This is a genomic window from Burkholderia sp. Bp9015 (assembly GCF_003853505.1).
Taxonomy (GTDB): domain Bacteria; phylum Pseudomonadota; class Gammaproteobacteria; order Burkholderiales; family Burkholderiaceae; genus Burkholderia.
Genome location: NZ_QTPZ01000031.1, coordinates 1 through 102,543 on the forward strand (window position 1 = coordinate 1; position 102,543 = coordinate 102,543).

94 protein-coding genes and 1 pseudogene are annotated in these 102,543 nt (G+C 67.2%); 37 read left to right on the forward strand and 58 right to left on the reverse strand.

Annotated features, from left to right (window positions below; translation table 11 throughout):
* From DIE12_RS27605 to DIE12_RS27630, 5 genes are all read right to left on the reverse strand, one after another.
* The coding region (locus tag DIE12_RS27605; protein ID WP_148091649.1) for a methyl-accepting chemotaxis protein at positions 1-917 on the reverse strand (917 nt) is incomplete at its 3' end.
* 122 nt (positions 918-1,039) lie between these two features.
* Positions 1,040-2,173: a hybrid sensor histidine kinase/response regulator gene (locus DIE12_RS27615; protein WP_044847544.1), complete on the reverse strand. Its 1,134-nt coding sequence runs from the start codon at positions 2,171-2,173 to the stop codon at positions 1,040-1,042.
* A 505-nt stretch (positions 2,174-2,678) separates the two neighbouring features.
* A complete protein-coding gene (locus DIE12_RS27620) occupies positions 2,679-4,262 on the reverse strand; it encodes a Na+/H+ antiporter (protein ID WP_044847545.1) in 1,584 nt (527 codons plus the stop codon).
* A 244-nt stretch (positions 4,263-4,506) separates the two neighbouring features.
* Positions 4,507-5,940 (reverse strand): aldehyde dehydrogenase family protein, encoded by a 1,434-nt coding sequence (locus tag DIE12_RS27625; RefSeq protein ID WP_124520318.1) that lies wholly within the window; start codon positions 5,938-5,940, stop codon positions 4,507-4,509.
* Positions 5,941-5,968: 28 nt separating this feature from the next.
* Positions 5,969-7,609 carry an acetolactate synthase large subunit gene (locus DIE12_RS27630; protein WP_044847547.1) on the reverse strand — a complete coding sequence of 547 codons (1,641 nt, stop codon included), beginning with the start codon at positions 7,607-7,609 and terminating at the stop codon, positions 5,969-5,971.
* A 381-nt stretch (positions 7,610-7,990) separates the two neighbouring features.
* Between DIE12_RS27630 and DIE12_RS27640 the strand changes: the two genes are divergently transcribed.
* Entirely contained in the window at positions 7,991-8,308 is a 318-nt protein-coding gene (locus tag DIE12_RS27640) for a type II toxin-antitoxin system RelE/ParE family toxin (protein ID WP_124520409.1), read from the forward strand.
* A 3-nt stretch (positions 8,309-8,311) separates the two neighbouring features.
* Positions 8,312-8,611, forward strand: coding sequence for an addiction module antidote protein (locus DIE12_RS27645; protein WP_006750245.1), 300 nt, complete (start codon positions 8,312-8,314; stop codon positions 8,609-8,611).
* A 48-nt stretch (positions 8,612-8,659) separates the two neighbouring features.
* On the opposite strand, the gene DIE12_RS27650 is transcribed toward DIE12_RS27645, so the two are convergent.
* The 5 genes from DIE12_RS27650 to andAc all read right to left on the reverse strand — a co-directional run bounded on the left by DIE12_RS27650 (position 8,660) and on the right by andAc (position 13,447).
* Entirely contained in the window at positions 8,660-9,946 is a 1,287-nt protein-coding gene (locus DIE12_RS27650) for a DUF445 domain-containing protein (protein WP_124520320.1), read from the reverse strand.
* Between the two features lie 164 nt (positions 9,947-10,110).
* The gene (gene andAa / locus DIE12_RS27655) at positions 10,111-11,331 is read right to left on the reverse strand and encodes an anthranilate 1,2-dioxygenase system ferredoxin--NAD(+) reductase (protein WP_124520321.1); all 1,221 of its coding nucleotides are present in this window, start codon (positions 11,329-11,331) and stop codon (positions 10,111-10,113) included.
* Positions 11,321-11,647 (reverse strand): anthranilate 1,2-dioxygenase ferredoxin subunit AndAb, encoded by a 327-nt coding sequence (gene andAb / locus DIE12_RS27660; RefSeq protein WP_044847551.1) that lies wholly within the window; start codon positions 11,645-11,647, stop codon positions 11,321-11,323. Before andAb ends, andAa begins: the two co-directional genes overlap by 11 nt.
* A 25-nt stretch (positions 11,648-11,672) precedes the next feature.
* Positions 11,673-12,158 carry an anthranilate 1,2-dioxygenase small subunit AndAd gene (gene andAd / locus DIE12_RS27665; RefSeq protein WP_044847552.1) on the reverse strand — a complete coding sequence of 162 codons (486 nt, stop codon included), beginning with the start codon at positions 12,156-12,158 and terminating at the stop codon, positions 11,673-11,675.
* 17 nt (positions 12,159-12,175) lie between these two features.
* Positions 12,176-13,447, reverse strand: a complete 1,272-nt coding sequence (gene andAc, locus DIE12_RS27670) for an anthranilate 1,2-dioxygenase large subunit AndAc (protein WP_044847583.1) — start codon at positions 13,445-13,447, stop codon at positions 12,176-12,178.
* A gap of 210 nt (positions 13,448-13,657) precedes the next feature.
* On the opposite strand from andAc, the gene andR reads away from it, so the two are divergent.
* On the forward strand, positions 13,658-14,614 hold the full coding sequence (gene andR, locus DIE12_RS27675; protein ID WP_124488772.1) for an anthranilate 1,2-dioxygenase regulatory protein AndR: 957 nt from the start codon (positions 13,658-13,660) through the stop codon (positions 14,612-14,614).
* A 194-nt stretch (positions 14,615-14,808) separates the two neighbouring features.
* Here andR and DIE12_RS27680 read toward each other — a convergent pair whose 3' ends face one another.
* Positions 14,809-15,699: a LysR family transcriptional regulator gene (locus DIE12_RS27680; RefSeq protein ID WP_044847554.1), complete on the reverse strand. Its 891-nt coding sequence runs from the start codon at positions 15,697-15,699 to the stop codon at positions 14,809-14,811.
* A gap of 91 nt (positions 15,700-15,790) precedes the next feature.
* On the opposite strand from DIE12_RS27680, the gene DIE12_RS27685 reads away from it, so the two are divergent.
* Genes DIE12_RS27685 through catC form a run of 3 tightly spaced genes read left to right on the forward strand, consistent with a single transcriptional unit; the run spans position 15,791 to position 18,195 of the window.
* On the forward strand, positions 15,791-16,924 hold the full coding sequence (locus DIE12_RS27685) for a muconate/chloromuconate family cycloisomerase (protein ID WP_124488773.1): 1,134 nt from the start codon (positions 15,791-15,793) through the stop codon (positions 16,922-16,924).
* A 36-nt stretch (positions 16,925-16,960) separates the two neighbouring features.
* On the forward strand, positions 16,961-17,863 hold the full coding sequence (gene catA, locus DIE12_RS27690; protein WP_044847556.1) for a catechol 1,2-dioxygenase: 903 nt from the start codon (positions 16,961-16,963) through the stop codon (positions 17,861-17,863).
* A gap of 41 nt (positions 17,864-17,904) precedes the next feature.
* Positions 17,905-18,195 carry a muconolactone Delta-isomerase gene (gene catC / locus DIE12_RS27695; RefSeq protein WP_044847557.1) on the forward strand — a complete coding sequence of 97 codons (291 nt, stop codon included), beginning with the start codon at positions 17,905-17,907 and terminating at the stop codon, positions 18,193-18,195.
* Between the two features lie 145 nt (positions 18,196-18,340).
* Here catC and DIE12_RS27700 read toward each other — a convergent pair whose 3' ends face one another.
* Positions 18,341-19,126, reverse strand: a complete 786-nt coding sequence (locus tag DIE12_RS27700; protein WP_124520322.1) for an NAD(P)H-dependent oxidoreductase — start codon at positions 19,124-19,126, stop codon at positions 18,341-18,343.
* 86 nt (positions 19,127-19,212) lie between these two features.
* Here DIE12_RS27700 and DIE12_RS27705 point away from each other — a divergent pair, with 86 nt between their 5' ends.
* Both DIE12_RS27705 and DIE12_RS27710 read left to right on the forward strand, forming a co-directional pair.
* Positions 19,213-20,106 (forward strand): LysR family transcriptional regulator, encoded by an 894-nt coding sequence (locus DIE12_RS27705; protein ID WP_124520323.1) that lies wholly within the window; start codon positions 19,213-19,215, stop codon positions 20,104-20,106.
* A gap of 306 nt (positions 20,107-20,412) precedes the next feature.
* A complete protein-coding gene (locus DIE12_RS27710) occupies positions 20,413-20,823 on the forward strand; it encodes a DUF2471 family protein (protein WP_044847560.1) in 411 nt (136 codons plus the stop codon).
* Positions 20,824-20,848: 25 nt separating this feature from the next.
* Here the strand turns inward: DIE12_RS27710 and DIE12_RS27715 are convergent, their stop codons facing one another.
* On the reverse strand, positions 20,849-22,882 hold the full coding sequence (locus DIE12_RS27715) for an NADPH-dependent 2,4-dienoyl-CoA reductase (protein ID WP_124520324.1): 2,034 nt from the start codon (positions 22,880-22,882) through the stop codon (positions 20,849-20,851).
* Positions 22,883-22,958: 76 nt separating this feature from the next.
* On the opposite strand from DIE12_RS27715, the gene DIE12_RS27720 reads away from it, so the two are divergent.
* The gene (locus DIE12_RS27720; protein WP_124520325.1) at positions 22,959-24,041 is read left to right on the forward strand and encodes an AraC family transcriptional regulator; all 1,083 of its coding nucleotides are present in this window, start codon (positions 22,959-22,961) and stop codon (positions 24,039-24,041) included.
* Between the two features lie 64 nt (positions 24,042-24,105).
* Here DIE12_RS27720 and DIE12_RS27725 read toward each other — a convergent pair whose 3' ends face one another.
* The 3 genes from DIE12_RS27725 to DIE12_RS27735 form a co-directional block, all read right to left on the reverse strand.
* Positions 24,106-24,555 carry an aconitase X swivel domain-containing protein gene (locus DIE12_RS27725; RefSeq protein ID WP_124520326.1) on the reverse strand — a complete coding sequence of 150 codons (450 nt, stop codon included), beginning with the start codon at positions 24,553-24,555 and terminating at the stop codon, positions 24,106-24,108.
* Entirely contained in the window at positions 24,548-25,795 is a 1,248-nt protein-coding gene (locus tag DIE12_RS27730) for an aconitase X (protein ID WP_044847565.1), read from the reverse strand. Before DIE12_RS27730 ends, DIE12_RS27725 begins: the two co-directional genes overlap by 8 nt.
* A gap of 65 nt (positions 25,796-25,860) precedes the next feature.
* Positions 25,861-26,289: a MarR family winged helix-turn-helix transcriptional regulator gene (locus DIE12_RS27735; RefSeq protein ID WP_044847566.1), complete on the reverse strand. Its 429-nt coding sequence runs from the start codon at positions 26,287-26,289 to the stop codon at positions 25,861-25,863.
* Positions 26,290-26,401: 112 nt separating this feature from the next.
* Here DIE12_RS27735 and DIE12_RS27740 point away from each other — a divergent pair, with 112 nt between their 5' ends.
* From DIE12_RS27740 to DIE12_RS27760, 5 genes are all read left to right on the forward strand, one after another.
* Entirely contained in the window at positions 26,402-27,322 is a 921-nt protein-coding gene (locus DIE12_RS27740) for a LysR family transcriptional regulator (protein WP_044847567.1), read from the forward strand.
* Positions 27,323-27,429: 107 nt separating this feature from the next.
* A complete protein-coding gene (locus DIE12_RS27745) occupies positions 27,430-27,861 on the forward strand; it encodes a MarR family winged helix-turn-helix transcriptional regulator (RefSeq protein WP_044847568.1) in 432 nt (143 codons plus the stop codon).
* Positions 27,862-27,922: 61 nt separating this feature from the next.
* Positions 27,923-29,011, forward strand: a complete 1,089-nt coding sequence (locus DIE12_RS27750) for an HlyD family secretion protein (RefSeq protein ID WP_124520327.1) — start codon at positions 27,923-27,925, stop codon at positions 29,009-29,011.
* Between the two features lie 13 nt (positions 29,012-29,024).
* Positions 29,025-30,599: a DHA2 family efflux MFS transporter permease subunit gene (locus DIE12_RS27755; RefSeq protein ID WP_124488781.1), complete on the forward strand. Its 1,575-nt coding sequence runs from the start codon at positions 29,025-29,027 to the stop codon at positions 30,597-30,599.
* Between the two features lie 16 nt (positions 30,600-30,615).
* A complete protein-coding gene (locus tag DIE12_RS27760; RefSeq protein ID WP_124520328.1) occupies positions 30,616-32,052 on the forward strand; it encodes an efflux transporter outer membrane subunit in 1,437 nt (478 codons plus the stop codon).
* Positions 32,053-32,194: 142 nt separating this feature from the next.
* On the opposite strand, the gene DIE12_RS27765 is transcribed toward DIE12_RS27760, so the two are convergent.
* From DIE12_RS27765 to glmS, 4 genes are all read right to left on the reverse strand, one after another.
* Positions 32,195-32,605 carry a TIGR02594 family protein gene (locus DIE12_RS27765; RefSeq protein ID WP_124488821.1) on the reverse strand — a complete coding sequence of 137 codons (411 nt, stop codon included), beginning with the start codon at positions 32,603-32,605 and terminating at the stop codon, positions 32,195-32,197.
* A gap of 329 nt (positions 32,606-32,934) precedes the next feature.
* Positions 32,935-33,159, reverse strand: a complete 225-nt coding sequence (locus tag DIE12_RS27770; protein ID WP_044847573.1) for a hypothetical protein — start codon at positions 33,157-33,159, stop codon at positions 32,935-32,937.
* A 280-nt stretch (positions 33,160-33,439) separates the two neighbouring features.
* Positions 33,440-33,643, reverse strand: a complete 204-nt coding sequence (locus tag DIE12_RS27775; RefSeq protein WP_006485974.1) for a cold-shock protein — start codon at positions 33,641-33,643, stop codon at positions 33,440-33,442.
* A 543-nt stretch (positions 33,644-34,186) separates the two neighbouring features.
* Positions 34,187-36,004, reverse strand: coding sequence for a glutamine--fructose-6-phosphate transaminase (isomerizing) (gene glmS / locus DIE12_RS27780; RefSeq protein ID WP_124520329.1), 1,818 nt, complete (start codon positions 36,002-36,004; stop codon positions 34,187-34,189).
* 1,272 nt (positions 36,005-37,276) lie between these two features.
* Between glmS and wecB the strand changes: the two genes are divergently transcribed.
* Positions 37,277-38,494 (forward strand): non-hydrolyzing UDP-N-acetylglucosamine 2-epimerase, encoded by a 1,218-nt coding sequence (wecB, locus tag DIE12_RS27785; RefSeq protein WP_124488785.1) that lies wholly within the window; start codon positions 37,277-37,279, stop codon positions 38,492-38,494.
* Positions 38,495-38,638: 144 nt separating this feature from the next.
* On the opposite strand, the gene DIE12_RS27790 is transcribed toward wecB, so the two are convergent.
* The 6 genes from DIE12_RS27790 to DIE12_RS27815 all read right to left on the reverse strand — a co-directional run bounded on the left by DIE12_RS27790 (position 38,639) and on the right by DIE12_RS27815 (position 44,823).
* Positions 38,639-39,427 (reverse strand): hypothetical protein, encoded by a 789-nt coding sequence (locus tag DIE12_RS27790; RefSeq protein ID WP_124520330.1) that lies wholly within the window; start codon positions 39,425-39,427, stop codon positions 38,639-38,641.
* Between the two features lie 101 nt (positions 39,428-39,528).
* Positions 39,529-41,391, reverse strand: a complete 1,863-nt coding sequence (locus DIE12_RS27795; RefSeq protein ID WP_124520331.1) for a methyl-accepting chemotaxis protein — start codon at positions 41,389-41,391, stop codon at positions 39,529-39,531.
* 149 nt (positions 41,392-41,540) lie between these two features.
* Positions 41,541-42,218: an OmpA family protein gene (locus tag DIE12_RS27800; protein WP_124520332.1), complete on the reverse strand. Its 678-nt coding sequence runs from the start codon at positions 42,216-42,218 to the stop codon at positions 41,541-41,543.
* 18 nt (positions 42,219-42,236) lie between these two features.
* Positions 42,237-43,001, reverse strand: a complete 765-nt coding sequence (locus DIE12_RS27805; RefSeq protein WP_044847579.1) for a flagellar motor protein — start codon at positions 42,999-43,001, stop codon at positions 42,237-42,239.
* Positions 43,002-43,023: 22 nt separating this feature from the next.
* A complete protein-coding gene (locus tag DIE12_RS27810; RefSeq protein ID WP_044847580.1) occupies positions 43,024-44,259 on the reverse strand; it encodes a Crp/Fnr family transcriptional regulator in 1,236 nt (411 codons plus the stop codon).
* A 126-nt stretch (positions 44,260-44,385) separates the two neighbouring features.
* A complete protein-coding gene (locus DIE12_RS27815) occupies positions 44,386-44,823 on the reverse strand; it encodes a hypothetical protein (protein ID WP_124520333.1) in 438 nt (145 codons plus the stop codon).
* A 90-nt stretch (positions 44,824-44,913) separates the two neighbouring features.
* Here DIE12_RS27815 and DIE12_RS27820 point away from each other — a divergent pair, with 90 nt between their 5' ends.
* The gene (locus DIE12_RS27820) at positions 44,914-45,882 is read left to right on the forward strand and encodes a hypothetical protein (protein WP_409333446.1); all 969 of its coding nucleotides are present in this window, start codon (positions 44,914-44,916) and stop codon (positions 45,880-45,882) included.
* A 41-nt stretch (positions 45,883-45,923) separates the two neighbouring features.
* On the opposite strand, the gene DIE12_RS27825 is transcribed toward DIE12_RS27820, so the two are convergent.
* Complete coding sequence (locus DIE12_RS27825) at positions 45,924-47,618, reverse strand: bacteriophage N4 adsorption protein A (RefSeq protein WP_124520334.1); 1,695 nt, start codon at positions 47,616-47,618, stop codon at positions 45,924-45,926.
* Positions 47,615-49,573: a glycosyl transferase family protein gene (locus tag DIE12_RS27830; protein ID WP_124520335.1), complete on the reverse strand. Its 1,959-nt coding sequence runs from the start codon at positions 49,571-49,573 to the stop codon at positions 47,615-47,617. Before DIE12_RS27830 ends, DIE12_RS27825 begins: the two co-directional genes overlap by 4 nt.
* 959 nt (positions 49,574-50,532) lie before the next feature.
* Here DIE12_RS27830 and DIE12_RS27835 point away from each other — a divergent pair.
* The 3 genes from DIE12_RS27835 to DIE12_RS27845 all read left to right on the forward strand — a co-directional run bounded on the left by DIE12_RS27835 (position 50,533) and on the right by DIE12_RS27845 (position 53,568).
* Entirely contained in the window at positions 50,533-50,838 is a 306-nt protein-coding gene (locus DIE12_RS27835) for a hypothetical protein (protein ID WP_235879201.1), read from the forward strand.
* A 12-nt stretch (positions 50,839-50,850) separates the two neighbouring features.
* On the forward strand, positions 50,851-52,494 hold the full coding sequence (locus DIE12_RS27840) for a DUF2334 domain-containing protein (protein WP_124520336.1): 1,644 nt from the start codon (positions 50,851-50,853) through the stop codon (positions 52,492-52,494).
* Between the two features lie 105 nt (positions 52,495-52,599).
* Positions 52,600-53,568, forward strand: a complete 969-nt coding sequence (locus DIE12_RS27845) for a hypothetical protein (protein ID WP_124520337.1) — start codon at positions 52,600-52,602, stop codon at positions 53,566-53,568.
* Positions 53,569-53,772: 204 nt separating this feature from the next.
* Here DIE12_RS27845 and DIE12_RS27850 read toward each other — a convergent pair whose 3' ends face one another.
* Positions 53,773-54,435, reverse strand: coding sequence for a glutathione S-transferase family protein (locus DIE12_RS27850; protein WP_124488793.1), 663 nt, complete (start codon positions 54,433-54,435; stop codon positions 53,773-53,775).
* A 333-nt stretch (positions 54,436-54,768) separates the two neighbouring features.
* On the opposite strand from DIE12_RS27850, the gene DIE12_RS27855 reads away from it, so the two are divergent.
* Complete coding sequence (locus DIE12_RS27855; RefSeq protein WP_124488794.1) at positions 54,769-56,124, forward strand: polyhydroxyalkanoate depolymerase; 1,356 nt, start codon at positions 54,769-54,771, stop codon at positions 56,122-56,124.
* A 123-nt stretch (positions 56,125-56,247) separates the two neighbouring features.
* On the opposite strand, the gene DIE12_RS27860 is transcribed toward DIE12_RS27855, so the two are convergent.
* The 7 genes from DIE12_RS27860 to DIE12_RS27885 all read right to left on the reverse strand — a co-directional run bounded on the left by DIE12_RS27860 (position 56,248) and on the right by DIE12_RS27885 (position 60,841).
* Positions 56,248-56,715: a DUF3761 domain-containing protein gene (locus DIE12_RS27860; protein WP_044848073.1), complete on the reverse strand. Its 468-nt coding sequence runs from the start codon at positions 56,713-56,715 to the stop codon at positions 56,248-56,250.
* 68 nt (positions 56,716-56,783) lie between these two features.
* On the reverse strand, positions 56,784-56,921 hold the full coding sequence (locus DIE12_RS38230) for an HHHH-motif protein (protein ID WP_185500349.1): 138 nt from the start codon (positions 56,919-56,921) through the stop codon (positions 56,784-56,786).
* Positions 56,922-57,215: 294 nt separating this feature from the next.
* Positions 57,216-57,650, reverse strand: a complete 435-nt coding sequence (locus DIE12_RS27865; RefSeq protein ID WP_124488795.1) for a cupin domain-containing protein — start codon at positions 57,648-57,650, stop codon at positions 57,216-57,218.
* Between the two features lie 70 nt (positions 57,651-57,720).
* The gene (locus DIE12_RS27870) at positions 57,721-58,488 is read right to left on the reverse strand and encodes an ABC transporter ATP-binding protein (RefSeq protein ID WP_124488796.1); all 768 of its coding nucleotides are present in this window, start codon (positions 58,486-58,488) and stop codon (positions 57,721-57,723) included.
* Positions 58,489-58,512: 24 nt separating this feature from the next.
* A complete protein-coding gene (locus tag DIE12_RS27875; protein ID WP_044848076.1) occupies positions 58,513-59,226 on the reverse strand; it encodes an ABC transporter permease in 714 nt (237 codons plus the stop codon).
* Positions 59,223-59,912, reverse strand: a complete 690-nt coding sequence (locus DIE12_RS27880; RefSeq protein WP_044848077.1) for an ABC transporter permease — start codon at positions 59,910-59,912, stop codon at positions 59,223-59,225. The genes DIE12_RS27875 and DIE12_RS27880 overlap by 4 nt, the downstream gene beginning before the upstream one ends.
* A gap of 155 nt (positions 59,913-60,067) precedes the next feature.
* Complete coding sequence (locus DIE12_RS27885; RefSeq protein ID WP_124488797.1) at positions 60,068-60,841, reverse strand: ABC transporter substrate-binding protein; 774 nt, start codon at positions 60,839-60,841, stop codon at positions 60,068-60,070.
* 494 nt (positions 60,842-61,335) lie between these two features.
* Here DIE12_RS27885 and hutC point away from each other — a divergent pair, with 494 nt between their 5' ends.
* Positions 61,336-62,031 carry a histidine utilization repressor gene (gene hutC / locus DIE12_RS27890; RefSeq protein ID WP_124488798.1) on the forward strand — a complete coding sequence of 232 codons (696 nt, stop codon included), beginning with the start codon at positions 61,336-61,338 and terminating at the stop codon, positions 62,029-62,031.
* Positions 62,032-62,047: 16 nt separating this feature from the next.
* On the opposite strand, the gene DIE12_RS27895 is transcribed toward hutC, so the two are convergent.
* Positions 62,048-63,289 carry a glycosyltransferase gene (locus DIE12_RS27895; protein WP_124488799.1) on the reverse strand — a complete coding sequence of 414 codons (1,242 nt, stop codon included), beginning with the start codon at positions 63,287-63,289 and terminating at the stop codon, positions 62,048-62,050.
* A 95-nt stretch (positions 63,290-63,384) separates the two neighbouring features.
* Here DIE12_RS27895 and DIE12_RS27900 point away from each other — a divergent pair, with 95 nt between their 5' ends.
* Positions 63,385-64,005 carry a TetR/AcrR family transcriptional regulator gene (locus DIE12_RS27900; protein WP_124488800.1) on the forward strand — a complete coding sequence of 207 codons (621 nt, stop codon included), beginning with the start codon at positions 63,385-63,387 and terminating at the stop codon, positions 64,003-64,005.
* A 374-nt stretch (positions 64,006-64,379) separates the two neighbouring features.
* On the forward strand, positions 64,380-64,733 hold the full coding sequence (locus tag DIE12_RS27905; protein WP_044848115.1) for a hypothetical protein: 354 nt from the start codon (positions 64,380-64,382) through the stop codon (positions 64,731-64,733).
* Positions 64,734-64,784: 51 nt separating this feature from the next.
* Here the strand turns inward: DIE12_RS27905 and DIE12_RS27910 are convergent, their stop codons facing one another.
* The 4 genes from DIE12_RS27910 to DIE12_RS27925 all read right to left on the reverse strand — a co-directional run bounded on the left by DIE12_RS27910 (position 64,785) and on the right by DIE12_RS27925 (position 69,031).
* Positions 64,785-65,597 carry an alpha/beta fold hydrolase gene (locus DIE12_RS27910; RefSeq protein ID WP_124488801.1) on the reverse strand — a complete coding sequence of 271 codons (813 nt, stop codon included), beginning with the start codon at positions 65,595-65,597 and terminating at the stop codon, positions 64,785-64,787.
* 123 nt (positions 65,598-65,720) lie between these two features.
* A complete protein-coding gene (locus DIE12_RS27915; RefSeq protein WP_044848082.1) occupies positions 65,721-66,638 on the reverse strand; it encodes a LysR family transcriptional regulator in 918 nt (305 codons plus the stop codon).
* A gap of 250 nt (positions 66,639-66,888) precedes the next feature.
* Positions 66,889-67,134 (reverse strand): DUF3717 domain-containing protein, encoded by a 246-nt coding sequence (locus DIE12_RS27920; RefSeq protein WP_044848083.1) that lies wholly within the window; start codon positions 67,132-67,134, stop codon positions 66,889-66,891.
* Positions 67,135-67,495: 361 nt separating this feature from the next.
* Complete coding sequence (locus DIE12_RS27925) at positions 67,496-69,031, reverse strand: amino acid permease (RefSeq protein WP_124488802.1); 1,536 nt, start codon at positions 69,029-69,031, stop codon at positions 67,496-67,498.
* Between the two features lie 518 nt (positions 69,032-69,549).
* On the opposite strand from DIE12_RS27925, the gene DIE12_RS27930 reads away from it, so the two are divergent.
* From DIE12_RS27930 to DIE12_RS27945, 4 genes are all read left to right on the forward strand, one after another.
* Entirely contained in the window at positions 69,550-71,082 is a 1,533-nt protein-coding gene (locus tag DIE12_RS27930; protein WP_409333445.1) for a diguanylate cyclase, read from the forward strand.
* Positions 71,083-71,236: 154 nt separating this feature from the next.
* A complete protein-coding gene (locus tag DIE12_RS27935; protein WP_124488804.1) occupies positions 71,237-72,307 on the forward strand; it encodes an FUSC family protein in 1,071 nt (356 codons plus the stop codon).
* A gap of 350 nt (positions 72,308-72,657) precedes the next feature.
* The gene (argG, locus tag DIE12_RS27940) at positions 72,658-73,992 is read left to right on the forward strand and encodes an argininosuccinate synthase (RefSeq protein WP_044848086.1); all 1,335 of its coding nucleotides are present in this window, start codon (positions 72,658-72,660) and stop codon (positions 73,990-73,992) included.
* Between the two features lie 207 nt (positions 73,993-74,199).
* Positions 74,200-74,697 (forward strand): shikimate kinase, encoded by a 498-nt coding sequence (locus tag DIE12_RS27945; protein WP_124488805.1) that lies wholly within the window; start codon positions 74,200-74,202, stop codon positions 74,695-74,697.
* Between the two features lie 127 nt (positions 74,698-74,824).
* Here DIE12_RS27945 and DIE12_RS27950 read toward each other — a convergent pair whose 3' ends face one another.
* Both DIE12_RS27950 and DIE12_RS27955 read right to left on the reverse strand, forming a co-directional pair.
* Positions 74,825-76,135, reverse strand: a complete 1,311-nt coding sequence (locus DIE12_RS27950) for an MFS transporter (RefSeq protein ID WP_124488806.1) — start codon at positions 76,133-76,135, stop codon at positions 74,825-74,827.
* Positions 76,136-76,336: 201 nt separating this feature from the next.
* A complete protein-coding gene (locus DIE12_RS27955; protein WP_124488807.1) occupies positions 76,337-77,419 on the reverse strand; it encodes a tartrate dehydrogenase in 1,083 nt (360 codons plus the stop codon).
* 108 nt (positions 77,420-77,527) lie between these two features.
* On the opposite strand from DIE12_RS27955, the gene DIE12_RS27960 reads away from it, so the two are divergent.
* The gene (locus DIE12_RS27960) at positions 77,528-78,436 is read left to right on the forward strand and encodes a LysR substrate-binding domain-containing protein (protein WP_124488808.1); all 909 of its coding nucleotides are present in this window, start codon (positions 77,528-77,530) and stop codon (positions 78,434-78,436) included.
* Positions 78,437-78,596: 160 nt separating this feature from the next.
* On the opposite strand, the gene DIE12_RS27965 is transcribed toward DIE12_RS27960, so the two are convergent.
* The 3 genes from DIE12_RS27965 to DIE12_RS27975 form a co-directional block, all read right to left on the reverse strand.
* Positions 78,597-79,598: a LysR family transcriptional regulator gene (locus DIE12_RS27965; RefSeq protein WP_124488809.1), complete on the reverse strand. Its 1,002-nt coding sequence runs from the start codon at positions 79,596-79,598 to the stop codon at positions 78,597-78,599.
* A 99-nt stretch (positions 79,599-79,697) separates the two neighbouring features.
* Entirely contained in the window at positions 79,698-80,117 is a 420-nt protein-coding gene (locus DIE12_RS27970) for an ATP--cob(I)alamin adenosyltransferase (RefSeq protein WP_124488810.1), read from the reverse strand.
* Positions 80,118-80,255: 138 nt separating this feature from the next.
* A complete protein-coding gene (locus DIE12_RS27975; RefSeq protein ID WP_124488811.1) occupies positions 80,256-81,056 on the reverse strand; it encodes a helix-turn-helix domain-containing protein in 801 nt (266 codons plus the stop codon).
* Between the two features lie 171 nt (positions 81,057-81,227).
* On the opposite strand from DIE12_RS27975, the gene DIE12_RS27980 reads away from it, so the two are divergent.
* The 3 genes from DIE12_RS27980 to DIE12_RS27990 all read left to right on the forward strand — a co-directional run bounded on the left by DIE12_RS27980 (position 81,228) and on the right by DIE12_RS27990 (position 84,049).
* The gene (locus tag DIE12_RS27980) at positions 81,228-81,854 is read left to right on the forward strand and encodes a LysE family translocator (protein ID WP_044848096.1); all 627 of its coding nucleotides are present in this window, start codon (positions 81,228-81,230) and stop codon (positions 81,852-81,854) included.
* A 12-nt stretch (positions 81,855-81,866) separates the two neighbouring features.
* Entirely contained in the window at positions 81,867-82,628 is a 762-nt protein-coding gene (locus DIE12_RS27985) for a bifunctional 2-polyprenyl-6-hydroxyphenol methylase/3-demethylubiquinol 3-O-methyltransferase UbiG (protein ID WP_124488812.1), read from the forward strand.
* Between the two features lie 197 nt (positions 82,629-82,825).
* Positions 82,826-84,049 carry an RtcB family protein gene (locus DIE12_RS27990; RefSeq protein WP_124488813.1) on the forward strand — a complete coding sequence of 408 codons (1,224 nt, stop codon included), beginning with the start codon at positions 82,826-82,828 and terminating at the stop codon, positions 84,047-84,049.
* A 110-nt stretch (positions 84,050-84,159) separates the two neighbouring features.
* On the opposite strand, the gene DIE12_RS27995 is transcribed toward DIE12_RS27990, so the two are convergent.
* Positions 84,160-84,828, reverse strand: a complete 669-nt coding sequence (locus tag DIE12_RS27995) for an O-methyltransferase (RefSeq protein WP_044848099.1) — start codon at positions 84,826-84,828, stop codon at positions 84,160-84,162.
* A 133-nt stretch (positions 84,829-84,961) separates the two neighbouring features.
* Here DIE12_RS27995 and DIE12_RS28000 point away from each other — a divergent pair, with 133 nt between their 5' ends.
* On the forward strand, positions 84,962-86,257 hold the full coding sequence (locus DIE12_RS28000; protein WP_124520338.1) for an O-acetylhomoserine aminocarboxypropyltransferase/cysteine synthase family protein: 1,296 nt from the start codon (positions 84,962-84,964) through the stop codon (positions 86,255-86,257).
* A gap of 319 nt (positions 86,258-86,576) precedes the next feature.
* Here the strand turns inward: DIE12_RS28000 and DIE12_RS28005 are convergent, their stop codons facing one another.
* Positions 86,577-87,005, reverse strand: coding sequence for a VOC family protein (locus DIE12_RS28005; protein WP_124520339.1), 429 nt, complete (start codon positions 87,003-87,005; stop codon positions 86,577-86,579).
* Between the two features lie 83 nt (positions 87,006-87,088).
* The gene (locus DIE12_RS38760) at positions 87,089-87,211 is read right to left on the reverse strand and encodes a hypothetical protein (protein ID WP_260426899.1); all 123 of its coding nucleotides are present in this window, start codon (positions 87,209-87,211) and stop codon (positions 87,089-87,091) included.
* 418 nt (positions 87,212-87,629) lie between these two features.
* On the opposite strand from DIE12_RS38760, the gene DIE12_RS28015 reads away from it, so the two are divergent.
* Positions 87,630-87,920: a DUF4148 domain-containing protein gene (locus tag DIE12_RS28015; protein ID WP_124520340.1), complete on the forward strand. Its 291-nt coding sequence runs from the start codon at positions 87,630-87,632 to the stop codon at positions 87,918-87,920.
* A 163-nt stretch (positions 87,921-88,083) separates the two neighbouring features.
* On the opposite strand, the gene DIE12_RS28020 is transcribed toward DIE12_RS28015, so the two are convergent.
* From DIE12_RS28020 to DIE12_RS28045, 6 genes are all read right to left on the reverse strand, one after another.
* Positions 88,084-89,292 carry a phosphotransferase enzyme family protein gene (locus DIE12_RS28020; RefSeq protein ID WP_124520341.1) on the reverse strand — a complete coding sequence of 403 codons (1,209 nt, stop codon included), beginning with the start codon at positions 89,290-89,292 and terminating at the stop codon, positions 88,084-88,086.
* 60 nt (positions 89,293-89,352) lie between these two features.
* Positions 89,353-89,964 (reverse strand): nicotinamide riboside transporter PnuC, encoded by a 612-nt coding sequence (pnuC, locus tag DIE12_RS28025; protein ID WP_124520342.1) that lies wholly within the window; start codon positions 89,962-89,964, stop codon positions 89,353-89,355.
* Positions 89,965-90,023: 59 nt separating this feature from the next.
* Positions 90,024-92,255: a TonB-dependent siderophore receptor gene (locus DIE12_RS28030; RefSeq protein ID WP_124520343.1), complete on the reverse strand. Its 2,232-nt coding sequence runs from the start codon at positions 92,253-92,255 to the stop codon at positions 90,024-90,026.
* A gap of 617 nt (positions 92,256-92,872) precedes the next feature.
* On the reverse strand, positions 92,873-93,076 hold the full coding sequence (locus tag DIE12_RS28035) for a DUF2970 domain-containing protein (protein WP_021164122.1): 204 nt from the start codon (positions 93,074-93,076) through the stop codon (positions 92,873-92,875).
* A gap of 123 nt (positions 93,077-93,199) precedes the next feature.
* A complete protein-coding gene (locus tag DIE12_RS28040) occupies positions 93,200-95,248 on the reverse strand; it encodes a pyridoxamine 5'-phosphate oxidase family protein (RefSeq protein WP_124520344.1) in 2,049 nt (682 codons plus the stop codon).
* A 32-nt stretch (positions 95,249-95,280) separates the two neighbouring features.
* Entirely contained in the window at positions 95,281-95,925 is a 645-nt protein-coding gene (locus DIE12_RS28045; protein ID WP_124520345.1) for a glutathione S-transferase family protein, read from the reverse strand.
* Positions 95,926-96,051: 126 nt separating this feature from the next.
* Between DIE12_RS28045 and DIE12_RS28050 the strand changes: the two genes are divergently transcribed.
* A complete protein-coding gene (locus DIE12_RS28050; RefSeq protein WP_124489836.1) occupies positions 96,052-97,005 on the forward strand; it encodes a LysR family transcriptional regulator in 954 nt (317 codons plus the stop codon).
* Between the two features lie 173 nt (positions 97,006-97,178).
* Here the strand turns inward: DIE12_RS28050 and DIE12_RS28055 are convergent, their stop codons facing one another.
* A complete protein-coding gene (locus tag DIE12_RS28055) occupies positions 97,179-97,835 on the reverse strand; it encodes a TetR/AcrR family transcriptional regulator (protein ID WP_124489837.1) in 657 nt (218 codons plus the stop codon).
* A gap of 88 nt (positions 97,836-97,923) precedes the next feature.
* On the opposite strand from DIE12_RS28055, the gene DIE12_RS28060 reads away from it, so the two are divergent.
* The 3 genes from DIE12_RS28060 to DIE12_RS28070 are packed head-to-tail and all read left to right on the forward strand — an operon-like array spanning position 97,924 to position 101,382.
* A complete protein-coding gene (locus tag DIE12_RS28060) occupies positions 97,924-98,826 on the forward strand; it encodes an SDR family oxidoreductase (RefSeq protein ID WP_124520346.1) in 903 nt (300 codons plus the stop codon).
* Positions 98,823-100,388, forward strand: a complete 1,566-nt coding sequence (locus DIE12_RS28065; protein WP_124520347.1) for an NAD(P)/FAD-dependent oxidoreductase — start codon at positions 98,823-98,825, stop codon at positions 100,386-100,388. The genes DIE12_RS28060 and DIE12_RS28065 overlap by 4 nt, the downstream gene beginning before the upstream one ends.
* Positions 100,389-100,395: 7 nt before the next feature.
* A complete protein-coding gene (locus DIE12_RS28070) occupies positions 100,396-101,382 on the forward strand; it encodes an alpha/beta fold hydrolase (protein WP_124520348.1) in 987 nt (328 codons plus the stop codon).
* Positions 101,383-101,422: 40 nt separating this feature from the next.
* Here DIE12_RS28070 and DIE12_RS28075 read toward each other — a convergent pair whose 3' ends face one another.
* Positions 101,423-101,821, reverse strand: coding sequence for a carboxymuconolactone decarboxylase family protein (locus DIE12_RS28075; protein WP_044848113.1), 399 nt, complete (start codon positions 101,819-101,821; stop codon positions 101,423-101,425).
* A gap of 377 nt (positions 101,822-102,198) precedes the next feature.
* A pseudogene (locus DIE12_RS38965) lies at positions 102,199-102,543 on the reverse strand (highly repetitive protein); the annotation flags it as partial.

The following is a 102,543-nucleotide window of genomic DNA, read 5'->3' on the forward strand; positions in this document are numbered from 1 at the left end:
GCGGTCGCCTGCTGCTCGCGCGACGTCGCCGCGATTTCGGCGACCGACGTCGTCACCTGCAGCGACGACTGCTGCGCGCGCGCGACCAGCTCGGTCAGCTCGTCGGCCATCCGGTTGAAGCCCGTCTCGAGCGTGCCGAATTCATCGCGGCGGCGCAGGTCGAGGCGGCGCGTCAGGTTGCCGGTACGCATCACGTCGTGCACCTCGACGAGCCGCGTCATCGGCACGGTGACGGAACGGTACAGCCCGTAGCCCAGCCCCAGCGCGGACAGCAGCACGATCGCCAGCGCGGTCGCGAGCACGACCTCGGTGTCCTGCACGGATTCGCGGATCAGCTTCGCGGACTGGTCGGCGAACTTGCGGTTCTCCTGCACCAGGATATTCGCGTTGCGCACGACCTCGGCCCATGAAGGCTGCACCTTCGCATAGGCGGCGACGGCCTCTTCGCGCGACACGCGGCTCTTCTGCACCGCGTCGTTCAGCAGCGGCAGGTAGCGGTCGAAGGCGCCTCGAAACGTCGCGAAGCGCTGGCGGTCGTCATCGCGGAACGTCGTGTTCTGGTAGTCGACCGACAACGACTCGACCTCCTTGAGCGCCTCGCCGATCTTCGCGAAATCGCGCTGCACGAGTTCGGGATCGGTGTCGACGAACGTCGCCTGCTGCAGCGCCGTGAACGATTCGTTGACCGCGCCGCGCAGCGACGCCGCGAGATAGACGCCGGGCAGCGAATCGCGTTCGATGCTGACGGCTTCGCTGTTGATCGCGCGCAGGCGCTCGTAGGACACGCCGGCCATCACCAGCATCAGCACGAACAGCACGCCGAAGCTGATCAGGATACGGTTGCCGAGCGTCAGCCGGGCGGCGCCGCTCGTCGTGTGCAGGCTTTCATTGGTCGCGCGGGGCGTCACGGTGGCCATGTTCGTTATGGGCTTTCAAAATCAGCGTTGAAAAAATCCGCGCCCGCCTGCGCGCCGGACGGCGCGCCACGAGCGCATCGGGGTCTGCGGGCAACGCGGCACCGGCGGGCCGCGCCGCGAAATCATCGCTCCGCTTGTGCCGGCAGCCGAAGCGCGACCATGAAGCCGCGCGCCGTATTGCGCATCAGGATCTGGCCGCGATGCCGCGCGGCCGTCGCGCGGACGAACGCAAGCCCGAGGCCGAAGCCGCCGCGCGCCGCGCCATGCGCGGATTCGAGCCGCACGAACGACTCGGTCGCGGCCGTGCGCTGCTCGGGCGCGATGCCGGAGCCGGCGTCCTCGACGCCGATCAGCCAGGCACCGTCATCGTCGCTCAGCGTGCAATGCACGTCCGTACCGGCCGGGCCGTATTTCAGCGCGTTGTCGATCAGGTTCGCGACCGCGCGCGTGAGCATCATGCGGTCGCCCATCGTCACGCACTCGGTGCCGGGCACGTGGGCAACGACCCGGCTGCCGAATCCGGCCGCCTTCTCCCACAGCTGGTCGACCGCGTCGAGCACGATCTCGTTGAGGCTCAGGACCTCGTGCGCGCGGCGTTCCGACTGCGCGCGGGTCAGGTGGATGAAGCCGTCGGCGAGCGCGAGCGCGCGCCGGGCGTGGCCGGCAATGCGCTCCATGATCGCCGGCATGTCGCCGTGCTCGGTCCGGTAGACCTCGAGCAGCGCGAGAATCGAGGTCTGCGGCGAGCGCATGTCGTGCGACAGGAAATCCAGCGCTTCGTCGCGCTGCCGCGACATCAGGTACGAATTCGAGTGATAGCGGATGCGCGCGGTCAGCTCCATCGCGTCCGGGAGCTTCACGAGATAGTCGTTCGCGCCGGCGATGAATGCCTCGCGCTTGACGATCGGCTCTTCCTTCGCCGACAGCACGATGATCGGCACGCGTGCGGTGTCGGCGTTCGCGCGCCACGCGCGAACGAGGTCGAGGCCGTCGATGTCCGGCATCACGAGATCCTGCAGGATGACCGTCGGCTTCACGTCGCGCGCGACCGCCATCGCCCGGTGTGCGTCGGTGCACACATGCAGGTCGATATCGTGCTCGCTGCGCAGCGCGCGACGGATCACCTCGCCGACGAACGGCTGATCGTCGACGAGCAGAACCGATAGCCCCGATTCGAGACAATCCGGCGCATTTTCACCGCTGGATTCTTTCATAAATACCGTTTCAAACGCCAAATCTCCAATTGATTCTTTCATAGGAGTTGTTTATCCGACTTGGACGCCATCTTAAAACATGGCGGCAGAGAAATCCGCCTGTGTTGCCGAACTGGCCTGTCGGCATTGCCTCGCGGGGATCCGAACGCCGAATTCACCCCGACGACGGTCGCATTACCTCCGCGCGCTTTCTCTCAATAAAGATAACCGGCTGATTCTAAATGAAATTAGAACACAGCATCTATCTCCTTCCGGTTTAGTTTTGCCAAATATGGTGAGAGAGCGGAATTCAGATAAATCAGATCATTTCCTGGCGCGAAAGACGACAACGTTTGCGAAGCCGCCGCCATGAGGTTTGCATGCGCTGCAAGGCCGCCCGTCGAACGTATCGGGACCGGATTTCGATGCGACGGAATGGGGAAGGTGGAGAGGAGAAAAGCGCGCGCCGCCACCGGATCGGCCGCGACGCGGCACGCATCGAACGCCGCCGGCCGGCGCCGGTGGCGCAGCAAGGCGGCCGTGCGCTCACGCCCAGCCGCGCGGCCGCTTACCCGCGCGCGTGCTGCGCGGACACTTCCTGCAGGTCGAGATCGCGCTCGACCATGTGCAGCATCTCGTCGTGAATGCGGCCCGTACGATGCAGGCGCAGCAGCTCCGCGCGCCCGGCCTTGATCGCGGCCAGCACGACGTCGTAGTGCGCGACGCGGACCTCCGCTGGATATTCGGGCTCGTTCTTCGCCCGCTCGGTCAGCTCCGCACGATACGTGTATTGCTCCAGCAGGCGCGGATGAATCACGTTGCCGCTGTCGTCGCGCACCAGCGGCTGGATCGCCGCGAGCTGCGCTGCCTCGATATGCGCCCACGTCTGCGGCTCGGTCAGGTGGTGCGCGGCGCGCTCTTCGCGTTGCGGCAGGCGCAGCAGCCGGATCAGCGGCCCGATGGTCGTGCCCTGCAGCAGCACGGTGACGAGGATCACCGCGAACGACGCGACCAGGATCACGTCGCGGCCCGGCAGCGCCTCCGGCAACGACAGCGCGATCGCCAGCGTCACGACCCCGCGCATGCCGGCCCAGCTCATGACCGTCGCGGCCTTCCAGTCGGGCGCGCCGCCGCGCCGCACGATCCCGCGCACCGGCCACTTCAGCACCTCGACGGCATAGATCCACACGAAGCGCGATACGATCACGGCCGCCAGCACCGCGAGCACGGCCGGCATCATCGTGGCGAGCACCTGCTCGAAGCCGCCGAGCCGGTGGATCGCGCCGCGCAGCGACAGCCCGATCAGCACGAACACCAGCGCTTCGAGCAGGAACACGATGACCTGCCAGAACGCGGTGCCGCGCGTGCGCACGGCCGCCGAGAACACCTCGTGCTGATGCCAGCCGACGATCATGCCGGTCGTGACCGTCGCGATCACGCCCGACACCTCGGCCATCTCGCCCGCGATGTATGCGATCCAGCCGGCGATCACCGCGACGGTGACCACCAGGTAGTCGTCGTCGAGCAGCTTCAGGAACCACACGACGAGCTTGCCGACCAGGAAGCCGACCACGACGCCGCCGAGCCCGAGTTCCGCGAAACGCACGACCGCGTGCTCGAGGCTGAACGCGCCCGTCAGCGCGGCGGCGACCGCGAAGCGGAACAGCACCAGGCCCGCCGCGTCGTTCAGCAGGCTCTCCCCTTCGAGCAGCACCATCAGACGGCGCGGCAGCGCGACGCGTTCGAGCACCGCCTTCGCGGCCACCGCATCGGGCGGCGACACGATCGCGCCGAGCGCAAAGCACGCGGCCCACGGCAGCGACGGCACGACCCAGTGCACGGCGAAGCCGACCGCGAACGTCGTGAACACCACCGCGCCGATCGCGAGCAGCAGGATGCCGCCCACATTGCGCTTGAACTCTTCCCACACGGTGAAATACGCGCCGTCCATCAGCAGCGGCGGCAGGAACACGAGCAGCACGAGCTCCGGATCGAGGTTGATCGGCGGCAGGCCGGGAATGAACGCGATGCCGATGCCGCCGATCAGCAGCGCGGCCGCTGGCGGCAACCGCAACCGCTTGGCGATGTATTCGAGCGCAACGATCGCGAGGAATGACAACAGAACCAGCTTGAATGCCGAGACGGGGGACATGAATCGACCTCGTGAGGAATGAATGCGCACGCCAGCCGGTGTCGTACCCCGGTTGGCCATTTCGCGCGATTACATCACGATGCGATGCGTGCAGTCGAGCGCGTTCGGCCGGCGCGGCCCGCATTGCCACGACGATGGCGCACGGCGGACATCGCCGCGATCCGTCGGTGTGCGCCGAAACGAAAACGGCACGCGGGCCGGCGCGATGCGCCCGCCCGCGTGCCGTCATGCGGCGCCTCTCGCGCTAGCGGCGCCGCACGACCATCAGGCGCGGCTCGGTCATGTCCTCGATCGCGTAGCGGATCCCTTCGCGGCCGAGCCCCGAATCCTTCACGCCGCCATACGGCATGTTGTCGACGCGGAACGACGGCACGTCGTTGATCACGACGCCGCCCACCTCCAGTTCGTCCCATGCGCGCTGCGCATGCGCGAGCGAATCGGTGAACACGCCCGCCTGCAGGCCGAAGTCGCTGTCGTTGACGCGCGCGAGCGCATCGTCGAAGCGCTCGAACTTCTCGAGGATCGCGACCGGACCGAATGCCTCCTTCCGGTAGAGGTCCTGTTCGCGGCCGACGTTTTCCAGCAGCGTCGCCTCGAACATCGCGCCGTCGACCTTGCCGCCCGCGACGATCTTCGCGCCCGCCGCGACGGCCGCATCCATCCAGCCCGACAGGCGGCGCGATTCGGATTCCGAGATCATCGGGCCGACGAACGTCGACGGATCCTTCGGATCGCCCATCTTCAGCGAACGCGTCTTCGCGACCAGCTTGTCGCGCAGCGCGTCGTACAGGTCCGCATGCACGAGGATCCGCTGCACGCCGATACAGCTCTGGCCCGACTGGTAATACGCGCCGAACGCGAGACGCTCGACCACGTAGTCGAGCTGGTCGTGCTGGTCCGCGTCGACGATCGCCGCCGCGTTGCCGCCGAGCTCCAGCACGACTTTCTTCTTGCCGGCCTTCTCCTTCAGCGCCCAGCCCACGGCGGGCGAGCCCGTAAACGACAGCAGCCTGAAGCGCTCGTCGGTCGTGAACAGGTCCGCGCCGTCGCGATGCGCGGGCAACACCGAGAATGCGCCCTTCGGCAGGTCGGTTTCGGCGAGCACCTCGCCGATGATCAGCGCGCCGATCGGCGTGCGGCTCGCGGGTTTCAGCACGAACGGACAGCCAGCGGCCAGCGCCGGTGCGACCTTGTGCGCGGCGAGGTTCAACGGGAAGTTGAACGGCGAGATGAACGAGCACGGGCCGATCGGCACACGCCGCGTATAGCCGGTGTAGCCTTGCGCGCGGGCCGAGATCTCGAGGTTGATCACTTCGCCGTCGATGCGCACCGACTCCTCGGACGCGACGCGGAACGTATCGATCAGCCGCGTCACTTCGCCCTTTGAATCATTGATCGGCTTGCCGGCCTCGATGCACAGCGCCTCGGCCAGCTCGTCGAAGCGCTCGCGAAAGCGCGCGACACAGTGGTCGAGCACCGCCTGCCGCCTGTAGGCCGGCAACTCGCGCATCGGCTTCGCGGCGTCGACCGCCGCGCCGATGGCCGCATCGATCGCCTTCGCGTCGGCCAGCGCGACGCGTGTCGCGACCTTGCCGCTGAACTTGTCGGTGACTTCGAGATCGGTGTTCGCGTAGACGGCCTCGTTGGCCAGATAGTACGGATAGGTATCCTTCAGCATGGAACGCTCCTTCCGGTGAACGGCGGATTCAGAGTTGCGCCGACAGGCGCTTGATTTCGCGGTTGAGCACGCGCTCGTTGTCCGAATAGTCGATCGGCACGTCGATCACGTGCACGCCCGGCGTCGCGAAGCAGTCGCGCAGCAGCGGCCCGAGATCGTCGGCCGCTTCGACGCGATGCCCGTGCGCGCCGTAGCTCTGCGCATACGACACGAAATCGGGGTTCTTCAGCGTCATCGCGAAATCGGGGAAGTTCATGTTTTCCTGCTTCCAGCGGATCATCCCGAACGCATCGTCGCGCAGGATCATCACGACGATGTCGAGCTTCAGCCGCACGGCCGTTTCGAGTTCCTGCGAATTCATCATGAAGCCGCCGTCGCCGCAGACGGCGATCACCTTGCGCTGCGGATGCACGATCTTCGTCGCGATCGCCGACGGCAGGCCGGCGCCCATCGACGCGAGCGCGTTGTCGAGCAGCAGCGAGTTCGGTTCGTGCGCGCGCCAGTAGCGCGCGAACCAGATCTTGTACATCCCGTTGTCGAGACAGACGATCCCGTCGACCGGCAGCGCGTTGTACAAGTCGTTCACGATCCGCACCGGGTACATCGGGAAGCGCGGATCGTGCTGGCCCTTCTCGAGGTGCGCGTCGAAATGCGCCTTGATCATCTTGAAGCGCTCGAAATCCCAGTGCGATTGCGGCGTCACCGCTTCCTTCATCTGCCACACCGCGTTCGCGATGTCGCCGACCACTTCGATCTGCGGGAAGTAGACGGGATCGACCTGCGCGCCGAGGAAGTTCACGTGGATCACGGTCTTGTCGTCCGTGCGCATGAAGAACGGCGGTTTCTCGATCACGTCGTGGCCGACGTTGATGATGCAGTCCGCGTGCTCGATCGCGCGGTGCACGAAGTCGCCGTCGGACAGCGTCGCGTTGCCGAGCCACAGCGGATGCGTTTCGTCGATCACGCCCTTGCCCATCTGCGTCGTGAAGAACGGGATGCCCGTCTTGTCGACGAATTCGAGCAGCATCTTGCAGGTCGTCTTGCGGTTGCCGCCCGCGCCGATCATCAGCAGCGGGTGACGCGCGGCCTGGATCGCGTCGACCGCGTGCGCGACCGCCTTCTCCTCCGCCACCGGCCGCCGGCTGTAGCTGCGCGGAATCGGCTTGCCGTCGCCCTCCTCGTGCGCGATGTCTTCCGGCAGTTCGAGGTGCGCGGCGCCCGGGCGCTCCTCCTCCGCGCGGCGGAACGCCTCGCGCACCGCCGACGGAATGTTGCCGATCGACACGATCTGCCGCGTGAACTTCGTGAGCGGCTGCATCATGTCGACGACGTCGACGATCTGGAAGTGGCCCTGCTTGCTGGACTTGATCGGCTTCTGCCCCGTGATCATCAGCATCGGCATGCCGCCGAGCTGCGCATACGCGGCGGCCGTCACGAAGTTGGTCGCGCCCGGCCCGAGCGTCGCGAGACACACGCCGGTGCGGCCCGTCAGGCGGCCGTAGGTGGCGGCCATGAACCCGGCCGCCTGCTCGTGCCGGGTCAGCACGAGCTTGATCTTCGAGCGCCGCAGCGATTCGAGCAGATCGAGGTTTTCCTCGCCGGGAATGCCGAACACGTACTCGACGCCTTCGGCTTCCAGCGCCTTCACGAACAGATCCGATGCTTTCATGGGGGACTCTCGGTTGATGCCGCCTGGCCGGCTTACGGGCGCGCGACGTTCAGAACGCGCGCCGGCCTACGGCACGCGGACGCTTTACCTACTGGACACTGACCACGGCACTGCCCGCCGTGCAACGCACAGCGGCGCCTCCCTGTGCAGGAGGACAAACGGATTCACCCGCGCGCGGCAAGCACGCGCGGGCGGCAAGGACGTTTTTGATTGTAGACGGATTCGCGGAATTCCGACTTCGGCCGAATGGCCGGGTCCGGCCGCGCGAAAGGGTCGGCCTGACGGCCAATTCGACCTCAAGCGGCGCGCGCGGCCCTATCGTCGGGGGCAAGCCAATTTCATTCATCGAACCTGTGAACCATGGTTGACATGCCGAGATCCATGCCCTACAGTGCCCCTACGTTCAGTATCCGGACCACCGATGTCTTCGACGCGTGGTTTGCCGGCCTGCAGGATCGCGTCGCCAGGCGGCGCATCCAGGCCCGCATCGACCGCCTGTCGATGGGCAATCCGGGCGACTGGAAATCCGCCGGCTCGCCCGTCGTCGAAATGCGTATCGACCACGGCCCCGGTTATCGCGTCCACTACGTCAGGCGCGGAACGATATGGGTGATCCTGCTCTGCGGCGGCGACAAGTCGACGCAACAGGCGGACATCCGCGCCGCCCACGCGATGCTCGAGCGGCTCGATCTGGAGTAACCGATGGACAAGATCAAGACCCGGCCGTGGGATTCGGCCGAACACCTGAAGACCGACGACGACATGGCCGACTACTTCGAGGCCTGCCTGCAGGAAGCCGGCGACGACCCGGCCTTCATCGCGCATGCGCTCGGCGTGATCGCCCGCGCGCGCGGCATGTCGCAGGTCGCGCGCGACGCGGGCCTGTCGCGCGAAGGGCTGTACAAGGCGCTGTCGCACGACGGCAATCCGAGCTTCGGCACGATCCTGAAGGTGATCAAGGCGCTCGGCCTGCAACTGCACGGCGCGAAAGCGCACGCGTGATGCGGCGGCACACGATGCCGCGCCACATGCTCGACGCTCGGGGCCGCATCAATGCAGCCACTCCGCGGCCCAGCGCGGCACCAGCGACACCAGATACAGCCCGAGCCCGATCAGCCCGCCGACCAGCGTGCCGTTGATGCGGATGTACTGCAGGTCCTTGCCGATGTTCAGCTCGATCTGCCGCGACATCTCGCGCGCATCCCAGTTGCGCACCGTGTCGCGGATGTGACGCATCAGGAAATCCGCGAAATCCGGCGCCATCTCGTGCACGGCCTTCTCGATGTGCTCGTTCAGCGACGCGCGCAGCGCCGGGCTCTCCGCGAGCCGCGCGCCGAGCCAGCCGCCGAGCGTCGCGGCCTGCCGGTGCAGCGTCGAATCGGGCCGTGCGAGATCGGCCTTCAGCCATGCGCGCAACTGGTCCCACAGATCGCGCACGTAGTCGTTGAACGCGTCACCATCGCGGATGTAGCGCTTGATCTCGTCGCCCTTCGCGATGAACGCCGGGTCGTGCTTCAGCCGCTCGGTCAGCCGCACGACCGTGCGGTCGAAGCGCTGCCGCAGCTCGTGTTCGGGATCGGCCGCCACGCCCTCGAGCACGCTGCTCACCGCGCTCGCCAGCATGCGCGCGCCGTTCTCGCCGAACCACTGCGTCGGCATGATCTTCTCGATCTTCGGGTATTGCGTCTTCAGCCATTCGACGATGAAGCCCGCGATCACCTCGCGGTTCTCCTCCTTGTCGAGCACGTCGACCACCTGTTCGATCGCGTCGTCGAGCAGCGCCTGGTGGCGGCCGTCCTTCGTCAGCGTGTCGAGGATCGCGCCGGCCGATTGCGACAGGTCGATCCGGTCGATCACCGCGCGGAACGCGTCGTGGACGAACGACTGGATCCGCGCGTCGTCGGTCATGTCGAGCGCGAAGCTCATCAGCTTCGTCACGTAGCCGCCGAGCGCGTCGGTGTTCGCGGGCTCGCCGAGCCATGCGCCGAGCTTCTGCGCGGGATCGTGCTGGCGGATCTGCGCGGCGAGCGCGTCGGGGCCGAGGAATTTCTCGCGCACGAACACCGCGAGGTTGTCGGCGATCTTGTCCTTGTTCTTCGGGATGATTTCGGTGTGGCGCGACACGAACGGGATCGGCACGCGGCGGAACAGCGCGACGACCGCGAACCAGTCGGCGAGCGCGCCGACCATCGCAGCCTCGGCCACCGCCTTGAAGCCGTCGACCCACGGGCCGCGCGGCAGCAGGATCGTCGTGACGAATACCGCGACGGCGGCCAGCAGCAGCCAGAGCGCGCGGCGCTTGCTGCGTTTCAGTTCGAGGGCTTTGTCTGTCGTCATGGGCGACCGGTGAAACGGCAATGCCGCTAATATGCACCGATCGCCGGCCCGCGACAAACCCGAGCGCATTGCGCGCGCCGGGAATGTTGTCCCGAACGGGTTTCCTGCTGCGTTTGAGCGATCCGACGCGAACACGGCCGCCCCGGCCGCATTCGCGCGTTGCCTCAGAGAAACGTCTTCAGGTTCACCGCCGGATCGGCAAGCTTCGCCGGATCGGGCACGGCCCCCGCCGCAATCAACCGCCGCGACGCGCCGATGTCGCGCCCCAGGTTCGCCGCGGCCACCGCGACGATCTTCCCGTCGTCGCCCAGCGCGAACACCGTGAACGGCCCGCTCGCGGGATCGCCGCGCACGACGGTCGTCCGTTCGCTGCCGAACAGCCCGAGCATCTGCAGGTTGCAGTCGTACTGATCGGACCACAGCCACGGCAGCTCGGCATAGGTTTCGTCCGCGCCGAGCAGGTTCGCGGCCGCGACGGCCGGCTGGTTTTCCGCGACCTGCCACGACTCGATCCGTACGTGGCGACCGAGCAGCGGATTGAAGTGCATCGTCACCTCGCCGGCGGCGAAGATCGCGCGATCGTCCGTCCTGCATCCCGCATCGACACGGATCCCGTTGTCGACCTCGAGGCCGGCCGCCTGCGCGAGCTCGACATTGGGCACGACGCCGATCCCGACTACCACGATATCGGCCGGCACGTCGCCGCGATCGGTCTCGACGATCGCGCCGCCGCCCGGTGCGCGGCGAATCGCGCGCGGCAGCGTCGCCATCTGGAAGAGCACGCCGCGCGCGTCATGCAGTTGCCGCGCATACGCGCCGACGACTTCCGGCAACGCACGCTGCAGCAGGCGCGCAGCCGGGTCGATCACCGTCACGTCGCAACCGAGCTGGCGCGCCGCGGCCGCCACTTCGAGGCCGATGAAGCCGCCGCCGAGCACCGCCACGCGACGCCCCGGCGCGAGCTGCGCGCGCAACGCACGCGCGTCGGCCACGGTGCGCACGTAATGCGGGACGACGCCTTCGTCGACCGGCCCGCCGAACGCACGCACGCGCGAACCGGTCGCGAGCACGAGCCGCGTGTACGGCACCGTCGCATCGTTATCGAGCCGCACACGCTGCGCGGCGCGGTCGATCGCGTCGACGCGCGAGCCGAGCCGCAACTCGATGCGCTGCGCGTCGTACCACGCGGCGTCGCGGATGAACGCGCGCTGCTCGCCGCCGTCCGACAGCAGCGCGTCCTTCGACAGCGCGGGCCGGTCGTACGGCAGCTCGCGCTCCGCGCCGATCATCACGATGCGTGCGTCGGCGTCGCGCGCGCGCAGCGCCTCGGCCGTGCGCCGCGCCGCGTGGCCGGCGCCGACGATCACGAACGGATCAGCCGACATTGACTTCCACCTGCCCGTCGACGATCCGGATCGGATAGGTCCGCACCGGCTCGGTGATCGGCGCGCATTTCGGCGCACCCGTGCGAATGTCGATCAGCCCCTGGTGCAGCGGGCATTCGACGCAGCCGTCTTCCACATAGCCTTCGGACAAGCGCGCGTGACCATGCGAACAGAGGTCATGCATCGCGAACAGTTCGTCGCCGATCCGGAACACCGCGATCGGCTTCTGGCCGGCGACGCGCGCCGCCGGTTCGTCTTCGGAGAATTCGTCGAATGTGCCCAGCGGGTGCCATTCGGCGAGGGTTGCTTCGGTCATGTCGTTTCCTTGGCTGTCGGATCGGTCAGATCGGGGTGGCGAGCAGCGTCTGCACGCGCGACGTGTCGTAGATCACGCGCTTGGTCTTGTAGCGCAGCCCGTCGGGCGTGCGCACGACCGTGTCGTAATACTTGCCGGCCTGGTACACGTTCGATTCGCCGTTGCTGCGCGTCTGCACGACCACGTAGTTGCTCTCGGTGTCGATCTCGCCGTCGCGTTCGGCGACGATCGTGAGGCCCGACGTCATGTGCCGGTACGTGTGCTCTTCGAAGATGTTCGCGTGCCGCAGCGACACCACTCGGTCGCGCAGCATCCGCTGGTTCGTGCAGTGGACGATCCCGACCGGCAGCCCGAGATCCGCGTTCTCCTTCGGCACGATCTCGTACGTGCAGTCCTCGGTGAACATCTCCGGCCAGCGTTCGAGCCGGTCGTTGTCGAGGTGGCCGATGTAGCGGTTCTGGAGCATGTAAATCTCGAACCACGTCTTCATGTCTTCCGTCAGGTTTTCCATCGTTCCGCGCTCCCGCTTCAATAGCCCATCAGCTTCTGATAACCGACCCAGAACTTGCGGATCAGGCTTTCGGTGATCACCGTGTCCTGCTGGTCAGGGTTGCCGCGCGACATCTCGATCACCGACGTCGCATCGGCGTCGCGCACCGTGCCGCGCTGCACGAGTTCGGTCGCCTCCGTGTCCTCCATCGAGATGTAGCCGGCCGGCCCGACGAGGTTCGCCTGCTTGATGCGCAGCGCGCGCAGCTCGGGCGTGTCGTCCGCGTAGCCGAAGAAGTGGAAGATCAGCTCGAAGTTGTCCGGCCCCTTCGGCAGGATCTGGCGCGCGACCAGCGTGTTGTGGATCTGCTGGATCACGAGCTGCGGGAAGATCGGCTGGATGTGGTTCGTGCAGTCCTCGTCGTATTCCGACACGAGATCGAGGATCGACTCGTCTTCGAGATGGAAACCCTCGTCGAACGAGCGGATGTTCTGCTGCTTGTACGCGGCCGACGTGTCGTCGCCCGTCTTCGTCACCGTGATGATGCTGTGCAGCCCGTGGTTCGCATCGGGAATCGAGCGCGCCTTCATCCCGACGCGGAAGATGTTGAAGGTCGTATGGAACAGGTGCAGCATGCTCGCGTGATACGGATCCTTCACGTTCTCCATGTACAGCTTCCAGTTCGACTTCGAATACTGGCGCGTGCAGCCGAGATACTCGATCGGCTTGTGGAAGATCCGGTCGATCCACGGACGCATCTGCTCGCCCAGGTATTCGGGCAGCGGCGCCACGTCGTCGCTGAAGGTTGCGAACACGAGCCCGCGATAGCTGTCGACGCGCAGCTTGCGCAGCCCGTGCTGCTTCGGGTCGAAGTCGGCCGGCATCCCGGTCATCCCCTTCTGGCCGCGCCGGAACGGCACGCCGAGCAGGTTGCCCTGGTTGTCGAAGCTCCACTGGTGGTAGACGCACGTGTGCGAGCTCGCGTTGCCGCGCGACTTGCGGCAGACCTGCGCGCCGCGGTGCGCGCAGCGGTTCACCCAGGCTGACAGCGTGCCGTCCTCGGTGCGCGTGACGACGACCGGCGTATCGCCGACGAACGTGCTCTTGAAGTCGCCGGCGTTCGGGATTTCCGCTTCCAGCGCGACGAAATTCCAGGTCGGCCCGCGGAAGATGCGTTCCTGCTCGCGATCGTAGACCGCGCGCGAGCTGAACACCTTGTACGGCACGCGCGAACCGTCTTCGTGCGGAAAGCGCACATCGGACGCGTCGTCACGCGTGGCGAATACGACGGGCGATTCTGTCTGCTCCATGTCGGACTCCTTGTGGTTCCGTTTCGTTGATTCCATGGAGCCGATTTTTGAAAAGCTAATATTCGGCGTCTATCCGGAAAGTGTGATTGCGGCGGCGCAATATCCACTTTCGGCGGATTTCTGCGCTAGCATGGCGACACACGCGACCCGGCGCACGATCGCGACCCATTCGTCGGATCGAAGCGCGCGTCCACACCAAGGCCGATGCCCATGTCCCCAACGTCGTTCGAGCCGCTTGCGCTGCGCGCGCACCGGCTGTTCGAATCCCGCGATCTCGACGAGACGCGCGAGCGGATCTCGCGCGTGATGCAGCCGCACGCGCTGCTGCCGAGCGGGCGCGTGCAAGGCGCATCGCATATGGATTTCGTCCGGCTCGGCGGCCTCGGGATCGGCACCATCGCGTTCGGCGACGCGATGCGCGTGCAGGTCGACGCCGTCGACGGCTATTACCTGCTGATGTTCTGCCTGTCCGGGCAGGCGGAAGTCCACGCGATGGGGCGCCGGCTCGGCGTCGACGGGCAGACGGGCGTGCTGTGCGCGCCCGGCGAGCGCTTCGACGCGGTGCTCTCCGCCGACTGCGAGCAGTTCGTGCTGCGCATCGATGCCGCGACCGTCGGCTCGCTGACCGGCGATCCGCGCGCGATGCTCGACCCCGTGCTGCACATCAGCGATGCCGCGCTCGCCGCGTGGCGCCAGCAGCTGATGCTCGTCGCCCGCTCGCCCGAGCTGCTCGAACGTGCGAATGCCAACCCGCGCGTCGCGTCGCAGCTCGAGCACCTGCTGATCGATCTGCTGATCGAAGGCCACCCGCCGTCGGTACCGAGCGCGCGCCTCGATCCCGCGCCGGGGTTCGTGCGGCGCGCGCAGGAGTTCGTGAACGCGCACTACGCGCAACCGCTGCAGCTCGCCGATATCGTCCAGGCCGCCAACGTGCCGGAGCGGACGCTGCGCGACGCCTTCCTGCAGTTCCGCGGGATGAGCCCGATGCAATACCTGCGCGCGACGCGGCTCGAGCATGCGCGGGAGTTGCTGCGCGGGTCGGCGTCCAAGCGACGGATCGCCGATATCGCGCTCGATTGCGGGTTCACGCACCTCGGGCGGTTCGCGATCGCGTACCGGGAGAAATTCGGCGAATCGCCGTCGGAGACGCTCGACGGGATGCGGTAGGCGGGTGCCGGGCTTGTCGGGCTCGGCTGCCTTGCTGCCTTGCTGCCTTGCTGCCTTAGCGCCTTACCGGCCTGATCGGCTCGCTGCGCGCCTGCATCTACGGCAAATGACATCGCATCGCGATGCCCTCTCCGCATTTGGCGTAGCGTGGTGAAATTGACCGTTAGTTGCAATTGATACGAAAACGGCCGGCCCTACGCCGCCGGCGCGATCATCGCCCGCGCGATCGCGCAGAACGCGGTCGTCGCGGCGCTTTCGCCGTGCAGCCGGCGGCTCATGATGATCGGCGACGTCGCCGTGGGTTCCGGCAGCCGCCGGTAGACGACGCCCTTCACGCGCACGCCTTCCACGCTTTCCGGCACCAGCGACACGCCCACCTGCGCGGCGACGAGCCCAAGCGCCGTCTGCAGTTCGCGCACCTCGTGCACGGCCGCGGGCACGAGCGCGCCGTCGCGCAGCGCGGACAACTGCTGGTCCGCGAAGCTCGGCCGCGGCGTGCTCGGATAGACGATCAGCGTCTCGTTCGCGATGTCCGCGAGCGTCAGCGGCCGGTCCGGATCGGCGAGCGGATGGCCGACCGGCAGCGCCGCGATCAGCTTTTCCTCGATCAGCGCCTCGCGCACGAGCTGGTCGTCGTCGAAGCGCAGGCGGCCGAACCCGACGTCGATCCGCCCGCCCTTCAGCGCGCCGAGTTGCTCGAGCGTGAACATTTCGATCAACGACAGCTCGACGTCCGGCTGCGCCTCGCGAAACGCGCGGATCACGTCCGGCAGCGCGCCATAGAGCGTCGACGGCACGAAGCCGATCACGATCCGCTCCGACAACTGCGCGAGCCGCCGCGTCAGCGGGCCGAGCTCGTCGGCCTGTTCGACGACCCGCGTCGCCTGCGCATAGAACACGCGGCCCGCGTCGGTCAGTTTCAGCGGCCGCGCGCCGCGCTCGAACAGCGGCAGCCCGACCTCGTCCTCGATCGCCTGGAGCTGGCGGCTCAGCGGCGGCTGCGTCATGTGCAGCCGCTCCGCGGCCCGCGTGATGTTCATCTCCTCCGCGACGGCGATGAAGTACCGGAGCTGGCGCAATTCCATTTCATGCCTCAAAGGTATGGAAGTAGTCGGAAAGAGTGTTGGACGACGCCGGGCGGGAATTCCTACCATGTGCACCAACAGGAGGAATCGCATGATAGCAACTGCCGCCACCATCGAACGCATCGAGACGCTGCTCGTCGACGTGCCGACGATTCGGCCCCACAAACTGTCGGTCGCCACGATGAATTGCCAGACCCTCGTACTGGTCCGCGTTCGATGCACGGACGGTATCGAAGGCGTCGGCGAGGCGACCACGATCGGCGGGCTCGCGTATGGCGAGGAGAGCCCCGAGAGCATCAAGGTCAACATCGACACCTACTTCGCGCCGCTGCTGCAAGGCATGGACGCGACACGTCCGGGCGCTGCGATGGCGCGTGCGCGCAAGCTGTTCCAGGGCAACCGGTTCGCGAAGTGCGCGCTCGAAACCGCGCTGTTCGATGCGCAGGCGCGCCGCCTCGGCGTGCCGCTGTCCGAGTTGTTCGGCGGCCGCACGACCGACGCGGTCGACGTCGCGTGGACGCTCGCGAGCGGCGACACGCAGCGCGACATCGCGGAAGCCGAGGCGATGCTCGACGCACGCCGCCATCGCGCATTCAAGCTGAAGATCGGCTCGAACGCGGTCGACGACGACGTCGCGCACGTGATCGCGATCAAGCGCGCGCTCGGCGAGCGCGGCGACGTGCGCGTCGACGTGAACCAGGCCTGGACCGAAACCGACGCGATCCGCGCCGGCGCACGACTCGCGGACGCCGGCGTGAGCCTCGTCGAGCAGCCGATCGCCGCAACCAATCGCGCGGGGCTGAAACGCCTCACGCAGCTCGCGCACATTCCGATCATGGCCGACGAGGCGCTGCACGGCCCCGTCGATGCGTTCGCGCTCGCACAGGACCGCGCGGCCGACGTGTTCGCGGTGAAGATCGCGCAGTCGGGCGGCCTGCTCGGCGCGGCGAGCGTCGCATCGATCGCGTCGGCGGCCGGCATCGACCTGTACGGCGGCACGATGCTCGAAGGCGCGGCCGGCACGATGGCGTCCGCGCAACTGTTCAGCACGTTCGGCTCGCTGAAATGGGGCACCGAGCTGTTCGGCCCGCTGCTGCTCACCGAGGAAATCCTCGTCGAGCCGCTGCGCTACCAGGATTTCAAGCTGCACCTGCCGGCGACACCCGGCCTCGGCATCACCTTCGACTGGGCCCGCATCGAACGGATGCGACGCGACGCCCGCTGATCCCGCACGACACGACAACCGAAACCGGAGACACAGATGAACAAGCAAGCCATCGACGCCCTGCTGAAAACCTTCGACGACGCCGCGGAAAAGCCCGGCAATCCGCGCGTGCGCGCGATCGTCAACCGGATCGTGAAGGACCTCTGCTACACGATCGAGGATTTCGACGTGCAGCCGAGCGAGTTCTGGACCGCGCTCAACTACCTGAACGAAGCCGGCCGTGAATTCGGGCTGATCGCCGCGGGCCTCGGCCTCGAGCGCTTCCTCGACGTGCGGATGGACGAGGCCGAGGAGAAGGCCGGCTTCCACGGCGGCACGCCGCGTACGATCGAAGGGCCGCTGTATGTCGCGGGCGCACCGGAATCGGTCGGCCATGCGCGTCTCGACGACGGCACCGATCCGGGCCAGACGCTGATCATGCGCGGCCAGGTGCTCGGCCAGGACGGCACGCCGCTCGCGAATGCGCTCGTCGAGGTATGGCACGCGAACCATCTGGGCAACTACTCGTACTTCGATCAGTCGCAGCCGGCGTTCAACCTGCGCCGCTCGATCCGCACCGACGCCGAGGGCCGCTACAGCTTCCGCAGCGTGCTGCCGGTCGGCTACAGCGTGCCGCCGGGCAGCAAGACCGAGCAACTGCTCGACCAGCTCGGCCGCCACGGCCATCGTCCGGCGCACATCCACTTCTTCGTTTCCGCGGACGGATATCGTAAGCTGACGACGCAGATCAACATCGAAGGCGATCCGCATATCTGGGACGACTTCGCATTCGCGACCCGCGAAGGGCTGATCCCGAAGATCAGGCAGGCCGAGGGTGCGGAAGGCAAACCGTATGGCGTCGACGGGCAGTTCGCGCTGATTGACTTCGATTTCTCGCTGCTCAAGGACAAGCAGGACGTGCCGGCGAGCGAAGTCGAACGGGTGCGGGCGCAGGCCTGAGCGGCCGTCCCGTTCGCCGAATCGACAACAAGGAGCGCAGGATGCTGTTTCATGTGGAAATGACCGTCCGCCTGCCGGCGGACATGGATCCGGTCAAGGCGGCCACGCTGAAGGCCGAAGAGAAGGCGATGTGCCAGCGGCTGATGAACGAAGGCGTCTGGCGGCATCTGTGGCGGATCGCGGGGAAGTATGCGAACGTCAGTATTTTCGACGTCGAAAGCGTGCAGCAGCTGCACGACCTGTTGAGTCAGCTGCCGTTGTTTCCGTATATGGAGATGGAAGTGCGGGCGCTGTGCCGGCATCCTTCTTCGGTGCGGGAAGATGATCGGTAAGAAGTGAATGTGAAGCGCGGCGTTATCGAACGGCCGCGCGAAGCACGGCCCCGGGCGGCCGGCGATTTTCTCGCCGGTCGCCCGTGACGTTTTGCACAGCCGCCGGGTTCAGGTGGCGCCCCGCGTCACGACGATACAGTGACGATCACCGCTCGCTCGCCAGATGCGCCGCGAACCCGACCGTCCCCGGCGCGATTTCCGCCTTCAGCGTCAGCGCCGGAATGTCGTAGTCGCCCGCGTTCTGTCGCCGGAACGGAATCGGCTGCGCGGTCCACAGTTCGTCGAGACGCTTGCCGAGCGCCGCACGCGTTGCGTCGAAGCGCTCATCGTTCATCTTTCCCGTCCGGTAAATCACGAACGGCGGCAGCACGTCGAACCCCGGGTAGTACAGAATCCCGTGCTGGATCGGGAACAGCACGTCGTCGATCGGCCCGTTGATGCCGCGCGCGCTGTAATGCGACTCCCAGCCGCCCGTCGTGACGATCACCATCGCCCGTTTGCCCGCCAGCGAACCTTCGCCGTAACGGTCGCCCCAGTGCAGGTCGGAATGCTCGCCGACGCCGTATGCGAAACCATACGCATACACACGCTCGACCCAGCCCTTCATGATCGCCGGCATCGAGAACCACCACAGCGGGAACTGCAGGATCACCGCATCGGCCCACTTCAGCTTGTCCTGTTCGCGCGCGATGTCGTCACGCTGCGTGCCCGTCTCGAACGCATGCTTCGAATCGAGCGCAGGATCGAAACGCGCGTCGGGTGCACGGACGGTCACGTCGTCCGCGTCGAACGCGGCCTTCCAGTTCATCGCATACAGGTCCGTCACCTGCACGCTATGACCCGCCGCTTCGAGATGCTCGACGGCAAAGTCGCGCAGCGCGCCGTTCAGCGAACGCGGCTCCGGATGGGCATAAACGATCAGCACATTCATGTTCGTCACTCCGTTGATTGAATGACTGCAGGATGCCGTCGCCGAAGGTATATTGGAAATGAATTCCCGATATTCCAGGTATAGCCGTGAACAATCTCAGACGACTGGATCTGAACCTGCTGGTCACGCTCGACGTGCTGCTTGCCGAGCACAACGTCACGCGGGCGGCCGAGAAACTGAACATGTCGCAGCCGTCGGTCAGCGTGCAACTGCAGAAACTGCGCGACCTGTTCGGTGATCCGCTGTTGCTGCCGGGGCCGCGCGGAATGCGGCCGACCGCGCGGGCGGAAACGCTGCGCGAGCCGCTGCGAGATGCGCTCGAAGCAGTCGAACGCGCGGTGCTGACGGCCACGCCGTTCGATCCGGCAACCGCGACGAACACGTGGCGCGTGGCCGCAACCGACTATGGCGAATCGACGATCGTGCTGCCCGCGCTGAACAGGCTGCGCTCGGCCGCCCCCGCGACGCGCCTCGCCGTCGTCGAACTCGTGCCGCCGCGCATCGAGCAGGACGCCGAGCGAAACGGTATCGACCTGGCCTTCCATACGACCGAAGGTTCGCCGGAAGGGATGCGGCGCCTGCCGCTGTTCGTCGAGCGTTACGTGCTGGTCGGCCGCGCCGGTCATCCGAAACTCAAGCGCCGCCCGACGCTCGCGCAGTTCGGCGCGCTGGAACATGTGATCGTGTCGCCCGACGGCGGCGGCTTCTTCGGCGTGACGGACGAAGCGCTCGCCAAAGCCGGCGCCACGCGGCGCGTGGTGCTGTCGGTGCCGCATTTCCTGTTCGTGATGACGGCCGTCGCCACAACCGACCTCGTGGCGATGCTGCCCGAGCGGCTGGTGCGCAACACGCCCGCATTGCGCGTCGTGGAGGCGCCGGTCGACGTGCCCGGCTATGAAATGTCGATGCTGTGGCACGAGCGCGTGCACCGCGATCCGGCGCATCGATGGTTGCGGGAGACGATCGCCGCGTCGGTGTAGATCGCCAGACGAGCGGTCGGCGCAGCGAGGCCACCGCGAGGTTCCGAGACATGACGTGCGCAGCGCGATGCAGCGAAGAGCACGGAGCAGAAACGCGCTTCTTGCCAATGCGGCTTCATGCGTCGGCCGCCCTCGCCGGTCGCCCTTGCCGGTCGCCCGAATCCGCTCACCCGAATCCCGGTCGCCGCACGAACACATTCATTCAGTACTTGAAACCGCCTCGAACACTGTATATATTTACAGTGCTTTTGTACCATTTGACCCGAATTCCGTCACCCATGACGGACGGACTTTTGTGAGGCGACCATGTTCCAGTCATCCGCATTCGATCCCGAGCAACCCGGCTTCAACCCCGTCCACTTCGAGCGTGCCGCGCGGCAAGCGGTCGTCGATCTCCAGCGTGTCGTCGGCGGCCCTGCGCAGCGGGCGCTCGGCTTGCGGCGCCGCAGCCATCCGGCCGCCGTCCGCACGATGAGCTGGCAGGCGCTGCTGAATGTCGAGGAGCTGGCGTTCTCGAACACCGGCTTCCTGAACCGCAACGATCCGATGGTCGTCGACGCCTTCATCCGGCTGCGCGACAGCCGGATGGTCGCCGCGGACGTCGAGGAAGCCGTCGACTGGAAGCGCGACGACGACGATCTGCCCGCCGTCTATCTGATCGTCAAGGCGATGCTGGAAGCGGAAGAGCGCGAGACACAACGCGTCGAGATGGAGTGACGGCGGCGCCTCGCGCGCTGTACCGTTACAGCCGCGCCGCGAGCCGCGCGCCCTGATCGATCGCACGCTTCGCATCGAGCTCGGCCGCCAGTTCCGCGCCGCCGATCAGATGCACGGAGCGTCCGGCCGCCTGCAGCGGCGCGAACAGCGCGCGCTGCGGCTCCTGCCCCGTGCACAGCACGATCGTGTCGGCTTCGATCAGTTCGTGATCGGTGCGCTGCTCGCCGTACGACACGTGCAGCCCGCGCGCATCGATCAGTTCGTAGTTCACGCCGCCGATCATCTTCACCTGCTTCATCTTCAGCGTCGCGCGGTGAATCCAGCCGGTCGTCTTGCCGAGCCCCTTGCCGAGCGGCGCGGCCTTGCGCTGCAGCAGCGTCACTTCGCGAGCGGGCGCCGCGACCTGCGCGCGCGTCACGCCGCCGCGCGTCGCGGCCGGATCGGTCACGCCCCACTCCGCCTTCCACTCTTCCAGATCGAGCGTCGGCGACTCGCCGTCCTGCACCAGATACTCGGCGACATCAAAGCCGATGCCGCCCGCGCCGACCACCGCGACACGCCGGCCGACCGGCTGCCTGCCGGCGAGCACGTCGATATAGCTGAGCACGTTCGGCCCGTCCTGGCCGGGAATCTTCGGGTCGCGCGGCGCCACGCCGGTCGCGAGCACGATCTCGTCGTAGCCGCCCGCGATCAGTTCGCTCGCATCGACGCGGCGATTCAGGTGCAGATTCACGCCGGTCAGCTCGACCTGACGGCCGAAGTAACGCAGCGCTTCGTCGAACTCCTCCTTGCCCGGAATCCGCTTCGCCATGTTGAACTGGCCGCCAATCTCCGGCGCCGCGTCGAACAGGTCGACGTGGTGGCCGCGCTGCGCGAGCACGGTCGAGCATGCAAGCCCGGCCGGCCCGGCGCCGACCACCGCAATGCGCTTCGGCTGCTGCACGCGCGTATAGATCAGCTCGGTCTCGTGGCAGGCGCGCGGGTTCAGCAGGCACGACGCGATCTTGTTCCTGAACGCGTGGTCGAGACACGCCTGGTTGCAGCCGATGCAGGTGTTGATCTCGTCGGCGCGGCCCTGCGCGGCCTTGACGACGAACTCGGCATCCGCGAGCAGCGGGCGCGCCATCGACACCATGTCCGCGCAGCCGTCCGCAAGGATCTGCTCGGCCACTTCCGGCCGGTTGATCCGGTTGGTCGTCACGAGCGGAATGCCGACCTCGCCCTTCATCTTCTTCGTCACCCACGCGAACGCGCCGCGCGGCACCGACGTCGCGATCGTCGGCACGCGTGCCTCGTGCCAGCCGATCCCGGTGTTGATGATGGTCGCGCCCGCGCGCTCGACGGCCTTCGCAAGCTGCACGGTCTCGCTCCAGTCGCTGCCGTCGGGAATCAGGTCGAGCATCGACAGCCGGTAGATCAGGATGAAGTCGCGCCCGACCGCTTCGCGCGTGCGCTCGATGATCTCGATCGGCAGGCGGATCCGGTTCTCGTACGAACCGCCCCACTGATCGGTGCGCTTGTTCGTATGCATCGAGATGAACTGGTTGATCAGGTAGCCCTCGGAGCCCATGATCTCGACGCCGTCGTAACCGGCCTCGCGCGCGAGCTGCGCACAGCGGACGAATGCACGAATCTGCCGCTCCACGCCGCTTGCGCTGAGTTCGCGCGGCGCGAACGGCGAAATCGGCGACTTGATCTTCGACGGCGCAACCGCGAACGGGTGGTAGCCGTAGCGGCCGGTATGCAGGATCTGCAGCGCGATCTTGCCGTCGTCCGCATGCACGGCGTCGGTGATCACGCGATGGCGCCGCGCGCCGGCCGACGTCATCAGCGTGCCGCCGAACGGCTTGGTCCAGCCGGCCACGTTCGGCGCGAAGCCGCCGGTCACGATCAGGCCGACGCCGCCGCGCGCGCGTTCGGCGAAATAGTCGGCGAGCCGCGGCAGCGTCTTGCGGCTGTCCTCGAGGCCCGTGTGCATCGACCCCATCAGCACGCGATTCTTCAGCGTGGTGAAGCCGAGGTCGAGCGGCGCGAGCAGATGGGGAAAGGAGGTCGTCATGATGATCCTGCCGGTAAGCGATGCGTGTCATCGTAGGCCGCGCGCCGCCTTGAACGTGAGGGGGCAAACAGCCATAATGCTTGTCATTTCCGGCCAAATCGACATGACCTCCCCATCGCGCAAGGACCGCCTCGGGCTACGCCGGCCGACGATTCCGGTCGCCTATACGCGCCTGCTGCTGCAGGCGCTGGCCGCACGCGGCGTCGACCTGGCCGCCGTGCGCGCGGGCACCGGGCTGCGCGATGCGGTGTTGGCCGAACCGGACGCGCGCGTCGCGCCGTCGCAATGGGGCCGGCTCGTGCTCAACGCGATCGAGATCGGCGGCGATCCGGGCATCGGGCTGGCGTTCGGGCTGCTGCTGAAGCCGACCGTGCACGGCTTCCTCGGCTATGCGACGCTGACCGCGCGGGACATCCGGGAAGCGCTGGTCATCACGCAGCGCTACTTCCGGATGCGCAACCGCCAATATCGGCTGACCTACGCGGAGGACGCGCACGGCGCGACGCTCGAGCTGCACGGCGTGCAGGCGAGCCCCGTGCTGCAGCATCACGTGATGTTCGAGTTCGTGCTGACGGGGCTCGCGCAGAACATCTCGCAGTGGTCCGGACGCGCGTCGCCGCCGATCGTGCTGCGCTTCACGTGGCCCGAGCCCGGTTATTTCGCGCGTTATCGCGACCAGTTGCCGCCGGTCGAATTCGGCTGCGCGGCGAACGCGCTGTGGATCGCGCACGACGTGCTCGACTGGCCGCTGCCGCTCGCCGACGAAGTCGCGCACCGGCAGGCGCTGGTGCAGGTCGAGCGCGAGTATGCGCAGGTACGCCAGGAGGAAGGCGATCTCGTCGAGCGCGTGCGCGCGGAACTGGCGCGAACGGCCGGCGACTATTCGAGCCCGGAGGCGCTCGCCGACGCGCTGCTGGTATCGACGCGCACGTTGCGGCGTCGGCTCGAGGACGCCGGGTCGAGCTATCGGCAACTGCTCGACGAAGCGCGGTTTCGCGACGCGAAGCAATTGCTCTGCGCGTCGGACCTCGACCTGAAGACGATCGCCGAGCGGCTGCAGTTCACCGACCCGGCGAATTTCACGCGCGCATTCCGGCGCTGGGCCGGGCAGACGCCGAGTGCGTATCGGGAAGCGGCCGGCGCCCCGGCGAGCGAGTGAGCCGGAAAGCGCTCGCGCTCCGTCGCCCGCATCGCCGACGTGAAACGGAACCAAGCGCTGCCCGTCAACCGCCGACGAAGATCCACGCGCCGCCGTCGCCCTCACCCGCCTCGATCCGCACGTCACCTGTCGCGGCGACGATCGCGTCGTACACCGCGTCCGTCACGCACACCACCGGCACCGCGATCGCATACAGCTCGGCGGCGACGATCGCGCCGATCGAGATGATCAGGTCGCGCTCCTTCAGCACGATCCCGACCGGCCCCGTGCCGTTGCGCACCGCTTCCGCGAGCACGCTGCTGCTCGAACTCGAGCCCTTCGCGTGCGGCATCACCATGATCCGGCCGGCGAGGCTCGCGCCCGCCTGCGGATGCCCGCGATCGACGATCCGCCCCGCCCCCGAGTCGTAGCCGCCCCAGAAGCTGAGCGGCTTGTCGAGCACGATCGTCTTCGCGCATGCGCTGCCCGGCACGAGCGTGTCGCCCGTCAGTTTCCCGATCGTTGCATCAGTCATCGAATCGCACCTTTCCTTCGAACGCGGAACGCACGCATTCGCGCATGCTGCCGTACGCCACCGTGACGCCGATGTTCGCGGGCGCATACGACGCCCACTTCCCCGAGTTGGTCATCACCAGGCCCGACAGCTGTTTCATGACCGGCGTGATGTACGTGCAGGTATCGACGACGATCTGGATGCCGCGCGCGTCGAACTTGCCGGCGAGCCCGAGCTCGCCCAACTCCCACAGGATGAAGCGGCTCGTGTTCACGTAGAAATCGCACTTCGGCCGGCCGTCGAACTGATCGAGCAGCGCGTCGAGCGTGCGGAACTCGGCCAGCGAGAAGTGCGGCGTGCCGAGCGCGACCGCGACGAGCGCATCGCCGGCCGCGCCGTGGTTCAGCGTGCGGCGGATCTCGTCGAGATCGGCCATCGCGACATCGACCGTGCGCTGCGCCGCCCGCCCGTGCAACGCGGCGTCGAGCGTCGGCGCCTCGGGCGTGACGCCCACCGCATGGAACAGCGCGACCGCGCCGCTCGATGCGGCAGCCGCGCCGAGCGCCTTGAGTTCGTCTTCGGTGGTGTCCGCGGGCAGCCCGACGATCGCCGGCACGGTCGCGCCGGCGATCCGGCCGATCAGAAGCCCAAGCGCCGCGAAATAGATGTCGCGCGAGGGCCGCTTGCCGAAGTCCGGCGCGTTGAACACGATCCGCGCCGCGCGATTCGCTTCGACGTGCAGCCCCGCATACGGCGCACGCCCGGTGATCGCGGCGGCCAGGTCGAGAAAGTCGCCGTAGCGGCTGGTACGCGCACCGAGCACCGAATTGGCGAACACGATCGCATTGGATTCCGCCCACGCGATCTGCTCGCCCAGGCGCGGACGATTCTTCAGCTGATACGGCGCGCACGTGAAGCTCGATTCGCAGCCGAGCTGCAGATGCGCATCCATCAGGCGCTGCGCGTCGCGCTGGATCGCGCGGTCGCCGTGATACAGCTCGGGATGGATCAGGTCGAGCGACCCGACGTTCAAAGTGGTCGGCACCGCGACCCGCGCGCCGGTGTCGACGAAATACTCGACGAAGTCGAGGCTGGTCCGGCCGTGGTAAAGACAGCCGTCGATATGCGCGGACGTGATGTCGATCAGGTGCGGCGCCGACATGACCTCGGCCGTGCGCGCGACGATCCGCATCGCGCGCGCGACGCCGTCGCCGAATGCGCCGCGCAACATCGCGTCGTCGCGTTCGCTCAACTGCAGCATGGGGGGCTCCTCGTGTCTCGTCCGGTGGATCCGGATCGCTTTTGTCATACTACCGCGCGTCGCGCCTAGCGCTGCGCCGTCAGGCTGAACAACTCGTCGCGCAACGCCTGGGCGCGGCCCTGGCCGAATTGCGTCTCGAACTCGTCCTGCGCGGCTTGCCACGCGACCTTCGCTTGCGCGTAGGTGCGCTCGCCGAGCTTCGTCAGGCTGAGTGCATGCGCGCGGGCGTCATGCTCGGACGCGGCCGCGGCGACGAAGCCGTCGCGCTGCAGCGGCTTCAGCGCGCGCAACAGCGTCGTGCGGTCCATCACCAGCCGGTCGGCGAGTTCGCTCATCAACAGGCCGGGCCGGCGCGACAGGTTCGCCATGATCGAGAACTGCGCGGCCGTGACGCCGACGGGGGCCAGATGCCGCTCGTAGAGTTGCGTGACGAAGCGCGCCGCCTGACGCAGCGCGAGGCAATTGCAGGCCTGGGCCATCTGGATGTCGTTCATGACCGGCAATTTAAATGTGCATATGCATAAAGTCAATGTACACTCGGCCGTAACAAGGGCCGGCGCCGGCCGCGCGCATCCGGCGCCGCGCCATCGCTTCGAGGAGACGGACATGGACTATATCGACAAGCTGCGGATCTTCCGGTCGGTGGTGGAAATGCGCAGCTTCACGCGCGCGGCCGACATGCACGGCCTCGCGCGGCCGGTCGTGTCGCGGGCGGTCGCGGATCTGGAAGCGCGCTTCGGCAGCCGCCTGCTGCACCGGACCACGCGCCAGGTCTCGCTGACCGAAACCGCCGAGCGCATCTACGAGCGATGCGCGGCGGTGCTCGACGAGCTCGACTCGCTGGAAGCGCAGGCGCAGTCGTACACGCGCGAGCCCGAGGGACTGCTGCGGCTCGTCGCGCACACGACGGCCGCGCTGAACCGGCTCGTGCCGCTGATCGCCGGTTTCAAGGCCGCGCATCCGAAGGTGCGGCTCGACGTCACGCTGACCGAGCGCCCGGTCGACCTCGTCGGCGAAGGCTACGACATCGGCATCGTCGTGCCGTACATGCTGACGAGCGAGACGACCGTCGTGCGGCTGATCGAACGCATTCCGGTGGTGATCGTCGCGACGCCCGCCTACCTGCGCGCGCATCCGCGTCCCGAAACGCCGGCCGAGCTCGCCGGCCACATGTTCGTGCCGATGTCGCCGTCGCTGCGCCGGCCCGCGCTGTCGTTCCGCGTCGACGGCGACACGCTGACCGTGCCGTTGAGCTTCGACGTTTCGTCGAACAGCCCCGTCTTCAACCGCGAAATGGTGATGCACGACTTCGGCATCGGCGTGGTGCCGAGAGCGCTCGTCGAAGCCGAACTCGCGTCGGGTGCGCTCGTGCAGTTGCTCGAAGGCGCCGATCTCGTCGACGCGTTCGTGGAAATCAAGCTCGCCTACGCGAACCGCGCGCTGCTGCCCGCGAAGGTCAAGGCGTTCATCGACTACACGGCCGCGTACTACGACCGCGAAGGCTCGATTGTTCCGGCCGCGGCCTGATCCGGCGCGCAAACGCACCTTTCCACCGCCGATTGGTACAGCCACGGCACCAATCTGATCCTGTCTCGCCGCTCGCTTCGCATCGCGTGGGCACCTAATATGTGCACATGCACAAGTCCACGCTTATCGATGACGATTGCTTCGCGGTCCGGCAAGCCGCCCGGCGAATCTCGCAGTTCTACGAGCGCTACCTGTCGCGGGCGGGCGTCACGCCGTCGCAGTACAGCATTCTCGCGCTGCTGCGGGAGCGTCCGGGCCTGACGATGGCGACGCTGTCGGCCGTGCTGGTGATCGAGCGCACCGCGCTGTTGCGCGCGCTGAAGCCGCTGGTCGGCGCGGCGCTGGTCACGGGCCGGCTCGAGCCGCGTTGCCGCCGCCAGACGTTCGCGCTGACCGCGCACGGCGAAACAAAGATCGCCGACGCGCATGTGCACTGGCTCGCCGCGCAGGAAGCGTTCGAGCAGCGGTTCGGACCGGCGCAGGCGGCCCGCCTCAGAGACGAATTGTTCCGGATCACGCACAACCTGCCGGAACGCTAACTTCCCCGATCGGCGACGCGTCGTCGGTCGTTTCAATAAGTGCATATACATAGGTGAATCGATGGAAACGACCCAAGCCGCTGCCTCCCGCGAGGCAGCCACAACCGACCGGCCGGCAAAGCAGCGCCGCGTGCCGTGGATGCGGATCGCGGTGGCCGCCGTCGTCGTCGCGGTCGCGGCCGCGGCGCTCGACTGGCTGTTCGTGCTGCGTTTCCAGGAGAGCACCGACGATGCGTATGTCGGCGGCGACGTGACGGTGCTCGCACCGAAGGTGAACGGTTTCGTCGACAAGATCCTCGTGACCGACAACCAGCGCGTGAAGGCCGGCGACGTGCTCGTGCAGCTCGATGCGCGCGACTACGATGCGAAGCTCGCGCAGGCGAGCGCGGAAGTCGACAGCGCGCGCTCCGCGGTGGCCGAACTCGAAGCGAAGCAGCAACTTCAATACGCGGTGATCGGCCAGCATGCGGCGGACCGGAATGCGTCGTCGGCCGAGCTCACGCGCGCGTCGTCCGATCGCGTGCGCTACCGCGAGCTCGTGAAATCCGATGCGGTGTCGAACCAGATCGTCGAGCGCGCGGACGCCGATTACTCGAAGGCGGATGCGGCCGTCGCACGCAGCGACGCCGCGCTGCTCGCGTCGAAGCGGCAGCTCGACGTGCTCGGCGCGCAGCTCGCCGATGCGCGGGCCCGCGTGAACACGGCACTCGCCGCGCAACGCGTCGCGGCGCTGAACGTCGAGTACACGACGATCCGCTCGCCGGTCGACGGTTACGTCGGCAACCGCACTGGCCGCGTCGGGATGCTCGCGAACGTCGGCGTGCCGCTGCTGACGGTCGTGCCCGCGGCCGGGCTGTGGATCGACGCGAACTTCAAGGAAGACCAGCTGCGCAAGATGCACTCAGGCGATCGCGTCGATGTCACGCTCGATGCGTCGAGCACGCGCCTCCACGGCCGCGTCGACAGCCTGGCGCCCGCGACCGGCGCGACCTTCAGCGTGCTGCCGCCCGAGAACGCGACCGGCAACTTCACGAAGATCGTCCAGCGCGTGCCGGTGCGCGTGCATCTCGATCCGCAGCCGGGCATCGAGCACGTGCTGCGCCCCGGTCTCTCCGCGGTCGTGACCGTGCATACCGACCACGCGAACTGAACGGGAGCCTGCGATGACCACCGCGATTTCCGGCGACCCCGCGTCGCAACCGACCAGGCAGCGCGTCTTCGCGTTCGCGCTGATGTGCGTCGGCTTCTTCATGGCGACGCTCGACATCCAGATCGTCGCATCGTCGCTGCGCGACATCGGCGGCGGGCTCTCCGCGAGCCAGGACGAGCTGTCGTGGGTGCAGACGGCCTACCTGATCGCCGAGATCATCGTGATCCCGATGTCGGGCTGGCTGTCGAAGGTGATGTCGACGCGCTGGCTGTTCACCGCGTCGGCGGTCGGCTTCACGATCACGAGCATGCTGTGCGGGCTCGCGTGGGACATCAACTCGATGATCCTGTTCCGCGGGATGCAGGGTGCGCTCGGCGCCGCGATGATCCCGACCGTGTTCACGACCGCGTTCGTGCTGTTCCCGGGCAAGCAGCGGCTGATCGCGTCGACGACGATCGGCGCGCTCGCGTCGCTCGCGCCGGCGATCGGGCCGGTGATCGGCGGCTGGATCACCGATCAATGGTCGTGGCACTGGCTGTTCTACCTGAACCTCGTGCCGGGCATCGCGGTGGCCGCGCTCGTGCCGCGCTACGTGCACATCGACGCACCGGACCTGAGCCTCGTCAAGCGCGGCGACTATCTCGGCATCGTGCTGATGTCGGGCTTCCTCGGCTGCCTCGAATACGTGCTCGAGGAAGGCCCGCGCAAGAACTGGTTCGGCGATCACGTGATCGTGTTCTGCGCGTGGATCTCCGCCATCTGCGGCTTCCTGTTCATCGTGCACGCCCTGACCGCGGAAGACCCGATCGTCGACCTGCGCGCGCTCGCCGTGCGCAACTTCGGGATCGGCAGCCTGCTGTCGTTCGTGACCGGTATCGGGATCTTCGTCACCGTGTTCCTGACGCCGCTGTTTCTCGCGCAGGTGCGGGCGTTCAGTTCGCTGCAGATCGGCATCGCGCTGCTGTCGGTCGGCGCGTTCCAGCTGCTCGCGCTCTGCGCGTATGCATTCGCCGCGCGCTACTTCAGCATGCGCGCGCTGCTCGTGTTCGGGCTGATCTGCTTCGGCCTCGGCTGCTACCTGTACACGCCGATCACGCACGACTGGGGCTGGCGGGAACTGCTGCTGCCGCAGGCGCTGCGCGGCATCGGCCAGCAGTTCAGCGTGCCGCCGATCGTGACGATGGCGCTCGGCTCGCTGCCGCAGTCGCGACTGAAATCGGCGAGCGGCCTGTTCAACCTGATGCGCAACCTCGGCGGTGCGATCGGCATCGCGGTGAGCGCGACGATGCTCAACGACCGGCTGAACTTCCACTACCTGCGCCTGAACGAGCATGTGAGCGCCGGCGAGCCGCAAGTCGCGTCGCTGCTCGACCGTCAGGCCGCGTACTGGACCTCGGTGGCCGGCAACACGCTGGATACCGCGCAGGCCGGCCTCGCGAACCTGCACCGCCTGATCTATCGGGAAGCGCTGACGCTCACCTACGCGGATGCGTACTACGTGCTGTCGCTGTGCTTCGTGGTCGCGCTGGTCGCCGTCGCGTTTTCCCGTCCCATCACCCTGAACGCGCCGCCGCCGGACGCGCACTGAAGCCAAGGTCGTCATCATGAAAAAGCTACTCGTCGCGCTGGCCGTCAGCGCCTTCGCCGCAGGGTGTGCGGTGCAGCCCGCGCAGCATCCCGCGCTGCACGATTCCGTCCAGTCGCTTGCGCCCGCCGCGTGGGACACCGACGTGCCGCGCGCCGACATCGACGCCGCCGCGTGGTGGGCGCAGTTCAACGACCCCGTGCTCGACCGGCTGATCGCGACCGTGCTCGACGGCAACCTCGATCTGCAGGCCGCCGCCGAACGCGTGAAGCAGGCGCAGGCGCTGACCGTGCAGAAGCGCGCGGTGCTGCTGCCGGAACTCGACGCGACCGCGCATGCGGCCGACGCGCGCCAGAACACGCCGCCGCCGCTCGGCTACGTGCGGCAGGCCGGTGCGGGGCTCGCGCTGAGCTGGTCGCCCGACGTGTTCGGCGGCGAACGGCTCGACCTGCTGGCCGCGCAGGCCGAGCTGGTCGGGCAAAAGCATGCGGAAGACGCGATGCGGCTCGCGCTCGCGGCCGATGCGGCATCCGCCTATGTCGACCTGCGCTGGGCGCAGCAGGAACTGAAGATCCTGGAGGACAACGCGGCGATCCGCCGGCATGCGCTCGAACTCACGCGCAAGCGGCAGGCGTTCGGGCTGTCGACGGAACTCGACGTCACGCGCGCGCAGAACCAGCTCGATGCGCTGGAGGCGCGGATTCCGCCGACGCAGGCGCAGATCGCGCATCAGCTCAACCTGATCGCCGTGTATTCGGGCCGCACGCCCGAATCGGTCGACCGGCTCGTGCTCGCGCAGGCCGGCGCCATTCCGGCGCCGCCGGCCGGGTCGCCCGCCACGCTGCCGTCGCAGGCGCTGCTGCGCCGGCCGGACGTGCTGACCGCTTACGCACAGGTCGAGCGGCGCGCGGCACAGGTCGGTGTCGCAAAGGCCGAGCGGTATCCGAAGTTCTCGCTGAACCTGACGGACGGGATTCTGGCCGCGTCGTATCTCGGCTTGCCGACGCTGACCGACAACCTGTTCAGCACGGCGCTGAGCGCGACGAGCCCGATCTTCAACGCGGGGCGGATTACCGCCGATATCTCGCAGAGCGAAAGCCGGATGCGCGAGTCTGAACTCGGGTTGCGGCAGACGATGCTGCAGGCGTTGCGGGAGGTCGAGGATGCGCGCGCGAACCTCGTCAGCAGCGATGCAGCGACGCAGCGGCTCGGCAGCGCGCTCGCGGCTTCGGACAAGGCGCTCGGGCTGGCGAACCAGCTCTACAAGGGCGGCGCGACGGATTTTCTGGACGTGCTGTCGGCGCAGGAGGTGTATCTGCGGGATTCGGACGCGCTCAACCAGGTCAGGCGCGAGCATGCGCTGGCGGCGGTCGCGTTGTATCGCTCGCTCGGGGGCGGGTGGAGCAGGAATGATGCGGCCGGTGGGCCCGAGGTGGAAGCCGTGGCGAAGAACTAGGCGCGATCACGATACGGCGCCGGCCTCGACACGTGCCGGGGCCCCGCTCTTCGGCCGCACGATCCCGGGCATTCGACCGACAACGCGATCAAGCAAGCCGCCAACCACGCGATTGCAAATTCGCGTATGCCGGAGGACGAGGTCATCCCGCGTCGGGCCAACGGTAACCGATCACTTCGTTCAGCGGGTACGCAAGCTCGCGTACCTCTTCAAGCTGATTGCCGCCGAACAGATGCACGTGCTCGTCGTCGTGGCGCAAGTAGAACCCGACATGCCCTTTCCAGCTCGCGGGATCGTCACGCGTCAGGATCGCGATGCAGCCGTAGACCGGGCGGTCCAGCGGGCGGCCCCATTCGAGCCACGAACGCGCGAGCGCGGACCCCGTGCCGCGGATGCCCGCATGCGTCATGCACCAGTTGACGAACGAAGAGCACCAGGAAATCTTGTCGTCGTAGCCGACCAGATTCGTCCGGTTGTTGTACTCGACGATGCGCGGGTTCACGCTGCCGGGCGGATGGCGGCGGATGCCGAGTTCGGCCAGGGCGACGGCCATCCACGGCGGATCGGCGGCGTCCGGGTTGCGCTCAGGATTTGCTCGGGTCACGTCGTTCTCGGGCGAGTGTGATGTGCGTGCAATCTTCGCACGGATGCGGAGGTCGGCACCACCGTTCGGTCAGCCCAGGCCTCTCATGTACGCCACCCGCTTCGACGCCGGGATGGCGTCATGCGCCGCCGGCGTCGAAAGGAAAATCCGGTAACCCGAATCGAGCGCGCGGCTCCAGTCGGGAGGTACGGAGTCGATCGCACGCGAGGTTCGGGCGCGCATTGTTGCGCGCCCGGGCGACTCACATGCGTCGGGTATCCGGTCCCACGGCGCTGCCTTTAACCGCGCGTATCGACCCAGTTGCGTGCCCAGCGTTCCGAGTGCCGCAATGCCTGCGCTTCACTCGCGAAGTAATCGAGCGAATAGAACCGGTAGCGGCCTTCGACAGACGCGCTATCGATGCGCTCGAGCAGCAGGTTGGCTGAAAAACTGCCATCGGGCAAACGATGCGCCGAGGGCCGGACGGCATAGCCGTTGTATTGATGATTTTGTGTGTTTTGCATTTTTAATTTTAATAATGTTCGGCTGCGCGCGTGCCGTGCGAAATGTGCACGGATGCGCCGATCCAACGCCATTGCGAGCTGAACCCGAAGCAGTCGGAAAGCGAAAATACGGCGCTGCGGCCGGAGGGGGAACGAAGTGCAGCGAGGTGTATGGCGCCTGGTTGGCGGCTCAATGAGCAGACGCAGCCGGAAACGAGCGCGCCAACTTTACGAGACCAAGCTCCGTGCGGATGTCGCTGCGGCCCGGCGCCCATCGTGGGATGGCCGGGCCCTTCAGACTTTACAGCGGCTTGATGTTGGCCGCTTGCAGACCCTTCGGGCCTTGCTTCGTCTCGAAGCTCACTTTCTGGTTTTCGGCCAGCGTCTTGAAGCCGTCGGCACGAATTTCCGAGAAATGAGCGAACAGGTCGTCGCCGCCGTTGTCCGGCGTGATGAAGCCAAAGCCTTTGCTGTCGTTGAACCACTTGACGATACCGGTATCCATGAAGATTCCTTGAGAAAAATGAAGATTTGCCCTGCTGGAGAGCGCGTGAAGCATCAAGGAGGGAGAGGACAACGAATACCGCTGAGGAGAGCGAGCAATTGATGAACAGCAATCGGACTTCTTGGACTTCGACGCACACACTAACTGCCGGGGAGATGCGCGTCAACGGCTAACTTGTAACTGTTTTACCCCGCGACCCGCTGTTCGGGCGAAGCGATGCGGCCCTGACTGACGGCGCGCGTGGCCTGGCCGGGCGCGCGTTGCACATGATCTCCGCACGAACGGGCCGATCGGCAACGATTTTCCCGCCTTCCGGTTTCCGTTCGATCCGCCCGTATCGTGTCGACAGCCTCCTCCGATTCCCTGCGCCCATGACGTCGTCGTGCTCGCCGGAAATCCGCTCGACGATATCGGCCTCGTCGCGGGAGAAGGCGAACGTGTCGCGTACGTGCTGCAGCGGGGCAAGATCGTGAAGGCCCGGGCGGCGGCCTTGCGCTGACCGTCCGCGCGGGCCGGCCGGCAATCGTCGGCCGGCCCTGCCCGTCACTCGACCGTCACCGATTTCGCCAGGTTCCTCGGCTTGTCGATATCCGCGCCGCGCAGGCACGCGGCGTGATACGCGAGCAGTTGCAGCGGCACGACGTGCAGGATCGGCGACAGCAGCCCGTAGTAATCTGGCATCCTCATCACCGACACGCCTTCGCTGCCGTCGATCCGCGTATCGGCATCGGCGAACACGTACAGCTGACCGCCCCGCGCCCGCACTTCCTGCATGTTCGACTTGAGCTTCTCGAGCAGCGCGTCGTTCGGCGCGATCGTCGCGACCGGCATCGCGTGTGTCACGAGCGCGAGCGGCCCGTGCTTCAGCTCGCCGGCCGGATACGCTTCCGCGTGGATATACGAAATCTCCTTCAGCTTCAGCGCCCCTTCGAGTGCGATCGGGTAATGCAGCCCGCGCCCGAGAAACAGCGCATTCTCGTGCCGCGAGAATTCCGCGGCCCAGCGCTCGATCTGCGGCTCCAGCGCGAGCACGTCGTCGAGCGCGCCCGGCAGCCGCCGCAGCTGCGTCGCATAGCGCGCAAGCTGCGCATCGTCGACGTAGCCGCGCAACCGGCCGAGCGTCACCGCGAGAATGAACAGCGCGACGAGCTGGGTCGTAAACGCCTTGGTCGACGCGACGCCGATTTCCGGGCCGGCGCGCGTCAGGAACCGCAGGCTCGTCTGCCGCATCATCGCGCTGGTCGGCACGTTGCAGATCGCGAGCGTATCGATATGCCCGAGCGCCTGCGCATACTTGAGCGCGGCGAGCGTGTCGGCGGTCTCGCCGGATTGCGACACGCCGACCACGAGCGTATTCGGCAGCGCGAGCGCATCGCTGTAACGGTATTCGCTCGCGATCTCGACCTGCGCCGGCAGGCGCGCGATCGTCTCGAGCCAGCGGCGCGCGGTCAGGCCGGAATAGTGACTCGTGCCGCACGCGAGGATCAGCACGTTGTCGATCTGCTCGAACGCGCGCGCGGCATCGGGGCCGAACGCCGCCGGATCGAACAGCCCCGCATCGGGGATGGTCGCGGCCACGGCCCGCGGCTGCTCGAAGATCTCCTTCTGCATGAAATGCCGGTACGGTCCGAGCTCGACCGAGCCTTGCGTCGACGAGACGGTCTGGATCGGACGATCGACCGGCGTGCCGCCGCGTTCGAGAATGCGCACGCCGCCCGGCGTCAATTCGACGATGTCGCCCTCCTCGAGAAAGATGAAGCGGTCGGTGATGCCGGCGAGCGCGAGCGCGTCGGACGCGAGGAAGCATTCGTCGTCCTTCAGGCCGACGACGAGCGGCGAGCCGACCCGCGCGCCGATCAGCCGCTGCGGCTCGTGCTTGCTGAACACCGCGATCGCGTATGCGCCGTGCAGCTGCGACGTCGCATCGCGCACGGCGGCGAGCAGGTCGCCGTGGTACTTGCTGTGGATCAGGTGGGCGACGACCTCGGTGTCGGTCTGGCCATCGAACTGGTAATGCTCGTCGGACAGTTGCCTGCGCAACGTCTCGTGATTCTCGATGATGCCGTTGTGCACGAGCGCGATCTCGTCGCGCGAGAAGATCGGATGCGCGTTGCAGGTGGCGGGCGCGCCGTGCGTCGCCCAACGGGTGTGCGCGATGCCGGTGCTACCGGACAGCCCGGCGCTGCGCACGTGCGCGTCGAGATCGGCGACGCGCGACACGCTGCGTTCGCGGCGCGCCTGGCCGTCGACGACGGTCGCCACGCCGCATGAATCGTAGCCTCGATACTCGAGGCGGCGCAAACCTTCGATCAGAATCGGAACGACGTTCCGTTGCGCGACCGCGCCGACGATGCCACACATGACACGTCTCCTTCCCCTGTTTCCGTTGATCGACCGTGCGCTTCTGTATCAACGCGATCCGGTCACCGTTGTCTTCGCCATCGTGAACCCGCATGGGCGGGAGCGAGCGGGGCGGCATCGGCGTAATGGCCGGCACACTCCGTCGCGTCGGCAACCTGCCGTGATGCGCGGTCAAGCGCGGCCTGCACGCCGCCCGCCCGGCACGTGTCGTCGCGCCTGGCAGGTTTGTCGTATCGGTATCCCCGCCCTTCCGTCGTCGCTCGAACTCGGACGGGCACGCCTGTCCTCCTGAACAAAGCAAGCGGTGAGCCATGGATCGCCCTGCCCCGTGATGCAATGGCCTGCGGGTACCCGATCGACGGGCTCGCGGCACGGATCGCGTGTTTTTGATTCACCGGTGAATCAGGGTTCACCTCCCCCCTAGCGGGATCTTCCGCCTTCAGTGAACCGAAACGTCGCGCGCCACCCTTTCTGCTGGTCGACCGCTGCAGGCTGTCGTTGCAGGGCTCTTGTCCGGCAACGCTCCGTGCGCGGCATGGCACACATCGACCAACCGACGTGCGGATATGGCCGGCCGGCTCCGGGCGGTCGTTACAGATACGCAACATTTCGCATCGCCCGCTACGGACGATGCGAGCGCCGCGATTCGTCAGGGTCATCCTTCGTGCGGAACCACTGCGTGGCAGCCGACGACGTCCCCCGGGTTGCCCGGACAAAACTCGCATGTCGAAACGCTCCGAGGCGCGTGACACGGCGCATGCGGTTCGATCGGCAGCCAGCGCGCGACGCAAGTCGCCATCCTCCGCATGACGTGACCGGCTCGATGGCGCAAACGGTCGGATTTTTACCCGCACCGCGGCAGGGCGCCGCAATCGCGCTCGTAGCAATTGTGAAACGTTCCCTGGCATTCCACCGGTGCGGCGCGAAGCGGGGCCGGCCACAGGGCCACTGGTTTGAATATTGCTCTATCGGAAGGAGGAACGGGTGCGGGCGCGCAGCGACGTGGAAACGTACGCGGCCTGACCGGCAGACATGGCGATCGACACAGCGAGAAATGCTCATGACGTGATTGACGAGGTGCAACGGGACGGCCGTAGTTCGACGATTGCGTGGCGCAGACCACGCGGACAAAAACGGCGCGCTCGCCCCGCAATACCGCTGCATGTCGCGCGACTGGCGCCGATACATGCGGGGACGGGACGGGTTGCCTGCAACCATGCCTGGCGCCAGACGCCGGATCTTCCGGCGCGAAGATGCTCAACGAGGACATCGATGAAAAAGATCTTGCTTGTGTTCGGAACTCGACCGGAAGCCATCAAGATGGCGCCGCTCGTCCGCGCGCTGAAGGCGCGCAAGGATGTCGATGCCCGCGTATGCGTGACCGCCCAGCATCGGGAAATGCTGGATCAGGTCCTCACGTTGTTCGACATCAAGCCCGACTACGATCTCAACCTGATGCGTCAGAGCCAGACGCTGACCGACGTGACGACCGGCATTCTTCAGGCGATCGGGACCGTCTTCGACGACTTGCGTCCGGACGTCGTGCTGGTGCACGGCGACACGACGACGACGCTGGCCGTCAGTATCGCGGCGTTCTACCGCTATCTGCCAGTCGGGCACGTGGAAGCGGGCCTGCGCAGCGGCGACATCTGGTCGCCGTGGCCGGAGGAATTGAATCGCCGCGTGACCGATGCGGTGTCGTCATGGCATTTCGCGCCGACCGGCCAGGCGCGCGACAACCTGTTCAGCGAAGGCGTGCCGGTGGGTGCGGTCGTGATGACGGGCAACACCGTGATCGATGCGCTGCACGACGTCAAGCGCATGCTCGACCACGATAGCGCGCTCCACGACAAGGTCGCCGCACACTTTCCGTTTCTCGAAGCGTCGCGCCGCGTCGTGCTGATCACAGGCCATCGCCGCGAGAGTTTCGGCGAACCATTCCGGCATTTCTGCGAGGCGCTCTGCACGCTCGCGAAGCGCTATCCCGATGCGCAGTTCGTCTATCCGCTGCACTTGAATCCGAACGTGCGCGAGCCGGCGCGCGCGCTGCTCGGCAGCGTACCGAACATCTACCTGATCGAACCCCAGGAATATCTTTCGTTCGTATTCCTGATGTCACGCTCGCACTTCATCATCACCGATTCGGGCGGCATCCAGGAGGAAGGGCCGGCACTCGGCAAGCCGGTGCTCGTCACGCGCGAGACGACCGAGCGGCCCGAAGCGATCCACGCCGGCACCGCGCGGCTCGTCGGCACGGACCAGGAGCGGATCGTCTGGGAGGCGTCGCGGCTATTCGACAGCGACAGCGCGTACGAGGAAATGGCGCGCGCGAGCAATCCGTATGGCGACGGCCATGCGAGCGAGCGGATCGTTCATGCGCTGATGCACGCGCCCGGGGCGACCGCAAAGGCGACGAGCTTTTCGATGGGCGCCGCGGAGATGCCGTTCAACCCGCTCACCCTGGGGTTGCAGGCGTTGCGCTCGCGTTGAAGTCGCTCGCCGGACGGCATGCCGACGGTCGGCGACGCGTGATGTCGCCGACCGTCATTCGTCGGACGCGAACCTCCATCCAGCGCTGTCGAATCGCGCCGTGCGAGCGACGGCTGCGACCCGTGTCTGCCGCCCGCTATCCCGCTATCGGACCACGGCATCGGCCATCGATTGCGCCTGCGCGACCAGCCGCGGATAAATCCGCTGGGTCCCCACCTGCCTGGCGAAACACGCCTGCCGCGCGTTCTCGGGCACGCGCGCCGCGCCGCACGCCGCGATCGGGCGCAGCGTCACGCCCCGCCACAGGATATAGACGCGTTGGCCCTGCCGGACCGACACGGCCAGCGTGTTCGGCCCGTCCGGCACGCCGTCCTGGCTTTCGCCCAGCAGCCACGCCTTCACCACGCCGTCGGCCGGCTGCCGCTTGACGGGCAACTCGGCGAAGCGAAACGCGGCGGCATCGTCGCTGAATACGTGCGTGTAAAGCGTTTCGTTGCCGAACATCGCGGCGACGTCGTCGGTCGGCTTGATGCCGGCGTCCGCCGTGCTCGCCCAGGCCTTCAGCAGCGGAACGGTCGTCACGACGAGATGCGTCTTGCCGTCGTCCGACTTGAAGGACAACCCGTCCGGCCCCGGCGGCATCCCGTCGACCGGGCCAACGCTCTGCACCGTGCCCTCAGCCTGCGCAACGAACCCTCTCGCCCTGACCGTGCCAATTAGTTTGGCGAGCCGCGCGTTCACGTCGGCCGTGTACTGCCGGTCGAGGCCCGCCCGATCCTCCATCCGGGCCGCCGCCACGGCCGCCGCGGCCTGCTTCCGATAGGCAAGATACGCATCCGCCGGCGATGCGATCACCTTCGCCCCGACCGCGGCGAGCACCGCCGCGACCACCACCGCCCCCACCCCGATCTTCAGTCTTGAAATGCGCTTCATTTTTATGACGTCACCGATTCCCGCGCCGACAGCGAAAACGGCTACCGTATCCCCACGGCAGCCGTCCCCCAGAAACGCGTCATTCTAACGTCGCGCGGATGCTATTCATCTACCTTGAACGCCGATACCAGGCGCGTCAGATCCGCCGCCTGCTGCTTCAGGCTCTCCGCGGCCGCGGCGCTTTCCTCGACCAGCGCCGCGTTCTGCTGCGTCATCTGATCGAGCGACTGCACCGCATCGCCGATCTGGTCGATGCCCGCGCTCTGCTCCAGGCTCGCCTCGGCGATCTCGCTCATCATCGCGCTGACGCCCTGCACCTGCGACACGACATCGCGCATCACCTTCCCGGCCTCGCCGACGAGCCGCGACCCGGTGCTCACCGTCCCCGCACTGTGCTCGATCAGCGCCTTGATCTCCTTCGCCGCCTGCGCGCTGCGCTGCGCGAGGTTCCGCACTTCCGCCGCGACGACCGCGAACCCGCGCCCCTGCTCGCCGGCGCGGGCGGCCTCGACCGCCGCATTCAGCGCGAGGATGTTGGTCTGGAACGAGATGCCGTCGATCATCACGATGATCTCGGCGATCCGCCGCGACGCATCGCTGATCTGCTCCATCGTGGTCACGACTTCGCCCACGACCTGCCCGCCGCGCGTCGCCGTGTCGGCGGCGCCGGTGATCAGCTGCGCGGCCGTCGTCGCGGTTTCGGTGTTGTTGCGCACGACCGCCGTGATTTCCTCCATCGACGAAGCCGTCCGCTCGAGGTTGCCCGACTGCCCTTCGGTGCGTTCGCTGAGGTCGGCATTGCCCGACGCGATCTGCGCGGACCCGGTCGCAATCGACGCGGACGCCGCGCGGATCCGGTGGACGAGCGTCGACAACGACGACACGAAACGGTTGAACGCGTCCGACAGCTGGCCGACCTCGTCCTGGCTTTCGACCGTCATCCGGCGCGTCAGGTCGCCCTGGCCGCTCGCGATGTCCGACAGCAGCGTCGCCGCGCGGCGGATCGGCGCGGCGATCGCACGCCCGACCAGCCAGATCACGACCAGCGCGACGCCGAGGCCCGCGATCGCGGCGACGAGCGACGCACTGCGAATCGCACGCGTCACCGGCCCGAGCAGCTCGGCCTGCGGCACTTCGACGACCACGTACGCATTCAGCTCCGGAACGAACGACGTCGCGATGAAGCGCGCGCCGCCGTCGCCGTCGTAGCTCAGCGTCGCATACGGCTTGCCGGCCAGCAGCGTCGACGATGCGTCGCCGGGCAGGCCCGGTTCGTCCTTCAGGAAGTGCTTGCCGTCGATCAGCGACGCATCGCGATGCATCATGATCGCGCCGTCCGGCCGCACGAGGTACGCAAACCCGGTGTCGCCGATCCGGTATGCGGCGATTCCCTTCGCGAGCGCGTCGACGGACAGGCTCATGCCGGCCGCGCCGATCGGCGTGCCGTCGAGCTCCACCCGGCTGTTGATGAACATCATGTAGCCGCCGGCCGTGACCTCGCGGTCCATGTTCACCTCGTAGGCCTTGCCCGACGCGAGGAAATCCGTCAGCCACCGATCCTGGTCGGTGACCTTCCGCTGCAGGCCGGCTTCGTTGTAGTAGTTGCCGCTCTTCACCGACACCCACTGCACGGACGCCGCCTTCTGCTCGTCCTTCACGTTCTTCGCCAGCTGAATCCAGCTGCGCGTGCCGGCATCGGGTTCGCCGTCGGCCTCCCATTGCAGCAGGAACGCATCGCGCGCAAGGAGGCGCGACGCGGCAATCGGCCCGGCCATCTGCCGCTGCACGTCGGCGCGGATGCCGCTCACGGCCGTCGGCAGTTCCTCGCGGACGACGCGATCGCGCACGGCGTTGCCGATCAGACGGACGCTCAACCCGCTCGAAATCGCGACGAACACGAGCAGGCAACTCGTCATGCTGAGAATCAGCTTGTTCTGAATGGACAGCTTGCGCCAGAAATGCATGGGGAACCCTCGATAACCGCTCGGTCTGAGCCAGCCTGGGTTATCGGCAGGCACGCGCGGAATCGCATCGCCGGGTTCACATGTTCGTCATCCGAGATCCGATATGTCGTCGACGGGCGGCCGTCGCGCGCCCGTCGAGATTCGCGCGCTCAATACGCGACGAAGATCGTCACCCGCCGGTTGCGCGCCCGCGCGGCCGCATCGTCGCCCGCGACGAGCGGCTGCGTATCGGCCCGCCCGATCGCGGCGAGCCGGTGCGGCGCGACGCCGCGATCGGCCAGATAGCGCACGACGCTGCCCGCCCGCGCGGACGACAGCTCCCAGTTCGACTCGTATTTCGCGTTCGCGATCGGCACGCTGTCGGTATGCCCTTCGACGAGGATGTCGCCGCTCGCATGCGCGCTCAGCGCCTGCGCGATCTGGCTCAGCACCGGTGTCGCGTCCGGCAGCAAGCGCGCATCGCCGACGTTGAACAGGATCTTCGCGTCGATGCCGATCTCGATGCCGTGCGGCGCGCGCACGAGCGAGATGCGGCCGGTCGTCTTCAGCGCGTCGAGCGATGCGAGCCACGCGGGCATGCGCCCGGTCGCTGCGTCGGGCGCGCTTGCCGTCCCGCCGTCATGCCGCGCAAGCGTCTGATAACGCGCATCGAGCGCGTTGTATTTCGCGAGCTGCAGCACGTACAGCGCGAGAAACAGCACCATCAGCGTCGTGACGAGATCCGCGTAGGAAATCAGCCAGCGCCCGGACTGCGTGCCTTCGGCCTCATCGTCGTCGCGCCCGGCCGCGGCCGAACCCGCGCGCGCGCCGTCAGTTCGAGCGGTCATGTCGAAGCTCCCGGTGCGTCATGCGAGCGATTCCGCCGCGCGGCCGCGCACGTCGCCGGTCAGCCGCGTCTCGATCGTGTGAGGCGACTCCTTGCGCGAGATCGCGAGCAAGCCGTCGAGATACAGCTTGCGGAACCGCAGTTCGCTGTCGATCTGCGCGCGCAGCTTGCCGTAGAGCGGCAGAAACACGAGGTTCGCGAACGCGAGGCCGTAGAGCGTCGCGATGAACGCGACCGCGATGCCCGGCCCGAGCTGCGCCGGTTCGAGAATATGGCTCGTCACCTGCACCAGCCCGAGCACCGAGCCGAGAATGCCGAACGTCGGCGCATAGCCGCCGGCCTGGTGCCAGACGCGCGCGGCCGCGAGGCGGCTGCGCTCGTAGGCGTCGAGCTCGCGCTGCAGCGCGTCCTCGAGCACCGCGGTCGACACGCCGTTCGCGAGCAGTTCGAGCCCGCGCCGCGCGAACGGATGGATGCCGCTCACGTCCATCGATTCGAAGGCGAGCAGCCCGTCGAGCTTCGCGCGATCGCCCCACTCCAGCAGGTCGGTCAGGTGCTTGCGGTCGACTTCCTGCGCGCGCACGAACGCGAGCCGCAGCTGCTTCACCGCATCGAAGAAGCGCGCCCACGTATTCTGGATCATCACCGCGCCGAGCGTGCCGCCGAGCACGATCACGAGCGCTTCGAACTGGAACAACATTGAAAAATGTCCGCCTTCCAGCGCGAAGCCGAACACGATCGCCACACCGCCGAGCAGCACGCCGGCCAGGGTCAACAGGTCCATGGATGTCTCCGTCGGGTGGGCGTTACGCGGCGGATGAAGCCGGCGGCACGGACGCCGCCGGCGCCTTGGCCGCGCGCACGGCATCGAGCACGCGCCGCTCGATCTCCTCGATCTCGATCGGGTCGAGCTTGAGCTCGCGGCGCATCACCCACGACACCTCGTTGCGCCGCGCTTCCGTCATCACCGAGAACAGCTTGTCGGCCACCGCGCGATCGTCGAGGCTCGCGATCAGCTTCGCGAGATCGTACGTATCGAATGCGCTGATCACGTCGAACAACGTGCGCTGGTCGACCCCCACGAGATCCTCGAGCGCGCGCACGTCGCCGCCGGCGCGCGGGCTGCGCCGCGAGAAATACGCGACGCCTTTCTGCCCGACGTAACCGAGCACCTTCGACTTGCGGAACGCGAACACCTCGTCGGCGATCTCGCCGTGCGACAGCTTGTTGAGCAGCAGCTTCCGGTCGACGCCGATCAGCGCTTCGAGATCGGCGAGCTCGATCAGCTCCAGCTCGCTGTTGATCGACACGTCGAGATCGTGATCGGCAACCTGCTGCGCGCGATCGACCACGCGCGCCGCATCGAACGTGACGGTCTGGCGCGCATCCGACGACGCCGGGTAATCGGCCGCGCCGCCGGCATGGTCGCCCTGCGCGGCTTCGATCGTGACGAGATTGAGCTTCTCCATGCGGCGCAGCATCGCAAGCACGTGCGGGCGCGAATGGCCGGCAATCGCGCGGCACCGGCGGATCACCTCCGCGAGCGGCACCGACACCTCCGCATGTGCCTGCATCGGCCGCCGCGACCACGCGTCATCGGAGCCGCGCGCGTCGGCGCCCGCCATCAGCGACAGCACGTGCGCATACGACAGCACGCCCGGCATGAAGTCGGCATGCGTATAGGTCGCGAGCTGGTCGTCCTTGCGCTTCACGCGCCGGATCATCGTGCGCACGATGTGGCGAAGCAGCGCCGACACGTGCTCGATTTCCTCGTCGATCGTCGCGGCCGGCACGACCGTGAGCTGGCAGAACGACAGCGCCTTCGCGGTATGCGCGCGCGGCTCGGCGGCGAGCAGCGCCGATTCGCCGAAGAACTCGCCGCGCCCGAGCGTCGCGACGACGACACGCTTGTCGTCGCAGCGCGTCGACAGCTCGACCTTGCCGTCGGCGATCAGAAAGATGACGGGCTCGCCGGCGAAGCCCTCCGAGTAGATGATCTCGCCGGGCGCGGCCGTACGCGTCCACGATTGCTGACGATTCATGTTGGTTCCCCTGCAGCGCTGGTTGTTGCGGACTGCGCGTCGCATGTCACATGCATGCGATCGGCAGTCATCCCCGTGCCCGTTTAACGTCATCGGCGCCGGCATCCTTTAGCGAAATCCTGCGCGTTACCGACGAAAATCAACGTGAAACGTTTGCGGATTGCCAGCATCGTCAGCAGATTCTTCGATGCGTGCGCTTGCGTGCGGCACCGCCCGTGAGCGGATCACCGCCTGGCCATCGCGAACGATGCGGCCGATCGTGAGCACGGCAGTGTTGACGATGGCGAAGTCGATGTCGAAGCCGATGTCAAAGCCGATGTCGAAGTCGAAGTCGAAGTCGAAGTCGAAGTCGAAGTCGATGCCGACGCCGAAGCCGAAGCCGATGTCGAAGCCGACCGCGAAGCCGAAGCCGAATCGCAGCGCGTATACCCGAATGCGCCACCACGCCCGGTCGTCAGGAGATTCGCCGTTCCGCCGGTCGTCCCGATGCCCGCTTGCAAACGTTTCGGGATGCTGCGTTTTTGATCGCCAGCCAGCCGCGCAGCAATTTCCATTCCGCAGCATCCGCCCCCTTATTGCGCATATCGTCCGATAATTACCTTTTATTTTCGTCTAAAATCGCGCTTCTTCTTACCTTAGGACGGAACCGAAGTTTTGATTAAACTGACGAAAACCATCTCACGCACGGCCATTGCCGCATGCGTTGCTTATGCCGGGCTGATACCCTTGTCCCAAACCGCCAACGCCCAGGTCGAACCGCTGAAGAATCCGGTCTACGGCGTCACGCTCGATGACCTGACGAAACTGGATGCGATCATCGCGTCGCTGCAGAACCTGCCGTACCGACCGACGGTGCGCGTCGTGTTCGATCCGGGCACGTCGGCCGCCGACTACTACGCACCGCTGCTGCGCCTGCACTCGGTCGCATACGTGATGGGCGAAGTCTACGATTCGTACTATTTCCCGACGGATATCACGACGTACAAGGCGCGCACGCAGGAACTGGTGTCGCAGCTGAAGAACACGGTCGACGTGTGGGAAATCGCCAACGAAATCAACGGCGAATGGCTGCGCAACGATCCGAGCGGCACGAACACCGTGGTCAATTCGGAAGAGCAGCAGATCGGCCAGATGGTCGCCGCGGCCAACACGATCGTCAAATCGAACGGCGGCAAGACTGCGATCACGCTGTACTACAACGACGACAGCAAGGGCAACAACTGCTGGGAGAAGCCGCAGGATTACTGGAAGACGTGGCCGACCGCGTTCCTGCCCGCAACGGTTCGCCAGCAGGCCGACTACGCGCTGTTCAGCTACTACCCGTACCAGGATTGCCCGGGGCTGAATCCGTCGTGGAACAACGACTTCGCGGCGCTGGAAAGCATCTTCCCGAACGCGAAGGTCGGCTTCGGCGAAATCGGCACGTCGGATATCGCGGCGCCTGCGTCGGTGCAGCAGAACCTGATCAAGACCTACTACCCGATGGTCAACAGCATGACCGATCCGCGTTTCATCGGCGGATTCTTCTGGTGGAACTACGTCGAGCAGATGCTTCCGTATTCGACCAGCTCGTACTTCCAGCTGCTGCGTCAAACGATCATCACGCTCAAGTCGCCCAGCTGATCAGCCTCACCATCGAGTCGCCTGATCGTCAGCGCAGTTGCTCAGAACCACAATGTCGCGCGTACCACGAGACCACGTGCGCGTGCCGCTGACGTCAACCCGAACCGGTATTGCACCGTCACGTCGAGATAGCTCGCCGGCGCGGTATACCTGCCTTCGCGAAACCAGTACCTGAACTGGACCCCTGGCCCCGCACCGATTGCCGTCTTGTCAGGCTGACGGTTGTCGTGATCGCCCGCCACCGCGGCGTGCGGGTAGACGGTCAGCCGGTCGCTGATCATCGGCAAGCGCCACGTGTGCCCGTAACGCAACTCCGAATAGATGATGTAACGCCCGGCATTGATGAAGTACGCACCTTCTACATAGGCCTGCCAGCTGCGCCAGCTCGGTTCGGTGACCCGCAGGTCGGTGCCCGCCTCCGACGAGTAACCCAGGCGCATCAGCCAGTCCGTCATCGACAGGCTGCCGATATGGAACAACCGCTCGGCGGTCACCACCACGTTCTGATCGGGTATCGGCTTGTAGCGCACGCCCACCGACCCCTGCACGGTCGGCATGCCGGTCACGTTGCCCGTGCCGTCGTAGGCCGTGCCGTATCCGCGCACGAAGAACTGAAGAATGCGGCCGTTCCGATAGCCGATCTTCGGCGGCTGCCAATACGCCTCGATACCCGGCTGGAGCACGCTGATCGTGCCTTGCGGGCCGAATGCGGCCGACTGGTATGGCGCACTCAGCACGAAACCCCAGGTGCGCTCGAGTTGCTCGACCTCTCGCCGATAGCCGAACTTGCGCTGCGCGTCGAACGCATGTTCGTTTTCGTCGGCGTCGAGACTCTGCTCGAACATCTGGACGGACTGCTCGTTCAAGCCGATCCGCTTGGCCGCATAGCCGGCGTCCGCGTAGTTCATCGCGTTGCCGGCGCCACCGGCGAAACCTTCCTGAAATGCGTCGAGCGCCTCGCGATCCTTGTGTTCGCGCAGGAGATCATAGGCGTGCTGCAAGGTCCGTTGCGCGGTATCGTCCACCGGCACCTCGGGCTGCTGATCGGCTTGCCGCGCCTGTGCCGCGATCGACTCGGCCATGCTCCGCTCGGCATCGGTCGATGCGTCGCCGGCCGCCAGCTCGGCCACGCGGAGCGCGCTGTCGTGGTCGCCCGCCTGCAAGCTCATCTGCGCGATACGCAACTGAATCACGGCGGATTTTTCATCAGCCAGCGGCGCCAGCGCGACGCCGGCCTCGTGCGGACGCTTCGCCGCGAGCGCACTGTCCGACCACGCGAGGCGCAAGTTGCGCTGCTGCTCCTTGCTCCAGTTTCCAGTCGCGACGGCCGCCGCGAAATTGCTGCACGCGACGTCGTAGCGCATCTGCCGCTGCGCCAGATAGCCATGCTGCGCCAGTACCGCCGCGCTTTTCGGAAAACGAACGCTAAGCGATTCCAGCAGCGCGTCCGCTTCGTCGACTTTCCCTTCGCGCCGGTACACATCCACGAGCAACAGCCCGAGTTGCTCGCTTCCCGGCTGAATCTTGAGGGCGCGCAACGCGTACGCTTCCGCGCGGGGCAGGTCGCCTGCGTTGATCGCCTTGTAGGCGCCATCGGCGAGCCGATAGGCTTTGGGGTTGAGCTGCTGGGCGGCGGATGCCGGCGCCTGCCAGGCGAGCGACAGGGCAATGGCCAGCGCGCTCAAGCGTGCGCAGCGCTTGAGGCCGGCCGCGATCGGACGTGTCGAGCGCTTCATGCCTGTTCTCCCGACGGCTTTTTCACCGGCACTGCCTGCTGCGTCGCGCCGTCGCCGTCGCGCAGCCGCGCGATTTCGACGAAGCGCGAGTGCCGGCCAAGTTCGGCGGCGATCTCCGCATCGCAGGCAATGAAGTAGGCAACGTTCGTTCGGGCGCCGCGCCGCACGACGTCCTGTTCGTCCTGCGTGAGCGGCCGCCCTACCGCGACGTTCAGCGTCCCGTCGGCGGCGGTCGAAAACGGGACGACACGATACGCGTACTGCAGCTCGAATGCCAGCGAGTCCGCGAAGTGGCCCACCGCCACGTTGCCGAGGCTTACCCGCGGCAGATCGGCCTGCTCGGCGATCGCATCCGCCAGCGATTCGGTGGACAACGCACTGGCTTCGAGCAACAGTTCGCCCAGCCGCTTGCCGCATGTCAGTTGCCGCTCGAGGCCGTCCTCCAGTTGCGCCGGGGAAACCACGCCCCAGCCGACCAGGATCTCGCCGATCTTGTGGCGCACTTTCCCGAGTTCTTCGTTGGACAGGTATGTGTGACTGGTCTTGTCCCATGCGATCGGCTTGCCGCTCACCAGGTGGCCGACATAGATGCGCCACGCGCGACTCACCGCGCAGAAATTGATCAGGTTGTTGACGAACATCCTCGGGATCGAGAGCAGCCCCTGGAGCGGGCCGTTCAGCTTGCTGACGAAGTAGAAGCGCTGTCCGGCACGGGCGAACAGCATGAGGGTGTTGACCCACAGCAGCGGCGTGACCCAGGCACTGGCCGTCACGAGGTGAGCGCTGGCGGGAATGACGTGACCGGCATTCTGAAGAAAGGAAAGCAACACGAAGTTGAGCAGCACGCCATAGGCAATCACCGAAAACAGCGACGTCACGATGCCCTTGCGATCGTGGAAGAACATGTAGCGGGTGAGGAAGTCGCCCTTCCAGCCGAGTTGCTCCCAGCCTTGAAACGCAATGCCGAGAATCCAGCGCGCGCGCTGCCGGTAGGCGGTGCGGAATGTCTTGGGAAAGTACTCGCGCGTGGCCAGCAGGTTTCGACCGGCGGCACCGTCCTTGGCGCGATTGCCGCCGGCATCGCGCACGATGTCCGAAAGCGGCGTGCGGGCGAAGGTTTCCTTCATGCCGAGGTCTCTCAAGCGAAAGCTGAAGTCATAGTCCTCGGTCAGCGAACTCGTGTTGAACGGGCAACCGTTGCGCTCCTTCATCGCCGCTTCGATCGAACGCCGGCTGTAGCACGATGCAACACCCGCGCCCGGCACGACCCCGGTCAAGCGTGCCCGCACCGGCACGTCCTTCTGGTGCGTTTCGCTGAAATCGTCGAGATAGCAGCCGGCGACGAACTCGTTCCATTTCCGGGGCAATGACAGCACGGGAAGCTGGACCAGATCGCTCTCCGCCACCGCATGGTTGAGGTACTTGAGTTCGACCGGGTGAATGACATCTTCGCAGTCGTGCATGACGACGCCCGCGAACTGAATATGATGGACCGCTTCGTAACGCAGGATCGCCTCGAGAATCCAGTTGAGGCAGTCCGCCTTGCAGGTCGGCCCGTCGTTCATGACCGTGGCACGCGTCACCCTGCCCGGATACCGGCGGACCATCCGTTCGACTTCCGCCGTGGTTTCGGCGTCGTTGTGATAGGTGCCGACGAAGATGACATACCGCTCGTACTCGATGGTCGCCAGCGTGTTTTCGATCATCTTGGCGATCACGTCGTACTCTTTCCATGCCGGCACCATGAGTGCGAGATGGCGCTCTTCCAGCGCGCGCAGCATGCCGATGTCGACGGTCTGCGATTTCTCGCGACGCAGGATGCGCCCGATTTCGAATGACCAGTAACAGCCATCCAGCGTCAGGTCATCCAGCGTGCTGACCAGGATGACGAGGGCGGTCACAATGGCGACAAGGTTGAGCGCATATAAATACGCACTCCATATCATATTATCCATTACCTTTCCGCGATTTTCGCTCGTCTGTATTTCTTCTCCGCACACCAACGGAAGACGAAACCGCCCTGTCCCCGTCGACCCCGTCACGTCCACTCTTGCGGCTAACGCCACATCCGTTCTCGTCGTTCTCAAAAGACTCGAGGCTGCCTGGAGCGCTATTGATACGACCACGCAACATCACCAAAAATGCAACGTGTTCAGTGGATGACTTTTGACAGCCGGTTTCCCCGCTTGCCTGCATTCGTCCCCTGCGTGCGCCGGCGCTTGCAGCCGCCCCCCGATCCAGCGCCTTGCAGTGCGCCCCATACACCGCCTCTTCGATACACAGCGCTTCAAGCAAGTCGTGCGCCATCGTCCACCACCCTTGCGCCTTCCGGGTACCGGGCGTGTGCCGCACACGATCGGCGAATCGAAACCGAGCCAAATGTTTCAGTGCTGAAACATGCGGACCGGCGTTCCGAATATGAGACGTTTGGCAGGTTCTCTACCCTCGCCCCCGATCATCGCGACCGGAGCGCGTCACGCGATTCCGTCGATCCTGGACGGACGGATCGACGATGAAACCGAAAATCCGGTGCTCCGGTCGCCGTTGGATGGATGCGCCGCCGGCTCGGTTGCCGCGTTGCCGTGGGCGGAACTAAGCACGCAACCGGTTTCACCTGAATCGCTCAAACAGACGTTACGCGTTCGTCGGACCCAATTTCCGAAACCGGTCGCGTTGCATGCGTGAAACGTTTATCGAGACAATTTCGGACCGTCTCGACGCGCCGATTTTGGCATCCCGGCCCGGTGTCCATTTGCGGCGGATGGTACAGAACTAGCTTGAAAGCCAACTGTCCGGTTTCGTTTCATTAACCGGGGTATTAAACGCAAAAAAATAACGACATAACACCCGATTCTAAATCGGGCAATGGGGCGTGCTCGTTTCGTTAACGAGAATCCAATTTGCATATCAAAGGATGAAAATCATGCCCTCGCATCGCAATCGATTTTTTCGAATCGGGTTGAGCACCGTTGGGCTACTCCTTGCATTGAGTCCCGCGCTCGTCATCACCAGCGCGGTTCAGCATGCGAGTGCGCAGCAGACGAACCAGTCGTCCGGCGGCAAGATCAAGCCCCCGCCATTGCCAAACGGTTCTGCCCAAGTCAACGTGAAACCCGGCATGTCCGATGAGGATTGGGACAAGGCATACAAGGAGACGGGGCGCCCGAAGTTCAGCAGAAATTCCGTCAAGAAGCACGGCGGCAACGTCGAACGCGACTAGGGAGATACGGCCATGAAAAAGATCTTGATCGTCATAGCCCTGCTTGCCGGACTCGCGCAAATGACATTGCCGGGCACGGCGCACGCGCAGACCACGACCGCACATACGCTCGTGTTATACGACAACCCGGCCAACGACCCGTTTTCGAAGCTCGGCCTGATGTACAGCATCATGTTGAGGAACCTGCTCGGCCACTTCAATACGACCGTCGACCTGGTACCGATACAGAACTACACGTCCGGCATGATCGGGAGCCACGACGCCACGTTCTATATCGGCGACTACTACAACAACCCGATTCCGACGGCGTTCATGAGCGACGTGATGACCGCCACGAAAACCGTGGTCTGGTTCAAGTACAACCTGTGGCAGCTCGCGTGGAACACGGCCTATACGTTCAACCAGACCTTCGGGTTCAGCTTCCTGGGCCTTGCCGGGATGAACGCGACACCGTCGTCGAGCAATCCGAATCCCGGCTTCTACGACACCGTCACGTACAAGAACCTGGCGATGGTCAAGTACTACGCGTTCGACGCGTCGACCGGCGCCATCAACGCGGACCCGGATGTCGGCCTGACCCAGGTTCTCGATGCCACCAAGGCGCAAGTGCTCGTCACCATCAAGAACAGCAAGAGCGGCGCAACCACGCCCTACGTCATGCGCTCCGGCAAGTTCTGGTACTTCGCGGACATGCCGTTCTCCTACATCGGCCCGACGGATCGCTACCTGGTGATATGCGACATCCTGCACGACATCCTGCAGACCAATGCACCGGTGAATCATCGTGCACTGGTCCGCCTCGAGGATCTGGACGCATTCACGACGACGAGCTCGATGAGGCAGCTGTCGGACTATCTGTACTCGAAGAGGATCAAGTTCACGATGGCGACCATTCCGTTGTATACCGACCCGAACGGGTATTACAACGGTGGCGTGCCGGAGACGATTCACCTCGCACAGGCAACGGGCCTCAAGAGCGGGTTGAACTACGCGCTCCTGCGTGGCGGCTCGATCGTGATGCACGGCTATACGCACCAGTATGACTCGACGCCGAATCTTCAGAATGCGGTGAGCGGCAGCGACTTCGAGTTCTGGTACGCAGTCCAGAATCGTCCGGTCGACGAGGACTCGGTGCAATGGGCGAAAGGCAGAATGGCCGACGGCCTGCTCGAGTTCACGCTCAACGGCTACAAGATCGTCGGCTGGGCTGCGCCGCAGTACCAGATGTCGCCGATGGCATCAACGGCCACGGCGCAGACGTTCCCGACCACGTTCCAGCGGGCCGTCTACTACACGTCGACCAATCCGCAGATCGGGACGGGCGCGCCCAACCAGGACTTTTCTGCCGGGCAATTCTTCCCGTACATCATCAACTCCGATTACTACGGGCAACGAATCATTCCGGAGAACCTGGGCAGCCTTCAATACAACATCTGCAGTAAAGACCCGTTCTCGTGCATCACGTACACGTGGCAGCAAATCGTGACCAATGCGCAATACGGTCTGGCGGTGCGGGACGGCTTCGCGTCGTTCTTCTTCCATCCGTACTGGCTCGAGCCCGATCTCGGACTGCCCGCCTTCCAGGACTTCCAGAGTATCGTGACGGGCATCACGAATCTCGGCTACACATGGGCGGACGGCACGACGGCCAAGTGACGCGAGCCGGTGGAAGCCTCGTGCGACCCGCAGCAGCAAGGCGGGTCGCACGTTTGCATGTGATCGGCTACGATGTCGCGCAGGAATGCTTCCGGGGAGGCCGCGATGATCACGTACGCCATCCCGGCCTTGCGCGGGATTCGACTGCGTCTGGGCCGGTTCCGGCACGCAGGCCGGCCACGCCGGCGCGCGCGCGCGCCGCGTTCGTCCCGCGCGGCGATGCTCGCGGCCGTCGGGGCATCGCTCGCCGTGGCCGCGTGCAGCTGGACGGCGCATGACGTGCATGCCGACGGAATCGTCTGGCAGGTCGACAACGCGACGACGAATCCCGTCGGGAACTGGCAACAGCTCGGCGTGCACGATCTGTTGATCCAGTGGAGCGTCGTCGACGATACCGCGTACGTGCCCGACGCCGGCATCCGTCCCGCGGCACACCTTCCCGACTGGGGGCGCATCGGCCGCGAACCCTGGGCCAGAAACGTCATCCTGGGCCTCGCCGGTTACCAGGATGAAAAGCGAGCACGCACCCATTTGTCGACACTCGCGGACCAGTCCCTGGCGGTAGCGCGCACGCACGTTCCGCTGAATGTCACCGGCTACTACTTCCCGGTCGAAATCGACCCGACCTGGCAGGACGCGCCGAAGCTTGCCGATATCCTGAAGCGACTGCCGCGTCCGCTGTGGGTGAGCGTCTACGACCAGACCAATATCGGCGGGAAGGCGCTGGCGGACTGGCTCGTGTCGTGGCTGCCGTCGGACGTCGGGGTGTTCTTCCAGGACGGCTGCGGCGTCTATGCGCGCGAACCCTACGTCGCGCGCGCCTATGTCGACGAGCTGACCTCGCGCCTCGGAAAGCAACGTGTGCGGGTAATCGCGGAGGCCTTCCGGCCCGCCGAGCACGGGGGATTCCGGGCGGCCAGCGCCGACGAATTGAGCAGGCAGCTGACAACCTACCGTGGCTATCAAGTCTATCTGTTCGATGGCCCGCACTATGTGTCGGACAACCTCACACGCGAACTCCTCACGCGTCCGGCCAAGCCACCCGCGGCCGAGCCGGCCAAAACGAGTCCCTAATCCTGCTACGCCGTGCTGCAATGCGGGGAGCGAGCCTCAGGGTGCCCGGCAGCAGGTAAGCAACGCCCCGCCGAAACGGCGGGGCGCGATGCCCGACAGATGCTGCGCGGGCAATGGGCGAGCAGGACACGCGCGGCCGCATCGACGATTCGTTTCGATGCACGTGCCGGTCATCCGGTTGAACGCGCGAAGGTGCGTTGCAGGTCAGAACTCCATGTCGAGTTCGTCGATGTCTTCGTGCTCCGCCTTCGCGGCATCGATCCACTCCGCCACGAACGGATGCGCGAGCATGCGCATGCAGTACTCGGCAATATCGGGTTCGAGTTTCACGTCGTACGTCAGGAATCGCGTGACGACCGGCGCGTACATCGCATCGGCGATGCCGATCTGCTCGCCGAACAGCCAGGGGCCGCCATACGCGGCCAGACACGCGCGCCAGATCGTCACGATGCGCTCGATGTCGTGCTGCGCACGCGACCAGATCCGGAAGCCGGGAAAATGCGCACGCAGGTTCATCGGCAGCGCGGAGCGCAGCGCACTGAAACCGGAATGCATCTCGCCGCAGATCGACCGGCAATGCGCACGCGCACGCCGGTCGTCGGGCAGCAGCCGCGCCTGCGGCCGGATTTCGTTCAGGTATTCGGCGATCGCGAGCGTGTCCCATACCGTGCTGCCGTCGTGTGTCAGGCACGGCACGAGAATCGACGGCGACAGCAGCAGCAGTTCCGCGCGCGATGCCGCATCGATCGGCACGCTGATCGTCTCGAACGCGAGGCCGCTCAGCTTCGCGAGCAGCCAGCCGCGCATCGACCACGACGAGTAATTGCGGCTGCTGATGGTCAACGTCGTCTGTCCGGTAACGTCCATGTCGCTCCCCTGCTGATTGCCGTTCGTACCCCTGCACCGAAAGCGCGCGCCACGCCGTGCGAAGCGCACCACGCCTGTGCGAAGCATTCGCCGAAGTGGCGCAGCGCGCTGCCCGGCGCAGCGACACATCGAGTAGGCCGAGCGTCGTTGGCAACGGCGGCGCATCGCATTCGGTCGTCGGGCCCCACGCGCCGCATGCATCGCCGCATGAGACGCCGCGCGCGTCGCCACGCGTATCGCCGCATTCGCAAACCCCGTGCAACGCGCGTGCCAGCCGCACGCTGGCATACGGCTTGCCTCGCTCGACGTAACGCGACGCAACGAACGACGGCCATGAACCTGCTTGCCTATCCTTTCTACCAATGGTCTGCCGAATGCCTGCGTCCGGCGCGCGCATGGGCGGCCGCCACGCGCGCGACGATGTCGCTGTGGCCGCCCGCCACGTCGACCCCGACGGGCCGCATGGTCGACGCGCTGTGCGAACTGCTCGAATGCTGCGCGTTCTCGCACCGGCGTCCGGCGTTCGGCATCGCGTCGACCGTCGTCGACGGCGAAGTGGTGCCGATCGTCGAGGAAGCCGCGGCGGCCACGCCGTTCGGCACGCTGCTGCATTTCCGCAAGGCGCGGCCGGTGGCGCGCCAGCCTCGCGTGCTGATCGTCGCGCCGATGTCCGGGCATTTCGCGACGCTGCTCCGCGGCACGGTCAGCACGATGCTGGCCGATCACGACGTGTACATCACCGATTGGCACAACCCGCGCGACATCCCGCTCGCGGCGGGCCGCTTCGGCTTCGACGAATACGTCGGGCACGTGATCGATTTCATTCGCCACATCGGCCCGGATGCGCACGTGCTCGCGATCTGCCAGCCGACCGTCGCCGCGCTTTCGGCGGTCGCGCTGATGGCCGCCGCCGGCGATCCCGCCCAACCCGCGAGCCTGACGTTGATGGCGGGGCCGATCGACTGCCGCGTGAATCCGACGAAGGTCAACGCGCTCGCCACGAGCCGGCCGATCGAATGGTTCGCGCGCAACCTGATCAGCGTGGTGCCGGCCGGCTTCGTCGGGGCGCAGCGCTGCGTGTATCCGGGCTTCGTGCAGGTCGGCGCGTTCATGTCGATGAATCCCGACCGCCATGCGGCGTCGTTTTCCGACCTGTACTACGAGCGCGCGAAAGGCGACCCCGCGAAGGCCGACACGCTGCGCCACTTCTACGACGAATACTTCGCGACGGCCGACCTCACCGCGGAGTTCTACCTGGAGACGGTCGAGAAGGTATTCCAGCAATACGCGCTCGCACGCGGCGAGCTGACGGTCGGCGACCGGCTGGTGGAACCGGCCGCGATCCACCGCACCGCGCTGTTGACGATCGAGGGCGAGAAGGACGACATCTGCGCCGTGGGCCAGACGGTGGCCGCGCAGGAGCTGTGTTCGGGATTGCCGCCGTACCTGAAAACGCACCACGTGCAGACGGGCGCGGGCCATTATGGCGTGTTCAACGGCGGCCGCTGGGAAACGCAGATTTATCCGATCGTGCGCGCGACGATCCACGACAACGAGCCGTACGATCGCACCGCTACGAACGGCAGCGCGAGCGGCGCGCACTACGTGACGCTGCGGGCGTTGCTCGACGCGCGCGCGGCCGGTCGCGACGCGACGGCGGCCGCGGCGCCATCCGATCACGTGCACTGAGCCCGCGCGGGATGGCAACGCTCGGTGCGGCACACCGGCGTTGCGCTCGAATCGCCCCGCCCGGATGGCGGGGCGCGATGCCGGGCAGTGCGCGAGCGGCAACGCTCGCGCGTTCCGCCGGTGTTACGAACAGGCCTTGCCGTGCGACGCGTGGTAGCCCTTCGCCTTCGCATCGGCTTCCGACATGTAGCTGCCGTGCTTCGTCTTGCCGTAGTACTTGTCGGTCGAGCAATGGTAGACCTTCGTGCTGTCGTTGGCCCACACCTTGCCCGCGCCGCCGCCGGGCGCCGCCGCGGCGGTCGTCGCGGGCGCGCTCTTCGCCGGGGCGGCGCCGGATGCGGCGGAAGCGACAGCCGCGCTCGCGGGGGCCGCGGCCGGTGCGCTCGCCGCGGCTGCCGACGCTGCGCCATACCACGTCTTCACGCCCTTGTGGCCGGCGCACGCGCCCTTCTTCGACGCGCCCGAGTAGAACGAGCCGTCCTTGCACAGCCCGGTCGTACCGGCCGGCGCGCTGGCCGGAACCTGTGCGAACGCACCGATCGACACACCCATGCCGGCGACGAGCGCGGCGATCAACATCGTCTTTTTCATGATCCTCTCCTGATTTGCCTGAACGGGAAAAGCGTCCCGACGCTTTGCCGGGAATAACGCGTCGCGGGTCAACGGACCCAGCGGCACACGCGGTGATGGTGGTGATCGAAATGGCACACACGGTGCGAATGGGCTTCGGCCAGCGCCGGCACGAGGGTGGCACAGGCGACGGCCGTCACGGTCAGGATCTTCGCGATGCGGGTCATGGACATTCTCCTGGGTAGGCCAGCCGGTGGTCCGGCTGTTACGTCCTTAACGCCGGTCGCCGACGCGCCGTGCACCGCACCTGCATCGAATTGACGATCTTTGACACGGTGTAACGAAACATCACGCGAAGCTGACAAATTGCCACCTGTCTTTTCGATTTCCTTACGCGGCAAATGCTTCGGATGTCGAATGACCCGGTCAGAACCCGAAGCCCGGACAGGATCCATAAAAAAACCGCCCGAAGGCGGTCTTTCTCGGGCACGCGGATGCCTCGCATCCGATGCGACGGAGGGCTACGCGCCCGCGTCGCCCCACGGCGTCGGCGCCGGCACCGCGCACGGCCCTTCGACGTCGATCGACTTGAAATCGGCCGGCCCGACGATCTCCAGGTACTCCATGTCGGGCGAGTAGTCGAACAGGTAGTGCACGATTCCCGGCGCCTGGTGCACGCAGTCGCCGGCGCTCACCAGCGTCTCGCGATCGCCGTACATGAAGCGCGCCCAGCCCTTCAGCATCATCACGATGTGGAACTCGGCCTCGTGACGGTGCCAGCCGGTGCCCGCCGCCGGTGCATGATTCGCCCTGACGAGTTGCGCGACGACCTTGCCGTTCGTCGCGGCCGCGATGCCGAGATCGCGATACAGGAAGAAGTCGCGCAGGCCTTCGCCTTGATATGCGGTGTCCTGCGGCTTCACGTGGGAAAACGCGGTAGGGGTCGGCGTGCTCATCGCGGCGCTCCTCGATCGAAAGAGTCGTCCGAAACAAGCATTTAGCGTTCCAGGCTGCGGCGGCCCCCGCTTACTTGAGCCGCCCCGACAGGAACTGCCCGAGCCGCTCGCTCTTCGGGTTGACGAGAATCTCCCGCGGATCGCCCTCTTCCTCGATCTTCCCCTGATGCAGGAAGATCACGTGGTTCGACACGTTGCGCGCGAAACCCATCTCGTGCGTGACGACGACCATCGTGCGGCCTTCCTCGGCGAGCTTCTGCATCACCTTCAGCACTTCGCCGACGAGTTCCGGATCGAGCGCCGACGTCGGCTCGTCGAACAGCATCACTTCGGGCTCCATCGCGAGCGCACGCGCGATCGCGACACGCTGCTGCTGGCCGCCCGACAGGTGCGACGGATACATGCCTTCGACGCGCGGCGCGAGCCCGACCTTCTCCAGATACTTGCGTGCCCGCGCAACGGCCTCTTCCTTGCCGATCCCCAGCACGGCCATCGGTGCCTCGATCACGTTCTCGAGCACCGTCATGTGCGACCACAGGTTGAAGTGCTGGAACACCATCGACAGCTTCGTGCGCATCCGCTGCAGCTGCTTCTGGTCGGCCACGCGCAGCGAGCCGTTACGGTCGCGCGCGGTCTGGATCGGCTCGCTGCCGATCGTGATCTGCCCCGAGCACGGCTGCTCGAGGAAGTTGATGCAGCGCAGGAACGTGCTCTTGCCGGAGCCGCTCGAGCCGATGATGCTGATCACGTCGCCGGCCTTCGCCTTCATCGATACGCCCTTCAACACCTCGTTGTCGCCGAACTTCTTGTGCAGGTTGTCAACGGTGAGCTTGTACATGCTTGGTCCTTCCTTGCGAATGCATTAGTGGCTGCGCGGCGAGAGGTACGCGAGCCAGCGCGTCTCGAGCTTGCGGAACGCCCAGATGAGCGTGAACACGACGATGGCGTACAGCACGGCGGCGATGCCGTAGGCCTGGAACGACATGTACGTCGCGGAGTTGACGTCGCGCGTGACCTTCAGGATGTCGGGCACGGTCGCGGTGAACGCGAGGGTCGTCGCGTGCAGCATCAGGATCACTTCGTTGCTGTAGCTCGGCAGCGAGCGGCGCAGCGCGGACGGCAGGATGATGCGCGTATAGAGCTTGAAGCGCGACATTCCGTAGGCCATCCCGGCCTCGATCTCGCCGGCCGACGTGGCCTTGATCGCACCCGCGAAGATCTCGGTCGCATACGCGCATTCGTTCAGCACGAACGCGAGCAGCGTGCAGTTCATCGCGTTGCGGAAGAACGTGTCGAGCAGCACGTGGTTGTGCACGACCTGCAGGCTGTAGATGCCGGTGTAGCACATCAGCAGCTGCACGTAGAGCGGCGTGCCGCGGAACACGTACGTATAGAGCCACACGGGGCCCGAGATCCAGCGGTTCGACGACGCGCGCGCGATCGCGAGCGGCACGGCGAGCGCGAAGCCGAACGCGATCGACACGACCAGCAGCCACAGCGTGATCGCGAGGCCGCTGAAGCGGTAACCGTCGGTATAGAGATAGCTTTGCCAGTACTGGCTGACGAGTTCGATCACAGTGCAAGCCTCCGGACGCCGACGGAATAACGCTTCTCCAGGTGGTGCAGCACGACGTTCGACACCGTCGTGATCGCGAGGTAGATCGCGCCGGCCGCGAGCGTGAAGAAGAAGAAATCGAGCGTGCTCTTGCCGGCGTCCTGCGACGCCTTCACGACGTCGGCGAGGCCGATGATCGACACGAGCGCGGTGGCCTTCACGAGCACCTGCCAGTTGTTGCCGATGCCCGGCAGCGCGAAGCGCATCATCTGCGGGAACAGGATGCGGTGGAACACGCGCCAGCCGCTCATCCCGTATGCGAAGCCCGCTTCGAGCTGGCCGCGCGGCACCGCGAGGAATGCGCCGCGGAACGTCTCGGTGAAGTACGCGCCGTAGATGAAGCCGAGCGTCACGACGCCGGCCACGAACGGGTCGATGTCGATCTGGTCCCAGCCGAGCAGGTCGGTCGCGTCGTTCAGCAGGATCTGGATCCCGTAGAACAGCAGCAGCATCAGCACGAGATCGGGTACCGCGCGGATCAGCGTCGTATAGAACGTGCCGACCGACTTGAGCACGCGGTTGGTCGAGAGTTTCGCTGCCGCGCCCGCGAGGCCCAGTATCAGCGACGCGGCAAGCGACAGCACCGCGAGCTTCACGGTCTCGACCGTGCCGGCCCACAACAGCGGGCCAAATCCTTGGAAGATCATATAAGGGATCCAGAACGATGTGGCTGGATTGTCAATAGCCATTAACCGCGCATCAAACGAGTTCTGCGCACTACCTGATGCCGTCTGCTCATCAAGCCAGAGGCATCACGCGAAGCGGGCGGCGCGCGCCACGGCCGGTGCGCGCCGCGAAGGCGTCAGCCGCCGTACACGTCGAATGCGAAGTACTTCTTCTCGAGCTTCTTGTAGGTGCCGTCCTTGATCATGTCGGCGATCGCATGGTCGATCTTCGCCTTCAGGTCGGCGTCGTCCTTGCGCAGGCCGATGCCGGCGCCGTTGCCGAGCGTCTTCGGATCGTCGATGTCCTTGCCGGCGAATTCGAAGTTCGCGCCACGCGGTGTCTTCAGGAAGCCGATATCGGCCTGCACCGCGTCCTGCAGCGCGGCGTCGAGGCGGCCGGACATCAGGTCCTGGTACACGCCGTCCTGGTTCTGGTAAGGCACGACCTGCACGCCCTTCGGCGCCCAGTAGGCCTTCGCGTAGGTTTCCTGGATCGTGCCCTGCTCGACGCCGACCGACTTGCCCTTCAGCGATTCGGCCGTCGGCTGCAGGTTCGCGCCCTTCTTCGCGACGAGGCGCGTCGGCGTGTTGAACAGCTTGTCGGAGAACGCGATCTGCTCGGCACGCGCCGGCGTCATCGACATCGACGACAGCACGCCGTCGAACTTCTTCGCCTTCAGCGCCGGGATCATCCCGTCGAAGTCGTTCTCGATCCACACGCATTTCGCCTTCAGGCGCGCGCAGATCTCGTTGCCGAGATCGACGTCGAAGCCGACGACCTTGCCGCTTGCATCCTTCGATTCGAACGGCGGATAGCTGGCGTCGACGCCAAACCGGATCGTCGACCAATCCTTGGCGTGGGCACCGACCGCGAGGCAGGCAAGGGCAATACTGAGCGCGAGTTTCTTCATGGCGTTCCTGTCATAGGCGAACTGGGCACGGGTCCCGTCGGGCGTCGCCGCCGCGAACCCTTCCAACCGGGAGGTCATCCGTCAGACGACTCTCCAAGTTGTACATACAACTTTGCCTTTTTCAGGTCACTGGCAGCAATCCGTGTTTATCTCTAATTGTCGGCGGATTGTTTACCTGAGCGAATTTTCCTTATATTTCAATTCGCTACACCTTACATGAAGCTGAACCCCTTGTTTCGGTGCGGATTCGGCACATCGTCGCCGCCCATGCATTTGTCTATACTTTTCGTTTGCCGGGCTCGCCGGCGCGGCGGCCGCGGCCCGTACGGGCCCCGCGGGCCCTTGGCCGGCGCGCCGGATGCGGGCCGGAATAACCCGAATCCCGGGCCCACAGTCGGGCCCGCGCGGCGTCGAACCCGGTACACTCCGCCCGGACACCGCACGAAGGCCCGCGCGCGACGGCACGCGGCCGCCGTCTCTCGAACAGCAATGCAATGACCACACCGATCTATCAGGAAATCAAGGACTTCATCCTCGCGCGCATCCATGCGGGCGAGTGGGCGGAAGGCGACCAGGTGCCGTCGGAAAACGAGCTCGCGCGCGAATTCAACGTCGCGCGGATGACGGTCAACCGCGCGCTGCGCGAACTGACGGCCGAGCAGGTGCTCACGCGCACGCGCGGCTCGGGCACGTATGTCGCGTCGCCGAAATACGAATCGACGCTGGTGGCGATCCGCAGCATCTCGGACGAAGTCGCCGCGCGCGGCCATGCATATCGCGCGCACGTGCTGGAGGTCGGCGCGGCCATCGCCGACGCGAAGCTCGCCGACGAGCTGCGGCTCGACGCCGGCAGCCCGATCTTCCATTCACGCGTGCTGCACTTCGAGAACGACACGCCGGTGCAACTCGAGGAACGCTGGGTCAATCCCGCCTGCGCGCCCGAATACGCACTGCAGGACTTCACGACGACGACGCCGAACCAGTACCTCACGCGCGTCGCGCCGCTGCAGCGGGTCGAATACCGGATCGAGGCCGCGATGCCCGATGCGCAAACGCGCCGCCACCTGACGATGGACGAACGCGAGCCCTGCCTGCTGCTGCATCGGCGCACATGGTCGCAGGGGATGGTCGCGTCGGTGGCCAATCTGTGGCACCCGGGCAGCCGCTACCGGTTCACCGGGCATTTCTGACGCGGCGCCGGCGCGTTCACCGCATGCCGGGCCGCCCCCAGCGCTCGATCGCGGCGACCGCCCGCCGCACGCCGTCCTCCCGTGCGATCCGCGCACCGAGTCCGGCGGCGCGCGCCTGCGTGTCGGCACGCGCCGCGAACGCGATCGCGCGTGCGAGCGCGGCGGCGTCCACGCGCCGGCCCGCCACCGGCGCATCGGCCACACCGAGCCGATGCAGCCGGTTCGCCCAGAAGAACTGATCGCCCGCGAACGGCACGACGACCGACGGAATGCCCGCCCGCGCGGCCGAATGCGTGGTACCCGATCCGCCGTGGTGGATCGCCATCGATACATGCGGAAACAACCGGTCGTGCGGCGTCTCGCCGATCACGCACACGTGCGCCGGCAGCATCGACGCATCGATGCCGCTCCAGCCCGGATGGAACAGCGCGCGCCGGCCGTCGAGCGCCTGCAGCAGCGCGCCGACCATCGCGGCGCGATCGAACCCGGCCATGCTGCCGAAGCCGATGTACACGGGCGGCTCGCCCGCGCCGAGAAAGGTCGCCAGCGCGGGCGGCGGCGTCCACGCCGGCGCGTCGGCGTGCCACTGACCGCAGGCCTGCACGTGTGACGGCCAGTCGGCCGGATCGGACAGCAGCACGGGCGACACGCCGTACAGCATCGGATGATCGGTCCAGACGTGCCGGCGCGCCGGCAGGCCGCACACGCTGGCGCGCGCTGCATTGGTCGCGTTCCTGAACGCGTGCCACAGCAGCGCGTTCACGAGCCGGTGGCTCGCGCGATTCAGCCGGCGCGGCACCTTGCCGGGCGGCAGGAACGGCGACGCGAATGCCGCGGTCGGCGTGATCGGAATCATCCCCGTGCCGATCGCCGGCACGCCGCGATACTCGGCGACCGACAGCCCGACGAACGACGCCAGCCCCGACACCAGGATCGCATCGCAACCGGCCGACGCGGCCGCGACTTCGCGCATCCATGCCGCCGTGTTCGCATTCGCGATCGCCGCGAGCGCCTTCGACGTGTCGTTGAAGCCGCCGCGCCCGCGCACCGCGTCGGACAACGCGCCATCCGGCGCGATCGCCGCGCGGATATCGCCGGACAACGGCGCGCACGGCACCCCGAGCGCGGCGGCCGAACCGAGCGTCGCGGCGTCGGCCAGCAACCGGACCTCGTGGCCCGCATCCAGCAGCGCACGGCCGAGCGCCGCGAGCGGACGCGTGTCGCCTTCGGTGCCGTAAGTGACGATGACGAGCTTCATGCGTGAACTCCCCCTGCACGATGCAGGCAAGTGGATTCATAAAAATGCACGTCGTATACTAATGCAATTCGTGCACTTTCATTCGATACCGAACCATGCCGACGACGACCGACGATCCGGGCCGCCGCGCACGCAAGCGCATCCAGATGCTCGCGCATCTCGCCGACACCGGCGCCCGCCTGTTCGATGTGCATGGCTACGATGCCGTGACGATGGAGCAGATCGCCGCGCAGGCCGATGTCGCGAAACGAACGCTGTACAACCACTTTCCGACGAAGGAAGCCGTGCTCGCGCACTGGCTCGAAGGCGAACTCGCGCGCGACCTCGCGCACCTACAGCGCGACGTCGCGCGACGGAAGACCTTCGCGTCGCGGATCGCCTGCGTGCTCGACGCGTCGGCCGCGTGGTGCGAGCAGCACCCGGTGTACCTGCTCGCCTACCTGCGGCATCGGTTCCTGAGCATCGGCGTGACGGAAGCGGAAAGCGGGAAAGACGGCGGCGGCGACATCGCGCTCGTGTGGCAGCAGCTGATCGCGGCCGGACAGCAGGCGGGCGAACTGGACCCGGCGCTGGCGGCCGACCAGCTCGCCACGTGGTTCCATCATCTGTATCTCGCGGCGATGCTGCGCTGGCTGACCGTGCCGGGGTTATCGCTGAAGCGGGAATTCCGGTCGGTCGCGAAGCTGTTCGTCGAAGGCGCGCAAGCGAAAGGCTGAGCGGCCGCCGAGGCGACGCTCGGGCAGGAAGGTGCGTGCGCATCGAACGTGCACGGCGCTCACGCAATTCACGCGCACGCCGGGCGCGCGCGCTGGCCTGCGATCTGGAACACCATCCGGAATCGCTGCTGCCCGGCAACGCGGGCGACACGCAACCGGCCGACGCGTCGCGCTCCGCGAGCGGAAGCCGCTGCATGCTTCGCGCGATGCGCCGGGATTTTTACAACGCATGCACGCACGGGATGCCAAATCTTCCGCGCAGCAGTATGCTGATGTCGTACGGCCCCGCACGATGCCTCGGGCAATCCCTTAGTCCGCACGTCGTCGCGCCGCCGTCGCGACCGCAATCATGCGTTTGCAAGGAGGGCTTCGTGATGGCTACCATGCATCAGCACTTCCACCTCGAACTACGGCACGCCACGGCGCCGACGTATTTCATCAGCTACCTGTTTCCCGCCTTGCTGTTCGTCTACGAACTGCTGCGCGTCGGCCAATGGATCCGCGATCACGGGATGCAATTCGCCGCGTTCAAGCAGATGGGTTACGAGTACCTGCTGATGCTGCTGTTCGTCGGGCTGCAGATCGTCGTCGAGGCGATCTTCCTGCTCGGCGCCGCGATGCGCCGCGACAATCGCGACTTCGAACACCGGTTGCCGAACGTGGTCCTCGGCATCGGCTGCTCGATCGCGATTCTCGCGCTCGATCTCGCGATCCAGCTGTCGTTCTGAGCGCCGGCGGGCTCGGCCCGCCGGTCGCATCGCGCGCCTGCGCCCGGCCGTTCAGGCGAGCCCACCGCGCAGGAACCTCGCCACGGCCGCGAGTACGTCGCCGCTCCGCTCGCGATGCGGCATGTGTCCGCATCCGTCGAGCAGCAGGAACGACGACGGCCCCGCGACGCGCGCGGCGATCCGCTTCGGATGCACGTCCGACCCGTATTCGTCCTGCTCGCCGTGAATCGCGAGCGTCGCGCAGCGCACGCGCGGCAGCGCGTCGTCGAGACTCCAGTCGCGAAACGCCGGCGACAGCCACGTGCCGACCCACGCACGCAGCACCCATTCGGCCTTGTCGCCGTGATAGCGCACGAGCCGCTCGAGCTGGCCCGGCGCGTCGAACTGCTGCCCCGCCTCGCGAATGCCGTCGAGCGTGCGATCCTCGACGAACGCCTGCGCGGCGACCGTCACCAGCGCGCGGCAACGCGCGGGATACGCGGCCGCGCAGCTGACCGCCATGCCGCCGCCGACGCTGTGCCCGAACGCCACGAACGCATCGATGCCGAACCGTTCGAGCAGCGCGCGGAAGCCCTGATCGGCCTCGTCGCGCACGAACGTCGTGCCGAGCTGTCCCGGATGGCGGTCGGACCGGCCGAAGCCGAGCCGGTCGTATGCGATCACGTCGCGTTGCGTGGCGCGCGCGAGTTGCGCGGGGAAGTCGCGCCAAAGTTCGACACAGCCGAGTGAATCGTGCAGCAGCACGATCGGCGCGGCCGGCCCGGTCGCGGCCGTCGCCTGCGCGGGCGCACCGCGCCAGCGCTTCGCGAAGAGACGCCCTTGCGGCGTCTCGACCCAGGTCTCCTCGGTCACGATTTCAGTCATGTGCATGTCATCGTCTGCATGAAGGCTGCATGAAGGCGGCCGCACGCGGGCGGACCGCAGAATGCCGACGATGGTGGCCGGCCGACGCGCGCGGCGTCAAGCAAGCCCCCACCGCCCGCGCGCTCATTCGGGCTGCGGCGGCAGATACTCCATCTGCGACTCGTCGTACAGCCGGTAGATCAGCGCCTGCATCGCGCGGATGTCCTCCGATTCGTCGAGCATCCGCATGCTCATGATGATCGGCGACACGAGTTTCGGATCGTCGAGCGGCTTGTAGCTGATGTCGTCGCGCTTCAGCCCGTACACGCTGTGCGGCACGACCGACACGCCTTCGCCCATCGCGACGAGCCCGAGCGCGATCTGCAGTTCGCGCGTCTCGTAGATCTTGCGCGGCTGCAGCGCGCGATCGTGGAATGCCGCGAGCACCTGGTCCGCATAGCTCGGCCGCGGCGCCTTCGGGAAGATGATCAGCGTGTCGTTCACGAGATCGTGCAGCGACAGCACGGGTTTCGCGCCGTCGAGCACGTGACCGACCGGCAGCGCGACGATCATCCGCTCCTCGCGCAGCACGACGCGCCGCACGCTCGGGTCCTCGTGACGGATGCGCCCGAACCCGACGTCGATGCGCCCTTCCTTCAGCGCCTTGATCTGGTCCATCGTCGACATCTCGTGCAGGCTCAGCTCGACGGCCGGATACTCGCTGCGAAAGCGCCGGATGATCTTCGGCAGCATCCCGTACAGCGTCGAGCCGACGAAGCCGACCGACATGCTGCGCTCGATCTTGCCGACCCGCTTCGTCATCGATTCGAGCTCGGTGGTCTGCGCGAGCAGCTGCACCGCGTGCGAATAGAAGAACCGCCCCGCGTCGGTCAGCTTCAGCGGCCGCGCGTTGCGCTCGAACAGCGGCACGCCGAGCGCGTCCTCGAGCTGCTGGATCTGCCGGCTGAGCGGCGGCTGCGCGATGTGCAGGCGCTCGGCCGCGCGCGTGAAATTCCGCTCCTCGGCAACCGCGACGAAGTAGCGGAGGTGTCTCAACTCCATGTTCGAACCCTCCCGGACAGGCCACGGACGTTCATTCGGCCCCGCGCACACACGTGCCGCGCCGGTCGTCCCGTGAGCGCCTGCTCCCGATGCCATGACGATACCTCAGCCCGCGCCGATACCGGCGCGAGCCGCGCCGCGCCCGCCCTCGCGGGCGGCGCACCGCGCAAAGCCGCAAAGCAAAACGGGAAGCCGCCAGGCTTCCCGTTGCTTCATCGACGCCGCGTCGCGGCAGCGTCCCGACCGCGCGTCATGCCTCGGTCGCGTACAGCGCATCGCGCTGCGCGTCGCTCAGTGAGTCGAGCGGCACGTCCGGCAGCCGATAGCAGATCATCGTGCCGTACAGCTCGGCCAGGCAGTTGCTGCCGGCGTCGAGCGCGTAGCCGTCCTCGCCGTCCGGCGCCGGCGGATACACTTCGCGCCACGCGTTGATCGCGGCTTCGATTCGCACGATGGAAACGGGTCCGGCCTTCCGCTCGGCGGGTGATGCGCTCATGGATTCCTCTGGATTGCGCGCTCCGCGGGCCGGGCCGGCCGCGGCGGAACGATGGAAACGCCGGGCGCCGCCGGCCGCCGCAACAGGCGCGCGCCGGATGCCCGATCCGCGCCGCGCTCGTCGCGCCGGCCGGACCGTGGCCCGGTAGGGTCGGGAAATATAACCGGCTTTGACCCCGTGCAGCGCAAAGCCGACAAAAAAAGCGGGGTCGGCGGCGGCTGGAACGGTATCTGGAACGACGCACGCGTCGGCTACCGACGTCGGCGGCACCCCGCGTCGCCCGGACGTCCCAACGAAAAACGGGAAGCCCGCGGGCTTCCCGTTTTCATCGCGCACCACGCGGCCGGTGGCCGCACCGGCATCAGCCGACGGTTTCGCGGTTCTCCACGCGCTGCAGCTGCGCGCTGCGGTTCGCGGCCGCCCACGGCGCGATCTCCATGTCCTCGTAGCGCACGAAGCGGCTCTTGTTCAGGAGCCGGTAGCCGAGCCACACGACGAGGAACAGCGGAATGCCGACGTAGGTCGCGGCCACGCCCGCCCAGTCGATCCGGTTCGCGAGAAACGCCTGGTAGTCCTGGCCGAGCGCGATCACGAGACACAGCACGAACGCGAACAGCGGGCCGAACGGAAACCACTTCGACTGGTACGGCAGCTGGTCGACCGCGTAGCCCTGCTTCACGTAGCCCTTGCGGAACCGGTAGTGGCTGATCGCGATGCCGAGCCACGCGATGAAACCCGTCATCCCCGACGTGTTCAGCAGCCACAGGTACACCGTCTTGTCGCCGTACAGCGACGTGAAGAAGCACAGCGCGCCGACGGCGGTCGTCGCGTACAGCGCGTTGCGCGGCACGCCGCCCGGCGACAGCTTCGCGAACAGCCTCGGCGCACGGCCTTCCGTCGCGAGGTTGTAGAGCATCCGGGTCGACGCGTACATGCCCGAGTTGCCGGCCGACAGCACGGCCGTCAGGATCACCGCGTTCATCACGCCGGCCGCGAACGCGAGGCCCGCGTGGCGGAACACGAGCGTAAACGGACTCACGCCGATGTCGGTCACGTCGCTCTTCAGCAGGTTCGGGTCGGTGTAGGGAATCAGCACGCCGATCACGAAGATCGCCAGCACGTAGAACAGCAGGATCCGCCAGAACACCTGACGCACCGCGCGCGGGATCGTCGTGCGCGGGTTCTCCGATTCGCCGGCCGCGACGCCGATCAGCTCGGTGCCCTGGAACGAGAAGCCCGCGATCATCGCGACGCCCATCAGCGCCGGCAGGCCGCCCGCGAACGGCGCGTCGCCGATCGTCAGGTTGCCCCAGCCGTTGCCCGGCGCGCCCTTCAGAATGCCGAAGATCATCAGCAGGCCGACGCCGATGAACGCGACCACGGTGACGACCTTGATCAGCGCGAACCAGTATTCGGCTTCCCCGAAGCCGCGCACGGTCAGCGCGTTGAGCAGGAACATCACGCCGAGGAACGCGGCGCTCCACCAGACGCCCGGCACGTCCGGGAACCAGTAGTGCATCACGAGCTGCGCGGCGACCAGCTCGACCGCGATCGTCACGGCCCAGTTGTACCAGTAGTTCCAGCCGAGCGCGAAGCCGAAGCCTTCGTCGACGTATTTCGCGCCGTAGGTCGCGAACGAGCCCGACACCGGCATGAACGCGGCCATTTCGCCGAGGCTCGTCATCAGGAAATAGACCATCAGGCCGATCAGCATGTACGCGACCATCGCGCCGCCGGGGCCGGCCTGCGAGATCGACGCGCCGGACGCGACGAACAGGCCCGTGCCGATCGAGCCGCCGATGGCGATCATCGTCAGATGGCGCGCCTTCAGCGCGCGATGAAGCTTGGGTGGGTTCGCGGACGAACCGGGTTGGTCGGAATTCGGGATTGCGGACATAAACGAGACGAACGTTGAGCGGGCCGGCATCCGGGGCCGGCGCATGCGGGATCGGGGCGCGTCGCGCCGCCTGCTGCGATGCATTCGATGCGGCCCCGATACGCGTTGCGCGCCGGGCGCCAGCGGCGAAGCGCGGATTCTACCTGATTCGCCGTCGGAACCGCTCGGGTCCGGACACCCCGGCGCCGCATGCCGACGCGGGGTGAGCCGCGACGGTGCACCTCCCCGCCCGATACGCAATCGCGCCGGCGCAATAGCCCGATCCTGTATTAAAACGACAAAATCGATCGATATGCCCTAATAATCAGACAAAATACCGTCTACCCATAATCGCGATTCAAATCGAAACGAACGCCCGGCTCAAGGTAATGATGCGTAATCGTTCCGAATCGGATTGGCGCATGCATGTTTTGCATCGAGCGGCGAATTTCGGGAATTCGCGAGATAATGCCGACTAATGCGAATTAATCAGAGCGCGGAATCGTCGACGACGCACATATCCGCCGCCTGCCCCGAGGATGATGCCACCCACGCCGCTCGCTACGCTGCGCCGTCATACCGCGACGGCCGTGGCACGCATACTGTCGCCCCGCGGCGTGCTCGTCGCCGGCGTCGTGCTGCTGCTGTTCAGCTGGGGACTCTCGACGTCGCTTTTAATCGAGGCACGCCACGACGCGTATGACCATGCGGTCGAAAATGCGCGCAACCTGATGCTGCTGATCGAGCGCGATATTTCCCGCAATATCGAACTGTATGATCTTTCGCTGCAAAACGTCGTCGACGGGCTCGCCGATCCGGAACTGACGGCATTGCCGCCGCGCCAGCGTCACCGGCTGCTGTTCGACCGCGCCGCGACCGGCGCGTATCTCGGCGCCATTTTCGTAATGGATCCGCACGGCAATATCGTGATCGATTCGGCCGCATCGCCGCCGCGACAAGGCAATTTCGCCGACCGCGAGTATTTCGCCGTGCATCGCGACCGGCTCGTGCAGGGCCTCTATATCAGCCGGCCCTATGCGTCCCGGCTGCGCGGCGGCGCGCTGACGATCGCGCTCAGCCGCCGGATCACGCTGGCCGACGGCCGCTTCGGCGGAATCGTCGTCGGCACGCTCAACATCGGCTACTTCCGCGCGCTGCTCGACGGGCTCGCGGTCGGCCAGCACGGCAGCGCGGCGATCGTCGAGGACAATGGCGCGCTCGTCTCGCGCCTGCCGTACGATCCGCGCGTGGTCGGCCTCGACCTCCACCACTCCCCGCTCTTCATCAAGGCGCAGCGCAGCAGCGAAGGCGTGCTGACGGGCGTCGGCGCGATCGACGACGTGCGGCGCATCTACGTCTACAAGCATCTCGCGCATCTGCCGCTGATCGTCGACGTCGCGCCCGCCGAGATCGACATCTACGCGCCGTGGCGCCATCGCGCGATCTGGACCGCCGTGCTGATGGGCCTGTTTACCGTGTTCATCCTGGGGGGCTCGCTCGCGCTGTCGCGCGAACTCGAGCGCCGGCAGGTCACCAAGTTGAATCTGTACCGGCTCGCGCATACCGATTCGCTGACCGGGCTCGACAACCGCGGCACGTTCGATGCCGTGCTCGCGAAGGAGGCGCAGCGCGCGTCGCGCAGCGGCCGGCCGCTGTCGGTGCTGTTCGTCGACGTCGATCATTTCAAGGCGTTCAACGACTACTACGGCCACCTCGCCGGCGACGACGTGCTGCGCCGCGTCGCGCAATCCGCGTCGCGCTGCCTGCGCCGCGACAGCGACCACGTCGCGCGCTACGGCGGCGAGGAATTCGTCGTCACGCTGCCCGACACCGACGCGCAGGGCGCGGCGACCGTCGCCGAAGCGATCCGCCGTGCGATCGCCGGGCTCGACATCGCGCACGTCCGCAGCCCGTACGGGCACGTGACGGCGAGCATCGGCGCGGCGACCAGCGCCGGCGGGCGCGTCAACGCCGCGACGCTGCTGCGGCAGGCCGACGCGGCGCTGTACCACGCGAAGTCCGGCGGCCGCAATCGCGTGTCGAACGCCGAGGCGAATACGGCCGACGCGTGACGCGGCGGCCGGCGGCACCCGCGCCGCGCCGCGCCGTCGTGGACAGCCCGCGCGCGTTCGGCTAGCGTTACGTCAGCCGCGCGTGCGGCGCGGCGCCGGCCCGCCCGCGCCGCACGCGCATTCCGGCCATCCCGCCGGCCACCCCCGCTCCGTCATGACCGCCCAGTTCCCTGCCCGATTCCCGCCGCTCCTGCGCCACGCGCTCCGTCCCCTGCTGGACCCGTACCGCCGCTACCGGCACGCGAAGCTGATCCATGCGGCGCGCGTCGCGCTCGCGATTCTCGTGTCGATCGCCTTGTCCACCGGCCTGCGCGTGCCGCACGGCGAATGGTCGACGATCACCGTGCTGATCGTCGTCGGCGGACTGCAGCACCACGGCAACATCCGCAAGAAGGCGGCCGAGCGCGCGCTCGGCACGTCGATCGGCGCGCTCGCGGGGCTGGGGCTGATCCTGCTCTACTCCGTCCTGCACGCGCCGCTCGCGATCTACCTGCTGATGGCGATCGCGTGCGGGCTCTGCGCGTATCACGCGATCGGCAAGGCCGGCTACATCGCGCTGCTGTCGGCGATCACGATGGTGATCGTCGCCGGGCACGGCGACAACGAGATCGTCGACGGCCTGTGGCGCGCGGTGAACGTGCTGACCGGCATCGCGATCGCGCTGGCGTTCTCGTTCGCGCTGCCGCTCTATGCGACCTACTCGTGGCGCTACAAGCTCGCCGACGCGCTGCGCGCGTGCGCGGCCGTGCATGCGCGGCTCGCGGGCGACCGCCACGTGAGCGACGACGCGCACCTGAAGGAAATGGCCGCGCTGAGCGCGCTGCTGGTGCAGCTGCGCTCGCTGATGCCGTCGGTGTCGAAGGAATGCGACATCCCGGTCACGCAGCTCGAGGCGATCCAGCGCGGCCTGCGCCTGTGCATCGGCTATCTGGAGATCCTGTCGAGCACGGTGCCGGCCCGCGACGACCTCGCCGCGCGCGAATACATGCGCACCGAGATGAAGGCGATGAACCGGCGCATCCGCGACACGCTCGTCGGCGCGAGCCGCGCGCTCAAGTTCGGCACGCCGAGCCGGCTCGCACCGCGCCGCCGGCCGGCCGAGCCGCCGCACGACGCCCCGCCGGCGCAGTTGTCGGGCTACGTGTCGATCACGGCCAAGCTGGCCGGCGAAGTGGATCAGTTGCGCGAGAAACTGCTCGATACCGCGCAGGCGTGGAATATCTGAACCTGGAGCTTTGACGATTCGAAGGCCGACGGACGCCGGGCGCCTCAGGGCATCTTTCATTAGCCTTTCATAAAGGTGGCCCGGCATCCTGAGCGCGGATGCCGCACCGGCCGACCGATCTGGCCCCGCCAATCGGGCGTGCGCGCCGGCGCGCCTTCGCCAGTTTCGACCGCCGTCCGAGGCCGTTTCGCGCCGGATTCTCCGGCCGGTTAATCGCCCGCCAGGCCCGTCGCGACAGGCCCGAAGACGTATTGGCGCGAAAATCAGGTCTTGCCCCAACTTCCCGGACAGCCGATACTCGCATATTCCGCGAAATACGATCCCACCGGCTTCAATCCACGGTAATTCCTATGAGCACGATTCTCGAAAGCCTCCCGACCGGCCAGAAGGTCGGTATCGCCTTCTCCGGCGGCCTGGACACCAGCGCCGCGCTGCACTGGATGAAACTGAAGGGCGCCGTCCCGTACGCATACACGGCGAACCTCGGCCAGCCCGACGAAGACGATTACGACGCGATCCCGAAACGCGCGATCGAATACGGCGCAGCCGGCGCCCGCCTGATCGACTGCCGCGCGCAGCTCGTCGCCGAAGGCATCGCCGCGCTGCAAAGCGGCGCGTTCCACATCACGACCGCGGGCGTCACGTACTTCAACACGACGCCGATCGGCCGCGCCGTGACGGGCACGATGCTCGTCGCCGCGATGAAGGAAGACGGCGTCAACATCTGGGGCGACGGCAGCACGTACAAGGGCAACGACATCGAGCGTTTCTACCGCTACGGCCTGCTCGTGAACCCGGACCTGAAGATCTACAAGCCGTGGCTCGACCAGACGTTCATCGACGAACTCGGCGGCCGCGCCGAAATGTCCGAATTCATGAACCAGGCCGGCTTCGCCTACAAGATGTCGGCCGAGAAGGCGTATTCGACCGACTCGAACCTGCTCGGCGCGACGCACGAAGCGAAGGACCTCGAAAGCCTCGAAAGCGGCATCAAGATCGTGAACCCGATCATGGGCGTCGCGTTCTGGCGCGACGACGTGAAGATCGCCGCCGAGGAAGTGACGGTGCGCTTCGAAGCCGGCCAGCCGGTCGCGCTGAACGGCGTCGAGTTCAAGGATCAGGTCGAGCTGCTGCTGGAAGCGAACCGCATCGGCGGCCGCCACGGCCTCGGCATGAGCGACCAGATCGAGAACCGCATCATCGAGGCGAAGAGCCGCGGCATCTATGAAGCCCCGGGCCTCGCGCTGCTGTACATCGCATACGAGCGTCTCGTCACCGGCATCCACAACGAAGACACGATCGAGCAGTACCGCGAGAACGGCCGCCGTCTCGGCCGCCTGCTGTACCAGGGCCGCTGGTTCGACCCGCAGGCGATCATGCTGCGCGAAACGGCGCAGCGCTGGGTCGCGCGCGCGATCACCGGCGAAGTGAAGATCGAACTGCGCCGCGGTAACGACTACTCGATCCTGAGCACGAAGTCGCCGAACCTCACGTATCAGCCGGAACGCCTGTCGATGGAGAAGGTGGCGTCGACGTTCTCGCCGCGCGACCGGATCGGCCAGCTGACGATGCGCAACCTCGACATCACCGATACGCGCGACAAGCTGCGCGTGTATTCGCAAGTCGGCCTGCTGACGCCGGGTGAAGCGTCGGCGCTGCCGCAGATCAAGGGAGACGACAAGTAAGTCGCTTCGTTCGACGCCGGGGCGCGTAGCCGATACGCGCTCCGGCCGGGCAGGCCGCATGTGCATCGGTGCACGCGCGGCCTGCTGCTTCTTCCTCCGCTTCTTTCCCTTCCTGCTCTACTCGCGCCACCGCGTCACGCGCAAACGGCGCTGCAAGGCTACGGCAATCGTGGCAAGCTGCCAGTCGTCCGATTTCCGGCCCGGCTCATGACTTCCCTCACCGTCATCCACCTGAACGGCCCGATCAACAGCGGCAAGACGACGATCGGTCGCGCACTCGCGCAGCGACTGCCCGATGCGCGCTTCATCGACGGCGACGATCACGACGCGCCCGACGACACCCCGTTCGACGTGCAGTGGGCGATCGCGCTGGCGCGCCTCGTCAAAGAGATCGCGCAGGCACGCGAACGTCATCTGGTGATCGCCTATCCGATCGGCGACGCGGAATTCGACCGGCTGCGCGCAGCCTGCGACGCACGCGACGCGCGCCTGTTCGTCGTGACGCTCGCGCCGCCGGAAGCGATCGCGGCGTCGGATCGCGGCACGCGCGCGCTGACGGACTGGGAGCGGCAACGTATCGCCGAGATGTATCGCGAAGGGTATGCGGCGCGCGCGTTCAGCGATTGCTTCGTCGACACGTCGAAAGCGTCGGCCGATGCGTGTGCGCAGGAGATCGCACGAAGCGCGCAATCGCCGAACGTGTAGCGGGGAAACCGGCGCGCGCGAGGGGCGGAAGTCGCGTCACACCGCGTAGTGGGCAAAGGCCTCGCGCACGCGAGCGCCGGCACCCTCCGCACAGTCGCCACGTCCGGCAACACGCGCTGCCTGCAATTCAATGATGATGCCGCACCCCCGGCACGACCTGCTCGCGCGCCCCCTTGCGGCTCAGCATGAGCGTGACGACCGCCGACACCGCGAGCGTGCCCGCCACCACGTACAGCCCGGCCGCATAGCCGCCCGTCACGTTCTTCAGCCAGCCGATCGCGAACGGCCCGACGAAGCCGCCGAGGTTGCCGATCGAGTTGATCATCGCGATCCCCGCGGCCGCGCCGGCGCCGGACAGGAACGCGCTCGGCATCGCCCACAACGGCGCCTTCGCGGCGCTGATCCCGATGTTGACGACGACCAGCGCGAGCACGGTCAAGAGCGCGGTGCTCGCCTGCCCCGCGAACACGAAGCCGATGCACGCGAGCACGCACGGAATCACGACATGCCACGTGCGTTCGCCGGTGCGATCCGAATGCCGCGCCCAGCCGATCATCGCGACGACCGCGGCGATGCTCGGGATGCCGGTCAGCAGGCCCGTCTGCCACGCGGTGAAGCCGAACTGCCTGACCATCAGCGGCGCCCAGAGGCCGAGCGTATAGAGCCCCGCCGACGTGCCGAAGTAGATCAGCGCGAGCGCCAGCACGCGCGGGTCGCGCAGCGCCTGCCACGCGCCGGCCGTGTGCCCGGCATGCGCGTGCCGCGCGTCGGCCTCGGACTTCAGCTTCGCGACCAGCCAGTCGCGCTCGTCCGGCTGCAGCCACGCGGCCTTCGACGGCGCATCGGTCAGGCACGTCAGCACGACGAAGCCGAGCAGGACCGCGGGCAGCGCCTCGACGATGTACAGCATCTGCCAGTCGGCGAGCCCGAACAGCGGCGGCATCTGCATGATCGCGCCCGACAGCGGCGAGCCGATCGCGGTCGAGATCGGCGCGGCCGCCATGAACCACGCGGCCGCCACCGCGCGCTGCTTCGCGGGAAACCACAGGCTCAGGTACAGGATGATGCCGGGGAAGAAGCCGGCTTCCGCGATGCCGAGCAGGAAGCGCAACACGTAGAAGCTCGTCGGCCCGGCTGCGAACGCGGACACCGCCGACACGATGCCCCACGTGATCATCACGCGCGCGATCCAGATGCGTGCGCCGACGCGATGGAGAATCAGGTTGCTCGGCACTTCGAACAGAAAGTAGCCGATGAAGAACAGGCCGCCGCCGAGTCCGAACGCGGTCGGCGACAGGCCGATCGCCTTGTTCATCGTCATCGCCGCGAAGCCGACGTTGACGCGATCGAGAAAGCTGACGAAGTAAAGCAGCATCACGAACGGAATGATGCGCCACATCAGTTTCCGCGCGACGCGGGTTTCCAGATCCGCTTGCATGTGTCTCCTCCTTCGAGGTCGAGTCGCGCGCTGTCCGCGCGGGCTCGGTGGGTACCGCCGGCATCACGACGAAGCGTGCGCGCCGGCGCCCGGCTCGCGTCGAATGCGCGAGTCGCGGGCAAAAAATCCGGGAGGCGGCGAACGGAAGGCGACCGGCTGCGCGTGCGGCCGTCGCCGTCCTCATCGCCGTTCTCGTTACTGTCAGGCGGCGACCGCCGCGTGCGCGACGCGCTCGCAGATGGCGGCCGTCACCTGCGCGGTCGTCGCGCTGCCGCCGAGGTCGCGCGTATGCAGCGACGGATCGGCCGTCACGGCCTCGATCGCCTGCATCACGCGCGCGGCCGCTGCCGTCTCGCCGAGATGCTCGAGCAGCATCACGACCGACCAGAACGTGCCGACCGGATTCGCGAGGCCTTGGCCCATGATGTCGAACGCGGAGCCGTGGATCGGCTCGAACATCGACGGATAGCGGCGCTCGGGATCGATGTTGCCGGTCGGCGCGATGCCGAGGCTGCCCGCGAGCGCGGCCGCGAGATCGCTGAGGATGTCCGCGTGCAGGTTGGTCGCGACGATCGTGTCGAGCGACGCCGGGCGGTTCACCATGCGCGCGGTCGCGGCGTCGACGAGTTCCCTGTCCCACGTGACGTCGGGGAATTCCTGCGCGACCTGCTTCGCGATCTCGTCCCACATCACCATCGCGTGACGCTGCGCGTTGCTCTTCGTGATGACGGTCAGCAGCTTGCGCGGACGCGACTGCGCGAGCCGGAACGCGAAGCGCATGATGCGTTCGACGCCGGCACGCGTGAGGATCGACACGTCGGTCGCCGCCTCGATCGGATGCCCCTGGTGCACGCGGCCGCCGACACCCGCGTATTCGCCCTCCGAGTTCTCGCGCACGATCACCCAGTTCAGGTCGGCCGGCCCGCAGCGCTTCAGCGGCGCGTCGATGCCGGGCAGGATGCGCGTCGGCCGCACGTTCGCGTACTGGTCGAAGCCCTGGCAGATCTTCAGGCGCAGGCCCCACAGCGTCACGTGGTCGGGCACGTCGGGGTCGCCCGCCGAGCCGAACAGGATCGCGTCCTTGCCGCGCAGCGCGTCGAGGCCGTCGGCCGGCATCATCGCGCCGTGCAGGCGGTAGTAATCGGCGCCCCAGTCGAAATCCTCGAACTCGAACGCAAAGCGGTCGCTGCCGCGGGCCAGCGCTTCCAGCACCTGCTTGGCCGCAGGCACCACTTCCTTGCCGATGCCGTCGCCGGGAATGGTCGCGATACGGTAGGTCTTCATGCTGACATCCTCGATTGATCGTGAGCGTGAACGCACTTTACCGAACTGGAAGTGTGGAAACCGGGGCTATACTCAAAGCATCTTTAACTTCAATTCATGAATCCCGTCATGGCGGATACCGTCCAGCCGGCCGATCTCGGCTTCTTCTCGACGCTGGCCGCGGCGGGCAGCCTGAGCGCGGCCGCGCGCGAGCTCGGGCTGACCGCGGCGGCCGTCAGCAAGCGGCTCACACAGATGGAGCGGCGCGCGGGCGTGACGCTCGTCAACCGCACGACGCGGCGCATGATGCTGACGCCCGAGGGCGACGTGTATCTCGACTACGCGCGCCGGATCCTCGATCAGATGGACGAACTGGGCGAACTGCTCGGCAGCGCGCGGCAGCGGCCGAAGGGGCTGCTGCGCGTGAACGCGACGCTCGGCTTCGGGCGCAGCCACGTCGGCCCGGCGATCTCGCGCTTCGTCGCGCGTTTTCCGGAGGTGTCGGTGCAGTTGCAACTGTCGGTGATGCCGCCGCCGCTCACCGACGACGCGTTCGACGTGTGCATCCGCTTCGGCGAGCCGCCCGATACGCGCGTCGTCGCGCGACGGCTCGCCCCGAACCGCCGGCTGCTGTGCGCGGCGCCCGCGTATCTCGCGCGGCACGGCACGCCGGGCACGCCGCACGAGCTGACGCGGCACAACTGCATCGGCATCCGGCAAGGCGACGAAGGCTACGGGATCTGGCGGCTGGCGAGCGGACGCGGCGCGGCGCGCAATACGGAAGCCGTGCGGATCAACGGCAACCTGACGACGAACGACGGCGAGATCGCGGTGAAATGGGCGCTCGACGGGCACGGCATCCTGATGCGCGCCGAGTGGGATATCCGCGACTACCTGGCCGACGGGCGCCTCGTCGTCGTGCTGCCCGACTACGAAACGCCGAGCGCGGATATCTACGCGGTGTATGCGCAGCGGCATCAGATGTCCGCGCGAATACGCGCGTTCGTGGATTTTCTGGCGGGGGAGCTGGGTGGGTGACGGGAGGCGGGCGCCAATGCACGCGAACGTATCAGGATCGCGGCGCGACCGGTTCGACTGATTGAGTCTGACGATGCACCGGCTGGCGGAATGCCAGTATTTTGGCGAACCGGCCCACAAATCGCCAGAATATTGGCACATCCGGACGCGCGCCCCGCCGTCACGCCGCGGCCGCCAGCCTCCCGTCGGGCTCGCACGCGGCGATCGCCGTCGCTGCCATCTGCCGCAGCGCTGCCCCAGGCACGCTCACACCGGCCCGGTCCTGCGCGGCATCCTCGAAACGCTCCGCGATCCAGTCGACGAACGCGCGCACGCCCGGCGACACGTGCCGGCGCTTCGCATAGACGGCCGACACCGAAACCGCGCCCGGCCGCCACCGCGGCAGCACTTCCTGCAACTGTCCCGCGTCGATCAGCGGCTGCGCGACGACGCGCGGCGGCTGGATCAACCCGAGGCCATGCACGCCGCACGCCAGGTACGCCTGCTCGTCGTCGACGCTGACGATGCCATCGAGCCGGATCTTGCGCACCGCGCCGTCGATCGCGAATTCGAGTTCGGCGGTGCGCTGGGCCGACGCGAACGCGCCGTTGACCGCGCGATGCCCGGCGAGCGCATCGAGCGAACGCGGCACGCCGCAGCGCTCGAGATACGCCGGGCTCGCGCAGGTCACGCGCTCGAGTGCGCCGAGCGGGCGCGCAACCAGCGACGAATCGGGCAGCGCGCCGAGCCGGATGCTGCAGTCGACCGCATCGCCGATCAGGTCGGCCGCGCGTCCGGACACGCCCAGCATCAGCACGAGTTCCGGATGACGCGCATGGAACGCGCCAAGCGCCGGCAGCACGATCGCGTCCGCCACCGCTCCCGGCAACTCGACGCGCAGCGGCCCGCTCGGATGCCGCGCCGCATTGCGCAGGCTCGCTTCGAGCTCGTCGACGTCCGCGGTGATGCGCTGGCACCGCCGGTAATACGCGTCGCCTTCCGGCGTCGCCCGCAGCGCGCGCGTCGTGCGCACCAGCAACGGCATGCCGAGCGCCGCCTCGAGTTCCTGCACGGTGCGCGTCGCGGTCGCGCGCGAAATGCCGAGCGAGTGCGCCGCGCGCGTAAAGCTGTTCATCTCGACGATGCGCGTGAAGATGCGCATCGCGCGAATCGGATTGTCCACCGGAAACTCCCGCGGAATACGGCATCACGCATCACGCGCGAACGCGACGCGGCGCATGCCTGTCAGTGAGCGAGCCGCGCCGCCGGCGCGGCGACCGGTTCAGTCGCGCGTGGCCGTGGCCGCGCGGGCCGGCGCGGCGAGCAGCTGCCGTGCCAGCGCGAGCGCCTCGTCACGATTCACCGCCGCGTTCAACGGATACCCCCAGACCTTCTCGAACGCGGCCGAGAACGCATCGAGCGCCGCGCGCCGCTGCGCGTCGGGCTCGACCGCGATCATCGCGGGAATCCATTCGCGCGATTGCGCGCGATTCGCCTTGCTCCATTTCGCGAGCTGCTTGCGCATCTCGTGATCCTGCGCATCGCGATCGTCGCCGGACGGTGCATCGTCGGTCAGGAACACGAAACGTTCGCGGCGCGCGAGCAACGCGTCGAGTTCGGCCAGCAAGTGCGCGGGATCGCTCGACGGCGAACGCGCGTAACGCAACCACACCAACGGGAATTCAGTCGTGACGATCTGCATGTCTGCCTCCAGATGAGAATGATTCTCATGTTAAGGAGCGACGCCCGTCCCGTCATTTCTCGTGCCGGCCAACCGCTTGTTCGATCCGGTCAAGCGCGCGCGTGCCGACCTGGCACGGCACGGCTCAGCACGGCACGGTCAGCGCTGCCGGTCGGTCAGGTATTGGGTCGGCGACTTGCCGGTCGCCTTGCGGAACATCGTCACGAAGCTGCTCGCGCTCTCGTAGCCGAGGTCGATCGCGATCTGGTGCACGCGGCGGCCCGCCGTCAGCATCCGCAGCGACAGCGCGACGTGCAGCCGCCGGCGCCAGTCGCCGAGGCTCATGCCGAGTTCCTTCGCGGCGAGCCGCGTGAGGCTGCGCTCGCTGACGCCGGCGCGGCGCGCGAGTTCGGGCAGCGGCGACTTGTCGGCCGGGTCGTCGAGCAGGTGATCGATCAGCCGGCGCAGCCGGCGGTCGGCCGGCATCGGCAGATACAGGTCCTCGACCGGCGCCGCGACGAGTTCGTCGAGCAGCGTCGCCATCAACCGCCCCTGCGGACCGTCGACGTCGTACAGGCTCGGGAAGCTCGCGGCCTTCAGCAGCAGTTCGCGCAACAGCGGCGACATGCCCAGCGTGCAGCAGCGCGCCGGCAGGCCGGGCGCCGCATCGGGCTCCACCAGCACCGCGTAGAACGTCGCGCCGGCCGAACCGCGCGCCGAATGCGTGACGCCGCCCGGAATCCACACCGTGCATTGCGGCGGTGCGCTCCACACGCCGCCGTCGATCTCGCAATAGATGACGCCGCTCAGCGTGTACAGCAGTTGCGCCTGCGGATGGCTGTGCCGTTCGAGCCGCCATTCGGGCTCGACGACCGAGCCGCCGAACACGACGAGCGGGCGCGGCACGTGATAGACGTCGGCGTCGGCAGCGGGGGCGGTAACGGGTGGCAGGTCGCGCATGGAACGATGGTGTCGAAAGCGGCCGGACGGCGTGCCCGCGCGGCCTTTCGTGCTTATACCAGAAAGGCGCCGGCGCGGCTGCGCGGTTCCCGGCCGGCATCGGCAGACGCGCGCCGATCCGAATACAATGCGTCGATCCCCCGCCGCCTCGCCAACCTTGCCGGAGCCGCCATGTTCGACCTGACCACGCTGGCCACCTTCACCGCCGTCGTCCTGGGCCTGTTCCTGATCCCGGGCCCCGCCGTGCTGCTCGTGCTGAGCCGCACCGTGCAGGGCGGCCGCAAGACCGGCATCCTGACCGGCCTCGGCGTCGCGAGCGGCGACTTCGTGCATACGCTGTTTGCCGCCGTCGGGCTGTCGGCGCTGCTGATGACGTCGGCGCTCGCGTTCAACGTCGTGAAGCTGGTCGGCGCGGCCTACCTCATCTACCTCGGCGTGCGTGCGCTGCTCGACGGGCCGTCCGATCCGTCGCTGCCGAAGGTGCCGCCCGTCACGCCGCTGACGGCGTACCTGCAGGCGATTCCCGCCGAAGTGCTGAATCCGAAGACCGCGCTGTTCTTCCTCGCGTTCATGCCGCAGTTCGTGCATCCGGAACGCGGCTCGACGTTCGTGCAGTTCGCGGTGCTCGGGCTGATCTTCGTCGTGCTCAGCTCGCTCTATACGACGCTGATCGCATGCTCGATCCGTCCGCTCGGCCGCGTCGTGAAGCGGCTTGCGTGGCTCACGCGCTGGCAGGGAAAGATCATCGGTTCGATCTTCATCGCGCTCGGGCTGCGCGTCGCGGTGCAACAGCGCTGACGCGGGTTTCGCGTGACGTCCGACGCGGCGGCCGCCGGCGAAATCCTCTATGCCGATCCGCGCCTCGTCGCGGTCTACGACCGGTTCAACGCCGGCGATCGTGACTTCGCGTTCTACGCATCGCGCCTCGGCACCGGGCGGCAACGGATTCTCGATCTCGGCTGCGGCACCGGCACGTTCGCGCGCCGGCTTGCGGCGGCCGGGCACGACGTCGTCGCGATCGACCCCGCACCCGCGATGATCGACCATGCGCGACGCCAGCCGGGCGCCGGCGCGGTGCGCTGGCTCGCGTGCGATCTCGGCGGCCTGCCGCCCGGCGCGCCGTTCGATGCCGTCGTGATGACCGGGCACGCGTTCCAGTGCCTGCTGACCGACGCGGAGATCGACGCGACGCTGTGCGGCGTGCGGCGCGTGCTGGCCGACGGCGGGCGCTTCCTGTTCGAGACCCGCAATCCGCGTGTCGAGCCGTGGCTCGGCTGGACTCCGGCGGCGTCGGCCACCCGCATCGATTCGCCCGAATTCGGCAGCGTCGAACTCCATCATGCGGTGACCGCGGTCGACGGTCCGATCGTGTCGTTCGACACGGTCTACCGCTTTCATCGTGACGATACGCAAGTGAAGAACGCGAGCCGGCTGCGCTTCATCGCGCAACCCGACCTGCAGGCGCGTGTCGCGGCCGCCGGCTTCTCGTCGGCCGACTGGTGCGGAGACTGGAACGGTGCGCCGTTCGACGACGCGGCCAGCGCGGAGATCATCGCGATCTGCCGAGCGTGAATGGTGGAACATCGTTCACGCGCGGCTACCGTGCAGCGAGCACTCCGCGAATCGAGTCGACCCGGTCGCGTCGTACCCCGATTCGGCCAACGCACGTCGGCCGGCAGCCAGTGAAGAAAAAGACAAGAATAGATGGAAGCATCATGCGTTCAAGAGCTTGCGCCGGACGACTGAAGGGGCGATCGAAGGTGAAGCAAATGAGTAACGATGATTTTCAGGTGATGGAACTGGCGAACGGCAAGCCGGTGAAGATGTGGACGCAAGGCGTCGCGGTCGAGGACGACGCGCGCACGCAACTGCGCAACACCGCGCAAATGCCGTTCATCTTCAAGCACGTCGCGGTGATGCCCGACGTCCACCTCGGCAAGGGCTCGACGATCGGCAGCGTGATCCCGACGAAGGGCGCGATCATCCCGGCCGCGGTCGGCGTCGACATCGGCTGCGGGATGATGGCCGCGCGCACGACGCTCACGGCGGCGGACCTGCCGGACGCGCTCGGCGGGCTGCGCAGCGCGATCGAACGCGCGGTGCCGCACGGCCGCGCGCCGGGCCGCCGCGATCCGGGCGCATGGGGCGATCGCACGCCGGCCGCCGTGACGGAGTCGTGGAAGTCGCTGCTGCCGGGCTTCCAGCGGATCGTCGGCAAGTATCCGAAGCTGGAAAAGACGAACCACTACGCGCATCTGGGCACGCTCGGCACGGGCAACCACTTCATCGAGGTGTGCATCGACGAAGCGGATCGCGTGTGGTTCATGCTGCACAGCGGCTCGCGCGGCGTCGGCAATGCGATCGGCAGCCTGTTCATCGAACTCGCGCAGGCCGACATGCGGCAGCACATCGCGAACCTGCCGGATCGCAACCTCGCGTATTTCACCGAGGGCAGCCGGCACTTCGACGACTACGTCGAAGCGGTGGGCTGGGCGCAGGACTACGCGCGCCGCAACCGGCAGGCGATGATGGACGCGGTGATCGGCGCGGCGCGCGGCGTGATCGCGAAACCGTTCGCGGTCGACGAGCACGCGGTGAACTGCCACCACAACTACGTGCAGCGCGAACGCCACTTCGGCGAGGACGTGCTCGTCACGCGCAAGGGAGCCGTATCCGCGCAGAAGGGACAGCTCGGCATCATTCCGGGTTCGATGGGCGCGAAGAGCTTCATCGTGCGCGGGCTCGGCAATCCGGAGAGCTTCTGCTCGTGCAGCCACGGCGCCGGCCGCGCGATGAGCCGGACCGAAGCGAAGCGCCGCTTCACGGTCGACGACCAGGTCAAGGCGACGCGCGGCGTCGAATGCCGGAAGGACGCGGGTGTCGTCGACGAGATCCCGATGGCCTACAAGGACATCGATGCGGTGATGGCGGCGCAGCGCAGCCTCGTCGAAGTGGTGCACACGCTGCGTCAGGTGGTGTGCGTGAAAGGATAGCGCGGCGCGCGGCCGAAGGCCGGGCGGCCGCGCTCGATGAAAGATCCGTGGCCGCGACCGTATCGCACGTCCGGTGCGGCCGACGACCGCGGTGATGCGCCACCGTCACGTCACGCGCCGACGATCGAGATCGAAAACCCGTCCCAGCCCTTCAGCCCGACCGTCTGCAAGGCGGTCGTCGTGAGGTTCGGCTCGGCGACGATCCGCGCGAACCCGTCGCGCACGCCGACGACGTCCGGCTCACGGTTGTCCGGATCGGCCACGCGCCCGCCTCGCACGACGTTGTCGACGACGATCACCGTGCCGGGCCGCGACAGTTTCAGCGCGGCGTCCAGATAAGCGGCGTTGTTGTCCTTGTCCGCGTCGATGAAGATGAAGTCGAACGGCGCCTCGCCCGCATCGACGAGCCGCGCGAGGCTGTCCTTCGCGCTGCCGACCACCACCGACACGACATCCGCGAACCCGGCGCGCGCGATGTTCCGCGTCGCGACCTTCGCGTGATCGGGGTTCAGTTCGAGCGTCACGAGCCGGCCGTCCGGCGGCAACGCGCGCGCGAGCCAGATCGTGCTGTAGCCGCCGAGCGTGCCGACTTCGAGGATGCGCCGTGCGCCGCGAATCGTCGCGAGCAGCTGCAGCAGCTTGCCCTGGTTCGGCGCGACGTTGATCGCGGGCAGCCCGGCCGCGTCGCTCGCCGCGAGCGCGGCGTCGAGCGCGTCGTCGGTCGGCACGAGCGTCGCGGAGAAATACGCATCCACCTTGTTCCACTGATCCTGGTCCATCGCGCCCCCTTCATCCGAGGAAAAACGCATTCTATGCGCGGCGGCCCCATAAGCAACAAACCATTCGTTCTAAGGACGGCAGCGCACCTGCTTCTATAATCGCTCGACCACGACAACAACAGATGGAGCACTCATGACCGATCAGGCCTCTTCGAACTGGCGCCTCGAAACCATCGCCGTGCACGGCGGCTATCGCCCCGACCCGACCACGCGCGCGGTCGCGGTGCCGATCTACCAGACCGTTGCGTACGCATTCGACGACACGCAGCACGGCGCAGACCTGTTCGACCTGAAGGTCCAGGGCAACATCTACACGCGGATCATGAACCCGACGACCGACGTGCTCGAACAGCGGATCGCCGCGCTCGAGGGCGGCATCGGCGCACTGGCGCTGGCGTCGGGCCAGGCGGCCGTCACGTACGCGATCCAGACGATCGCGGAAGCCGGCGACAACATCGTGTCCGCCAGTTCGCTGTACGGCGGTACCTACAACCTGTTCGCGCATACGCTGCCGCAATACGGCATCACGACGCGCTTCGCCGATCCGCGCGACCCCGCGTCGTTCGAGCCGCTGATCGACGCGCGCACGAAGGCGATCTTCGCGGAATCGGTCGGCAATCCGCTCGGCAACGTGACCGACATCGCCGCGCTCGCGGAAGTCGCGCATCGCCACGGTATCCCGCTGATCGTGGACAACACGGTGCCGTCGCCGTACCTGCTGCGTCCGTTCGAACACGGCGCGGACATCGTCGTGCACTCGCTGACGAAGTATCTCGGCGGCCACGGCACGAGCCTCGGCGGCGCGATCGTCGATTCGGGCAAGTTCCCGTGGGCGCAGCACGCGGACCGCTTCAAGCGGCTCAACGAGCCCGACGTCAGCTATCACGGTGTCGTCTACACCGAAGCGTTCGGGCCGGCCGCGTATATCGGCCGCGCGCGCGTCGTGCCGCTGCGCAACATGGGCGCGGCGATCTCGCCGTTCAACGCGTTCCAGATCCTGCAAGGCATCGAGACGCTCGCGCTGCGCATCGAGCGCATCAGCGACAACGCGCTGAAGATCGCGCAGCATCTCGCGCGCCATGAACACGTCGAATGGGTGAACTACGCGGGGCTGCCCGATCACCCGGATCATGTGCTCGTCGCGCGCTACCTGTCGGGCCGCGCGCCCGGCATCCTGACGTTCGGCGTGAAGGGCGGACGCGACGGCGGCGCGAAGTTCCAGGATGCGCTGAAGCTGTTCACGCGGCTCGTCAACATCGGCGACACGAAGTCGCTCGCGACGCATCCGGCCTCGACGACGCACCGCCAGCTGTCGCCGGCCGAGCTCGCGAAGGCCGGCGTGAAGGAGGAAACGGTACGGCTGTCGATCGGCATCGAGCACATCGACGACCTGCTCGCCGATCTCGACCAGGCGCTCGCGCAGCTGTGAGCCGATGCGGGCGTGCCGACACGCCCGCTTCAAGGTGTTCAATCCCCGGTTCGCGATGGATCGCGTCGCATACCATCGAATGCGTGACGGGTGATGCCCGTTGCGAACCACGCAAGCGTATCGCTGTCGCACGGCACGATCACGCGTTGGCCCGGACACTGCGAGTGCCGGGCCTTTTTTTGCTCGTTTGCGGAATTCCGTGGACAGGGCTTGCCGATCCGGTTCGGCCAACCGCACGTCCGCGAAGCAGCCATCTATCCGGTGCGGGATCGTTCAAGGCGATACGAACCGCGACGACTCCCGTGCATCCATTGGATTGCTATGAGCGTCGCTTGGGGTTCCACGCCTTGTGTACGAACTCGAGACGGTTGCCGTCGAGGTCGGCGACGTTGGCGGCGTAGTAGCCGGGGGCGAAGTAGGTACGATCCGCCGGTCTTCCCTCATCGATGCCGCCGGCCTTGATTGCGGCTGCGTAGGCAGCGTCGACGAGTTCGTTCGTATCGCAGACGATCCCCAGGTAAAGCCCGGTCTCGCCTGGCTGACGTTTGCGTAGCCAGATGCTTGATCCAACCCCCTCTCCCTTGCCGTACACATCGTCGCCGATGCCGTAGAGATCGGGGACGCTCGCCGGGCCATTCGCGGAGTCGTAGTTGCCGAATACGCTCCAGCCGAGTGGCTTCAAGGCTTCGGAGTAGAAGATCAGCGACTTCTCGATGTCGGTGACTGAGATGTAAACGTGATCGATCATTTGCCCGCCTTCGCCGTGGATGGGTGCTGTTCGTGCATAACTATAGTCGACAGCCGCGCATGTGGCGCGGGGATATGACTGCATCAAGGAGTGACGTTGCGCTTCGGGAACAGGCACGGATGCGTGTTCACGTAGAAGTTCGGATTGCCGCATCGATGCCCCGCATGGTCGATCTGTTCGCCGGGCATCAGGCCGGTGGACCGCATCGCGCGCGGCCTTCGGCGCGGACGATCCGACCGTCCCGGCTTCGGGACGGGATGACGCGCAACCGGCGACCAACGGGGCAATCAGCAGGGCAAGCAACGACAGGCGAATGGCGGGACGATCCACTGTCGGGTCCGGAATGAAAGTCTACACGAGACCGTCCGCCCTCCATGCCGGTGCGGCGAACGGTGCGCATGCCGTCGACACCATCGGCCGTCGGCAGGCGACATGCTCCGCGTCCCGCTCATCGCATGCATGACCCGAACATGACGATTGCATCACGTCGGCCAGACCCGCACGTCACGCCCCTCGGCCCCGCAATCTGACGCATTTGTCATCTGCCGATCACGGTCACGCTCGGCGGCTTTCGCATACTGCGCTCATGGATCGCCACCCGGCGGCCACATCAAGGAGAGCTTCATGAAAACGGCAAGACTCGCAGCCCTGTTCGTCACCGCCACGCTGTCGCTCGGCGTCGCCTCGCAAGCCGCCTTCGCGCAAACGCACACTCAAACGCAAGGCAAGACCCGCGCGGAAGTCATCGACGAACTCAAGCAGGCGCAGCACGACGGCGTGGTGCCGACGAGCAAGACGCAGTACCCGCCGACCAGCGAGATCATCGCGCGCAACAAGGAACTTCACGGGATCTCGGTGCATGCCGGCGAGAAGTCGCCACAGGCCGACAATCACGACAGCCTCGCGACGCGCTGATGCGAGTCAGGCGTGGGTGCTGCCCGGCGATCGCCGGCAGCGTGCCGCGCGCCGCCGGGTCGCGGCGAACGTGCGGCCGTGCCGTGCGGTGCGATCGCGGCACCGCAGAGGGTGAAGATCGGGCAGACGACACTGCCGGCTGGACAGTGTCCGCAACGCAGTTTTACAAGCTGCCCCGCTTCGCGCGCCGGCGTTGCACCAGCCAGTCGAGCAACTGCCGTCCGTCGCGTTCGCCGAACCATCGCGCATGACCGATCAGATAACCGTCGTACGCAACCTCGACGATGTCCGGTGCATTGACGATGCAGCCGAAATACGCGACTTCCGACAGCGCGAATTCGGTATGCACGATCGGCAGCATCGCGACCAGCGCCGCATATGCGTCGTCGCTCAGCGGTTCGAGCGATTCGTAGCCGTCGAGCAGCGCGCCGATCTGTTCATGCTCGACGCGACGTGCATCGGCCGGCGCCATCCAGTCGATCGCGTTGCGTTCGATCGCGAGCGCGAGATCCATGACGGCGCAGGTGCGATCCGACAAGCCGAAATCGAGCACGGTCCGCACCTGCGCGCCGGGCGCGGCGTCCGTCCACAGCAGATTCGACGCATGCCAGTCGCCGTGCGTCCAAAGCGGCGCCAGCACGGGCAGCAGCGGCACGAGGCGCGCGTGGTACGGGCCGATCGCATCCGCGACATCGCCGCGCCAGTCGCGCGTGCCGAGCGCGCGCACCAGCAGCGGCTGCGCATCGACCCAGCGTTCGAGCGCATCGGGAAGATCGGCGGACGACAGCACCCGGAAACTCGACAGCAGCGTGCGCACGGGCCGCGCCGGCGCATCGTAGCCGGCCGACGCGCGATGCAGTTCGGCCAGCGCGCGGCCTGCCGCGTACGCATGTGAAGGATGCGTAAACGGCTGCCACGACATCACGCCGCGATACGCGTCCACACCTGGCGCCACCACGTGCACTTCATAGGTCCAGTCGCCGGATGAGAACGCGGTCGCGCCGTCGCGACCGGCGAGCACGTCCGCGACCGGCACACCGCGATCGCGCAAATGCGCGATGAAGCGATGCTCCTCCTCGAGCCCGGCGACGTCGCGCAGGCTCGCGTGATGACGCTTGACGAACAGCGCGCGCGCGTCGGTCGTGTGCACCAGCACCGCCGCCGAGAACGGCCGCGGGCTGTGCCACGTAAGCCGCGCCGGCGCGCCGACGCCATCGATCCGCGCAAGCACGCCCGCGACTTCGTCGTGCGTCATCAGCGGCCAGTCGCGTTCGGCCTGCTCGCCGTCGACGCCGAATTGCGGCGGCGCGACGTCCCGCATGTCGGCGACGTCACGCGATGCAGGCGCGTCCGGCTCGAGTGGAAATGACATGAACGACGTCGCTCCGTAGTTGAATCAGCCCGTGAATCGGCTCGTGAATCAGCCCTTGGATCAGCCCGCCGGGCTCGCCGTCGTGCGCAGCGCATTCGCCGTCCGGCTCCAGTCGCGCCAGCCGACGACGGCGAGCGCGATGAACAGCGCGTAGAGTCCTGCCGTCAGATACAGCGCCTTGAACACGAACATCCCGACGTACACGACGTTCACGACGATCCACAGCCCCCACGACGCGATGTAGCGCCGCGCGGTCCAGTATTGCGCGACGAGGCTGAACGCGGTCAGCGACGCATCGACGAACGGCAGCGCCGCATCGGTCCAGCGCGCCATCATCCCGCCGAGCAGCGCGCTGCCGACGACGGCCGCGATCAGATCGGGCAGCATCTGCCGCGGCCGCACGCCGGTGACGGGCGCGACGTCGCCTTGCGGCGCCGCGCCGCCGCCCGCCTCGAGCGTACGCTGCGCGATCCAGCGGCGCCAGCCGTACACCTGCAGCACCGCGAACGCGCCCTGCAGCAGCATGTCGGAATACAGCTTCGCGTCGAAGAAGATCCAGCCGTACAGCGCGACCGACGCGAGCCCGACCGGCCAGCACAGCATGCGCCGCTTCGCGGTCAGCCAGATCGCGAGCGCGCTGACGATCACGCCGGCGATTTCGAGTGGGGACATCGTCTGTGCTCTCCTGGTTGGCTGCCGGGGCCGCGCATCACGCGGCCGGGTCCGGACGATCAGAAATCATAGGTCAACGACACGCGCGCGGTGCGCGGCGCGCCGGGGAACAGGTACGCGTCGCCCTGCTGCTCGCCCGCGTCGCGCCAGTAGAACTTGTTGAACAGGTTGTCCACCGACACGCGCAGCACCGTGCGATGGCCCGCGATCTTCGTCGTATAGCGCGCGCCGAGATTGAACACGAACCACGACGGCACGCGCGCGGTGCCCTCCTCGTTCGCGTTGCGCGCCGCGCTGTACTCGACGCCGCCGAGCATGTTCAGGCCGGCAACGCCCGGCACCGCGTAATCCGCATACAGCGATGCGCGCAGCGCCGGCATGTTGATGATCTGGTGCCCTTCGTACGCCGGCGAACCCGAGTCGTACGCGCGCGCGCGAATCGCCGCGACGCTGGCCGTCAGCCCGAGCCGCTCGGTCACGCGCCCGGCCGCGCCGAGCTCGATCCCCTGGTGGCGCTGCGTGCCGCGCTGCACGAACGTATAGCTCGTGCCCGACGCATCGGGGTCGGCGAACTGGAACGGCTTGCTGATCGAGAACACGGCGGCCGTGAGGCTCAGCCGGTCGAGCCAGTCGTATTTCGCGCCGAGCTCGAACTGGTGCGATTCGACCGGCGGCAGGAACGCATACGCGTTGGTCGCGCGCACCGGCGCCTGGTCGCCGAGCGACAGCGCCTTGCTGTACGACGCGTACAGCGACAGCACGTTCACCGGCTTGTAGACGAGCGCGACCTGCGGCAGGAACACCGAGCGGTCGGTGTGCGTCGCGTCGCCGTCGAGGCTGCTCCAGCTGCGCTGGCGCAGCAGCACTTCCTTGCCGCCCGCGAGCACCTGCCAGTGCTCGCCGATGCTGATGCGGTCGAGCCCGAACACGCCGTACTGCCACGCGTCGAGCTGCGGATACGACGGCCCGGCCGTGTTCGGCGACGGTGCGAACGCGACGTCGGGCCCATAGATGTTCTCGCTGCCCACGTAGTCGTACACGGCATTCGCCATGTGCACGACGCGGCGCTGCACGCTCACGCCGAGCGTCAGCTCGTGCCGCAGCGGGCCTGTCGCGAACTTGCCGGTCGTGACCGCGCGCAGGTCGTCGTTGCGGCGGTATTCGCCCGGGCTGCGGAAGTCGTACACGTCGTAGTCGCCGTTCGCGCCGAAGAAGAACGGCGACGTCGTGCCGGCCGCGCAGCTCGCCGCGTAATAGCAGCCGTACGCGAACGCGCTGTTGTCGTCGATCATCGTGCGGCTGCGGCCGGCGGCGACGTAGGCCTTCCAGTCGTCGTTGAACTGGTAGTCGAAGCGCGCGTTCAGGTTCAGCGCATCGGTCGTCACCGGCTTCGCCCACGGCTGCGTGCCGAGCGCCTTCGACGTCGTCTTGACCGACGGCACGACGGTGCCGCCGAGCAGCTGGTAGCCGGGCGCGGAACGCTGGATCCACTGCTGGAATTCCGCGTTGAACTGCAGGCTCGCGCGCGGGCTGATGTCCCAGTCGGCGGCGATCGACCCGAACGTGCGTCGTCCGTTGGTGCCGTCGATATAGGAGTGCATGTTCTCCTTCGCGGCATTGATCCGGAAGCCGAACTGATTGTCGGGGCCGAAGCGGCGGCCGAGATCGACGGCCGCCGATGTCGAGCCGCGGCTGTCAACGCCGCCCGTCACGCTCGCGACGTTCGCCGAACGCTTCGTCACGAAGTTGATCACGCCGCCCGGCGCGACCACGCCGCTGTCGATGCCCGCCAGCCCCTTCAGGATCTCGACGCGCTCCTTGTTCTCGAGCGGCACGTTCTGCTCGCCGGACACCGTCAGCCCGTCGATCCGGATCGCGCTCGCGAGATCGACCGGAAAGCCGCGGATCGCGAAGCCTTCGAAGTAGCCGACCGGCGCGTAGTCGTTGACGACCGATGCGTCGTTGCGCACCACGTCGCTCAAGCGCTTCGCCTGCTGGTCGTCGATCAGCGCCCCCGTGACGACGTTGACGGAGGCCGGCGTGTCGCGCAGCGGCGCATCGTCGAGCCCCGCGACCGACGCCGTGCGCGCGCGCAGCGTGTTGCCGCGCTCGCCGCTCACCGTGATCGCCGGCAGCGTCGTGCTGCCGGTCGCACCGGCGTCCGGCGCCGGCGCGTCGCCCTGCGCCACGGCGGCCTGCGCCGCGAAAAGCGTGATGCCGAGACCGACGCCAAGCCCGGCCTTCGCGCGCCGCCGCCGTGCGGGCGACGCTGTTGTTCTATTCACCGTCATTGTTCTGGATGGAAAACTCGCCACTCGACCCTGTCGAAACCTTCGAAACGCTTTGCGCCGCTGCGAAGCGCGACCTCATGCAAGAACCCGCGACGGTCCTGCGGACGCCGGGCACGAACGTCGACACGACATTCATCAGACGAATCTGACGATCGGGCAGCATGCGTGCCGATCGATCGGGAAAGCGCAGGATGGGACATCGGATGACGGTGACGCGCGGGGCACCGACGCAGCCGTCGATCCTGGATCGCGAGCATGTCGGGCGGCCGGCTGCGTCGCGCGGTCTTGTCATGCGGGGTTCGCTTCGAACGCCCCGGTTGCGGGCGCCGGGCAGTTGCGTACGCCGTTCGTCGGAACGGCGGCATGCCCGTCGCGCGCGACATCGCGGCGTGGCGCGCATTTTACCCCGGGCGGGGCTGAAGGCCGTGGAATCGGGTGGAACGGGAGACGGGAACGGCGGGATGGGGGAAATACGCTTCGAATGGTGCGACAGCGGCGGCGATGCGATCGCGATGCGCATCGCGCGCGGCGACCTCGACAACCGGTGCAGTCACGCGCCGGTCGAACGAGCGAAAACCGGAGCGGGAATGACGGCCCGCTGCCGGTTCACCCAACGTTCAGAACCCCTGCATCGTCGCGGTCGGATCGACAACCAGATGCACGACGCCGTAGATGACCGCGCCGACCAGCAGCGCGAGCACAATCGCCACGAACGGCAGCAACGTATAGTTGACGTTCGCGAGATCGGCCGCGTGCGCCTTGCTGTTGCGTACGCCGAAGAAACTCCACAGGACCAGCTTGATCATGCCGAGCAGTTTCATGGTTGTGCTCCTTTCATCGAATCGGTTGACGCTATCGTCGATCCGGCCGGCATTCGAAAAAAGAAGCAGTTGCGCGTGCTTTTCGCGCAGCAGGCCGTCTGCGGCGGCGTGTCGCAGGGGCCATCAGCGGTCGAGCACGAGCGCCTCCATGGTGCCCGTCGCGGGCCGCGCGACGCACAGCAGCGCACAGCCCGGTTCGACCGGCGCGTCGGGCGCTTGCACGTAATCGACCGCACCGGACAGCACGCGCGTCGCGCATGTGCCGCACGACCCCGACCGGCATTCGGACGGCACCGCCACGCCCCGGCCTTCGGCGAATTCGAGCAGCGTGCCGTCGGCGGGCGTCCATGCGGCGTCGCGTGCCGAGCGGCGGAACACGACCGGCACGCTTGCCGCCGGCGGCGCCCCGGCCGCGCGGGTCGCGCTGCGCACGACGCTCGACGGCCCGAACGCCTCGAAGCGGATACGCTCGTCCGGCACGTTCAGCGCGCGCAATCCGTCGTACATATCGCGCATGAACGCGGCGGGTCCGCACAGGTAGAAATCGTAGTCGTCGAACGGCAGGATGCGCTTCAGTTGCGCGATGTCGACACGGCCCGGTCGCGCCGCGCCGTCGCGCTGCGGCCGGCTGTCGAACCAGTGCAGCGACACGCGCGGGTCCGCGTCCGCGATGCGCGTCAGTTCCGCTGAAAACGGCCGGTCGGCCGTATCGCGCGCGCCGTGCACGAACACCACGCGGCGCGACGGTGCGTCGTCGGCCAGCGCGCGGCGCAGCATCGCGATCATCGGCGTGATGCCGATGCCGGCCGACACCAGCACCGCCGGACGCGGGCTCGCGACGTCGAACGTGAAGCGGCCGCGCGGCATCTGCGCATCGAGCGTCATGCCGGCACGCGCGTGGTCGTGCAGCCAGGCCGACACGCGTCCTTCGCGCTTCACGGTGATCCGGTAATGCGATGCGCCGGGTGCATCGGACAGCGTGTAGCTGCGAATCGTCGGCGCATCTTCGTCCGGCAGCGCGACGCGCAGCGTCAGATGCTGCCCGGCTTCGTAGGCCGGCAACGCGTCGCCGTCCGCCGCTTCGAAATGAAACGAGCGGATCGCGCGCGCTTCGTCGACGATCTTCGCGATGCGCAGCGGGCGCCAGCTGGAGGGGGACGAGGACGCAGGTGCAGGTGCGGATACCGCCGGCACACCAGCCCCCACCTTCCCCGCAAACTGCGGCGCCCGCTCAACCGCCGACCACCGAAACGGCAGCACGCCCCGCGTGCGCCGCACTTCGCGCACGTGAAACCGCACGACCCGCTGCGCGCCGTCGAACGACGCGACGAGCGGCCCGTCCCACACGATCTCCGCGTGCGCAGCGACATACAGCAGGTCGCCGCTATCGAAATCGACGAACAGCAGCCCCGCGCGCGGATCGTGCTGCAGGTTGCCGAGCGTATTGAAGAAGCGGTTGCCGCTGAAATCCGGCGTCGTCAGCGTGTGCGCGTCGTCGACGCGCACGAAGCCGGGCATGCCGCCGCGATGCGACACATCCGCGCCGCGCGCGGCACCCGCACCGGCCGACGTGTTCGCACTCGCGACGAAGAACGTATCGGCCTGCGCGAGCAGCGCGCGATCCGCGTCGCTCAGCCGGTCCGACACGTCGGCCGCGACGGACGCATCGCCTTCGCGCGGCACGAACGTCGGCGTGCGACCCTGAATGTACTTCGCACAGTTGCCGAAGCTCTGCTCGACCGCGATCGTCAGCGCGCCGCCGTCGACCGCGCGCACGACGCCGTTCACGCGATTGCGCCGGCGCGTGTCGAACTCGATCCCGAGCCCGCCGAGCGGCACGCCGGGCTGCCATGCACCGGCCAGCGGATCGCCGGGCAGCGCGTCGCCGTCGATACGCAGCGTGCGCGCGTCCGGCGTCGTCACGAAGCCGGGCATCCCGACCCGCAGCGTCGCCCACGGCTGGCCGTCCGGATCGACGCCGCCGAGCACGAAGAACGGCAACTGTGTAAAGAACGTGCGGTGCTGGTCCGGCATGAAGCGCCGAATGCCGCGCCGGCCGGCCGCGCCCGCGGCCTGCGTCACGCCCGCGCGCTGCTGCACGGCCAGCTCGCCCGCATGAAACGGCGCAACATCCAGTTCCCAGCCCGGTACGGCGGCAGTCGGCGCGGTCATCGTGTTCTCCCGGTGAAATCGCGGCTTCGCCGTCAGGCGGCGAGCAGGCCGGCGCGGGTCGGCGGCATCGCGACGAAGCCCGGCAGCGCCTCGACGCGCGCGAGCCACGCGCGCACATGCGGATACGGCTCGAGCGACACGCCGCCTTCCGGCGCGTGCGCGATGTACGTGTAGGCAGCGATGTCGGCGATCGTCGGTTGCGCGCCCGCGGCGAACGGCTTGCCGGCGAGTTCCTGGTCGATCACGGCAAGCACCTTCGCGGCCGTGCGCTTGGCCGCGTCATGATCGAGCGGCGCGCCGAACACGGTGACGAGCCGCGCGGCCGCCGGCCCCGTTGCGATCGGCCCGGCCGCGTACGACAGCCAGCGCTGCACGGTCGCCGCGCCGGCGGCATCGTCGGGCAGCCAGTGCGCGTCGCCGTAGCGCTTTGCGAGATAGACGAGGATCGCGTTCGAATCGGCGAGCACGGTGCCGTCGTCGTCGATCACCGGCACCTGGCCGAGCGGATTGAGCGCGAGGAACGCCGGTTCGCGCTGCGCGCCGGACGCGAGGTCGACGTCGACGGTCTCGAACGGCAGCCCGAGGAGCGACAGGAACAGCCGGACGCGATGCGCGTGCCCGGACAGCGGGAACGAATAGACACGAACCGGACGGGCGGGCTTGCTGGCGGCTGGCATGGGAAAGCTCCTGGATCTCGCGCCGCCGGGAATCGGCGACGAACGGCCCCAGCGTAGCGCTCGCCGTTCGCGGCCAGAAGACGGATAATCGCTGAAACATTATCCGCTTCCATAGGACAATCGACGATGGCCGATCTGCGCGACGTGAACCTGAACCGGCTGGCGATCTTCGTCGCGGTGGTCGACGCCGGCTCGCTGACGGCCGCGGCCGAGCGGCTCGGCCTCGCGAAGACGGTCGTCAGCACGCACATGCAGCGCCTCGAATCCGAGGTCGGCGCGAACCTGCTGGTGCGCACCACGCGACGGCTGAGCGTGACCGATGCGGGGCGCGCGTTCTACGACGCGTGCCGCGACATCGTGCGCGCGACCGAAAGCGCGCTCGACGCGGTGTCGTCCGACGCCGGGCCGCTGCGCGGCACGCTGCGCGTGAGCGTGCCGATCGACTACGGCGCGCTGGTCGTCGCGCCGGCGATCGTCGCGCTGCGCGACGCGCATCCGCGGCTCGACGTCGAACTGATCGCGAACGACCGCATCGCCGATCTCGTCGCGGACAATCTCGACGTCGCGATCCGCATCGGCCGCCTCGCGGATTCGAACTATCGCGCGGTGCAGCTCGGCGAGTACGAGAAATGGCTGGTCGCGAGCCCCGCGTTCGTCGCGCGGCACGGGCTGCCGCGCGACCCGGACGCGCTCGCCGCGCTGCCGTTCGTGATGCTGTCGACGCTGTCGCGCCCGCATACGGTCGAACTCGACCACGCGCGCGGCGGCCATGCGTCGGTGCGTTGCGTCGCGCCGGTCGTGTCGAACACCGCGACGGCCTGCCGCGCGATCGCGCTCGCGGGCGGAGGCTTCGGGCTCCTGACGGATTTCTCGATCGCGGAGGACGTCGCGGCCGGCCGGCTCGTGCGGCTGCTGCCCGCGTGGCGCTCGGCGCGGGCCGGGATCCATGCGGTGTATCCGTCGACGCGGTTGCCGTCGCCGAAGGTGCGCGCGTTCATCGACGCGATGAAGGCAAGGATCGCGGCAACGGCCGCCGCGCCGCGTGTGCGCGCGACACGGGCGCGACGCGCCGACGATTGAAAAGGCAACCGTCCGACACATGACCTTCGCGTAGCGCCGCCTTTTGGCGACCGCTTCGCGTTTCGAGTCTCTTCGGGTTCGTACACAACGCGAATTCGTATTCCTGCGCGAAGGCCTTGCAGCTACGCGCGGCGTTCGCGTGACGGCACACGACAGGCACGCGCTCGCGCCGCCTACCCCGCTTCCCGCAACGTCCCCAGCAGCACCTTCCTGCAACTCGCGACCATCTGCGCCTCCGGGTCGCGATACCCGGTGAGCAGCCACGCCGCGCCGACGTTCGTCATCGCGCCGACCAGCGCGAGCCCGATGAGCCGCTGCTCGGTGCGCTCGGCGGGTGTCGCGGCCTCGCGGGCCGCGCCGATCGCCATGATCAGCTTGCCGAAGTCGAGCAGCATCCGCTGGTACGTCATGTCGGTATCGGCGCTCACGCCCATCACCTCGAGCAGCAGCACGCGCGCCGCGCATGGATCGCGCAGGAAGCCGAAGAACGCGGCGAGCCCCGCGTCGACGCTTTCGCGCAGATCGCCGCCGCGCTCGGCCACCGCGCGTGCGACCGCGTCGTGCAGCTGCTGCGCGTGATGCAGGTAGGTGCAGCGCAGCAGATCCTCGGTGCTGTCGAACGCCGCATAGAAATAACGGTCGTTGAGCTTCGCTTCCTGGCAGATCGACCGCACGGTCGCCTTGCGGAAGCCGACCGTGCCGAACACGCGCGTCGCCGCGCGGATCAACGCATCGCGCCGCTCGGCGGCCCGCACCTCGGGCGCCACGCCGCCGTACGCCCGGCCCCGTTTTTCCGTTTCGAGTGCTTTCTCCATTTCGCTATTTGACATCAGGACACCCGAAAACTAAAGTGGTGACGAATAACACCACAATAGGCGCGCCGCCGATGCAGCGCAAGCGGAACGGGAGGAACGACGCATGAAGGGGTTTTCCGGCAAGGTCGCCGCGATCACGGGTGCCGGTTCGGGCATGGGCCGCAGCCTCGCGGTCGAGCTCGCGCGGCGCGGCTGCGAGGTCGCGCTCGCCGACGTCAACGATGTCGGGCTCGCCGGCACCGCGGCCGCGTGCGCGAAGCACGGCGTGCGCACGAGCACGCGGCGGCTCGACGTCGCCGACCGCGACGCGGTGTTCGCGTGGGCCGATTTCGTGCGCGCCGAACACGGCAAGGTCAACCTGGTCTTCAACAACGCGGGCGTGTCGCTGGCCGCGAGCGCCGAGACTGCGCGCATCGCCGATCTCGAATGGATCGTCGGCATCAACTTCTGGGGCGTCGTGCATGGCACGCAGGCGTTCCTGCCGCACCTGCGCGCGTCGGGCGACGGGCACGTGATCAACACGTCGAGCCTGTTCGGGCTCGTCGCGATGCCGACGCAGAGCGCGTACAACGCGACCAAGTTCGCGGTGCGCGGCTTCACCGAGGCGCTGCGGATGGAACTCGAACTCGACGGCGCGCCGGTCAGCGCGACCTGCGTGCATCCGGGCGGCGTCGCGACCAACATCGTCGACGCGAGCCGCGTCGATACCAGCATCCACGCGCTCACGGGCCAGGACGAAGCGACCCACCGCCGCCAGGCGAACCGCCTGATCAACGCGACGACGGCCGACGACGCCGCGCGGCAGATTCTCGCCGGCGTCGAGCGCAACGCGCGCCGCGTGCTGGTCGGCGCCGACGCGCGCCGCCTCGACAAGCTCGCGCGCCTGCTCGGCGCCGGCTACCAGCGGCTGGTGCTGCGCCACGTGCGCCGCGCCCGCGCACGCAATCTCGAGCGCACGCGTGCCCCCGCCGCGCGGCCGACCACACCGACCAAGGATCCCGCATGACATCGACGACGACGACCGACCGGCGCGACGCGCCGTGCGCCTCCGGCGACGCCCGTGACCTCGACGTGCTGATCGTCGGCGCCGGCCTGTCCGGCATCGGCGCCGCCTATCACCTGAAAAAGCGCTGCCCGCATGCGAGCGTCGCGATCGTCGAGGCGCGCGACGCGATCGGCGGCACCTGGGACCTGTTCCGCTATCCCGGCGTCCGTTCGGACTCCGACATGTTCACGCTCGGCTACAGCTTCCGCCCGTGGCACAGCGACAAGGCGATCTCGGACGGCCAGACGATCCTCGACTATATCCGCGACACCGCGCGCGCGTACGGCATCGACAAGACGATCCGCTACGGCCAGAAAGTGGTCGCGGCCGACTGGGATTCGAACCGCGCGCGCTGGACGGTGCGCATCGAGCGCATGCGGGACGGCGCGCTCGACACGCTGGTCTACACGTGCCGCTTCCTCTATATGTGCAGCGGCTATTACGACTACGACGGCGGCTACCTGCCCGACTGGGCCGGCATGGAATCGTTCGAAGGCCGGATCGTGCATCCGCAGCAATGGCCGAAGGACCTGTCGTACGCGAACCGGCGCGTCGTCGTGATCGGCAGCGGCGCGACGGCCGTCACGCTGGTGCCGTCGATGGCGGCCGATGCGAAGCACGTGACGATGCTGCAGCGCTCGCCGACCTACATCGTGTCGCTGCCCGCCCGCGACAGGATCGCGAACGCGTTGCGGCGCGTGCTGCCGTCGCGGCTCGCGCACCGGCTCGTGCGCATGAAGAACGTGCTGCTGACGATGTACCTGTACAACGTGTCGCGTCGCAAGCCCGAGCGGACGAAACAGTTCATCATCCGCGCGGCAGGCAGGCAGCTCGGCCCCGATTTCGACGTCGCGAAGCACCTGACGCCGCGCTACATGCCGTGGGACCAGCGCGTGTGCCTCGTGCCGAACGGCGACCTGTTCAAGTCGATCCGCGCGGGCCGCGCATCGATCGTCACCGACGAGATCGAGCGCTTCACGCCGACCGGCCTGAAGCTGAAGAGCGGCCAGCAGCTCGTCGCGGACGTGATCGTCACCGCGACCGGGCTGAAGGTGAAGCTGCTCGGCGGCGCGCGCGTCACGGTCGACGGCCGCGCGGTCGATTTGCCGCAGACCGTGTCCTATAAAGGAATGATGTACAGCGACGTGCCGAACCTCGCGTCGTCGTTCGGTTACACGAACGCGTCGTGGACACTGAAGGCCGAACTGATCGCGCGCTACGTGTGCCGGCTGCTCAACCACATGCGCGCGAACGGCTACGACACCTGCGTGCCGCGGCTCGGCGCCGGTGACCTCGGCGACGTGCCGGCGGTGAACCTGAGCTCGGGCTACATCCAGCGCGCGGCCGGCATCCTGCCGAAGCAGGGGCACCGCAAGCCGTGGAAGTTCCACCAGAACTACGTGCTCGATCTCGCGTCGCTGAAGTTCAGCGGGCTCGCCGATTCGGCCATGCAGTTCGAACGCCGCGCGAAAGCCGGCCCGGCCGCCGCGCCGGTCGCCGAACCCGTACTCGAAACCCGTTGAGGCCGACATGAGCCATACGCTTCACCTGATCCAGAACGTGCTGCTCGGCGTCGTCGCGATGCTCGCCGCGCTCGCGCTGTTTTCCGGCTACGTCGCGCGTCGCGTGACGCGCGCGTTTCCGCCCGAAGGCCGCTTCGTCGACATCGGCGGCGACCACATCCATTACGTCGAGTACGGCGGCGGCCCGCCGCTCGTGTTCGTGCACGGGCTCGCCGGGCAGTGGCGCAATTTCGCGTACCTGCCGCTCACGCGGCTCGCGCAGCACCATCGCGTGATCCTCGTCGACCGGCCCGGCGCCGGCCGCTCGCTGCGCGGCGCCAGCTCGCAGGCGAACGTGTTCGCGCAGGCCCGCACAGTCGCCGCGTTCATCGACGCGCTGAAGCTCGACCGGCCCGTGCTCGTCGGCCACTCGCTCGGCGGCGCGATCGCGCTCGCGGTCGGCCTCAACCATCCGGAGCGTGTAAGCCGGCTCGCGCTGATCGCGCCGCTGTCGCACGAGCAGACCGAACCGCCGGCCCCGTTCAAGCCGCTGATGCTGCCGTCGCCGCTGGTGCGCCGCTTCGTGTCGTGGACCTTCGCGATCCCGCTGACGATCCTGACCGGCCGCAAGGCCGTCGATCAGGTGTTCGCGCCGCAAGCCGTGCCGCGCGACTTCCCGGTGAAGGGCGGCGGGCTGCTCGGGCTGCGGCCGCACGTGTTCTACGCGACGGCGACCGACCTGCTGTCGGCCCCCGTCGACATGCCCGCGATGGTGCGCCGCTACGCGGACCTCGCGCTGCCGGTCGACGTGCTGTACGGCCGCGCCGATCCGATCCTGAACTGGCGCACGCACGGCGAAGCGCTCGCGCAGAAGTCGGCACGCGTGAGGTTGAAGGTCGTCGAAGGCGGGCACATGCTGCCGGTCACGATTCCCGACGCAACGGCGGACTGGCTGCTCGAAGTCGCCGCCGCGCCGGTCGAGGCGCCGGCGCAGGGCGCGCACGTCGAGCATTGAGCGTCGGCGGGCCTGCCGGCCGCGCCGCGGCGCGCGCCGGTCAGGCTTCGTCGTCGGGCAGCGACAGCCCGAGCTCCGCGATGACCTCGCGCGCGCTGCGAAACGCCTCGACCGCCGCCGGCGCGCCCGCGTACAGCGCGCTGTGCAGCAGCACCTCGCGGATCTCGACGAGGCTCGCGCCGTTGTTGAGCGCGCCACGCACGTGGCCCTTCAGTTCCGTGCCGCGGCCGAGCGCCGCCAGCATCGCGCACGTACAGAGGCTGCGCGTCTTCAGGTCGATGCCGCCGCGCTGCCACGTGCTGCCCCACGCGTGCTCGTTCAGCCAGTTCTGCAGCGGACGCGAAAAACCGTCGAGGTCGCGCATCGCGCGCTCGACGAATGCCTCGCCCATGACTTCGGTGCGGCGCGCCTTGCCCTGTTCCCTGTCCTGTTCGCTCATGTCGTGTCCTGTCTGAAGTCTTGGCCGCTTCGGCGTCGCCTGCGGCCGGGTGGGTTCGCGTCATGTTCGCGGCGCGCGGGTGTTTCGTCAAAGAACGTGCCCTCGGGGCGCGGCCGGCTGCGTCACACGCGGAACACCGGGCCGAACGCTACGTAACATCCAGCCCGGCGTTACGGCACCTTACGGGAACATCACAGCGCGCACACCGGCGCAACCGGCGCGCCCGTCACGCGAAACCCCCATTCCTCCGTTTAAATCGCGCCGATATTCCCGATTCCCGCAACAAAGCGCCGGCGCATTGCGCGGAAGATGTCATGGCGCGGAATTTGCAGTAATGGCCCGGACACAACTTCCAATGTCGAGGCCACCATGCACCATTACTTAAAAAAGACGACGGTATCGCTGGCCGTCCTGTCGCTGCTCTCACTGTACGGCTGCGGCTCGGTCGACGGGCCGGTCACGCCGTCGATCAAGCCGAGCACGTCGGGGACGTCCGGGACTTCGGGGACATCCGGAACGTCCGGCGGCGGCTCGTCGGGTACGTCCGGCGGCGGTAGTTCGGGGACGTCGGGGACTTCGGGGACGTCGGGGACTTCGGGTACTTCGGGTACTTCCGGCACGTCGGGTACTTCCGGCACGTCGGGCACTTCCGGCACGTCGGGCACTTCCGGCACGTCGGGCACTTCCGGCACCTCGGGCACTTCCGGCACGTCGGGTACTTC

What these genes read in the sequence shown, in the direction of transcription:
- DIE12_RS27615 (WP_044847544.1), bottom strand. Translation starts at nt 2,173, where the DNA reads ATGAAAGAATCAATTGGAGATTTGGCGTTTGAAACGGTATTTATGAAA.
- DIE12_RS27620 (WP_044847545.1), bottom strand. Translation starts at nt 4,262, where the DNA reads ATGTCCCCCGTCTCGGCATTCAAGCTGGTTCTGTTGTCATTCCTCGCG.
- DIE12_RS27625 (WP_124520318.1), bottom strand. Translation starts at nt 5,940, where the DNA reads ATGCTGAAGGATACCTATCCGTACTATCTGGCCAACGAGGCCGTCTAC.
- DIE12_RS27630 (WP_044847547.1), bottom strand. Translation starts at nt 7,609, where the DNA reads ATGAAAGCATCGGATCTGTTCGTGAAGGCGCTGGAAGCCGAAGGCGTC.
- DIE12_RS27640 (WP_124520409.1), top strand. Translation starts at nt 7,991, where the DNA reads ATGCCCTACAGTGCCCCTACGTTCAGTATCCGGACCACCGATGTCTTC.
- DIE12_RS27645 (WP_006750245.1), top strand. Translation starts at nt 8,312, where the DNA reads ATGGACAAGATCAAGACCCGGCCGTGGGATTCGGCCGAACACCTGAAG.
- DIE12_RS27650 (WP_124520320.1), bottom strand. Translation starts at nt 9,946, where the DNA reads ATGACGACAGACAAAGCCCTCGAACTGAAACGCAGCAAGCGCCGCGCG.
- andAa (WP_124520321.1), bottom strand. Translation starts at nt 11,331, where the DNA reads ATGTCGGCTGATCCGTTCGTGATCGTCGGCGCCGGCCACGCGGCGCGG.
- andAb (WP_044847551.1), bottom strand. Translation starts at nt 11,647, where the DNA reads ATGACCGAAGCAACCCTCGCCGAATGGCACCCGCTGGGCACATTCGAC.
- andAd (WP_044847552.1), bottom strand. Translation starts at nt 12,158, where the DNA reads ATGGAAAACCTGACGGAAGACATGAAGACGTGGTTCGAGATTTACATG.
- andAc (WP_044847583.1), bottom strand. Translation starts at nt 13,447, where the DNA reads ATGGAGCAGACAGAATCGCCCGTCGTATTCGCCACGCGTGACGACGCG.
- andR (WP_124488772.1), top strand. Translation starts at nt 13,658, where the DNA reads ATGTCCCCAACGTCGTTCGAGCCGCTTGCGCTGCGCGCGCACCGGCTG.
- DIE12_RS27680 (WP_044847554.1), bottom strand. Translation starts at nt 15,699, where the DNA reads ATGGAATTGCGCCAGCTCCGGTACTTCATCGCCGTCGCGGAGGAGATG.
- DIE12_RS27685 (WP_124488773.1), top strand. Translation starts at nt 15,791, where the DNA reads ATGATAGCAACTGCCGCCACCATCGAACGCATCGAGACGCTGCTCGTC.
- catA (WP_044847556.1), top strand. Translation starts at nt 16,961, where the DNA reads ATGAACAAGCAAGCCATCGACGCCCTGCTGAAAACCTTCGACGACGCC.
- catC (WP_044847557.1), top strand. Translation starts at nt 17,905, where the DNA reads ATGCTGTTTCATGTGGAAATGACCGTCCGCCTGCCGGCGGACATGGAT.
- DIE12_RS27700 (WP_124520322.1), bottom strand. Translation starts at nt 19,126, where the DNA reads ATGAATGTGCTGATCGTTTATGCCCATCCGGAGCCGCGTTCGCTGAAC.
- DIE12_RS27710 (WP_044847560.1), top strand. Translation starts at nt 20,413, where the DNA reads ATGTTCCAGTCATCCGCATTCGATCCCGAGCAACCCGGCTTCAACCCC.
- DIE12_RS27715 (WP_124520324.1), bottom strand. Translation starts at nt 22,882, where the DNA reads ATGACGACCTCCTTTCCCCATCTGCTCGCGCCGCTCGACCTCGGCTTC.
- DIE12_RS27720 (WP_124520325.1), top strand. Translation starts at nt 22,959, where the DNA reads ATGCTTGTCATTTCCGGCCAAATCGACATGACCTCCCCATCGCGCAAG.
- DIE12_RS27725 (WP_124520326.1), bottom strand. Translation starts at nt 24,555, where the DNA reads ATGACTGATGCAACGATCGGGAAACTGACGGGCGACACGCTCGTGCCG.
- DIE12_RS27730 (WP_044847565.1), bottom strand. Translation starts at nt 25,795, where the DNA reads ATGCTGCAGTTGAGCGAACGCGACGACGCGATGTTGCGCGGCGCATTC.
- DIE12_RS27735 (WP_044847566.1), bottom strand. Translation starts at nt 26,289, where the DNA reads ATGAACGACATCCAGATGGCCCAGGCCTGCAATTGCCTCGCGCTGCGT.
- DIE12_RS27740 (WP_044847567.1), top strand. Translation starts at nt 26,402, where the DNA reads ATGGACTATATCGACAAGCTGCGGATCTTCCGGTCGGTGGTGGAAATG.
- DIE12_RS27745 (WP_044847568.1), top strand. Translation starts at nt 27,430, where the DNA reads ATGCACAAGTCCACGCTTATCGATGACGATTGCTTCGCGGTCCGGCAA.
- DIE12_RS27750 (WP_124520327.1), top strand. Translation starts at nt 27,923, where the DNA reads ATGGAAACGACCCAAGCCGCTGCCTCCCGCGAGGCAGCCACAACCGAC.
- DIE12_RS27755 (WP_124488781.1), top strand. Translation starts at nt 29,025, where the DNA reads ATGACCACCGCGATTTCCGGCGACCCCGCGTCGCAACCGACCAGGCAG.
- DIE12_RS27760 (WP_124520328.1), top strand. Translation starts at nt 30,616, where the DNA reads ATGAAAAAGCTACTCGTCGCGCTGGCCGTCAGCGCCTTCGCCGCAGGG.
- DIE12_RS27765 (WP_124488821.1), bottom strand. Translation starts at nt 32,605, where the DNA reads ATGGCCGTCGCCCTGGCCGAACTCGGCATCCGCCGCCATCCGCCCGGC.
- DIE12_RS27770 (WP_044847573.1), bottom strand. Translation starts at nt 33,159, where the DNA reads ATGCAAAACACACAAAATCATCAATACAACGGCTATGCCGTCCGGCCC.
- DIE12_RS27775 (WP_006485974.1), bottom strand. Translation starts at nt 33,643, where the DNA reads ATGGATACCGGTATCGTCAAGTGGTTCAACGACAGCAAAGGCTTTGGC.
- glmS (WP_124520329.1), bottom strand. Translation starts at nt 36,004, where the DNA reads ATGTGTGGCATCGTCGGCGCGGTCGCGCAACGGAACGTCGTTCCGATT.
- wecB (WP_124488785.1), top strand. Translation starts at nt 37,277, where the DNA reads ATGAAAAAGATCTTGCTTGTGTTCGGAACTCGACCGGAAGCCATCAAG.
- DIE12_RS27790 (WP_124520330.1), bottom strand. Translation starts at nt 39,427, where the DNA reads ATGAAGCGCATTTCAAGACTGAAGATCGGGGTGGGGGCGGTGGTGGTC.
- DIE12_RS27795 (WP_124520331.1), bottom strand. Translation starts at nt 41,391, where the DNA reads ATGCATTTCTGGCGCAAGCTGTCCATTCAGAACAAGCTGATTCTCAGC.
- DIE12_RS27800 (WP_124520332.1), bottom strand. Translation starts at nt 42,218, where the DNA reads ATGACCGCTCGAACTGACGGCGCGCGCGCGGGTTCGGCCGCGGCCGGG.
- DIE12_RS27805 (WP_044847579.1), bottom strand. Translation starts at nt 43,001, where the DNA reads ATGGACCTGTTGACCCTGGCCGGCGTGCTGCTCGGCGGTGTGGCGATC.
- DIE12_RS27810 (WP_044847580.1), bottom strand. Translation starts at nt 44,259, where the DNA reads ATGAATCGTCAGCAATCGTGGACGCGTACGGCCGCGCCCGGCGAGATC.
- DIE12_RS27815 (WP_124520333.1), bottom strand. Translation starts at nt 44,823, where the DNA reads ATGCTGCGGAATGGAAATTGCTGCGCGGCTGGCTGGCGATCAAAAACG.
- DIE12_RS27825 (WP_124520334.1), bottom strand. Translation starts at nt 47,618, where the DNA reads ATGAAGCGCTCGACACGTCCGATCGCGGCCGGCCTCAAGCGCTGCGCA.
- DIE12_RS27830 (WP_124520335.1), bottom strand. Translation starts at nt 49,573, where the DNA reads ATGGATAATATGATATGGAGTGCGTATTTATATGCGCTCAACCTTGTC.
- DIE12_RS27835 (WP_235879201.1), top strand. Translation starts at nt 50,533, where the DNA reads ATGAAAATCATGCCCTCGCATCGCAATCGATTTTTTCGAATCGGGTTG.
- DIE12_RS27840 (WP_124520336.1), top strand. Translation starts at nt 50,851, where the DNA reads ATGAAAAAGATCTTGATCGTCATAGCCCTGCTTGCCGGACTCGCGCAA.
- DIE12_RS27845 (WP_124520337.1), top strand. Translation starts at nt 52,600, where the DNA reads ATGATCACGTACGCCATCCCGGCCTTGCGCGGGATTCGACTGCGTCTG.
- DIE12_RS27850 (WP_124488793.1), bottom strand. Translation starts at nt 54,435, where the DNA reads ATGGACGTTACCGGACAGACGACGTTGACCATCAGCAGCCGCAATTAC.
- DIE12_RS27855 (WP_124488794.1), top strand. Translation starts at nt 54,769, where the DNA reads ATGAACCTGCTTGCCTATCCTTTCTACCAATGGTCTGCCGAATGCCTG.
- DIE12_RS27860 (WP_044848073.1), bottom strand. Translation starts at nt 56,715, where the DNA reads ATGAAAAAGACGATGTTGATCGCCGCGCTCGTCGCCGGCATGGGTGTG.
- DIE12_RS38230 (WP_185500349.1), bottom strand. Translation starts at nt 56,921, where the DNA reads ATGACCCGCATCGCGAAGATCCTGACCGTGACGGCCGTCGCCTGTGCC.
- DIE12_RS27865 (WP_124488795.1), bottom strand. Translation starts at nt 57,650, where the DNA reads ATGAGCACGCCGACCCCTACCGCGTTTTCCCACGTGAAGCCGCAGGAC.
- DIE12_RS27870 (WP_124488796.1), bottom strand. Translation starts at nt 58,488, where the DNA reads ATGTACAAGCTCACCGTTGACAACCTGCACAAGAAGTTCGGCGACAAC.
- DIE12_RS27880 (WP_044848077.1), bottom strand. Translation starts at nt 59,912, where the DNA reads ATGATCTTCCAAGGATTTGGCCCGCTGTTGTGGGCCGGCACGGTCGAG.
- DIE12_RS27885 (WP_124488797.1), bottom strand. Translation starts at nt 60,841, where the DNA reads ATGAAGAAACTCGCGCTCAGTATTGCCCTTGCCTGCCTCGCGGTCGGT.
- hutC (WP_124488798.1), top strand. Translation starts at nt 61,336, where the DNA reads ATGACCACACCGATCTATCAGGAAATCAAGGACTTCATCCTCGCGCGC.
- DIE12_RS27895 (WP_124488799.1), bottom strand. Translation starts at nt 63,289, where the DNA reads ATGAAGCTCGTCATCGTCACTTACGGCACCGAAGGCGACACGCGTCCG.
- DIE12_RS27900 (WP_124488800.1), top strand. Translation starts at nt 63,385, where the DNA reads ATGCCGACGACGACCGACGATCCGGGCCGCCGCGCACGCAAGCGCATC.
- DIE12_RS27905 (WP_044848115.1), top strand. Translation starts at nt 64,380, where the DNA reads ATGGCTACCATGCATCAGCACTTCCACCTCGAACTACGGCACGCCACG.
- DIE12_RS27910 (WP_124488801.1), bottom strand. Translation starts at nt 65,597, where the DNA reads ATGACTGAAATCGTGACCGAGGAGACCTGGGTCGAGACGCCGCAAGGG.
- DIE12_RS27915 (WP_044848082.1), bottom strand. Translation starts at nt 66,638, where the DNA reads ATGGAGTTGAGACACCTCCGCTACTTCGTCGCGGTTGCCGAGGAGCGG.
- DIE12_RS27920 (WP_044848083.1), bottom strand. Translation starts at nt 67,134, where the DNA reads ATGAGCGCATCACCCGCCGAGCGGAAGGCCGGACCCGTTTCCATCGTG.
- DIE12_RS27925 (WP_124488802.1), bottom strand. Translation starts at nt 69,031, where the DNA reads ATGTCCGCAATCCCGAATTCCGACCAACCCGGTTCGTCCGCGAACCCA.
- DIE12_RS27930 (WP_409333445.1), top strand. Translation starts at nt 69,550, where the DNA reads ATGATGCCACCCACGCCGCTCGCTACGCTGCGCCGTCATACCGCGACG.
- DIE12_RS27935 (WP_124488804.1), top strand. Translation starts at nt 71,237, where the DNA reads ATGACCGCCCAGTTCCCTGCCCGATTCCCGCCGCTCCTGCGCCACGCG.
- argG (WP_044848086.1), top strand. Translation starts at nt 72,658, where the DNA reads ATGAGCACGATTCTCGAAAGCCTCCCGACCGGCCAGAAGGTCGGTATC.
- DIE12_RS27945 (WP_124488805.1), top strand. Translation starts at nt 74,200, where the DNA reads ATGACTTCCCTCACCGTCATCCACCTGAACGGCCCGATCAACAGCGGC.
- DIE12_RS27950 (WP_124488806.1), bottom strand. Translation starts at nt 76,135, where the DNA reads ATGCAAGCGGATCTGGAAACCCGCGTCGCGCGGAAACTGATGTGGCGC.
- DIE12_RS27955 (WP_124488807.1), bottom strand. Translation starts at nt 77,419, where the DNA reads ATGAAGACCTACCGTATCGCGACCATTCCCGGCGACGGCATCGGCAAG.
- DIE12_RS27960 (WP_124488808.1), top strand. Translation starts at nt 77,528, where the DNA reads ATGGCGGATACCGTCCAGCCGGCCGATCTCGGCTTCTTCTCGACGCTG.
- DIE12_RS27970 (WP_124488810.1), bottom strand. Translation starts at nt 80,117, where the DNA reads ATGCAGATCGTCACGACTGAATTCCCGTTGGTGTGGTTGCGTTACGCG.
- DIE12_RS27975 (WP_124488811.1), bottom strand. Translation starts at nt 81,056, where the DNA reads ATGCGCGACCTGCCACCCGTTACCGCCCCCGCTGCCGACGCCGACGTC.
- DIE12_RS27980 (WP_044848096.1), top strand. Translation starts at nt 81,228, where the DNA reads ATGTTCGACCTGACCACGCTGGCCACCTTCACCGCCGTCGTCCTGGGC.
- DIE12_RS27990 (WP_124488813.1), top strand. Translation starts at nt 82,826, where the DNA reads ATGAGTAACGATGATTTTCAGGTGATGGAACTGGCGAACGGCAAGCCG.
- DIE12_RS27995 (WP_044848099.1), bottom strand. Translation starts at nt 84,828, where the DNA reads ATGGACCAGGATCAGTGGAACAAGGTGGATGCGTATTTCTCCGCGACG.
- DIE12_RS28000 (WP_124520338.1), top strand. Translation starts at nt 84,962, where the DNA reads ATGACCGATCAGGCCTCTTCGAACTGGCGCCTCGAAACCATCGCCGTG.
- DIE12_RS28005 (WP_124520339.1), bottom strand. Translation starts at nt 87,005, where the DNA reads ATGATCGATCACGTTTACATCTCAGTCACCGACATCGAGAAGTCGCTG.
- DIE12_RS38760 (WP_260426899.1), bottom strand. Translation starts at nt 87,211, where the DNA reads ATGCGGTCCACCGGCCTGATGCCCGGCGAACAGATCGACCATGCGGGG.
- DIE12_RS28015 (WP_124520340.1), top strand. Translation starts at nt 87,630, where the DNA reads ATGAAAACGGCAAGACTCGCAGCCCTGTTCGTCACCGCCACGCTGTCG.
- DIE12_RS28020 (WP_124520341.1), bottom strand. Translation starts at nt 89,292, where the DNA reads ATGTCATTTCCACTCGAGCCGGACGCGCCTGCATCGCGTGACGTCGCC.
- pnuC (WP_124520342.1), bottom strand. Translation starts at nt 89,964, where the DNA reads ATGTCCCCACTCGAAATCGCCGGCGTGATCGTCAGCGCGCTCGCGATC.
- DIE12_RS28030 (WP_124520343.1), bottom strand. Translation starts at nt 92,255, where the DNA reads ATGACGGTGAATAGAACAACAGCGTCGCCCGCACGGCGGCGGCGCGCG.
- DIE12_RS28035 (WP_021164122.1), bottom strand. Translation starts at nt 93,076, where the DNA reads ATGAAACTGCTCGGCATGATCAAGCTGGTCCTGTGGAGTTTCTTCGGC.
- DIE12_RS28040 (WP_124520344.1), bottom strand. Translation starts at nt 95,248, where the DNA reads ATGACCGCGCCGACTGCCGCCGTACCGGGCTGGGAACTGGATGTTGCG.
- DIE12_RS28045 (WP_124520345.1), bottom strand. Translation starts at nt 95,925, where the DNA reads ATGCCAGCCGCCAGCAAGCCCGCCCGTCCGGTTCGTGTCTATTCGTTC.
- DIE12_RS28050 (WP_124489836.1), top strand. Translation starts at nt 96,052, where the DNA reads ATGGCCGATCTGCGCGACGTGAACCTGAACCGGCTGGCGATCTTCGTC.
- DIE12_RS28055 (WP_124489837.1), bottom strand. Translation starts at nt 97,835, where the DNA reads ATGTCAAATAGCGAAATGGAGAAAGCACTCGAAACGGAAAAACGGGGC.
- DIE12_RS28060 (WP_124520346.1), top strand. Translation starts at nt 97,924, where the DNA reads ATGAAGGGGTTTTCCGGCAAGGTCGCCGCGATCACGGGTGCCGGTTCG.
- DIE12_RS28065 (WP_124520347.1), top strand. Translation starts at nt 98,823, where the DNA reads ATGACATCGACGACGACGACCGACCGGCGCGACGCGCCGTGCGCCTCC.
- DIE12_RS28070 (WP_124520348.1), top strand. Translation starts at nt 100,396, where the DNA reads ATGAGCCATACGCTTCACCTGATCCAGAACGTGCTGCTCGGCGTCGTC.
- DIE12_RS28075 (WP_044848113.1), bottom strand. Translation starts at nt 101,821, where the DNA reads ATGAGCGAACAGGACAGGGAACAGGGCAAGGCGCGCCGCACCGAAGTC.